The organism is Arthrobacter sp. 4R501 (genome assembly GCF_002929755.1).
Lineage (GTDB): Bacteria > Actinomycetota > Actinomycetes > Actinomycetales > Micrococcaceae > Arthrobacter.
The window spans coordinates 114,911-230,253 of the sequence record NZ_PJIW01000004.1 but is presented as its reverse complement, the minus strand read 5'-3'; the positions used below and the strand labels follow the sequence as shown (position 1 = coordinate 230,253).

Sequence of the window (115,343 nt, the reverse complement as noted above, 5' to 3'; positions counted from 1 at the left end):
GCCTTCGGCCGCGGCGAGTGCTTCATCGAACGCTTCCTGGACGCCCCACGCCACGTCGAAACGCAGTGCCTCGCGGACGCCCACGGCAACGTCGTGGTCATCTCCACGCGTGACTGCTCGCTGCAGCGCCGCAACCAGAAGCTCGTTGAAGAAGCACCTGCCCCGTTCCTCACCGAAGAGCAGAACCGCCGCCTCTACGAATCCTCCAAGGCCATCCTGAAGGAAGCCGGTTACCTCGGCGCCGGAACCTGCGAGTTCCTGGTGGGCCAGGACGGCACCATCTCCTTCCTCGAGGTCAACACCCGCCTCCAGGTGGAGCACTGCGTCTCCGAAGAGGTCACGGGTATCGACCTGGTCCGCGAACAGTTCCGGCTGGCGCGCGGCGAGGAGCTCGGCTACGGCGACCCCGAGGTCCGTGGCCACTCGTTCGAATTCCGCATCACCGGCGAGGACCCGGGCCGCAACTTCATGCCCGCCCCCGGCACCATCACCACCCTGAAGAACCCCACAGGCCCCGGCATCCGGATCGATTCCGGCGTGGAGGAGGGCGATGTCATCAGCGGCAACTTCGACTCGATGCTCTCCAAGCTGATCGTCACCGGCGCCACACGTGCCCAGGCCCTGCAGCGTTCGCGGCGCGCCCTGGAGGAAATGGTGGTGGGGGGCATCCCCACTGTTATCCCGTTCGACCTCGCCGTTGTTTCGGACCCCGCTTTTGCGCCCGCGGAAGGGCCGTTCAGCATCCACACTCGCTGGATTGAAACCGAATTCGTCAACAACATTCCCGCCTGGACGCCGGACGGAACCGCTGAAGCCAGTGGCGACGCCGGTGAACGCCAGCGCGTGGTGGTTGAAGTGGGGGGCAAGCGCCTCGAGGTTGTCCTGCCGGCCTCCCTTGGTTCGATCGGGGCGGGTTCGGCCGCCGGCGCGAAGTCCAACAAGTCCAAGAAACGCCTCCGTTCAGGCGGAGCGGCTGCGGCCGCCGGCGGCGACGCGCTGACCTCCCCAATGCAGGGCACCATCGTCAAGGTTGCCGTGGCCAACGGCGACGTTGTGTCCGAGGGTGACCTGGTGGTGGTTCTCGAAGCGATGAAGATGGAACAGCCCCTGACCGCGCACCGTTCCGGCATCATCATCGGACTCAGCGCAGTGGCCGGTGAGACGGTTTCGGCCGGCGCCGTCATCGCCACGATCGAAGACTAGACCCTGCCGGAGGCACCCCATGCTCGCACCCAGTTTTGAAGAAGAAGTAGACCGCTACCACCTGGCGGTTCCGGAAATCACCCGCGGGAATCCCGGTGCCGTCAAGGACCTGTATTCCAGGCTCGACGACGTCACGCTGGCCAACCCGTTCGGCGGCATCGCACGTGGCTGGGCCCAGGTGGAGGCCCGGCTGGACCAGGCGTCCCGGCAGTTCCAGGACGGCGAGATGCTGGGGTTCGACACCATCACGTCCTACACCGCACGCGACACGGCCTACCTGGTGGAAACGGAACACTTCCGTGCCCGGCTGGAGAGCGCCGCAGCGCCAGAGGAATTCGCGCTCCGTGTGACCAGCATCTTCCGGCGCGAAGAAGGCTACTGGAAGCTGGTCCACCGCCACGCAGACCCGGCCGCGCAGCCGCAGTCCCGGCGATCCTTCGCACAGCCTGCCAGCCACTGACAGCAGTCGTGCCTTCGGCGCCGGGGCTGTGCTCCGGCGCCAACCGCAGGCTGGCGCTGCGTCCTCTGGCGTTGAGCTGGGGTGGAAGGCACACTTAGCGTGTGAAGCCTTTCCTCCTCCTTGCCTCCCGGGCTGAAGACGCCGCCGCCGAGGAAGAGTATGAGGCGTACCTGACGTATGGCGGGCTGACCTCTTCGCAGCTGAGGCGTGTCCGGCTTGAGGCCGCTCCCCTGCCGCAACTGGACCTGAACGATTACTCGGCGGTGATTGTGGGCGGCAGTCCCTTCACGTCCAGCGATCCGGCAGACCACAAGAGCGAAACCCAGCACCGGGTGGAGCGGGAACTGGCCGGGCTGCTGGACCGGATCGTGGCCCAGGACTTTCCGTTCCTGGGCGCGTGCTACGGGGTGGGGACTCTTGGCAGGCACCAGGGCGCCGTGATCGACAGGACCTTCGGCGAACAGCTGGGCGGCGTGGAAATCGAGCTGACGGAGGCCGGGCTCGCGGATCCGCTCCTGCACGGGATGCCACGGCGTTTCACCGCCTTCACCGGGCATAAGGAGGCTTGCACCAGTTTGCCCTCCCACGCAGTGCTGCTGGCATCCTCCCAGGCCTGCCCCGTCCACATGTTCCGCATCAAGCAGAACCTGTACGCCACACAGTTCCACCCGGAACTGGACGCGGAGGGCCTGGTCACACGGATAGACATCTACCGCCACGCCGGCTACTTCCCGCCGGAGTCCGCCGAGGAACTCATGGCGGACGCGCGGACGTACACCGCCACCGAGCCCATGAAGATCCTCCGCAACTTCGTGGACCGCTACGCCAACTGAGCCTGCGGACGGATGGCGAGCGCCGTCGTCGTTCGTTCCTCTGTGTCTTGCGCAGGTGCGCCTGCCCCGCACACAGCAATGCCCGGCGCGCTCCCCGCAATAACGGGGAACACGCCGGGCATTTCTGTCAGCAACCGGGCTGGAACGCCCGACGGCGGGGCGTCAGGCTACGTTGTTCTCGTAGTCCAGGTCGCGGGTTTCCTTGCTCACGAACAGCGCAATCAGCGTCAGCACCGACATCGCGGTCAAGTAGACACCCACCAGGACCGGGCTGCCGTCGGCCAGCTCCCAGAGCGCGACGGCGATGAACGGAGCCACGGCAGCACCCAGGATGCTGGACACGTTGTAGCTGACGGCGGATCCCGTGTAGCGCACATTGGTGGGGAACAGTTCCGGCAGCAGCGCACCCATGGGGCCGAATGTGAGGCCCATCAGGGAGAAGCCGATGACCAGCAGGGACATGGTGCCCACGAAGCCGCCGCTGAACAGCGGGACGAACAGGAGGCCGAAGACGAAGATGCCACCCGTGACGGCCAGCAGCATCTTGCGGCGGCCGTACTTCTCCGCCAGCGGTCCGGAAACCAGGGTGAAGATGCCGAAGAACACGACGCCGGCAATCAGCATCCAGAGAAAGTCGTTCCGGGTGAACCCCAGGCCGGGAACAAACGCGGCCGCGGCGGCCTCGGACATCGGCTTGCCGGCCTTCTCGGCGGCAGCCTTGGCGGCATCCAGGGTGGACGCGCGGGTCCCGTAGGTCAGCGTGAACGTGGTCATCAGGTAGAAGAGCACGTAGGTGGCGAGCATGATGAACGTGCCCAGAATCAGCGGACGCCAGCTGGTCTTGAAGACCCGGGCCAGGGGCAGCTTGGCCACCTCATTGGATTCGAGGACCTTGGTGAAGGCAGGCGTTTCGATCAGCTTCAGGCGGACGTAGAGGCCGATGATCACCATAACCGCGCTGAGCAGGAACGGCACGCGCCAGCCCCAGGCCAGGAAGTCGGCCGGCGTCAGCGCGTAGCTGGCCACCAGGAAGATCACATTGGCGATGATGAAGCCGATGGGCGCGCCCAGCTGCGGGAACGTGCCGTAGATGGCGCGCTTGTTGGCCGGAGCGTTCTCGGTGGCCAGCAGGGCCGCGCCGCTCCATTCGCCGCCAAGGGCCAGGCCCTGGGCGAAGCGCATGACCACCAGCAGTGCCGGGGCCCAGAATTGCCAGCCCGGGACAAGCGCCGTGGGCAGGCAGCCGATCAGGAACGTGGCGATGCCCATGGTCAGCAGCGAGGCCACCAGGGTGCCCTTGCGGCCGAACTTGTCGCCGAAGTGGCCAAAGACGATGGATCCCAGCGGGCGGGCCACGAAGGCCACTCCGAAGACAGCGAAGGAGCTGAGCAGCTGGGTGGTCTCGTTCTGGTTGGGGAAGAACAGTGACGGGAAGACCAGTACGGCGGCGGTCGCGTAGACGTAGAAATCGTAGAACTCAACGGTGGTGCCGATCAGGCTGGCCACAATCACGCGGCCGCGTGAGTTCACCGCCTTGGGAGATCCTTGCTCCGCGGTGGTTTGCGTAGATGACATATGAACACTTTCCTGAGAACCGGCCGGGCCCGGTAAGGTCCGGCATGCAGTAGTTAGAGTTCAATATTAGTTCCGGCCGTCCAGTCAATGGACAAAAGGTCCACCATGCGGACTTGTGGCATATGTCTCACTCTTCGGTCTGTTAACTCTCCTCACGCCGCTGGCCGGCTGCCGATAGGCAAATGTCACAGCGCGTTAACAAACCGCGACCGTCCATGAAACGAGCCTTCTCTACCGTGGAAGAACAACATCCCCCATGAGGAGGTCCACCGTGACTGTTGACCGCAGCGCAAATGCCGGTACCGGCAATTCCGTAGATATAGACAACGACCCGCTGCACGGAGGCGTGTCCTCATCAGCCAGCGCGCAGCCCTCCACCGGTACAACCGATGCCCCAGCCCTTGAATTCCGTCCCGGCCGCTGGATCGCCAACTGGAACGCCGAGAACAAAGAGCAGTGGGAGTCTGCTGGCCGGGCCATCGCCCGCCGCAACCTGAACTGGTCCATCTTCGCCGAGTTCCTCGGCTTCGTGGTGTGGCAGCTCTGGTCCATCGTGGTGGTCCAGCTCCCGGCAGCCGGCTTCACGTTCACCACCTCGGAAATCTTCTGGCTGATCTCGATGCCCAGCCTGGTAGGCGCCACGCTCCGGATCCCTTACACCTTTATGGTTCCCCGCTTCGGCGGCCGGAACTGGACCATCGTGTCCGCGCTCCTGCTCCTGATTCCCGCCGTCGGCCTGGGACTCTGCGTCTCCAATCCGGAAACACCGTTCGGTGTGATGCTGCTGGTGGCAGCACTTGCAGGCTTCGGCGGCGGCAACTTCGCCAGCTCGATGGCCAACATCACGTTCTTCTATCCGGCACGGGAAAAGGGCTGGGCCCTCGGACTGAACGCCGCCGGCGGCAACATGGGTGCGGCCGTCGCACAGCTCGCCGTCCCGATTGCGATCACCCTGCTCGCTGTCGGCAGCGTCAACCTGCCGATGGCCGGCTGGATGTGGATCCCCTTCATCCTGATCGCCGCCTTCGGCGCCTGGAAGTACATGGACAACCTCACCAGCGCCAAGGGTGACGTGGCCGGCTCGGTCGCAGCACTGAAGGAACCGCACCTGTGGATCATGGCGCTGCTGTACATCGGCACCTTCGGTTCGTTCATCGGCTTCGCCGGTGTGTTCCCCAAGCTCATCAAGGACTACTTCCCGGCGTTCTCCTCCATCGGAGTCGGCACCGTGGCACTCTCGCTGGCCTTCCTCGGCCCGCTGGTCGGTTCACTCGCCCGCCCCTACGGCGGACGCATGGCTGACCGCATGGGCGGCGCCCGGATGACTGTCGCAGCGTTCGCCGCCATGGCCGTCATCACCCTGACCATGATCTGGACCCTGCCGCTGAAGAACTTCTGGCTGTTCCTGGTCCTCTTCCTGATGCTCTTCACGGCCAGCGGCTTCGGCAACGGCGCAACCTACCGGATGATCCCCATCATCTTCGCAACGTCCAGCCGGGCTGCGAAGTCCGGTGCCAGCACGGTTGAAACCCAGCGGCTGGCGTCATCGGCCCTCGGACTGATCTCGGCCATCGGCGCCTACGGCGGCTTCGTCATCCCGCAGGTCCTGAACGCCTCCAACACGGCCAGCGGTTCCTACACCCCGGCCTTCTACGGATTCGTCGGAGCCTATGCAGTAATGCTGGCGGTCTGCTGGTTCTGCTACATCCGCAACGCCAACCGAAATGCGATGGGACACGTCTAACATGACCAAAAGCGCCGACACGCACTGCCCTTACTGCGCCCTGCAGTGCGCCATGACGCTCACGTCACCAGCGGTACTGACCCCGGCTTCCGAGCCGGGGTCAGTCCCCGTGCCGGCTGAATCCGCAGCGCTGGCCGCTGCGGACGCCACCCTGAAGGCCCCCCTCCTCGAAGTGAGCGGCCGGGACTTCCCCACCAACCGGGGTGGCCTCTGCCGCAAGGGCTGGACCTCAGCCACGCTCCTCAACCACCCCGGACGGGTCACCGAACCCCTGCTCAAGGGCGCCGACGGTGTCCATCGCCCCATCGGCTGGGACCAGGCCCTGGCGCTGGTCACCACCGCCGTGAAGGACACGCAGGCACGCTACGGTAAGGACGCCGTCGGGGTTTTCGGCGGCGGCGGCCTCACCAACGAGAAGGCCTACATGCTGGGCAAGTTCGCCCGCCTGGCCCTGGGCACCTCACGCATCGACTACAACGGCCGCTTCTGCATGTCCTCCGCCGCGGCCGCCGGGATGCGCGCCTTCGGCCTGGACCGCGGCCTCCCGTTCCCGCTGGAAGACCTGGACTCGGCCAGCACCATCATGATGCTCGGCTCCAACGTGGCCGAAACCATGCCGCCGTTTGTGCAGCACCTCCAGGGGGCCCGCGACGCCGGCGGGCTGATCGTGGTGGATCCCCGCCGTTCAGCCACGGCGAAGTTCACGGCCGACGGCGGTGGCCTTCACCTCCAGCCCCTGCCGGGCACCGACCTAACCCTCCTGCTGGGCCTCTCGCACGTGATCATCCACGAGGGTCTGGCAGACGACGACTTCATCGCGGCACGCACCACCGGCTACGAAGCCGTGGTCCGCAGCGTCAACTCGTTCTGGCCCGAACGCGTCCAGTCCCTCACCGGCGTCCCCGCTGAGCTCATCCGGGAAACCGCCCGCAGGCTTGCCGACGGCGCGGGCAAGGGCGGCAGCTACATCCTCACCGGACGCGGCGTGGAACAGCACGTGGACGGCACGGACACCGCCACCGCCGCGATCAACCTCAGCCTCCTCCTCGGACTGCCCGGCTCACGGCGCAGCGGCTACGGCACCCTCACCGGCCAGGGCAACGGCCAGGGCGGCCGCGAGCACGGCCAGAAGGCCGACCAGCTTCCCGGCTACCGGAAGATCACCGATCCCGCCGCCCGCGCCCACATGGCCGGTATCTGGGGCGTCCCGGAGGAAACCATTCCCGGGCCGGGATTGCCCGCCGTCCAGTTGCTGAAGTCCCTGGGACAGCCCGACGGCGTCCGGTGCCTTTTTGTGCACGCCTCCAACATCGCGGTGGCCTCCCCCGATGCAAACGCCGTCATCGCCGGGCTCCGCAGCCTGGACTTCCTTGTGGTCTGCGACTTCTTTATGTCCGAGACCGCCGCCGAAGCCGACCTCATCCTCCCGGTCCTGCAGTGGGCCGAGGAGGAGGGCACGCTCACCAACCTCGAGGGGCGCGTCCTCCGCCGCCGCCAGGCCCTGCAGCCGCCGGCCGGCGCACGCAGCGAACTGTGGATCATGGCCCGGCTGGCAGAAGCGCTTGAGGCCCCGTCCACGTACAGCGAAGATCCGGAAACGGTCTTCGAGGAGCTGCGGCTGGCCTCGGCCGGCGGGCATGCCGACTACTCCGGCATTGATTACGCCATGCTGGACCGCGGTGAGGCCGCCTACTGGCCGTACCCCGCAGGCAGCACCGGCACGCCCCGGCTATTCCTGGATACGTTCGCCCACGCCGGCGGCAAGGCGGTCATGACCCCGGTGACGCCCCGCCGTCGTCGTACGCCGGCCGCCAACCCGGACCCGGCCGCGAAAACCATGACCCTCATCACCGGCCGCCTCCTGGAGCACTACCAGTCCGGGACGCAAACCCGGCGGGTGTCCGAGCTGCTGGCCACCCAGCCCGAAGCAAAAATGCAGATCCACCCCGCCGCAGCGGCCGCCATGGGCATCACCGAAGGGGCTTTTGTCTCGGTGGCCAATGAACGCGGCGAGGTGGTCTGCCGTGCGGAACTCAGCACCGCGATCCGGCCCGAGACAGTCTTCCTGCCGTTCCATTTCCCGGAGCTTGAAAGCGCCAACCGCCTCACCGAGGCGGCAACGGATCCCATTTCCGGGATGCCCGAATTCAAGTTCAACAAGGTGTGGGTCCGGGCGGTCGCAACCGGACTTCAGAACAGTGTTCTTCAGACATCGGAGGCCTCATGAGTGAGCAGATTGTCATTGTTGGTTTCGGCCCCGTGGCTGCCCGCCTGATCGATGAACTGCTGCCAGCGGTCCGCGACGGGCACGTCAGCCTCACTGTCGTGGGCGAGGAAGCCGAGGCCGCGTACAACCGTGTGCTGGTGGCCGATCTGGGCGTCGGACGCACCACTGCCGATGCCCTGGCCCTCTCCGATGCCGCAGCCCTGGCCGCGGATGGCGTGGACGTCCGGCTCGGCGTGCGGGTCCGCCGCGTGGACCGCGCCCGCCAGCAGGTGATCCTTACAGACGGTACCTCCGCCCACTATGAGCGGCTCGTCTTCGCCACGGGTTCCCGGCCCGTCATCCCCAACCTGACCGGCATCAACCCGGATCCCGCTTCCCCCGTCCTTCCCGCCGGCGTCACGGCGCTCCGGGATCTCCGCGACGCTTCGGTTTTGCGCGCAGCGGTCGACGGCGGCAAGCGTGTTGTGGTGCTGGGCGGCGGCGTCCTGGGCCTCGAGACAGCCCTCGCGGCTGCCGAGGAAGGCGCCACCGTTACGGTGGTGCACAACGGGCCGCACCCGCTGGGACGCAACATCGACCGGGGCGGCGGCGCGGTCCTGGCGGCCAGCCTGCGCCGTTGCGGCGTGCGGATGGCCGGCAACGCCCGGTCCACCGGGGTGGAGCACAACGCGCCCGACGGCGGATTCTCGGCCCTGCTGCTCAATGACGGTTCGGCGATCGACGGCGACCTCCTGGTCATCTCGTGCGGTGTCCGTCCCCGGACCGAGCTGGCCGAAGGCTGCGGCCTGTCGGTTGGTGCTGGCATCCTGGTGGACCACCGGCTCCGTGCCCACCACGAGCCGCACATCTTCGCGATCGGCGACTGCGCCGAGGTTCGCTGCCCGGATCCGGCCTGCGGCGAATGCCGCACGGCGAAGGGCCCATCCGGCCTGGTGGGTCCCGGGTGGCGGCAGGCCGAATGGCTGGCCGAATACCTGACCATGCTGGCCACCGGCACGCAGGAGGACGCCGACACGCTGCAGGAGCTGCCCCAGGAGCAGGCCGGTGTCATTGTACTGAAGGCCCGCGGCATGAACATGGCTGTGGCCGGCGACAACGGTGCCGAGCCATGGGACGAAGACGTGCTCACCGCCGGCGCCGTGAACGGCCGGCCGCGGCTGCAGATCGCCCAGTGGGCCGATCCGGAACACGGCCGCTACGTGAAGATGACCACCCGCGGTGGAGTGCTGGAAGGCCTGGTGGCCGTGGGTATGCCGCGGACCGCCGCCGAGCTCGTGGGACTCTTCGAACGCGGTGCGGAACTGCCGGCCGACAGGTCACTGCTGCTCCGGCTCGATGGCCCGGACCAGCTGGCCGCGTCCGGTCCCGCCGATCCGGCTGGCACCGTATGCCGCTGCGCCGGAGTCAGCGGCGCCAAGATCCAGGGCGCCGTGGCGGAAGGCTGCTCCACCGTGGCCGAGGTGTCCAAGGCAACCCGCGCCGGTACCGGCTGCGGCGGCTGCCACGAGGACATCAAGGGGCTCATCGAAAAACACTTCCAGGCGGCTCCCGCCGCCTGATGTGAACTGAAGCCGGCGAGCCCGGACATGTCCGCGTCACGGAATCGGACGCGACGGCGGGCGGGCGGTAGCATCGGGGCCATGAATGCCGACGAAGAAGACGACATCACCGAAGTACTGCTGGCCGACGCTGGGAAGCTGACCGGACTGAGCCTGGAACTCTTGGGCCTTGATCCGCACCCGGATGACATGACGCCGGAACAGCAGCTGCAGTTCGAGCCGGAAGACCTGGACGAAATGGCAGCTGTCTCGCCGGAAGACCGGAAAACCGCTGTGAGCCAGACACTCCTGCTGGCAGGCCTTCTGTGGAACTCGTCGGGCCTGCTCGTGGACCAGCTCTTCCGCGATCTGGGGACCCTGACCGCCCTGGATGCGGTTACTCCGGCTGATGTCGCCGGTTCCGCTGTGCTGTCCTCGCTGCCGCGTCAGTTCGCCGCCAGCTACGACGCGACGTTTACCCGGAAGTTCATCGTCGTCGCTTCCGATGTGACGGCATCTCTGGTCCGCGGCTGGACAGCCCCCGGATGCCTCGCAGCCGAACTCGCCGTCCGCTGCCTGCTCGATCAGGCGGAAATCACCGAGGACATCTATGAACTCGACCTCCCGGAAGACTGGCGTGCTCAGGTCGAGGAAGTCCTGTTGGAGGAGGCGGAGAGTCCAGCTCTCTACTCGGACAGCCCCGACATCCCGGAAATAGACGCCGGGACACAGCGTATCGAGGGCTGGTTCATCCCCTTTACTTCCGGCAGCACCGTGCCGCCCTACGCCCTGGCCTAGGCGTCGAGGCCGGGAATCCGGGCGGTCTTTAGGCCGGCGCCTTCGGAATCATGATCCACAGCGCGATGTAGACCAGCTCGCCGATCCCCACCAAGCCAAAGATCACAAAGCCGAGCCTGACCAGGAACTTCGGGATCCCGAATCGGGCTGAAAGGGCGGCGCAGACGCCGCCGATGATTTTTCCGCGGCGTGGCCGCTCCAGTGCTGTAGTCATGCGGCCACGCTACCGGAGAATGCCAGCGATAGAGACTGCCGGGTCCCTCGGGTTTCGCTCCCCAACCGCTCCCTGACCTCGCAAGCTCGGACAGGGGACCCTGCGGTCGTGGGCCCAAGCTTCAACCACCGGGGCTCGACCACCACCGGGACCTGCTACATATGGACGTGCAGGCGCCGGGCCGCTTCGGAGATGGACCCGCTCAGCGACGGGTAGACGGTGAAAGTGTTGGCGACGTCGTCGACGTGGAGCTTCTGGGTGACTGCAAGGGAGATGGCGAAGATCAGCTCGGAAGCGTTCGGCCCCACCACAACACCGCCAATCACGGTGCCGGAGCCCTTACGCGCGAAGATCTTGACGAAGCCGTCCTTGTGGTTGCGCATTTTGGCGCGGGCATTGCTCTTGAGCGAGAGTTTGACGATGTCGCCCTGGTATTTGCCGGACTGGATCTCGGCCTCGGAGACGCCCACGTTCGCGATCTCGGGTGAGGTGAAGATGTTGGACGCCACCTGGTGAAGCTTGAGCGGCATAACGCTGTCGCCCAGGAAATGGGCGATCGCGATCCGGCCCTGCATTGCGGCCACCGAGGCCAAAGCCAGCACGCCGGTGCAGTCGCCGGCGGCGTAGATGTTGGGCGCCGTGGTGCGGGAGACGCCGTCGACCTTTATATGGCCGCTCTCGGTGAGGGCCACGCCGGCCTCTTCAAGGCCAATGCCGGCGGTGTTCGGGATGGACCCCACGCAGACCAGGCAGTGGCTGCCGGTGACTTTCGATCCGTCACCAAGGGTGACCACCACGCCGTCGTCGGTCCGCTCGACGGTTTCGGCACGGGCGCGGGACAGCACGCGCACACCGCGGCGCTCGAAGACTTCCTCCAGCACCTCCGCGGCGTCGGTGTCCGAACCGGGGAGCACCCTGTCGCGGCTGGAGATCAGGGTGACTTTGGAGCCCAGGCCGTTGTAGGCGGAGGCGAACTCGGCACCGGTCACACCGGAGCCCACCACAATCAGTTCCTCGGGAAGCTCGTCAAGGTTGTAGATCTGCGCCCAGTTCAGGATGCGTTCCCCGTCCGGCCGCGCGGTGGGCAGCTCGCGGGGGTGCGCGCCGACGGCCAGCAGAATGGTGTCCGCTTCCACGATTTCGGTGCCGTCAGCGGTCAGGACCTCGATGGTGTGGCTGTCCAGGAGCTTGCCCGAACCGAGCAGGATGCGCACGTTCTGGTGCTCCAGCCCAGTGGAGATGTCCGTGGACTGCTGGCGGGCAAGGCCCAGCAGGCGGTCGTTAATGTGTTTGAGGTCGGCGCGCATCGCCGGCACAAAGTCGCCACCGTCGACGTCGAACTTCACGCCCAGCTCGCCCGCCTCACCGACGCGGGTCATCAGATCCGCCGTCGCGATCAGGGTCTTGGAAGGCACGACGTCGGTCAGCACGGCCGAGCCGCCCATGCCCGCGCGTTCGATGATGGTGACCTGCGCTCCCAGCGAGGCAGCGACCATAGCGGCTTCGTATCCGCCGGGGCCACCTCCGAGGATTGCGATCCGGGGGGAGCTGAAATCAGGGTGCGTAGTCACAATCAACCATTCTCGCGCATCTGCGCAGGGACCACCAATAAAAGAGTGGCCCGTCACGGTGCCGTCTGCGGCCCGGCGCGACGCTGTTGCCACTGTGCACAGCGGCACCGGCACGATAACTTGTACCAGTGAGTAATACAAACTTCCAGAACACGGACCCTTTCGCCGCGGCGCGCTCCGCCGCTGAGTACATCGCGCAGGAGACCGGGGTGGACAATCACGACGTCGCGCTCGTCCTGGGCTCAGGCTGGGCTGAAGCCGCCGAACTCATCGGCGAGACCACGGCCACCCTGACCGCCGACACTGTCCCGGGCTTCCACGCCCCGGCCGTGGAAGGACATGTGGGCACCATCCGCTCGGTCCTGACCAAAGAGGGCAAACGCGCGCTGGTCCTGGGCGCACGGACACACTACTACGAGGGCAAAGGCGTCCGCGCCGTGGTCCACGGCATCCGCACCGCTGCCGCTGCCGGCTGCAAAACCCTGGTCCTCACCAACGGATGCGGAGGGCTGAACGAAAGCTGGACGCCGGGCACTCCGGTCCTCATCAAAGATCACATCAACCTCACCGCCACGTCCCCGCTGGAAGGTGCAACGTTTGTTGATCTGACGGATCTGTACAGCTCGCGCATCCGTGCCCTCGCCCGTGAAGTGGACTCCTCGCTGGAGGAAGGCGTCTATGCCCAGTTCAGCGGACCGCATTACGAAACGCCGGCCGAAGTCCAGTACGCCAAGCGGATCGGCGCGGACCTGGTGGGCATGTCCACCGCATTGGAAGCGATCGCCGGCCGGCACGCAGGCATGGAAGTGTTCGGAATTTCGCTGGTCACCAACCTCGCAGCCGGGATCAGCGCCATGCCTCTCAGCCACCAGGAAGTCATCGAGTCCGGCCAGGCCGCCGGACCGCGGATTTCCAAACTGCTGGCTGGGATCATCGCCAAGCTTTAGGCCAACGCGGGGTCACTAAGCGCCCAATGGAGGCTTTCCCATGGGCGTCCAGTGACCCGGCGTTGCTGTAGGGCGGGTCAGGTTCGCGGACCGACCAGCTGCAGGACGGTGGACTCCCGGGCATCGGGAAAGCGGCGCTCGATGGACTGGGCGATCCCGGCAATGCTCTGCCGGGACAGCTCAGTCCGCCAGGTGACTTCGGCGTGGCGCATCGTCTGCGAGATAAGGCAGGTGCGCGCGTAGTCGGCGTCCATGCTCGCACCCGGGGCGTCCTTGGCGATGCCTTCGCACCGGAAGGCATGGTCATTTCCTTCGATGGCCAGGACCACATCAAGGACGGAAATCCGGTCCGGACGCCGGGCCAGCGAGAAGCCGCCCCGCGGGCCGGATACGGAGGTCAGGATCCCGGCCCGCACCAGGGCCTGGAGCTGTTTGTTCAGATATGCGGCGGGAAGCTTGTAGAACTCGGCCAGCCGTGCGCTGCTGACTGCCTCCCCCGGCGGGGTCCAGGACATGTTGACGCAGCTATGCAGCCCCCACTCAACACCCTCCCCCAATTTCATATTCGCGACATTACTTCTCCAGAAAATTTACTGCAAGGATTTCGCTGCTTTCCGCTGTCACAGGCGAGTGTTCAGGCGCCGTTCCTGAAGCAATGACGATAGCGTTGACCGCATGACGTCCTCCGATGCCGCCTCCTTGTTCAGCCACGCCCGCGAATGGGCGGCCAAAGATCCGGATCCCACCACAGCCGCAGAGCTCACCGAACTGCTGCAACTCGCGGAAGAGGGCTCGCCGGCAGCGTCGCAGGAACTGGCCGACAGCTTCAGCGGCACGCTGCAGTTCGGCACCGCAGGCCTCCGTGCCGCCCTGGGCGCCGGGCCGAACCGGATGAACCGCGTGGTGGTGCGCCGCGCCGCCGCCGGCCTCGCCGACTTCCTGGTTGATGCGGTGGGTGAGGCTGCCCCCGGGACCCGGCCACGCGCCGTCGTCGGCTATGACGCCCGCCATAACTCGGACATCTTCGCCGAGGAAACGGCGGCCATCTTCACCGCCGCCGGGATTGAAACCTTCCTGATGCCGTCCGCACTGCCCACCCCGCTGCTCGCTTTCGCCGTCCGGGCCCTGGATTGCGACGGCGGTGTGATGGTGACGGCAAGCCACAATCCCCCGCAGGACAACGGATACAAGGTGTACCTGGGCCGCCATGCCGTGGAGGGCAGCGGCCGCGGAGCGCAGATCGTGGCGCCCCACGACGCCCGGATCGCCGCGCGGATCGATGCCGTGGGCGCACTGGAGTCCATCACCCTTGCCGCGGACGGCTGGACGGTCCTGGACCCGTCGGTTGCGGCGGAGTATGAACGCGCGACGGCGGCACTCGCCGATGCGGCCCGCTTCCCGTCCCGCGACCTGCGGATTGTCCTGACGCCCATGCACGGCGTCGGCGGCGAGACTGCCGTGGCGGTGCTGAATGCTGCCGGCTTTGCCGATGTCACACTGGTGGCCGAACAGGCTGAGCCGGATCCCGACTTTCCCACGGTGAACTTTCCGAATCCGGAGGAACCCGGCGCCCTGGACCTGGCATTGGAGACCGCCGCCCGTGTGGAGGCCGATATTGTCCTGGCCAACGATCCGGATGCTGACCGCGTTGCAGTGGCGGCGAAGGATCCTGACACCGGCGCGTGGCGCATGCTGCGCGGCGACGAGGTGGGCGCGCTGCTGGGGGCACACATTGTGGCCCGGCTGACGGCCGGCTCCGACGAAACCACCAGTGCGGTTGAAGCAGCCAGCGACGAAGGGGCCGGCGTCTTCGCCAATTCGATTGTGTCCTCGCGCCTGCTCTCCCGCATCGCCGCCGCGGCAGGCTACGCGCATGAGGAAACGCTGACCGGGTTCAAGTGGATTTCCCGGGTGCCCGGGCTGGTCTACGGCTACGAGGAAGCCCTGGGCTATTGCGTTGCACCTGAACTGGTCCGGGACAAGGACGGGATCTCCGCCGCTGTCCTCATCGCGGAAATGGCTGCCGCCGCCAAGGCGGACAGGAAAACCATCTTCGACACCCTGGACGAGCTCTACCTTCAGCACGGGCTTCACGCCAGCGACCAACTGAGCATCCGGGTGGCGGATCTGGGCCTGCTGGACGCCATGATGAACCGGCTCCGGGTGAGCCCGCCCGATTCGTTCGGTTCGTCCGCTGTTGAGACTTTTGTAGACCTGGCCGAAGGGAGCGAGCACCTGCCGCCCACCGATGGCCTGCTGTACCTGACCCGGGACGAGACCCGGGTCATCATCCGGCCCAGCGGCACCGAGCCCAAGCTCAAGTGCTACTTGGAAGTCATCCTCCCGGTTGAGTCAGCGGCCGAGCTGCCGGAAGCCCGGCAGACAGCCCGGACAGCCCTGGACAATGTGCTCGACGATGTCCGCGAGGCCCTCGGGCTCTGAAGGGTCGTTAGACCGCGACCTCGATGAAACCGTCGGAAATGCGGGTGCTGAACGTTTCCAGGCGCACCGCGGCAGTTCCGAAGCATTCGCCGGTCTCCAGGTCGTAGACCTCTTTGTGCAGCGGCGAAGCGATGGTGGGACGGGTGCCGCGTGAACCCAGAATGCCGCGGGCCATCACGTGGGCGCCGGTGGCCGGATCTTCGTGGGCCACGGCAAAAACCTCACTGGGACCTGTCCGGAAGAGTGCCACCTGGCGGCCTTCAATGAGGGCTGCTTCGCCCCAGGCAAGCTCAAGCTCGTCCACGGCGCAGACCCGGTGCCACGTCGCGGTGTCGGCGGCGAGCGCCCCAAGTTCCAGTGTTGCCGTCATGTCCGGCTCCTCTCCCCGTGCTTGATTGGCCACCTTTATGGCCGTACCAAACAATTTAGGCAACGGGTGTTTCAAAGGCGTGCAGTGAATGTGTCCGGCGCGTAAAAGAGACCTCACCCGATCGGAAACGCGTTCGTGATGCAGAAGTTAAGCCTACGAAACATAAGGGAAACTGAAGCGAAACTGCGACTGCCTAGTCTGAATGCATACCTCGTCAGAGAAGGTCGCAGAATTCCGTCTGCGGCCCATGCGAAAGGCCCACAGTGACCGAACAGACTTCAAGCTCAGAGAACACGCGCCGCATCGTCGTCGCCGGTGGCGGCCCCGCCGCCCACCGCTTCGCCGATGCCATGCATTCCCGTGGCCTCGAAGGCTGGCACGTCACGGTCCTCACGGAGGAAGCCCACCTGCCCTATGACCGGGTAGCGCTCTCCAAGGCCCTCACGGACACCGGTGTCGACCTGACGCTGGGGTCCGCGTCGATGTGGGACCACGCTTCCCTTGAACTGAAGACCGGCGAGCGCGTGGTGAAGATCAACGCCGAAGCCAAGACGGTTGAAACCGCCGCCGGCAACACCTTCGAATACGACGATCTGGTGGTCGCAACCGGCTCGAATGCCGCCCGCCTGCCCATCCCCGGCAACGAGCTCACCCACGTCTACCGCACGCTCGAAGACGTCTGGGCCATCAACAAGTCCATCACCGAGCTCACGGAAAAGCTCGGCCGCAAGGTCAATGCCGTCACCATCGGTGGCGGCCTCCTCGGGCTCGAATCGGCCGCCGGCACGGAGCAGCTCGGCGCCAACCCGATCGTTATCGACGGTTCGCAGTGGCTGATGGCCACCCAGCTGGATGAAGGCGCGGGCCAGGCAATGGGCCGGCTCATCAAGGCCAAGGGCTTTGCAGTCCACGGCGGTGTCTTCCCCTCGGAAGTCCTGTCCGACGATGAGGGCCAGGTGACGGGTGTCCTTATGGCCGACGGCCGCATCATCGATGCAGACATGGTGATCGTAGCCATCGGCGTCCGGCCCCGCGACGAACTCTTCCGCGCCGCCGAGGGCGACGAACAGGTGTTCAGCCTGGGCCAGCGTGGCGGTGTGGTCATCGACGACTCCTGTGCCACCGAGGTCGACGGAATCTGGGCCATCGGCGAGGTGGCCAACTTCGAAGGCATGTGCCTGGGCCTGGTTGCCCCTGCCAACACCATGGCAGAGATCGTGGCCGACCGCCTGCACGGCGGCGAGGCCACCTTCCCCGGTTTCGACACTGCCACCAAGCTGAAGCTCTCCGGTGTGGACGTAGCCAGCTTCGGCGACGGCTTCGCCAAGACCGAGCACTCGCTCGAAATCGTTTACGCCGATCCCGCCCGCGGTGTCTACCAAAAAATCGTCACCACCGACGATGCTAAGACCCTCCTGGGCGGCATCTTTGTGGGCGACGCCAGCCCCTACACCAGCCTCCGCCCGCTCCTGGGCCGCGAACTCAGCGCCGAGCCCGGCGCGTACCTCACGGCGGCCGGCGGCGGCGACGCCCCGGACACCGAACTGCCGGACGACGCCATCCTGTGTTCCTGCAACAACGTCTCCGCCGGGACCATCCGCGACACCGTCAACGGCTGCGGCGCCTGCGACGGCAACGCCCCCGTCCAGGAACTTGCCGAACTCAAGGGCTGCACCCGCGCCGGAACCAGCTGCGGATCCTGCGTCCCGATGCTCAAGAAGCTGCTGGAAACCGAACTCACCAAGTCCGGCGTCGAGGTGTCCAAGGCCCTCTGCGAGCACATCGAACTGTCACGCCAGGAACTCTTCGACGCCATCCGCGTCCTGGAACTGACCTCCTTCGAGGAGATCATGGCCAAGTACGGCACCGGCGCCGGCTGCGACATCTGCAAGCCCACCATCGCCAACATCCTGGCCAGCCAGAACAGCGCCTACGTCCTGGACGCCGGCCGCGGCACGCTGCAGGACACCAACGACCGCGCCCTCGCCAACATGCAGAAGGACGGCACCTACTCGGTGGTCCCCCGCATCGCCGGCGGCGAAATCACCCCCAAGAAGCTCGGCGTCATCGCCGCCGTGGCCGAGAAGTACAACCTGTACACCAAGATCACCGGCGGCCAGCGGATCGACATGTTCGGTGCCCGGCTGGAAGAGCTGCCGGAAATCTGGAAGGAACTGGTGGACGCCGGCTTCGAGTCCGGCCAGGCGTACGGCAAGAGCCTGCGCACCGTGAAGTCCTGTGTTGGTTCCACCTGGTGCCGCTTCGGTGTCCAGGATTCGGTGGCCATGGCCATCCAGCTCGAGCTCCGGTACCGCGGCCTCCGCAGCCCGCACAAGCTCAAGATGGGCGTCTCCGGCTGCGCCCGCGAATGTGCCGAGGCCCGCGGCAAGGACGTCGGCGTGATCGCCACGGCCGACGGCTGGAACCTGTACGTCGGCGGTAACGGCGGCGCCACCCCTGCCCACGCCCAGCTGCTGGCCAAGGACCTCGACGACGAAACCCTGATCAAGTACATCGACCGCTACTTTATGTACTACATCCGCACGGCGGACCGCCTGCAGCGCACCGCGCGCTGGCAGGAAGAGCTCGACGGCGGCATCCAGCACGTCGAGGACGTGGTGGTCAAGGACACCCTGGGCATCGCCGAGGAGCTCGAAGCCGCCATGGCCAAGCACGTTGACACCTACGTGGACGAATGGGCGGACACCCTGAAGGACCCCGAGCGTCTGCGCCGGTTCCGTTCCTTCGTCAACGCGCCTGACCAGAAGGATGACTCCATCACCTTCGTTTCCGACGAGCGTGGCCAGATGCGCCCTGCCACTGCGGAGGAAAAAGGCAAGGTCCTGATCGGCGCCTCCATCCCCATGCGGCCTCGCGCCGAGAACGAGGTATAGCCATGCAGCTCAGCATTGATCTCACCGGCCGCGAAGTCCTGGTCACCGGATCCGACCACGCCGCCCGCCAGGCGGTCCGCCGCTACGCGGCCGCGGGCGCCGTCGTCTACCGCCTCAGCACCCCTGCGGGTGCAGCGCATGACGGCCCGCTCCCCGAGCGTCCGTTCCTGGTCGCGGCGGTCGACGACGGCCAGCCCGGCTGGGAGTCCCTGCTCGAGCGCTGCGCCGCGACCGGCATCCCGGTGGCGGCCGAGCCGGCCGCCGGACCGGTCGGCCACGTCACCCTGGTGGGCGGCGGACCCGGCACCACCGAGCTGCTGACCGTCGCCGCCGTGAAGGCCCTCCGCGATGCGGACGTGGTGTTCTTCGACCGGCTGGCTCCCTGCCAGGACCTGCCGGACCTGACCTCCGCCGAACTGGTGGATGTGGGCAAGAAGCCCGGCCACCACAAGGTGGGCCAGGCCGACATCGAAAAGCTGATGGTTGAGAGCGCTCTCGCCGGCAAGAACGTGGTCCGCCTCAAGGGAGGCGACCCCTACGTCTTCGGCCGTGGCGGCGAGGAAGTGGCTTCCTGTGTGGCGGCGGGTGTGCCCGTCCGTGTCATCTCGGGTGTCACCAGCGCGATCTCCGTGCCGGCGGCCGCCGGCATCCCCGTCACGCACCGCGAGGTCAGCCACATGTTCACCGTGGTCTCCGGCCACGCGCCGCTGACCGAAAAGGAACACACGCACCTGGCCGGACTGGGAGGCACCATTGTGGTCCTGATGGGCATCGGCACCCTGCACCAGCTCGCGGCCGGGCTCCGCAAAGCCGGCATGCGCCCCGACATGCCCATGGCCGTCGTCGAACGCGGTTACCGCCCCGGCCAGCGCACCACCATCGCGGACCTGGGCACCATCACCTCCGCCGCTGCCGGGTGCAGCAATCCCGCCGTGCTGGTCATTGGCGAGGTGGTTCGCGTGGCAGAAGCCAACCGCGGGCATGCTGAGGCCGCCGCCGACCTCGACCGGCTGGCGGCCTCGCTGCTCGGTTCATGAAAGGATTGACCCCCATGAACGCACTGGCACCAGCTGAACCTGCCCAGCTTGAAGCGACGTCCGGGCCGGAGGCTGCGGACTCCCCGCTGGAGGGCTTCCGCATCGGAGTCACCTCGCACCGGCGCTCCCGGGACCTCATCGAGGCACTGGAACGCCGCGGCGCGGAAGTACTGCACGCGCCGGCCCTCAAGATCGCCCCGGTGCAGGAGGACATCCGCCTGATCGAGGACACCAAGGCCATCATCGACGCACGCCCGGACCTGTGCATCGCCACTACGGCGTACGGCATGCGCCGCTGGTGCGAAGCTGCTGATTCGTTTGGGATCGGTGAGCAGCTCCTGGAAACCCTTGGGGCGTGCCGGATGTTCGTCCGGGGCCCCAAAGCCCGCGGCGCCGTCCGCGCGGCCGGACTCGCCGACGTCGGAATCAGCAGCGACGAAACCACCGCAACGCTGGTGGACATGCTGCTCGCCGAAGGCGTGCGGGGCAAGACCGTGGCCGTGCAGCTGCACGGCTACACGGACGTCCGGCAGCTGGAACGGCTACGCATGTCCGGCGCCACGGTCCTGACGGTCACCCCTTACCGCTGGGTAAAGCCCGACGGCGAAGACCGGCTTCCGCGCCTCATCGAGGCTGTGTGCAGCGGCAATCTGGATGTGCTCACCTTCACGAGCGCCCCCGCCGTCGATGCCGTGTGGAGCACCGCCCACGAAATGGGCGTCTACAAGCAGCTCATCGAAAGCCTGAAAACCAACGTCACCACGGCGGTGGTGGGGCCCGTCACGGCCCAGCCCCTGCTCGACGCCGGTATCTCGCCGCTCGTTCCGGAACGGTTCCGGATGGGCGCCCTCATCCGGCTGGTGTGCGAGCACCTCGCCCTGAACCATGTGCGGCGGCTGGACACCGCGTCCGGCAACCTTGAGCTGCGCGGCCGCAGCCTGCGGGTCGACGGGGCGCAGGTTGAGCTGGCCCCTGCGCCGCTGCTGCTGCTGCGTGCCCTCCTGGGGGCCGGTGGGGCCGTGCTTTCCCGGGAATCGCTGTCGGAGCTGCTCGAGCTGAAGGGCTCGGTCCACGCCCTGGACATGACTGTCAGCCGCCTGCGGTCATCACTGCCGGACGGCCGCCTGGTGGAGACTGTGGTCAAGAGGGGTTACCGGATCCGTGTCTAGGGACGCGGGCTCAGGCCGCCTTTGTGTCAGTCCGGAGCGCACTGAGAGGTGCGTCACGGGTTTTGTTACCGGCCGGTAAACGCTTGCGAACAAAGGGTGTTTTCCCAGCAACAGCGGGGAAACACGCCTGAAAAGCCCGCCGCCTACGCTGGGATTCATCACGAAGTCCCGGCCGCTCCAGCGGCCGCCAGCGAAAGGGCCAGCACATGTCCGCTCCGGCACCGTCCACCTCAGTTTCCGCGGCTCCGCGCATCGTCATCGCCGGGGCAGGGCCCGCCGCACAGGCGCTGGTCCGCCAGCTGGACGGTGCACGCTTCCGCGGCACCGTCACCGTCCTGAGCAACCGGGACGACGCTCCCGCCGAACTCCTGGAGCTCGCAGAGCTGCCCCAGGTATCCGTCCGCTTCGGCCAGCCAGCGAGCTTCATCGACGCGCGGAACCGCTCCGTCACCACCGCCGACGGCATGGAACTGGGCTACGACGAACTGGTCATCGCCACCGGATCAGCGCCCGTCGCGTCCCCCGTGGCGGGCGCCGGCCGCTGCCTGAGCTACTCCACGATCGACGACGCCGCCCGGATCGGCGACGCCGTCAAGGAAGTGACGCGGGAACTGGGCCGGCGGCCACTGGGAATCCTCGTGGGAACCGGCGCGGCGGCGGGCCAGGCCGAAGCGGTGCTGCGGGCCCGCGGCGTCAGGCCCATCCGCACAACGGTCCGGCCGGCCGCCGTGGTGCACTCCATCCACGGCTCAGGCCTGACCGCCTCCGGGGTTGTTTTCGAGGACGGCAGCAGCATGAACGGGGACCTGGTTGTCCTGGCCGAAGAGCGGGTTGCCCGCGATGGACTCGCCGCCAGTGCCGGACTCGCCACCGCCCCCAACGGCGGAATCGCCATCCGCAAGGACTTCAGGACATCGGTCTCCGGCATCTGGGCGATTGGTGACGCCGCAGCGTTCGACGGCGTCCGGCTGGGACTGCTGGTCGCCGCGGCTTCTGCCGCCGGAGCCTGCGCCGCGCAGCTGATGACGGCTACATCAGCGGCGGAAAGCCTGGCAGCCCGCGTCGTGGAAGGCGTGGCCGCGGGTGTGGCGGAGCGTGTGCCTGCGGCCGCGTAAGCGTCCGCCCGCCGCGACACCCGCTGTGACAAGATGGTCACCTGAACAGCCACGCACCGCGTGGCTCCGGCGGCCCACAAGGCCACATGGAAAGGACCATCATGAGCAACGCAGCCACTCCTACCGACCAAACTGGAGCCGGAACGGTCTCAGCGTCGGGCAACATTGCTTCCTACATTGACCACACGCTGCTCAAGCCTGAGGCCAGCGAAGCAGCGATCCTCAAAGTGTGTGCCGAGGCCGCCGAATACCACTTCAAGTCAGTCTGCATTAACCCCATCTGGGTCAAGACCGTCAAGACCGCCCTCAAGGGGTCCGGGGTTCTGACCTGCTCGGTGGTCGGGTTCCCGCTGGGGGCGATTCCCACCGATGTCAAGACCTTTGAAGCCCGCGGAGCCGTCCTGGACGGCGCCGACGAGGTCGACATGGTCATCAACATCGCCGCTGCCCGTGCCGGCGACAAAGGCGCCCTGGTCGAGGACATCGCCTCAGTCGCAGAAGCGGTGCACGCCAGCGGCGCCATCCTGAAGGTCATCATCGAAACCGCATTGCTCAATGATGACCAGAAGGTTCTCGCCTGCGAGGCCGCAGTGGAGGCCGGGGCGGACTTCGTCAAGACGTCCACGGGGTTCAACGGCGGGGGCGCCACGGCCGAGGACATCGCCCTGATGCGCCGAACCGTCGGCCCCGATCTCGGCGTCAAGGCGTCCGGCGGCGTACGTTCCCTTGCCGACGCGCAGGCTATGATTGCTGCAGGTGCAACACGTATTGGTGCCAGCTCCGGCATCGCCATCGTCAACGGTGAACAGGGTTCAGCCAGCTACTGACGCCGGCCCGGAGCCGCCACAGTTTGAGCCCCGCGGGGCCAAGGAGGAAACAATGTCCAGCAAGACCACCGAGTCCGGCAACACCACGGTACAGACCCCACAGAACGAGAACAGCCTTCTGGGCAGCGTCCTTCTGTTTGTACCCATGATGGCGCTGTTCCTGGGCTCCATCTACTCCCTGTCCTTCCTCACGCTCGGCAACCCGTGGCCGATGGCCGCCTGCCTGGGCATGTTCTTCCTGGCGTTCTGGATCCCGCAGACCATCATGGGCCGCTCCGATTCAGCCGGCGGCAAGTAAGCACCCTCGGTAACTTAATGGTCTGCGGCCCCGGATATTCCGGGGCCGCAGCCTTTTTAAGTCATGAACTGGACTGGCCGCTCAAGCACAGCCCGTGTCAGCCCGCGCCAAGCAGGCGGCTGACCGCGGTCTTTCCGATCGCCATGGCGGCTGGGAAATGTGCCTTTGCCAACGACCACGCCGCTACGCACATGCCCACCATCGCGTAGGCGCTGACCGGGATCAGGACCAGCCACTCGCGCTTGGAACCGGCGCGGCCCAGCAGCGGCAGGGAAAAGGCGCCGTTGGCTTTCCAGACGTCGTTGAGCACCGGCAGCTTCCGGAGGAACTTCGGTGGCTTGATGACGATCGGCCAGAGCAGCGGCACGCCCCCGGTGGTGATCATGTCCCCCACAATGTGGACTACCACCCCGGTCAGCATCGAGACAGGCAGCCAGGTCCACTGTTCCGGCGCGAACCAGGTCACCAGTCCGGCCATGGTCAGGGCAAAAATCCAGTTGCTGATGAATCCGGACTTGGGAAACAGCTTCAGTGCCTTGGCCGCAATGTTGATCATGAACATGCACAGCAGGCCTGCACCCACGGACAGCAGGCCCCAGTCCGTCTGCAGCTGGAACTGCCCGGCCAGCATGGCCAGCAGCACAAAGCACGCCGCCCCGAGCACCGAGTGGGTGCCTTGACGGTGCCCGCCGCTGGCGTTCTCAATCCCCACGGCAATCAGGTTGGACAGCGGCGGCAGCGAGTTGGCCACCGTGCTGTGGCGGTGGTCCCAGTCGCACACGAGCGCCGTCCCCGCCGTCGCCATCCCGCCGATGAGGATCCCCGTGGCGTCCAGCGGATACCAGCCCAGTGTGTACGGCCCTGTTGAGGCAATGGCTACCCACGCCGCGGCCCCCGACGCGGCGTGATGTCCTCCCATCAAGCTCTAACCTCTTACTGCCGGAGCGGCGAGCGGCGCGTCGGAGAAGATGTTGCGGATGACCCCGTTGGCCCATTCCAGGATTTCGGCGTCCTGCAGGTCGCGGCCGCCGATCCTCGCCGTCTTGGGCTTTGGAATCAGCACCGCGTCCAGGGCGGGCTTGGACTGGGACCCCGGGTACATCCGGGTCAGCCGCATCAGCTTCGACTCCGGCAGCTGCGCGGGCGAGAACTTGATGAAGTTCCCCTGGAGCGCGACGTCGGACAGGCCGGCTTCGCGGGCACCCACCCGGAAGCGGGCCACGGCAATGAGGTTCTGGACCGGCAGCGGCGGCTCACCGTAACGGTCCACAAGCTCGGCCAGGACCTCCTCGATGGCCTCGTACGTCAACGCGGAGGCCAGCTTGCGGTAGGCCTCCAGGCGGAGCCGCTCCCCCGGCACATAATCGTGCGGGAGGTGGGCGTTGACCGGCAGCTCGATCTTCATTTCGGCGGCCTTTTCCTCGGCGTCGCCGCGGAAGTCGGCCACCGCCTCACCCACCAGGCGGATGTAGAGGTCGAACCCGACGCCCTGGATGTGGCCGGACTGCTCGCCGCCCAGCAGGTTGCCGGCGCCGCGGATTTCGAGGTCCTTCATGGCCAGCTGCATGCCGGCGCCGAGCTCGTTGTGGGTGGCCACGGCCTTGAGGCGTTCCAGGGCCACCTCGCCCAGGGGCTTCTCGGACGGGTACAGGAAGTAGGCGTAGGCGCGTTCACGGCCGCGGCCCACCCGGCCGCGGAGCTGGTGCAGCTGGGAGAGGCCGTACTTGTCGGCCCCGTCCACGATCAGCGTGTTGGCGTTGGAGATGTCCAGGCCGGTTTCGATGATGGTGGTGCACACCAGGACGTCAAAACGCTTTTCCCAGAAATCCACGATGATCTGCTCCAGCCGGCTCTCGGACATCTGTCCGTGCGCCACCTCAACACGTGCTTCCGGAACCAGTTCACGGATCTTCGCGGCCGTCCGGTCGATGGTGGACACCCGGTTGTGCACAAAGAACATCTGGCCTTCGCGCATCAGCTCACGCCGGATGGCCGCCGAGGTCTGCTTGTCCGTGTATGGGCCCACATATGTGAGGACGGGGTGGCGTTCCTCCGGCGGGGTGGCCAGCGTGGACGTTTCCCGGATGCCCGTCAGTGACATCTCCAGGGTCCGCGGAATCGGGGTGGCGCTCATGGCCAGCACGTCCACGTTGGTCCGCATTTTCTTCAGTGCTTCCTTATGCTCCACACCGAAGCGCTGCTCCTCGTCCACGATCACCAGGCCCAGATCCTTGAACGCGAAGTCCTTGGACAGCAGCCGGTGGGTGCCGATGACGACGTCAACGGAGCCGCTCTTGACGCCCTCAACGGTCTCTTTGGTTTCCTTGGCCCCCTGGAACCGCGACAGGGCCTTGACCCGCAGGGGGAAGCCGGAGAAGCGCTCGGTGAACGTTTCGAAGTGCTGCTGGGCGAGCAGGGTGGTGGGCACCAGGATCGCCACCTGCTTCCCGTCCTGGACCGCCTTGAACGCGGCCCGGACGGCGATCTCGGTTTTGCCGTAGCCCACGTCGCCGGACACCAGGCGGTCCATGGGGATCTCGCGCTCCATGTCCGCCTTGACCTCATTGATGGTGGTCAGCTGGTCCGGCGTCTCCACGTACGGGAAGGCCTCCTCCAGCTCACGCTGCCACGGAGTGTCCGGCCCGAAGGCATGGCCCTTGGAGGCCATCCGCGCGGAGTACAGCCGGATGAGCTCGCCGGCGATCTCCTTGACGGCCTTGCGTGCCTTGGACTTGGTGCTGGCCCAGTCGGAGCCGCCCATCTTGCTGAGCACCGGGGTATCACCGCCAACGTAGCGGGTCACCTGGTCCAGCTGGTCGGTGGGGACAAACAGGCGGTCCCCGGGGGCGCCGCGCTTGGACGGGGCGTATTCCAGGACCAGGTACTCGCGGACGCCGTCTCCGCCGCCGGCCACCTTGCGCTGGATGAGTTCGATGAAGCGGCCAATGCCGTGCTGTTCGTGCACCACGGAATCGCCGTTGACCAGCTGCAACGGGTCCACGGCGTTCCGCCGCTTGGACGGCATGCGCCGCATGTCCTTGGTGGAGCCTGCGGAGGTCCGTCCCAGCAGATCCGCTTCGGTGAGCAGCCCCAGCTTGAGGCTGTCCAGGACAAAACCGCGTCCGACGGCGGCAGTGGTCACCTCGATGATGCCCGCCTGCGGCTCCTTCTCAAGGGTGTCCACCCTGGCGCAGGGGATGTCGGCGTCGTGGAAAAGTTCCGCCAGGCGCTGCGCCGGGCCGGGACCCTCCGTGGCCACTACGATCCGCCACTGGTCCCGGACGTGGGAGCCGATGAAGTCCATCATTTCGGCCACATCACCCTGGTACCCGCGCGGTTCGCGGGCGCGGAGGTTCAGGACGTCAATCTCGGGCAGCAGCTCTTCATCAGAGGCCAGCGACGTGATGGACCACCAGGACACCTCGTGCTCCAGCGAGAAGCTCCGGGTTTCGGCCAGGGAACGGAAGCTGGCTGAGTGCAAAGCTGCCGACGCCTGCGAACTGAGGTCCAGAGGAGCCGTGCCGCCATCCGAGGCCGTGGACCAGGCTGCTTCCAGGAACTCCTCGTTGGTGGCCGCAAGATCATGTGCGCGCCGGCGGACCTTTTCCGGTTCAATGATCACCGAGATGGACCCGGCGGGCAGCTGCTCCACGAACGGGACCATAGCGTCCACCAATACCGGGGCCAGGGATTCCATCCCTTCCACGGCGATGCCGCCGGCGATCTTCTCCAGCATGTCCGCGGCCGCGGGAAGCTGCGCCTTCAGGGTGGCTGCGCGCGACATCACCGACGGCGTGATGAGAATTTCGCGGCAGGGCGGGGCGTGGAGCTCGGCGGGGTGGTGCACCCCGGGCGCCGACAGCGAGCGCTGGTCGGCCACCGCGAACCAGCGCATCTGGTCCACCTCGTCGCCGAAGAACTCCACCCGGATGGGATGGTCCTCGGTGGGCGGGAAGACGTCGATGATGCCGCCGCGGACGGCAAACTCGCCGCGGCGGGTAACCATGTCCACGCGTGCGTAGGCGGCATCGGCAAGGCTCCGCACCACACTGGAGAACGGCATGTCCTGGCCCACCTTCAGGGTGACCGGAACCAGGTCACCCAGCCCGGCGACGATCGGTTGGACCACCGCGCGCACCGGTGCCACCACCACACGCAGCCGGCCCGCCGTCGAACTTTCCGGGTGCGCCAGGCGGCGCAGGACGGACAGCCGGCGGCCCACCGTGTCGGAGCGGGGCGAGAGCCGTTCGTGTGGCAGGGTTTCCCAACTGGGGAACTCGGCCACTGAATCGGCCGGCAGGTAAGCGCGCAGGGCCGCTGTCAGATCCTCTGCTTCGCGTCCTGTCGCGGTGACCGCCAGCACCACAGGAGGGAGCCCGCCGTCGGGAGTTCCTTCGTCGGCGCCGGCGTCCAAGCCGTCTGCCATTTCCGCCAGCAGGACGGCGCGGAGTCCGGCCGGCGCGCTGATCTGGTAGTCCTGGCCCCGGACGTCAAAACCCCTGGCCGCCTCCGCCTGGACCCGCGCGAACGTCTGGTCTTCTGCCAGGACACGGCGCAGTCCGGTCAGCGAGGGACCACCGTTGGACGGGCCAGGATGGGACGGGCCAGTGGGGCTCATGGCGGAAACTCCTGTGGGTTCATGGGATCGCAGGCAACACGAAAGCCCGAAATTCACTTCGAATCCCGGGTCATCCCAGCCTACCCCTGCCCCGGGGCCCGCCGGGCAATCCGTTGCTAAGCTTGCTGAGGAAGCGCGCCTGTTGCGCGCCTCCGCCTGCCGTCCTGAGGAGCTTTCAGTGAGCGATAGCAACAGCCCGAGCGACACTCCCCCGACCGTGGCACCGGGGCCGGCGCGAACCGTCCTGGTGACCGGCGCCACCGGCTACATCGGCGGCCGCCTGGTCCCCCGGCTGCTGGAGGCCGGGCACACCGTCAAGGTCCTGGTCAGAACCCCGGCAAAGATCGCCGGCGTGCCGTGGCTGGGCAAGGTTGAGGTCATCGAGAGCAGTCTCGACGACGGCGGAGCCCTCGAGCAGGCGCTGGCCGGCGTCGACGTGCTCTACTACCTCGTCCACTCCATGGCTTCCGGCGCCGGCTTCGAGTCCAAGGAAAAGGCCATGGCGGAAACGGCCGCCACAGCCGCCGCCGCGGCCGGCGTAGGCCGGATCGTCTACCTGGGCGGCCTGCACCCGGCCAACGTGGAACTGTCCACCCACATGCGGTCCCGGGAAGCCGTGGGAGAGGTGTTCCTGGACAGCGCGGTGGACTCGGTGGTCTTCCAGGCCGGGGTGGTGATCGGCTCCGGGTCCGCGTCCTTCGAAATGATCCGCCACCTGTCCGAAACGCTTCCGCTGATGCCGGCCCCGAGCTGGGTGCGCAACAAGATCGAGGCGATCGCCGTCCGGGACGTGCTGCACTACCTTGTGGGCGCCGCATCCTTGGACGGGCCCGTCAACCGCACCTTCGACATTGGCTGCCGGCAGGTCCTGAGCTACGCGGGCATGATGAAGGAATACGCCGCCGAGGCCGGGCTGCCCTACCGGGTGGTGCTGGCTCTGCCCATTCCCGCCCCGAGGCTCGCCGGCGTGTGGGTGGCCCTGACCACGCCCATCCCGCTGTCCATGTCGCTCCCGCTCGTCGAGTCGCTGCAGCACGATGCCGTGTCCCGCGAGCACGACATCGACGCCCATATCCCGGTGCCGGCGGGCGGCCTGACCCCGTACCGGCGGGCCGTTGCCCTCGCCCTGGGCAAGGAGCGTGACGGCCAGGTGGAAACCACCTGGTCAAATGCCGGGGCCGACGCCGATCCGCTGCCCAGTGATCCGGACTGGGCGGGCCATACGGTCTACGTGGATGAGCGGACCTTCCACGGCAATGTTGATCCCGCCCACGTGTGGACCATCATCGAAGGAATCGGTGGCCGGAACGGCTGGTATTCCCTGCCGCTGGCATGGCGCGTACGTGGCTGGCTGGACAAGCTCACCGGCGGCGCTGGCCTGCTGCGGGGACGCCGACACCCCGGCACGCTGGCCTCGGGCGAAGTGGTGGACTGGTGGCGCGTGGAACGGATCGAGCGCGGAAAACTGTTGCGCCTCCGCGCGGAGATGCGCGCCCCCGGACGTGCTTGGCTTGAACTGTCCGTGGAACCTGACGGGACGGGCAGCCGCTACCGGCAGCGGGCCATTTTCTTCCCCAAGGGCCTCAGCGGAAAGCTCTACTGGCTTGCCGTGCTGCCCTTCCACAGCCTCATATTTCCGGCGATGGCACGGAACATCACCACGGCGGCGCAGAAAATCGCCAGCGCCGACAGCGCGCAGGCCGGTTCCAACAACAGGCAAGGCTCCCCGTAGGATGTGGGGAGCAAAAAGCGTTCTGACCTACACATCACTGGAGGACCCATGGCACTGAGTGCAACCACTACCCTTCCGCACGCCGTCGACAGCGTCGCTGCCGTCTTTATCAACGAGGAGTTCCAGCGGCACACGAGCCAATTCGTTGGCGGCACACTTGAATCCTTCGAGGTGGCCGGAGACGTTGACGGAGTATTCAGCACCACCTCGGTCCGCACGCTGCCCACCACCCGGCTGCCGGAGATCGCCCGTAAGTTCGTGGGCGAAAAGCTCACGGTGACGCAGGTGGAGAACTGGGACGCCCCGGCGGCCGACGGTTCCCGCCAGAGCAACATCACGCTGAAGATCGCCGGCGCCCCCCTTGATGTGACCGCGGTCCAGCGGCTCGTCGCGGAGGGCGGCAGCACGCGCATTGAACTCGAAGGCAACGTCACGTCCTCCGTTCCCTTCCTGGGCGGCAAGATCGCCGAGGCGGCTGAGCCCATGGTGTCCAAGGCCCTGAACATCCAGTCCCAGCAGGCCCAGGCCTGGCTCGAAAGCCACTAAGCCGTGCAGCTCCCCGTGTTTGCGGGTGTGGTCCTGATCATCGCCGGCCTCTGGTCCCTGGTGGTCTGGCCGCAGTTCCTGCGCCGTGTGATGAAGGATCCCAGGGCGCGGGACGCCGCCGGCAAGGCCACAAAGTTCCTCACCGTCCACGTGGTGCTGGTCAGCATCTCGATGGTGCTGGGAGCTGCCACTGCCGTGATCGGGGTTATGGGCCTGCTCGGGTAGGCTGGACACAGGTGCGCCGGGAAGTCTGGTCGGCAACATTTTTGCCGACCCCTTAATTCCAGGAGCCACGCATGGCCAAGCGCCCTTCCCGACCCGCCTTCGCTGCCAGAGTCCTCAGCCGCTCAAGCTACCCCGAATTCCTGAGGATCTCAGAGATCCTCAGGCTGGAAACAGCCGGCGGTGCCCTCCTTTTGCTGGCCACGGCCGCGGCCCTCATCTGGGCCAACTCGCCGGCGGCTGAGGGCTACTTCGCGCTGCGTGACCTGAAAATCGGGTATGAGCCCTGGCATCTCCGACTCTCCCTGGGGCATTGGGCGTCGGACGGTCTCCTGGCCATCTTCTTCTTCCTGGCCGGCCTGGAACTCAAACGGGAGTTTGTCTCCGGTGAACTCCGCAAAGTGTCCAAGGCGGTGGTTCCGGTGGCCGCGGCCGTGGGCGGCGTGGCAGTTCCGGCCCTGATCTACACGCTGCTGAACCTGGGCCAGGACGCCGGGAGCCTGCGGGGCTGGGCCATTCCCACAGCCACCGATATCGCCTTTGCCCTGGCCGTGCTGGCCGTCATCAACACGCACCTGCCTGCGGCCCTCCGGACCTTCCTGCTCACCTTGGCCGTAGTGGATGACCTGCTGGCCATCGGCATCATCGCCTTCTTCTACTCGTCCGGACTGCAGCCGCTTTTCCTGTTGGCGGCACTGGTTCCGCTGGGGCTGTTTACCCTGCTGGCCCAGAGGAGGGTCCGCAGCTGGTACCTGTTGCTGCCGCTGGCCGCCGCCACCTGGGGACTCGTGAACGCTTCCGGTATCCACTCCACGGTGGCCGGTGTGCTGCTCGCTTTTGCCGTCCCGGTGCTGGCGTCGCGGAAACGCGGTGAGGCGGGTTCCGGTATGGCTGAGTCCATGGAACACCGGCTCCGCCCGCTTTCGGCAGGTTTCGCCGTCCCGGTCTTCGCCTTCTTTTCCGCCGGAGTTGCCGTGGGCGGCCTCGACGGCTTCCGGTCGGCCCTGGCGGATCCCGTGGCGGTGGGAATTGTGACTGCCTTGGTGGCCGGCAAAACGATTGGCGTGTTCGGCACTACCTACCTGATCACTAAGACCACCAGGGCAAAGCTCGACGACGGCCTGGCCTGGATCGATGTTGCCGGCCTTGCGATGTTGGCCGGAGTGGGCTTCACGGTGTCGCTGCTGATCGCCGAGCTGAGCTTTGGTGCGGGCTCGGCCCACGATGACCACGCGAAGGTGGCCATCCTCAGCGGATCACTCGTTGCCGCCCTGCTCGCCGCCGTGGTGCTCCGGCTGCGGAACCGGCATTACCGCGCAGTGGAACTTGCGGAACGGCATGATGCTGACGGCGACGGCATCCCGGACATTTTCGAGCACCGGGGCTGAGAGGCTCGGCGCGCGCCGGACCTGCGTCGGACCGTTAGGGCTAGGCCGCCTGGTTCAGGGCGTCCTCGGCGGCCACCCAGGAAATCATGGCGCACTTAACGCGCGCAGCGTAGCGGGCCACACCCTCGAAAGCCGCGGCGTCGCCCAGGATCTCGGGATCGGCGGGGATCTTCCCGCGTGAGCGGAGCACTTCGCGGAAGTTGCCAATGACGGCGTGGAGCTCGTCCACGGTCATTCCCTCCGCGAGTTCGCTGAGGACCGACGCCGATGCCATCGAGATGGAACACCCTTCGCCGTCCCAGGAAATCTGCGCCACCTTGCCGTCTTCCACAGCCACCCGCAGCGTGACTTCGTCGCCGCAGACCGGGTTGAGCTGGTGGGACTGGCCCGTGGACGCCCCCGCCGGCGCGGCGATGCCTGCCAGTCCGCTGCCGTGACGGGCTTTGGAATGGTCAAGGATGATCTGCTGATACAGCTGGTCAAGGCTCATGGTGGTGTACCTTCGGTGATCGCGCTAGACGCGGAAGTAGGAGCGGACTCCGGCGACGGCTTCCAGGAAGGCATCGACGTCGTCGGTGGTGTTGTACAAGTAGGCGCTTGCCCTGGTGGTTGCGGTCAGGCCCAAGCGGCGGTGCAGCGGCTGGGCGCAATGGTGACCCACGCGGACGGCGATGCCCCGGGAATCCAGGAACTGCCCGACGTCGTGCGCGTGCACGCCGTCGACGTGGAACGCGGCAAGGCCGATCCGTTCCTGTCCGGCGGCGGGCCCCAGCACGCGGATGCCGGGAATGGACTCCAGCCCCGCCACCATCCGCTGGCCGAGCTCCGCTTCCCAGCGGTGCACGCGGTCCAGGCCGGTTTCCGTGAGGTAGTTGGCTGCGGCGGCCAGGGCAACGGCCTGCGAGATGCGCTGGGTGCCGGCCTCGAAGCGCTGCGGCGCGGGCAGGTACTCGGCCCGTTCCATGGTCACCGTGGTGATCATGGAACCGCCGGTGAGGAACGGTGGCAGCACATCCAGGAGGTCCTGCTTGCCGTAGAGGACCCCGATTCCGGTAGGCGCCAGCATCTTGTGCCCGGAGAACACGGCGAAGTCGACGTCAAGCCCCTTGACGTTCAACGGCAGGTGCGGTGCCGACTGGCAGGCGTCCAGGACCACGAGGGCTCCGGCCTGCCGCCCCAGCGCAACCAGTTCCTGTACGGGATTAATTGTGCCCAGCACGTTGGAGGCGTGGGTGAACGCGAGGACCTTGGTTTTGCTTCCCAGGATCTCGGCCGCAATATCCAGCCGCAGGGCACCGGCGTCGTCGATGGGGATGTAACGCAGCGTGGCGCCGGTGCGGAACGCCAGTTCCTGCCAAGGGATCAGGTTGGCGTGGTGCTCCATTTCGGTCACCACGATCTGGTCACCCGGGCCCACTGCGAGGTCTTTCAGGCGGGCGTCGCCGCGCCCCTGCGCCGCCCACAGCGCGGCGTTGGACAGCGCGTAGCTGAGCAGGTTCAGGCCTTCGGTGGCGTTGGAGGTCCACACCGTTTCCGCGTAGCCGGCACCGATGAAGTCCGCTATGGTCTCGCGGGCACCTTCGAACACCTCTGTTGCTTCCACGGCAAGGTAGTGGGCGCCGCGGTGCACGGCAGCGTTGCGCTGTTCGTAAAACTCCTGCTCAGCTTCGATGACACTGAGCGGGTTTTGCGAGGTGGCGCCCGAATCGAGGTACACCAGGGGCTGGCCGTTCACCAGCTGGCCAAGTACGGGGAAGTCGTTTCGAATCCTGAGGACTTCGGCGTTATCCATGGCCGGCACTGCGCGTTCCAGCGTGGCAGGCGTTGATACTAGGGCCAAAGCTAACTCCTTGAGATGCCAATGGATTGACACTCAATTGTCCCACAACACCACTATGGCGGCGGCCCGATGGGCAACCGCCACAGCAGCTCCGGGCTTCAGCCCGCGGAAGTGAGGGCCGGCGACGGCTGGGGGGAGAGTCTCGGTCTCAGAAGACTCTGACGTCGCCGGCCCCGCTTCGGTCCAGCCCCAGGGGCCGGAAGTTTGCTTCAAAATGAGGCCTGAAAGTCTGTTGGCCGGTCCGCGGTTTTGGTGGCTCCGTGTTTTCCTGCCGCACTAAGTCAATCGCATGCTGAAGCTCAGCACACGAGTAGGCAGTACTCTACTTTCTGGGGCGGGGGCTACGCGTTTCCGGACGTCCGTACACAAGGTCCCGGACGCATGGCGTCCGTACGCAGGCCTAGACGATATGAAGTGTGGTGGGCGGGGCCGTGAGATAGGACTGGAACCTCGGGTTCAAAGAGTTTCGTGGGTTGCCGGTCCGTCTTTCCGCAGGTAGGTGCGGGGTGTGGACTGGTAGAGCCACATTTGAACGTTTGGAGGTTCCAGCCATGAATAAGCGTACTTACGTCGGTTTGGATGTCCATGCACGCAGCGTGAAGGCGTGTGCGATCGACCATGATACGGGCGAGATCCTCAGGCAGAGCCTGGCCGCCAACGAAGCGGGGATTGCGGAATGGGTTTCCGGATTGCAGGGGCCGGTTCTCGTTGTCTATGAGGCAGGCCCAACGGGCTTCGGATTGGCCCGGTTACTGGTCGGTGCAGGGATCGAGTGCCTGGTTGCGGCACCCTCGAAGCTTCAGCGTCCGCCCGGAGATCGGGTGAAGACCGATGCCCGCGACGCCGAGCATCTGGCCCGGTTGGCCCTGCTCGGACAGATAACTCCCGTGCGGGTTCCAGGCCGTGCCGATGAAGCGGCCCGTGATCTGGTGCGTGCCCGCGAGGACGTCCGCGCGGACCTGATGAGAGCCAGGCATAGGATCTCGAAGCTCCTGTTACGCCACGGTCAGGTCTACTCCGGCGGTCATGCCTGGACCAACACCCACCACACCTGGCTGAACCGGCAACATTTCGAAGACCCTGCCCTGCAGGCCGCCTACGAGGCAGGGCTGGAGACCGCGGAGCTGACGCTGGACCGCAGGAACCGTTTGGATGCGCAGATCACGGCCCTCGCGGCAACCGACCGTTATGCGCCGGTGGTGCAAGCTCTGATGTGTCTGCGCGGAATCTCGGTACTCACCGCCTTCGGCTTGGCAGTGGAAATCGGCGACTGGACCCGCTTCACCGGCAGCACCATCGGCGCGTATCTGGGCCTGGTCCCCTCGGAGCATTCCTCGGGCGCTTCACGGTCCCAGGGGGCCATCACCAAGACCGGTAACACCCACGCCCGCCGACTGCTGGTCGAGGCTGCCTGGCACCACCGCCGCCCCTACACCAATGCCAGCCGGGACATGCGTGCCCGCTGGGACGCCGCCAGCGAAGCGTCCCGGGTCCGCGGACACCAAGGCAACCAACGGCTGCACCGCAAGTGGGAGCAGTTCGAAGCCCGGCACAAACGCCGGGTCATCGCCAACGTCGCCGTCGCCCGGGAACTGGCCGGCTGGTGCTGGTCCCTCGCCGCCGCGGTCCAACAGGAGCAGCCGTGGACGGATGAATAGACGTGTGCCGTTCCCGGCACAGGCCGGATGGCTCGGCAGCGTGGAGGAGACCCGCGACTGAACTATGGACAACCGACAATCGCCGGTGACGCCCGACATCCCTAGACCAGCGGCACCCCTCCAGCCGAACACCTCGTCCTGCGGTAACCAACCCGCGCATATCAGTCTGACAGCGCCCCCCGTCGATCACGACGCGCCAGCCAACCGGACCAAGCAGGGGAACGGACACAAAAGAGCGGTCCAAGACAAACCAGCCTTGGACCGCTCACCCTTGCCTCTTGACAAGGCACACCTACATATCAGTTCGGAAGGGCCGAAGCCAGTTCGTCGCGGCTCCGCACGCCGAGTTTGACGTACGTGCGGTAGAGGTGGCCCTCCACAGTACGCACGGACACCATGAGTCTTTGTGCGATCTCCCGGTCGGTGAGACCTTTCACAGCGAGCTCTACGATGTCCTGTTCCCGGCGGGTGAGGTGCACGCTGGGTGCTGCGGCGATGAAGTGGCCTTCCCGGAACCGCTCGCCCAGTTCGTGGTCGCACTTCTCCCGCAGGGCCACCGCCTGACGGGCCCGCCGGCGCTCACCGGAGCTTTCAAGGACGGTGCTGGACCGCGCGTAGGCTTCCCGCGCAAGGTTAACGAATCCCGCGCCTTCAAGCATGGCTGCCGTTTCCATGATGGAATCGGCGTCCTCGGACTCCCAATGCCCCGCCAGGGTGAGCATTGCCGCGGCCCAGCGGCCTTCAACGCTCCCGGCCAGTGAGTGGACCAACGGGATCACGGAATGGTCGCCCAGGTCCCAGCAGAGAGCCAGGAGTTCCAGGAGTGTCCCGGCCCGGGTGGTCACCTCGGGCGTGGTGGCCAGTGTGTGGAGGCGCGCCAGGCCTTTTCCGTCGTGCGCCACATACTCGGATGCCGCTGCCGCGTACGCCCTCGCAAGGAGTCCGTAGCCGGGGGAACCCTGCGGTGAATCCTTGTAATCCAGCTCAAGCCGGCCGGCCTGGGCGGCGTCGCCGAGCCTCGCCGCTACATAAAACGCCAGCCCGGAACCAAACCGGAACATCTGCAGCGGATCGTTGAGCCTCAGGGTCTCCACCGCCGGCAACAGCGTTTGGTAGGCGCGTTCCATCCGCCCCTGCCGCAGGAGCGAGTAGCCACGGAGCACCTCGAGGCTGCCGCCGAAATAGGCGACACCCCGCGGCTGCCCGGCAGCATAGTTCGCCAACTCCCGTTCCGCCGAGTCCCACTCCCCCATGGCCAGGTAATCTGCCACCAGGTGGCCAAGGACAAATTCGTTGAAGAAGAACACGCCACCCTGTAGTGAGGGAAGTTCCGAGACGGCCAGCAATGCGGCATCCAGCCCCTGGACGGCCCGTCCGGCCAGGGCAAGCGAATGGGCCAGCAGCGCCAGGCCCACCGCACGCAGAGCGTCGTCCGTGACATCGCCGGCGCGGCTGCTCCGAAGTTCCTGGACCTCGGCCTCCAAGGCCTGGTGGTTGCCTGCTTCGCAAAGTTCCAGCAGGCGAAGCAAGCGCTCCTGCCAGGGCCCGGCCGGCGCACCGGCGGTCTCCTGGGAATCCGGCGGCACAGCATCCGGGCCAGCCGTCATGGCGCCTGCGCCCTGAAGCGCATCACGGGAATCGGCCGTGAATACTGACAGCGGCGTTCCCAGAGCCTGGTGTGCCATCGCCCTGAGCATCAGGACCGGAACAGCCCAGGCACCGTTCTTCAGCTGCAGCCAGCATCCGTCCAGGAGCTTGGCCGCACCCGCAAAGTCGCCTTCATTGAATAAGGCGCGTCCCTGGACGGCCTGTGCCTGCGGCACGAGGTCCGGGTCCGCGACCTTCGCCGCCATCATCCGGCTGCTCCGGTTCCGGGAGTGGACCAAGGCAGTGCGGGCCGCCTCAAGCAGCTCGGGATCGGATATTTTCAATCCACATTCAAGGGCCCATTCCACGGCCCTCATCCTGCCTTCAGACCCTTCGGGAGCGGTTCCCAGCTGATCCCGGATCTTTTCAAGCAGCTGCAGGCTCCGGGACACCGAGATACTTGTGCGGAGCGCCTCGCCGAACACGGAGTTCCAGATCCGGAGATCGGCTGGAATGCCGGAACTTTCCACCATCATCTGCTGGTCCAGCAGCGTGCGGACTACTTCAGCGCCAAAAATATCCTCGATCACCTTCCGGCTCACGGGCCCGGCGAGGGCGACAAGTTTCAGGACTTCCTGCTCTTCCGGGCTGCGGCGGAGCATGTCTTTTACCACCACCTCGGCGAGCCTGGGTCCGTCGGCAGGCAACGGGCCCAGCAGCATCCAGATCCCGTTCCGCTTTGCGAGTTCGCCCCGCTCTGCGGCATCATGCAGCAAGGCATCAAGAATCCGCGGATTTCCGCCGGACGCGCTCCAGATTGTGTCGATGGTTCCCGAGGGGATTGTTCCATCAAGCGCGTGGGAGAGGACTTCCTCGACCTGCTCCCGGTTCATGGGTCGGAGATCCACACGGTCAGCCAGGCCGTCATACCAGAGCTGAGCGAGCGGCTGGGGCAGCCCGGGCCGCGGCCTGCCGGCAGCAAGCACTGTGGCCCAGCCAGCGGAGATCATGTCGGCGACGATGCTGGCTGTTGCCTCGTCCAGGTGATGGGCGTCATCCATCATCAGAAGCAACGGGGTATCCTTGCCGGCTTTCAGCTTCTCAAAGTACCTCCACACGGACCGCAGCACAGCCACCGAAGACACGGAGTCTTCGGCCGTCAGCTCCGCCGTGTAGGGTGCCAAAACTCCAAAGGGAACGCCGGACAGCGACGAACTTCCATGGATCTGAACAATGATCATCTCCTGGGAAAGCCGCTCGGTGATGGCCTCGGTCAGCGTTGACTTCCCGATGCCCGGGCCCGCCATGAGGAACACGGCCTGGCTCGTGCGGCTGCGAATGATGTTGCAGATCCGGTCCAGCGGCTCACGCCGGCCCGTGAGCAGTCGATATTGCGTTCCCTGTTTGGCAGCGTGGCCGTTAGACGAGTCCAGTCAGATCACCCCTGGATGTAACTCCGAGCTTGGTAAAGACCTGGTAAAGGTGGCCTTCCACTGTGCGCACGGACACGCCCATCTCCACGGCGATATCGCGGTTGGACGCGCCCCGGCCGGCCAGCCGCGCGATCTGCCTCTCCCTGGCGGTCAGCAGCGGGCTGCCGCTGCTCGGCACGATCGGCAGGCTTGCCACGGTGGCTGCGAGGATGTCCAGTCGGGCCTGTGCAGTCCTGGCGGAAACCGAATCACCGGCCTGCCGGGCGTAGTCAACGGCCAGCGCCATGCACCGGGCCTCAACGGCATCCAGTTCCAGGGTGGCCGCCAGTTCCCCGCCGGCAAGCAACGTTTTGGCGTCGTGGGTGCGGCTGCCCACGGCGACAAGCCGCGAAATTTCCGCCAAGGGGCCCTGGCGTTGCCCGGCCACTTGTTCCATCAGCCGAAAGTCCGCTTCCGTGCCGTTGACCGTGGCTCCGAGCAGGCTGATCCCGGCCAGGGTGAACCTGCCTGCTGCGATGTCACGGCGGGCTGACTGCTTGAGGCGGGTGGCTGCGTCATTGTCCCCCAGCCATCGGGCGGCCATATCAGCGCAGAATTCAGTGCGGCTCCGGGTGGCATGGTCAGCGGCACCTGTCGTCCGCTGCAGCCGGTCAAGATACTGCCGGGACTGCCCGGCATTGCCGATCTGCGCATACGCGAAGGCGATGGCGGCGTAGGCGGCGCGGAGCAGGCTCTGGACGGGCCGCAGTTCCAGCTGTGCAGCGGCCGAGAGCAGCGAATCAAGGGCAACGGCGCCGCGGCCCGAGTACACGTAGGCGATACCGGCCGCTAGCTCCGCGGCGGCGCTCCGGTAAGGGAGCCGGTGGAACTCGCGCGCGGAAGGCGGATCCAGGAGGTCGATGCACCGGCGCCATTGCCCTGCCATCAGGAGCACGTTGTACGCCCGGCTGGCGAACCTCTCGCGCAGGCCCACGATCTCGGCGGCGTCCGAGATCTGCCCGCCCAGCTGCCTCATCAGGCTCAGGGCGTCCATTTCCCGCCCGGCCATGGACAGGGCGCTCATGAGGATCACCGCTGAGTTCATCCTGAACCAGGTGTCCGGATTCTGCCCGGGGTCCGCAGCGGCTTCCAGTGCCGGCAAGGCGGAGGCGTAGTCCCCCACAAAAGCCTGGTACTCGAATTCGCTGAGGCTGATCCGGTTGGCCGCAGCAGCCAGCGGCTCCGGCCAGCCCTTGGCGATTCCTGGCTCCACGCCCAGCCGCTTCCGTGCCGTCTGCAGCAGCGCCGGCACCCGGGCGGTGTGTTCGGGGAGCCAGACCATGACCCGAGATTTTGCCTCGACCACCCGGGCGAACTCCTCAACGTCCAGGTTGTCCAGCTGCGGCTGGGAAATATCGTCCAGTGCTGCCATGGCCTGCACCGGGAGGTCCATGAGCAGGTACGCTGCGGCTTTCTGCCGCTGGGCAGGCACCCATTGAGGGTCATTCCGCTTCAGCGTGTCGGCATATTTGAGGGCAAAATGGGGGTCAAAGAGCTGCACTGCGGCTTCGGCGGCGGCAAGCGCCATGGCCGGACTCAGCTCGGCCTCGCATTCCTGGGTCCAGGCGCCGAACGCCATCAGTTCTTCCATCGTCATCGTGGCAGGGTCAGGTTCCTTGCCGCCCAGGAGCAGGCTCCGCAGTTCCCGTCGCCGAGTGATGCTGAGCCAGGAGCGGACAACGTCGCCGAGGTACTTTTCACGCAGTGAAACCCATCGGTTGTCCGAGGAATCGATCTCCAGCAGGCCCGAATCTTCCATGTCCGCCACCACACCGGCACCGTACACTTTGGTCAGCCTGGACAGTTCCACGCTGCGGGCGCACGAGAGCATCTCAATGACATCCCGTTCCTCCGGAGACTTCCGGGTCCATTGGGACCGGACGATGTCGTCGAGGCTGGCCGCGCCGTCGAGCACCACCTTGTCCCGAAGAGTCCAGACGGAGTCCGACAGAACCAGGTTCCCCGAATGCTGCTGCTCGGTTACAAGCGCTTTCAGGAGCAGGGGGTTGCCGCCAACCATGGTGTGGAAAGAGCTGACCAGCGAGGCCGAAACGCGGTGGCCCAGCAGGGAAAGCAGCACCTGGCGGGTTTGCAGCTCGTTGAGGTTGTCCAGCCTGACCTCGGTGAGCCGGCGGTCGTTGAGGAGCCAGTGGAAGTCGGCCGGTAGATCACTGACCATGGGTGCCACGGCCACCATGCGGGCGGTCCCGGTCAGGAGGATGTTGAGCAGGACGCCGGCGCTCATGTCATCAATGCTGCCGGCGGTGTCCAGGGTGATGACGCACTGGCGCCCCGCGGCATCGCTTTTGATGAGGGACGTAATGCCACGGAGGATGGCTGTGGGCGACCCCATGTACGCCTGGGGAAGACGCGCCAGCAGGAAAGCCAGGCAACCGTAGGGTGTTTTGCCGGACGACGGTCCGCTGCGCAGCTGCAACGTCCAGATATCCGGCCCAAGGTCGGCAACGGCTGTCCTGGCCAAGGATGACTTACCTACACCTCGTCCGCCGGTGATGACGACTCCCAGGGAGTCGAGGCTGGTCAGGGCGGCGCGGACGGCTTCGAGGTTGGCGCTCCGTGCGGGCACGGACCATCGCTGCGGCTCTGACACGCCTGCAGTGTCGGTGCGCAGCTCAAGGTCGTTGAGCGGTGACCCACGTCCCCAGCTGAGTGGCTCGATTGACATGAACTTGTCCCCTACATCCCACTAAAGCGGGATAAGCCCCATCGCTCCCCCGCTTAGGAAGAAGACTACCCCTTGGCACACACAGGTAAACAGGGACAGGCGGTTTTAAGTTTTATTCCTGAACGTCTGACCTGGCCGGATGGAACTTCTGCTGGGCCGCAGTCAGCCCTTCCCTGACCAGCACCTCCACGGCATCAGCCGCCTCATCGAGCAGGAACGGAAGGTCCTTGCGCTCTGCAGTGCCAAAATCGCGCAGGACATAGTCTGCAGTGTCCATCCGACCTGGAGGGCGGCCCACGCCCACCCGCACCCGGAGGTAATCCTTGGTGGCCAGCGCCTTGGACATGTCCCTGAGGCCGTTGTGGCCGCCCTCACCGCCGCCGCATTTCAGCTTTATGGTGTTGAACGGAATATCAATCTCATCGTGCACCGCGACAACGTGGTCAGGGTCAATGCCGTAAAAATTTGCCAGGCCCGATACCGGGCCGCCGGAAACATTCATGTAGCTCATCGGCTTGGACAGCACCACCCGGGGGCCGCCGATCCCCAGCCGTCCTTCGAGCACCTGGGCTCGTGCCTTGTGGGTTTTGAACTTGCCACCCATCCGGCCCGCGAGTTCGTCCAGGACCATCTGGCCGACATTGTGCCGGTTGCCCTTGTATTCGGCCCCGGGGTTTCCGAGGCCAACGATCAGCCAGGTGTCAGTCATTATTCAATCCTAAGGTGGTCCGGACATGGCTGTGGCCGGACCCCGACAGGGTCCGGCCACATATCAAACTGTGCCGTTATTACTCGCCTGCGACCGCGGCTGCGGAGTCAGCCTGTGCCTCTTCCTCAGAGACCTCAGTGGCCTCGGAGATGTGGACGACCAGGGCGTCGGCGTCGGCCAGCAGGACCGAACCCTTCGGCAGGACCAGGTCGGAAGCGTGGATGTGCTGTCCGGCGGAGCGGCCTTCGATGTCGACCTCGATGGCGGTGGGCAGGTGGGTTGCCTCAGCCTCAAGGGAGATGACGGTGAGTTCCTGGTTGAAGACGCTGCCCGGAGCCAGTTCGCCAACGATGTGAACCGGGATGTCCACGGTGACTTTTTCGCCCTTGATGACGGTCAGCAGGTCGATGTGCTCGATGATCTGCTTGATCGGGTCGCGCTGGACGTCCTTGACCAGGGCCAGGTGCTCTTCGCCGTTGACGTCCAGGGACAGCAGGGCGTTGGCTTTGCGGACTGCAAGCGTGGTGGCCTTGGCCGGAAGCGTGATGTGGATCGGCTCGGCGCCGTGGCCGTAGATGACGGCAGGGATCAGGTTGGCCATGCGCGCGCGGCGGGCGAAGCCCTTGCCGAATTCGGTGCGTACTTCTGCTGCGAGCTTCTGCTCAGACATGTGTATCTCCTCGGAAGACTAAAAGGTGTTCAGCAAGGGCGGAGGTCTGTTACGACCTTCAACGCCGGGCGGCCGTGAGGCGGCCCTTCCAGAAGGGAGATTCAGACCCAGTCGATAACGGAGACCTGCAGTCCGGTTTCCCGGATGCTCTCCCTCGCCAAGGTATCGTGAAGAGCTTACCAGCGCCGCGCCGGATTACTGAAAACGGCGGTCCCCACCAGCCGCCTGCTGAAATCAGGCGTTGCCGTCGAACAGGCTGGTGACCGAACCGTCGTCGAACACTTCGCGGATGGCGCGGGCGATCAGCGGTGCGATGGACAGCACCGTCAGCTGCGGGAACTGCTGATTCGCAGTGAGGGGCAACGTGTTGGTGACCACCACTTCGCGGGCGCCGGACTCGGAGAGCCGCTGGGCCGCTGGCTCGGAGAAGACAGCGTGCGTCGCGGCGATGATGACGTCCTTCGCCCCGGCGTTCTTCAGGACCTGGACCGCTCCGGAAATGGTGCCGCCGGTGTCGATCATGTCGTCGATCAGGACGCAGGTCCGGCCCTCGATCTGGCCCACAACGGTCTTGGAGACTGCCTGGTTGGGAACGGTGAGGTCACGGCTCTTGTGCACAAACGCCAGCGGCGCTCCGCCCAGGCGTTCGGCCCATTGCTCCGCGACGCGCACGCGGCCCGTGTCCGGGGACACCACGGTGACGTTGTCGGCGGCGACGCGGGTACGGATGTAATCGGCCAGGAGTGGGATGGCCATGAGGTGGTCCACAGGCCCGTCGAAGAATCCCTGGATCTGCGAGGTGTGCAGGTCAACGCTCATGATGCGGTCGGCGCCGGCGGTCTTGTACAGGTCCGCCACCAGGCGGGCGGAAATGGGCTCGCGTCCGCGACCCTTCTTGTCCTGCCTCGCATACGGGTAGAACGGGGACACCACGGTGATGCGCTTGGCGGAGGCCCGCTTAAGCGAATCGATCATGATCAGCTGTTCCATAAGGTGGTTGTTCAGCGGAGCCGGGTGGGCCTGGATGACGAACGCGTCGGTTCCCCGGACGCTTTCGCCGGCGCGGACGTAAATCTCCCCGTTGGCGAAGTCGTAGGCATCCACGGGCAGCAGCTCGGTACCCAGTTCCTTGGCGATTTCCCGCGCCAGTTCGGGGTGCGCCCGCCCAGCGGCAAGTACCAGCTTCTTCTCGCCGCGTGCCGTAATTTCGCTCATTATCGCTGGTCCTCTTCTGTCGATGCTGGGGTATGTGAGGAATCTGAGGCGGCGGCCTGAGCCAGTTCCGCCGAGCGTGAGCCGGGGCGGTTGGCCACAACCCAGCCCTCGTTGTTGCGCTGCGCTGCAACGGACACGACGAGCGCCCCTGCCGGGACGTCCTTGCGGATCACCGCGCCGGCGCCGCTGTAGGCACCGTCCCCCACGGTGACCGGTGCAACAAAGACTGTGTTGGAACCTGTGCGGACGCCCGAGCCGATCACCGTGCGGTGCTTCTTCTCGCCGTCGTAATTGGCCGTGATGTTGCCGCAGCCAATGTTGGTGTCCTCGCCGATTTCGGCGTCGCCGGCGTAGCCGAGGTGGGAAAGTTTGGAGCCGCGGCCAATGGTGACGTTCTTGGTTTCGTAGAACGCACCGATCTTGCCGGTGTCGCCGAGCACTGTGCCGGGACGCAGGTAGGTGAAAGGGCCGACGGCGGCGTCCGCGCCGATCACGGCACCGGAACCGTGGGTGCGGGTCACCTTGGCGCCCTCGCCGATGCGGACATCGGTCAGGGTGGAGTCGGGGCCGACGACGGCGTCCCTCGCCACGGTGGTGGCGCCGTGCAGCTGCGTGTTCGGCAGGATGCGGACGTCCTCATCCAGGGCGACGGTGGAATCGATCCAGGTGGTGGCGGGGTCAACCACTGTGACGCCGGCGCGCATCCAGGCTTCAACGGTGCGGCGGTTCAGTTCCGCGCCGAGGGCGGAGAGCTGCACACGGTCGTTGGCGCCCTCCACCTGCCAGCGGTCTTCGGTGACCACGGCGGCAACCCGACCGCCCGACTGCCGCGCGAGGCCCAGCACGTCGGTGAGGTACTTTTCGCCCTGCGAATTGTCGGTGGTGATGTGGACCAGCGCGTCACGCAGGACATCGGCGTCGAAGGCGTAGATCCCGGAATTGACCTCGCGGATCAGGCGTTCGGTTTCCGTTGCATCCTTGTGCTCGCGGATGCCGGTCACGGAGCTGTCATCACCGCGGAGAATGCGTCCGTAGCCTGTGGCATCATCCAGCAGTGCGGTGAGCACAGTGACGGCATTGGCCTCCCGCTCATGTGTGGCCACCAGGTCGGCCAACAGGCTGCCGGTCAGGAGCGGAACATCGCCGTAAGTGACCACGACGGTGCCTGCGAGTTTCTCCTGGGCGTCCAGTGCCTGCACGGCCACTTCAACGGCGCGGCCGGTGCCGGGGACGTCGTCCTGGTCCACGATCAGGGCTTCGGGGTCCAGCTGGTTCAGGTGGCGGGCAACCAGATCCCGCTCGTGGCGGACCACCAAGGCCAGCCGTGCGGGGTTAATGCTGCGGGCTGCCAGCAGGGCGTGGCCCACCATGGACCTGCCGCCGATTTCGTGAAGGATCTTCGGGGTACGGGATTTCATCCGGGTACCGGCGCCTGCTGCCAGAACAATGACGGCGGCTGGGCCGGTATTCTCGGGGATCACGTACGGGTTCTCCTTGCTTGGTTGCGCGTTGCGCTGGGCGCGGTGCCTGTCCGGCCAAAAATTCACGGCGGGGCACCGAGTTCATCCTACTGGACGGTCTTCGCACAGCAGTTCCGCCCATAGGATTCGAACCTATACTCCACGGCTCCAAAGGCCGGGGTGCTGCCATTACACCAGGGCGGACCATGCCACAGGCGCAAAGGCCAAGGCACAAGTATTTATTTTGCCATGGCTTCAGGGCAGCCCGCGACATTGGCCGGAATCACGGCAGCCAGGCCAGTGCACCGCCACCGGTTCCAACTGTTTCAGCAGCGCTAGGGCATGATGGAAATGTGAGCAATAACCCACCCCGGACACGGATGACAGGCGTACAGCGGCGCGGCCAGCTGGTCGACGTCGGCCGTGGCCTTTTTGCCGCTCGCGGGCTCGACGGGACCACCATTGAGGAAATCGCGGCCTGCGCCGGCGTTTCCAAGCCCGTGATCTACGAACATTTCGGCTCCAAGGAGGGCCTGTACACGCAGGTAGTGGACTTCGAGTTCCACATCCTGCTGGACTCGATCACCGCTGCCCTGACCGAAGAAGGCAAACCGCGAGTCCTGGTGGAACGCGCCGCCCTGGCCCTCCTCACCTACATTGAGGAGCGGGCGGAGGGCTTCCGGATCCTCATGCGCGACGCACCGCCATCGCAGCCCGAAGGCGCTTTCTCCACCCTGCTGTCCCAGGTCACCGCCCGCGTGGAACACATCCTGTCCGACGAATTCCACCGCCGCGGCTTCAGCGCCCAGGACGGCGCGATGTACGCCCAGATGCTCGTGGGCATGGTGGCCATGACCGGCCAATGGTGGCAGGACAGCCGCCAGCCCGACAAACACACCGTCGCCGCGCACCTGGTCAACCTCGCCTGGAACGGCCTCACCGGCCTCCAAAAAGACCCCGAGCTGAAGTCCGACGGTTAGGCCTTACGGTCGCCTTCGCAAGCTTCCTCGGTTACCTTCGCGGCGCAGGAGCCCTTCGCCGTCGTCCGTGGTCACCTACGCGGTGCAGCGGCCCTTCGCCGTCGCTTAGACACAACGCAAAGGGGCACCTCCGGTCGCTGAGCGACCTCGCGGCGCCCGATGCGCCGCGATGCGCGACTACGCGCAGGTCCCCCGCCCCGCTATTGCCGATGGTTCCGTTCGGGACCTCCAACGACCGCAATAGCCGCCGGTTCCTGGATGCGTGCTGTTCCACGGCGGCGAGGTGACTCCCCCGAACCGCTATTTGCCGAAGTTCCGATCGGGGACGCCCACTGTTACACGGCGGGAAGTGATGTGCTTTGTCCGGAAGCGACCCTTGGGGAAGGTGACGTGCCTCGCCGGAGGCGGCCCTTCCGAAAGGAGCGCATCGCGGTACATCGGAGCGCGCAGGTCGCCCAGCGACCGAAGCGCTCCCTATGTGCCGTGTCTAAGCGACGCGGAAGGGCCGGCTGCGGCACCCAAGCCGCGCAAAACAACGAAGGGCCGGCTCCGGCACCCAATCCAAGTAGCGCCGGGCTACTCGCGGCAGGTTATTCGCCGAGGACTTCCAGGGCTTCCATCCATTCGAGTTCCAGGGCTTCGCGATCGGTGGCGAGGTCCTTGAGTTTCTTGTTCTGGTCGGCGAGGGCGTCGAAGTCGGATGCTGCGGTGCTCTTGACCATTTGGTCGTGAATCTTCTTTTCCTGCTGCTCCAGTTTGCCCAGCTGGCGCTCGATCCGGTTCTTGGCCTTCCGGGCGTCGCGCTTTTCGGCTTCGGAGGAACCGGAGGCTGCGGGGGCGGAGCTGCCGCTCGGACCGGTGACGGGGTTGCCGCCGCCGGTGATCGTGGAGCCGGCCAGGGCGGATTCGCGGAGCTCCAGATACTGGTCCACGCCGCGCGGCAGGGCGCGGATCTTGCCGTCACCAAGCAGCGCCATCTGGTGGTCCGTCACGCGTTCCAGCAGGTAACGGTCGTGGCTGACCACAACGAGCGTGCCGGGCCAGCCGTCAAGGACGTCTTCGACGGCGGCGAGGGTGTCGGTGTCGAGGTCGTTGGTGGGCTCATCGAGCATCAGCACGTTCGGCTCCCCCACCAGCAGGCGCAGGAGCTGGAGGCGCCGGCGCTCACCACCGGACAGATCCCTGACCGGGGTCCACTGCTTTTCGTTGGTGAAGCCGAGCTGCTCCACGAGCTGGCCCGCCGTGAATTCCTTGCCGCCAACGTTAAAGGACCGCTTTTCGCGCTCGATGACTTCGATCACGCGCAGGTCCGAGACGTCGTCGAGCTCCTTGACCTCCTGGGTCAGCACGGCGGTGACCACGGTCTTGCCGCGCTTGACCTTGCCGGATGACGGCTCAATCTCGCCGTTGAGGAGTTTCAGCAGGGTGGTCTTGCCGGCGCCGTTGACGCCCACGAGGCCAAGCCGCTCACCGGGGGCAAGCCGCAGTGTGATGTTGTCGAAGAGTTTCTGTCCGGGGTCGCCGCCGAGGAAGTCCAGTGAGACGTTCTCGAGGTCCAGGACGTCCTTGCCGAGCCGGGCGGTGGCCATCTTGCTCAGGGCTGTGGAGTCACGCGGCTCGGGCACGTCGGCGATGAGGGCGTTGGCGGCCTCGATGCGGAATTTCGGCTTGGCCGTGCGGGCCGGAGCGCCGCGGCGCAGCCAGGCGAGCTCCTTTTTCACGAGCATCTGGCGCTTGCCTTCCATAACATTCGCCGCGCGGTCACGCTCGGCACGGGCCAGCACGTAGGCCGCGTAGCCGCCGTCGAACGGGTCCATGATGCCGTCGTGGATTTCCCAGGTCTTGGTGCAGACTTCGTCCAGGAACCAGCGGTCGTGGGTGACCACCAGGAAGGCGCCCTGGTTGGCCCGCCACCGGGTCTTCAGGTGCCGGGACAGCCAGGCGACTCCTTCGACGTCGAGGTGGTTGGTCGGTTCGTCGAGCATGATGACGTCATGGTCCTCGATCAGCAGCTTGGCCAGCGCCACCCGCCGCTTCTGACCGCCGGAGAGGGCGTGGACGTTCGCATGCCAGTCGACGTCGGACACCAGGCCGCCCATGACTTCGCGGATCTGGGGGTTGCGGGCCCATTCATAGTCGGCCTGGTCGCCGACGATCGCAGCGCCCACTGTGAGGTCGCCGTCGAGCACGTCGCTTTGGTCCAGGTAGCCGATGTTGACTTCGCTGCGCTTGGTCACCCGGCCCGAGTCCGGGGTGGAGCGCATGGCCAGGAGGCGCATCAGCGTGGACTTGCCGTCGCCGTTCCGGCCCACCATGCCGATCCTGTCACCTTCCTCAAGTCCGAGGGTGATGCCGTCCAGGACGGTGCGCGTTGCGTACGAAACCGTAAGGTTTTCGCCGCCAAGAAGGTGTGCCAAGGGGACTGCTTTCTGCTGCTCAGTACGGAAGGGGGCTCTTAAAGGAGAGTATCGGAGATGATGCGCGCGCCATGCACGGGCCCGTGGACAGGGAATGCCGTCAGCCCGTAGTGCCGCAGGTCCTCCGCCAGGTTTTCGGCGGCGGCGGGATTGTGGGTCAACAGCGCCACGGTGGGTCCGGAACCGGATACGATTCCGGCCAGGGCGCCGAGCGCTTCACCTCGTCCCAGCGTATCGCGGAGCGCGGGGGAAAGTTCAATGGAGGCCCGCTGCAGATCGTTCACCAGGACCCGGCTCAGGGCATCGGCGTCCCCGCTCCGCAGCGCCTGCAGGATCTTGGGATCCACGGCCGTGGGCTCGGCAACGTCCAGTCCTTCTGCCTCCCGGAGCCGGTCCAGGGTGCGGAAGACTTCGGGGGTGGGCAGCCCGTAGTCCGCCGCCACGAGGACCCAGTCCGTTTGGGCTTTGGCCAGCGCCGGCGAAAGGTCGTCGCCAACGCCAAGCCCGACGGCGGTTCCGCCGAGGAGGGAGAACGGGACGTCGGCACCCAATTCGGCGGCCAGATGGGCCAACTCATCCCGCGACAGCCCGCTGTTCCAGAGCGCGTCGCAGGCCAGCAGGGTGGCTGCGGCATCGGCCGAGCCGCCGCCCATGCCCCCGGCCACGGGGACCCGCTTGGTGATTTCAAGGTGTACGCCGGTGGAATGCTCGGAGACATCGGCCATGATGGCTGCGGCCTTGTAGGCCAGGTTCTTCTCGTCCAGCGGAATATCCACGCCGTCCAGGTCCAGGGTGCTGTCAGGGCTGATGCTGACGGTGATCCCCGGCGTCTCCGTGCTGGTGGCAGCCACTTCCTCATAGAGGGAAACGGCCAGGTAGACGCTGGCAACTGAATGGTAGCCGTCAGCGCGCAAGGGTCCCACGTCCAGGGAAACATTGACCTTGCCGGGCGCCTTCACACGGACCGTCCGTGCGGGAAACTTCCCGGCGGCTGCCTTCACGACCCGGCCTCGCGGGCTTCGGCAATCCGTGCGAAGGCGTGGATGTCGATGACTTCGCCCCGGGCCGATGGGGCCACTCCTGCGGCGATGAGGCAGCGCTCGGCCTCGGCTGCGCCGCCGGCCCAGCCAGCCAGGGCGGCCCTCAGCGTCTTCCGGCGCTGGGCGAAGGCAGCGTCGATCACGGCGAACACCTGCTCACGGGTGGCGGTTGTTTCAGGCGGTTCCCGCCGGGTGAAGGCCACGAGCCCGGATTGGATCTTCGGCGCAGGCCAGAAGACGTTCATGCCGATCACCCCGGCCTTGCGCATGCTGCTGTACCAGGCCGCCTTGACCGAGGGCACCCCGTAGGTCTTTGATCCTGGCCCCGCGGCCAGCCGGTCAGCCACCTCGTCCTGGACCATCACCAGACCGTGCTGCAGGCTGGGGAAATGCTGGAGCAGGTGCAGGACCACCGGCACCGCCACGTTGTAGGGCAGGTTCGCCACAATGGCGGTGGGCTCAACGGGAAGCGATGTGACCTTCATGGCGTCCGCCTGGACCAGGTGGAAAGCGCCCGCCGCGTCCGGCCGCCATGCTTTCACGGTTTCCGGCAGCTTTGCCGCCAGGACCGGATCAATTTCGACGGCGACCACCGTCTGCGCGGCATCCAGCAGGCCCAGCGTGAGGGAACCAAGGCCGGGCCCGACTTCCAGCACCGTCTCGGTTGGCCCGATGTTGGCAACGGAGACGATCCGGCGGATGGTGTTGCCATCGATAACGAAGTTCTGTCCCAGTGTCTTGGTGGGCCGGATACCGATTTCTTCCGCCAGCCGGCGTATGTCGGAAGCACCGAAGAGGGGTGCGGGCGCGGCGGCAGTCGGTTCAGTCACCTAGGCATCCTATCCCGGCCGCAGTGACGGGCCATCCGCTTTCCGCGCGGATCATGCGTGTTACGCGGTGCGTGTTTCCGCTTAACGGCAGCGGCCGGCCCCGGGACAATCCGGGGCCGGCCGCTGTCTTCTGCGTCGTTGGTGGCTGTGGTCAGCTGCCGCCAGCGCAGGTGCTCATTGGTGCCTAGCTTGTAGCGGCCCAGCCACAGCCCCACGGCTGCAGGCCACGCTGTGCGTACACGCGGTTGGCAATGTCGATCTGCTGTGCCTTGGTGGCGAGGCTGGCGTTGGGGGCGTAGGCGCCGCCGCCGGAGCCGATCCAGGTCCGGATGTCGAACTGGAGGCCGCCGTAGTAGCCGTTGCCCGAGTTGATGGACCAGTTTCCGGTGGACTCACACTGGGCGATCTTGTCCCACATGGCCTCGTTCATCATGGCCGGGGCGGAGGCGCCGGTGTTCGCTCCGGCGGCTGCGGGCTTTGCCTTGGTGCCTACCGTGACCTTTTCAGTCACGGGCTGGACGGAAACAGTTTCGGAGACCAGCGTCCGCGAGGCTTCACGGCCGTCAACCATCACCAGCTTGAAGCTCTTATCCACTTTGCCGGCCACGCCGGCCTGGGTGACCTCTTTCTCGCCCTTGAGAAGCTCAGCGCTCTCAGTGGTCATGCTGTCGAAAGCAACATCTTCAGTGATGGCCGCGGTCTGGCTGGTATCCACCCGGGAGACCTTAACCACCATGTTGTTGACCACGTGCGCGTTGCCCGGCTGGGAAGTACGGTCGTCGACGCCGAGGGTGATGCCGGCGTCCTCCAGCACCTGGGCGACGGTCCCCGCGGTGGTGGTGGCCGTGGAGGCCTTGCCGTCGGCAACGATGCTGACGGTCTTGGGCGTGGAGATGGAGATAAACGATCCGGCCACGGCGAGCTGGGCGTCCTTCGGGACGGAAACGGAGGAGGAGCTGGCCACTCCCAGTTCGGTGACGAGGCCCGCAACATCCGGCGCCGTGGTGTTGATGGTCTTTTCGGAACCGTCCAGGCTGACCTTCACGGCCTTGGCCATGTTGACGTTGATCACGGTGCCGTTCTCCACTTTGGCGTCCGCCGAGGGCGAGACGCGGTCAGCCGGCTTCAGTTCTACGTTGGCGCTTTTTACGACCTGGCCCACGGTGCCGCCGAAGGACTGGACCGAAGTCACTTTTCCGTCGACGTTGAGGGTAACGGTTTTGTTATTTCCGACGAAGGCCACGAGGCCCAACACCAGCGCACACAGCACCACCAGTTGGGTGCCCACCTTGATAAAACTGAACTTGCCGTCCCTTGTGAAGAGCTTGACCACGATTGCCCGTAACTTTAGATCCATCCGGGCACGGGGAAAAACGCAGTGAAATAGCCGGCGCATGACCCTGGGGACAAGCTCCGGGCACCGTTGCGCCGCCACACTCCGCGCGGCAGGCAGAGGGCATCAAAGCCCTGCCTGATCCTGCTGCGAATGAAGTGAAATTATCCGAAGGCCTTCCCCGACCCCGGCTAATAGTTCTCCACTGTAACCGTAGCGTTATAAAGCGGCCAAGAAATTTACATACGAGGTATGTGAACCAAGCAATGTGACGAGGCCCAGATCAGTTCCACGATCCGTACGCCCGCACGGTATTTTCGCTAATCCGGGTGCAGAGCTCGGCGAGGTCAGTTCCTGTCAATTCGGCCATGGCGCGGACGGTGTACGGCACCACATAACTGGCGTTGGGACGGCCGCGGTGCGGATGCGGAGTCAGGAACGGGGCATCCGTTTCCACCAGCACCAGGTCCGGGTCTGCCACTGCCAGCGCGGCGCGGAGGTTAGCCGCATTCTTAAAGGTCAGCGTGCCGGCAAAGGACATGTTCCAGCCCGCGGCATTGCAGATCCTGGCGAGCGCCTCATCACCCGAGAAGCAATGAAACACCACCCGCTCGGGAGCCCCCTCCTCGCGCAGGACCTGCACGACGTCGTCGTGCGCGTCGCGGTCATGGATCTGCAGCGTCAGGTCCATGCGCTTGGCAATATCGATATGCCGCCGGAACGAATAGCGCTGGTGGGCCAGGCCCTCCCCTTCGGTGCGGAAGAAATCAAGGCCGGTCTCGCCGATAGCCCGGATCCGAGGGTGGGAGGCCAGTTGCTCAATCTCCGCCAGCGCATCCTCCAGCTCGCCGCGCCTGGCATAGTCCGGGGCGTCGTTGGGGTGCAATGCCACTGCCCCCAGCAACCTGCTGTCCAGGTCAACGGCGCGGACCGTGAACCGGGAGGACTCCAGGTCGCAGCCCACCTGGACGGCCCCCTGCACTCCGACGGCCTGGGCCGCATCCAACGCCGCGGCGATGCCCACCGGGCTCTCGCCATCGGGGAAATCCAGGTGCGTATGGTTGTCCATCACGGGGACCGGCAGCGGCTCCGGCGCCGGCGGATAGTCCTGCCGCGCCTTCCGGCCGGCGTCTGCAGGGTACGCCCCGGCGGCACGGTAAGCGGCGGGGATCAGCGAATCGCACATCCCTCAAGCCTAGCGGCGGCGGATCGCGGCAGAATTCCCGGAACTCTCTGTCAGCCAGGGCAGTTGTGTTAGTAGGCTGGTACGAACAGATGCGAACGCCCACCGCCGGGCGAAGGCAGGCCTGCTGTCCCGTTCCGGGTGATCCCCGGCCTGAAAGGTTGCAGATGGACTCCCACCGCCGCACCGCCGTCAACGAGGTAACCCCTGCCACCCGGAACTTCACCCCCGTGACGGAGCAGGCGGGCCATCTCAACGGTTACAAGACAGCAGCCATGGACGCGGACTCATTCCACGCGGCCAGCCAGCGGATCCTGGCCTCGATCAACACCGTCATTGACGGAAAGTCGGATGCGGCCAGGCTCGCCCTGACGGTGTTGCTGGCCCAGGGCCATCTGCTCCTGGAAGACGTGCCAGGTGTGGGCAAGACCCTCCTGGCCAAAACCCTCGCCCGGAGCATTGACTGCACGGTCAGCCGCATTCAGTTCACTCCTGATCTGCTGCCTTCGGACGTGACCGGCGTGTCCATCTATAATCAGGCGTCGCGGCTGTTCGAGTTCCGCCCGGGTGCCGTCTTCGCCAACATTGTTATTGGCGATGAAATCAACCGCGCGTCCGCCAAGACCCAATCCGCCCTCCTGGAGTGTATGGAGGAACACCAGGTGACCGTGGACGGAGACTCGTACAAACTCGACGAACCGTTCATGGTGGTGGCCACCCAGAACCCGATCGAGATGGAAGGCACCTATCCACTCCCCGAGGCCCAGCGCGACCGCTTTATGGCGCGGATTTCCATGGGCTATCCGGACAAGGACTCCGAAATCGAAATGCTGGAGACCCATCAGGCAACCTCCCCGTTGGCCAAGGTCTCCGCTGTGGTCACCGCGGCGGACGTCGCAGCGATGATCGCCACGGTGCAACAGGTTTACGTCTCCCAGGCACTCAAGGAATACACCGTCTCAGTAGGCCGCGCAACGCGCGAAAGCCCCCTGCTCCGGCTGGGCGCCAGCCCACGCTCCATGCTCCAGCTGCTCCGGGCCGCGAAGGCCACGGCGGCGCTGGACGGCCGTGATTTTGTGCTGCCAGACGACGTGGTCGGCGTGGCGGAATCCGTGCTGGCCCACCGGATCATCCTGGACCGGAAGGCGGCCGGCGCCGGTGAGACCCCGCACAGCGTCATCCGGGGCATCCTCTCCCGGCTCCCCGTGAACCAGGACCCGGTGAACAACCCTGCCCGGTCATCGGCCCCGCCGGCCGGACTGCGCCGGAACCACTAGGCAGGGCCGGCACGTGGCGCTGCGTGACCGACTACCCCGGCACCTGTTCAGCCAGCGTGGCTGGGGGCTCCTGGCCGCCGGCGCCGTCTGCCTGTTGTCTGCGCAGATCATGGGGCGGCGGGATCTGCTGAGCTTGGGCGTCCTGCTCATCGTCCTTCCCCTGGTTTCGCTGGCCGGGATCAGGCTCCTCAAGCCCCGGTTCCAGGTTTACCGCGAGTTCAACCCGTCCCCGGTGGAGACCTCCGCCGCCACCACAGTGCGGCTCGCCGTGGCGCGGACCGGTTACGGGGGCGGCCGGGCGATCATGGAGGAACGGCTGCCGCCACGGTTCGGCGAGTCCCCGGCCTTCCATTTCCCCGCCCGCTCAGAGAAGGGCGGGACCAGCAGGTACGAATACCACTTGCGCTCCACCAAACGCGGACAGTACCTGATCGGCCCGGTAACAGCCGAGTTCACGGATCCGTTCGGGTTGTCCCTGCACCGGCGGTCAATTGACGACGGCGACACACTCACCGTGACGCCCGCCGCCGTCGAGCTTCCCGTGACGGGCCTCGCGGGAGCCCGGGGCAACGACGGCATCACAGCAACCCGCACCCGCGCCAACCCCAGCGACGATGACGTCATGACCCGCGAATACCGCCCGGGCGATCCCATGCGCCGGGTGCACTGGGCGGCCACCGCGCACCACGGCGCCCTGATGGTGCGCCAGGAGGAGTCCGTCACAACGCCGGAGGCCACCATCATCCTGGACCAACGGTTCGCGGCATTTTCCGGCGGGCACGGCTCCGGTTTCGGGGGCACTGCGGCCGTGGACGGCCACGAGATGATCACCAGCGGAACGTTCGAGTGGGCCGTGGTGGCCGCGATCTCCATCTGCACGCACCTGTCGGAGCGGAACTACGCCCTCCGCCTCCTGGACCCCCGCGGCGAACCCGCGTTCCTCCGCTCCCCGTCCGCACCGGAACCGGAAGCGGAAGAGTTCAGCGGAGTGTCCGGGCTCCAGTCGATCGCCGAAAGCCTCGCCGCCATCCAGCTGTCCGGTCCGCACCACGCTGCCCGGGACCACGGTGGCCAGGATGCCGGACCGGCCGTTTTCGACGATCACCTGATGGACAAGCTCTCCGCCCACCGGATGCGGGGGCCCCTTATTGCCGTGCTCGGCAGGATCTCTCCGAGCGAGGCCAGAGCCCTCGCTCCTGCGGCGGGTTATGGCGCGAATGCGTTCGCCATCATCGTTTCCGAGAGGCCCGCCGATTCCGAGGACTCTTTGGAGGCCCTCCGCCGGGGCGGCTGGCGGGCAGTGGCGGTGCCAACCTCGGTTCCGGTCCCGGACGCCTGGACGCACTTCGACCAGGGTGGTGCTGCGCCGGCCACGGCAGCGGCAGACGTTCGCCGCGGAGCGGAGGTGGGACGGTGACACTGGCACCGGAACGCAACGCGTCGCGCGGGCAGGCAGCCACAGGTGCCCGTGGCAAGGTTCCGGCACGGACGCGGGTCGGGGCGTACCCCTGGGCCATGGCCGGCGCAGTCGCCCTGTCCGTGGCCGGCGCCGCGATTTCCCTCAACGGTGTCCTGCGGGGTTGGGCCTGGTACTTGCCCATCTTGACCACGGTGGTGGTGGTCTGCCTGACCATCGCCACGCTCCGCGCGCTGCGGGCCCATCCTCTCATGGTGGCTGCCGGCGGCTTTGCCTCCCTGATCGCGATCCTCACCCTGACGTTTTTCCGAAGCACGGGCATTGCCGGTTTCATCCCGTCCGGGGCAACCATGGCTGAAGTGGACAGGTTCGTCCGCCGGGCGAGCGAGACGGTCCTTGCGGAAAGTGCCCCGGTGGCTCCGAACGCCGGAATCGTTATGGTCAGCTGCGCAGCCCTGGGCCTGACAGTCATCCTCATCGATGCCCTGGCCGTGCCGCTTGGCATGCCGGCAGCAACCGGGCTGGGCCTGCTGGCCATCCTGGTGGTCCCCGCCACCGTGAAGCCCCAGAGCGTGGGGGTTTGGGGCTTCACTGCCACGGCGGCCGGGTACCTCCTGATCCTCGCGTGCAGCCAGTGGTTTGCACCGGATTCCCGCACTGCGGCGGACAGCGGCCGGAATCCCGGTCAGTTCCGGCGGGCCATGCTGACCGGAACCGTGGCACTGGTGGCAACACTGGCAGTGCCAGCGGCCATCCCCGGATTCGACCACGGCACGTTTCCGCAGGGCTCCCGGCTGAACCCGTGGGGCGCCGGGACCGGCTTGAACCCAATGATTACCTTGGGAAACAGCCTGCGGGCACCGGCCGGAAGCGGGCGGATCACCTATGCCACCAACGCGGCCGGGCCGCTGTATCTGCGGTCCGTCACTGTTGACAATTTCGACGGCGAGTCGTGGGGACCTGATGACCGCGACGCAGAGCGCCGCCCCGTGTCCGGACAGCTTGAGACGGGCCACGAGATCGTCGCCGAGGAGCAGCTCCGCCAGGTGACTGCCGTGGATACGGGCACGTTCACCAGCCCGTACCTGCCGTTGCCGTACGCGCCGGAAACAATCCGCGGGCTCAATGGCGCCTGGACATGGGACCCGGCCACCCTGGCCGTCAAGGGTTCCAACACCAACACGCGGACACAGCAATATATTGTGGTGTCCACGGCGCCTAAGCTCACGGCCACCCTCCTTCAACAGTCGTCGCAGGCAGTGCAGGGAATCCCGGCCGACTTCACCAGGGTTCCCGGCAACGTCCCGGACATTGTCCGCAGCACGGCTGACACGGTGACAGCTTCGAGTGACACACCCTTCGCCAAGGCCATGGCCATCCAGAAATATCTTCGCTCAGGGGAGTTCACCTACTCGCTCCAGTCACCTGTCCAGGGCGGCTACGACGGTAACGGGCTCTCGGTGCTGGCCGATTTCCTGACTCAGAAGAGCGGATACTGCATCCATTACTCGTCCGCGATGGCCGTGATGGCCCGGCTGGAAGGTATCCCCAGCCGCATCGCGGTTGGCTACGCGCCGGGCCGAAGCACTGGTTCCACGGTTTCAGTGGCCGGGCAAGGTGCGCTGCCGGAGTATGAGGTGGACGCCCGGGACGCCCACGCCTGGCCCGAGCTCTACTTCCAGGGATTGGGGTGGGTGCCCTTCGAACCCACGCCGTCGCGTGGTGTAATACCCGCGTACGCCACGGAAACCAGCACATCCGGCATCCCCGGTTCGCTGGGTAATAACGAAGACCTCCTTCCCGGCGCAACCGCCCCAACCCCCACGCCAAGCGCCACGGCCGTGCCCCTCCCCGGTGCAGGTAGCGGCGCAGGGGACCTCGGGCAGCTGCTCCTGCCGTGGCTGCTGTGGACGGCGGCCGCGCTGGGCCTCGTCCTCCTGGCGGCCTCGCCGCGGCTGGTGAGGATGGGGCGGCGTGCCCGGCGGCTCCGCACCGAGGGACGGGCGCCGGAGGACGTGATTCCGCTGGCGTGGGCCGAAATCCGTGATCTCGGAACCGACTACGGACTGCCACCGGACTCCAGCGAAACAGCCCGGACGTATTCCGCGCGGCTCCGGCATTCATCGCTGCTCGGCGGACATGGCGGCATGGACGACGCCGCGCACCAAGCCATCCGCAGCCTCACCTCCGACTTCGAACGCCGGCACTACGGCCCGCCTGTCCAGGACACAGCCGGCCGCGGCAGGACAGGGGCCATTGCCCCACGCATCGAGGCGGTACAGCAGTCCTTGCGTGCCAACGCCTCTCTCCCTCGACGCCTCCGTGCCGACTGGCTCCCGCCGTCGGTTCTGGGCCGGTGGGCCTGGCTCCTGGCTGCCCCGTTCAGAGGGCTCGGCAGGCTAGCGCGACGGACGGCAAAAGCCGCCGCACGCTCCTGGTCGAGGGCGCGCGACGGCTTGTTCCGGCCGCGTGGTAGCCAATAGCGGCTCGCCGCAGCGGCTACCTACTGGCGGTGAAGGAAGCGGCTGACCGGAGGATAATCCTGTCAGCCGGAGGCCATCCGTTCAGCCGGCGTAGGGGTCCGCGATGCCGATGTACTGCGTGTAAAGGTATTCCTCGATGCCCTCGAGGCCGCCTTCACGTCCCAGCCCGGACTGCTTGACGCCGCCGAACGGTGCGGCGGCATTGGAGATGACACCGGCGTTCAGGCCGAGCATGCCGGTCTCGAGCCGTTCGCCCATCCGGATGCCGCGGTTCAGGTCGCGCGTGAAGACGTACGCCACCAGCCCGTACTCGGTGTTGTTGGCCAGGCGGATCGCTTCGTCCTCCGTTTTGAAGGTGATGATCGGCGCAACGGGGCCGAAGATTTCCTCGGACAGGATCCGCGTGCCTTCGGTGACGCCGGTGAGGATAGTGGGCGGGTAGAAGTAGCCCGGACCCTCGGCCGGGGCGCCGCCCAGGACAGCCCTGGCGCCGGAAGCCACGGCATCGGACACCAGCTCATGAACCTTATCCCGGCTCTTGGCATCGATCAGCGGACCCACTTTGGACTCCGGTTCGGTGCCCCGGGCGGTGGTCATCTCACCCATTTTCGCGGCGAACTTTTCGGCGAATTCGTCGGCGACGGACTCGTGCACGATGAACCGGTTCGCCGCGGTGCAGGCCTCGCCCATGTTCCGTAGCTTCGCCAGCATGGCACCGGCGACGGCGGCGTCCAGGTCCGCGTCCTCGAACACCACAAACGGGGCGTTGCCACCGAGTTCCATGGAGGTCCGCAGCACCGTCTCGGACGCGTCGGCGAGCAGGCGCCGGCCCACCTCCGTCGAGCCCGTAAACGAGAGTTTGCGCAGGCGCTGGTCCTTGATCAGCGGTCCGGTGGTGGCGCCTGCCGTGGACGTAGGGATGACGTTCAGGACTCCGGCCGGCAGGCCCGCCTCCTGCATGACGGCGGCGAACAGCTGCGAGGTCAGCGGCGTGAGGTTGGCGGACTTCAGCACCATGGTGCAGCCGGCCGCGACAGCAGGGGCGATCTTGCGCGTGGCCATGGCCAGCGGGAAGTTCCACGGCGTGATCAGCAGGCACGGGCCCACCGGCTTCTTGGTCACCAGCAGGCGGGACTTGCCATCGGGCGAGACCGAGTAGCGGCCAAACGCGCGGACGGCTTCCTCGGAGAACCAGCGCAGGAACTCGGCGCCATAGGTGACCTCGCCGCGGGCCTCGGCCAGCGGTTTGCCCATTTCCATGGTCATCAGCAGCGCGAAGTCCTCGGCACGCGCCGTCACCATCTCAAAGGCACGACGGAGGATTTCGCCGCGTTCGCGGGCCGGGACCTTCGCCCACGATTCCTGTGCTGCGGCCGCCGCGTCCAAAGCAGCCTTGCCGTCTTCGGCGCCGGCGTCAGCGATGCTGAGGAGCACCTTGCCCGTGGCGGGGTCCTCGACGTCGAACGTCTTGCCTGACGCCGCCGGGCGCCATTCGCCGTTGATCAGCAATCCGGTGGGAACAGAGGCCAGCAGTGCGATTTCGCGCTCCGCGGTAACAGCTGGCTGTGCGGTGACAGTCACGGTGACTCCCTCGTCAATAAAGGTTTGGTTCAGCCTTGACGCAGGGCCTGGGCGGCCTGCCGTATTGGCTGATTTACTGTCACACTACTGCCGCGGCCGCAGAGGGTCTACGCCTGGACGCACTGCTGAATGGAGATTTCGTTGTGCAGCTGCACAGCTGGCCTTTTGTATGCTCAGCGTGCCGCGAGGACCGCCGAGTACAGCTCCCGCTTGCTGACGCGGACGTCCTCGGCTACGGCGGCCACGGCTTCCTTGAGCCGGATTCCCTGGGCCACCAGCTCGTTGACGGCCGCCACGTGGTCCTCGGGGGTGCCCGGCGCCTGCTCAGGGGCGCCGCCCAGCACCACGGCAATCTCGCCGCGCACCTCGTTGCCTTCGGCCCACAGCAACAGTTCCCCGACCGTCCCGCGGATGACTTCCTCGTAGGTCTTGGTCAGTTCCCGGCAGACGGCGATCCGCCGCTCGGCACCGAAACGCTCGCGCAGGGCCCGCAGCATCGATTCCAGCCGGTGCGGAGCCTCAAAAAACACCATGGTCCGGCGTTCGGCCGAAAGGTCCGCCAACCGCGACGCCCGTTCGCCGGCTTTCCGGGGCAGGAATCCCTCAAAACAGAAGCGGTCGGTGGGCAGACCGGACAGTGCCAGGGCGGTCAGTACCGCGGACGGGCCAGGGACGGCGGTCACGGTGAGTCCGGCTGCCACAGCGCCTTCCACGAGCCTGAACCCCGGGTCCGAGACCGAAGGCATGCCGGCATCTGTGACCATGACCAGGGTTTTGCCGGACCGGACGTGCTCCAGCAGTTCCGCGGTCTTGGTGGCCTCGTTGTGCTCGTGGTAGCTGATGACCCGCCCGGCGACGGTGACTCCGAGGTTCTGGACAAGGCGGTGCAGGCGCCTGGTGTCTTCGGCGGCCACAATGTCCGCCGTCCCCAGCAGCTCGATCAGGCGGGCCGACGCGTCTCCCGTATTCCCGATGGGCGTTGCCGCCAGTACAATCCGGCCCGGCCCCGTGGCGACCGGTGCCGCTGCAGCCGGGTCCGCTGCCACGTGAACCTCTGTCTCTGGCTCCTCCCCGGCGGCATCGAAAGGTTCTGCGGGGCGGGAATCGGCGAAGGTGCTGGGGTTAGGGTCCACTCCCCCAGCGTACTGCTGGCCGGCGGCCCAAGCTGCAAAAGGTAGCATGGGGCTCGTGACGCAGACCTCCATGCGGCCTGCCGAGGCCGGCCAGACCATCCCGCCGGCACGAGGCCCGTGGATCGCCCGTCCGGCTGAGGCCTTCTCTGCCACAGCCCTCCGCGAGCGCCTGATCGGCAGCACGCGCAGCTGGCGGGAGTACCCGCCGTCGCTGCGTCTCTGGTTCTGGCTGGTGCCCGCCCTGACCTCCGTGATCGGCGGCATCCTCCGCTTTGTCCGGCTGGACACGCCGCACAGCCTGGTCTTCGATGAAACGTATTACGTCAAGGACGCCTACTCCTACGTGGTCAGCGGCTACGAACGGGGCTGGCCGGACAAGGCCAACGACTCCTTCAACGCAGGCAACCCGGCCATCCTCCTGGACACTCCGGAGTACGTGGTCCATCCGCCCGTGGGCAAGTGGATGATCGCCGGCGGCATGTGGCTCTTCGGGGCCGATAATCCGTTCGGCTGGCGGTTCGCGGCCGCACTGACCGGAACCCTGTCCATCCTGCTGCTCACGCTGATTGCATTGAAACTGTTCCGCTCAGTGCCGCTGGCTGCCGCCGCGGGCCTGCTGCTCGCCGTCGACGGCCACCACCTGGTGATGTCGCGGACATCACTCCTGGATATCTTCCTGATGTTCTGGCTCCTGGCGGCCTTCGGCGCTTTGCTGCTGGACCGCGATGACGGACGACGGCGGCTGGCAGCACGGCTCGGACGGCTCGCGGCCGCGTCCCGGAACGCTCGGCCCGCAGCCAGCCAACTACTGGCGGGACCGTGGCTGGGGATCCGCTGGTGGCGTCTCGCCGCGGGCGTGTGCATGGGACTCGCCATAGGCACCAAATGGTCGGGCCTGTTTTTCCTCGCCGGCTTCGGCGTGCTGACGGTCCTGTGGGACCTCAATGCACGGCGCGTCGCGGGAATCCGCGGCTGGGTCAGCGGCGGAATCATCAAGGATGGACTGCCTGCCTTTGCCAGCATGGTTCCGGTTGCGGCGGTGGTCTACACCGCAACCTGGACGGGCTGGTTCCGTTCCGAGGGCGCCTACTTCCGGCGGTGGGCCCAGAGCAACCCCTCAGCGGAGTGGGGCTGGCTGCCGGACTCCCTGCGTTCGCTGGCGCACTACCATCTGGAGGCCTACAAGTTCCACCAGGGACTGGGCTCCGAACACCCCTACGAGGCAAGCGCCTGGAGCTGGCTGGTGATGGGCCGGCCGACGTCGTTCTTCTACCAGAAGCCGGAGCAGGGCGTCCCGGGATGCGACGTGCCCAACTGCGCCTCCGCCATTCTCTCGGTGGGGAACCCGATGATCTGGTGGGGAGCGGCCATCTCGCTGGTGGTCCTGCTGTTCTGGTGGGCCGGGCGCCGGGACTGGCGCGCAGGGGCGATCCTTGCAGGCGTGGGCGCCGGCTACCTGCCGTGGTTCATGTACCCGGAGCGGACCATGTTTTACTTTTACGCCGTCTCCTTTGAGCCCTTCCTGGTGCTCGCGCTGGTGTATTGCCTGGGCCTCGTCCTGGGCCGGGACACCGACCCGCTCTGGCGCCGGCGGTCCGGTGTTTACCTGGTGGCACTGTTCGTCGCCGGGGCCGTCCTGTTGTCCGCATTTTTCTACCCGGTGTGGACGGCGGAGACCATCCCCTACCAGGAATGGCGCTACCGGATGTGGATGCCGTCCTGGATCTAAGGCAGGATTGCATGAAACCCTGACCAGCCGCGAACTGCGTTGAGGCAGCGGAACGGAGACCCCCCGTGCGAGAAGCAAGCACAAAACTCCTGGTGGAGCTGGAGCCCGGCAGCAATGTCACGGATCTCCTGCGCCAGCGGGAGGCCGCCAACCCGGCCCACGCCCTCTACGCGCGCAAAGGCCCCAACGGCTGGACCGACGTTCCGGCGCAAAAATTCCTGCACGATGTCTGTGCCCTCGCCAAAGGACTGATCGCCGGCGGCCTGGAGCCCGGCGACACCGTGGCCGTCATGTCCGCCACCCGCTACGAGTGGGCCCTGGTGGACTTCGCCATCTGGTTTGCCGGCGGCGTGAGTGTCCCCATCGACGAGACCTCGACCCCCGGCCAGGTGGAGTGGATCCTGCACGACGCCGGCGCGCGCCGCGTGTTCGCGCAGGACCGCGGCAAGGTGTCGCTTATTACAGGCATCCTGGAGTCTTCCACCCTGCTCAAGGACCGGCTGGTCCCCGTAGTGAGGATGGATGACGACGGCGACGCCCCGAACCTCGCCAGCCTCTCGGCTGCCGGAATGGGCGTCACGGACGCCGAGCTGGAACGCCACCGCTCCGCCGCGGGCCTGGACGACGTCGCTTCCCTGGCCTACACGTCCGGCACCACCGGACGGCCCAAAGGCTGCGTGATCACCCACGGCAACTTTGCGCTCGTGGCCGTCAACGTCGTCGCCTTTCTCCCGGAGATCCTCAAGGGGCAAAATGCGCGCACCCTGATGTTCCTGCCGCTGGCCAATGTGCTCGCCCGCGCTGCCCAGGTGGCGTGCCTCCATGCGGGCGCCACCCTGGGACACGCCAGCCGTCCTGCTGATCTGCGGGCGGATCTGGGCACGTTCAAACCCACGTTCCTCCTGGTGGTGCCCCGGATCTTCGAGAAGGTCCGGGCGGACGCCGTGCACCAGGCTGCCAGGTCCGGGAAAGCGGGGATCTTCAGGGCTGCGTCGGCCGCCGCCATCCGTTTCTCCGCGGCACAGGACACCGTGGCCCGCGGCGGGGGCAGCGGACCCGGGCTGGCGTTGCGGGCGCGGCACGCCGTCTTTGACCGGCTGGTGTACCCGAAGCTCCGCCAGCTCCTTGGCGGCCGGGTCCGTTACGCGGTATCGGCGGCCGGCCCGCTGGCACCTGAGGACGCGCACTTCTTCCGCGGCGCCGGGATCCCGGTCCTTGAGGGCTACGGGCTGAGCGAGACAACCGCCCCCTGTACGGCCAACACGCCCGCCCGGACCAGGGTGGGCAGTGTGGGCGTCCCCCTGCCGGGCACCACCATCCGCGTGGCCGAAGACGGCGAAGTGCTGGTCAAGGGGATCGGCGTGTTCAAGGGTTACCACGCCGACGAAGCGGCCACCGCCGAGGCGTTTGTGGACGGGTTCTTCCGTACCGGGGACCTCGGCGAGTTGGACCCTCAGGGCTTCCTGACCATCACCGGCCGCAAGAAGCAGCCCGCCAAAATAAACGGCTGAGCACGTGCAGTTGCTTGGGGCTACGCCTCAGCGGCGATCGGCTCATCCTTGGCCAGGCCGCGACGACGGCGCGTGGGCCACGTGAGGATGAGCGTCACCAGGGACACCAGGAGGACCAGCGCGGCGATGACAATACCGGCATCGATCCAGAACTGGCCCGGGAACAGCCTGATCAGGGTGTCTTCAAGGGCAAACGTCCAGGAACCGCTGGCGAAGAAGATCCGGTGGAATTCGGTGAAGAACTGCTGCCAGCCGAGCACGGCCAATGCGCCAAGGCCCAGGATGATCGCCAGCGCAACAATGGAACCCGCGAAGAGTCCGCGGCGCACACCGCCGGTGCTGCGGCGGCGCAGGTAGGCGATGGCCACCAGGCTGAGGACGATCAGGAGTGCTCCCCCGCCAAACGCGGAAAGGATGACAACTTTTACGTCGGCCATGTGGCCGACTTCGCCGTCCTTGAAAAGGTCCCCGCCGCTGCGATTGACCAGGTCACCCAGGTACCGCGGCCCCGCCCAGTTGCTGAGGTAGTCAACCGCGTAGGAACCGTACGTCATCCGGTCGTCGGTGCTGAACCCGTACCCGTCGCCCGGGAACCCTGGCCTGTTGTACTCGGCCCACAGGAACAGCGGGCTGGTGACAGCGCGGACGGCCAGCACCAGCAGGATCACCGGGTAGAAAAGGGCCAGCAGGACTTGCCAGATGCGCGGGGCCACGGGCTTGGCGTTGGCTGCGCTTTCGCGCTCCGCGTTGCGGCGCTCCACTTCCTCCTGCGGCGGACGGACCTGCAGCGCTGACGTGGGCAGCGGCTCGCTGAAATGGGCGCCGTTTAGGGTGGCGCCCTGGGCGGACGGTTCTTTGCGGAGCGACTCTTCTACGGAAGGTACCGCGGCGGGAGGTTCGACGGCGGCCTCCGCGGCTTTGCGCCCGGCGCGGCTTTCGGGCTGGGTGACACCGCCCTGCCCGACACCGGCGCTACGTGCTGGAGACACGTCGGCAGTGCTGGAGCCGGAGTCTTTCAGCCAGGCAAAAGCCGGCTCTTCCGAGTCCGACGAAGTATCCAGGTCCGGATCCGGCTGCGGCTCCGTGCGTTTGGCAGGGGTCGGCGAATTGTCGTTCACAGCAGCGTCACTTCCGTTGGGTTCCACGCCGCCGGCTCTGATCCGGGCAGCGCCGTGTATCTGATATCGAGCCTACCGCCCGCTCCTCCACGAGGGCGAGGAGCCACCCCGTCGCTCGCGGATTCATGCGACGATTTCGCTGTATCCAGCGTCGCCGGCCGCCAAGTCGCCGCGTTCACCGGCGTCATAGGCCCGCCGTCCCCATACCAGGACGTAGCCCCAGTAGGCAGCCAGCACCGCCAGGCCGATGCCGATCTTGGCCCATACCGGAAGCGGGCTGGGCGTGACAAAACCTTCCACTAATCCGGAAACGAACAGCACCAGCACCAAACCCAGGGCCACGGTGATCAGCGACCTGCCTTCGTCCGCCACGGCACGTCCCCGCGTCCGTGGTCCCGGAGACACCATGGCCCAGAAGATCCTCAAGCCCCCCGCGCAGGCAATAAAAACAGCCGTCAGTTCCATCAGGCCATGCGGCAGGATGTAGCTGTAAAAGACATCCTGCCGGCCCACGGCGGCGAAAACTCCGGCGGCGATCCCGACGCCCTGGGCGTTCGTGAACAGGATCATGGGTACCCAGAAGCCGGTGATTCCCAGGGCCACCGCCTGCGCGCTGATCCAGGCATTGTTGGTCCAGACGGCCCCCGCAAACGAGGCCGCAGGATTTTCCGAATAGTAGCCAATGAAGTCTTTCTCGACGTACTGCCGGACCGCAGCCTCGGAGGCAACGGACCGCAGGGCCTCGGGGGACGTCCCGATCCAGAGCGCGTAGGCGCCGGCAACCAGGATAAATGCGGCGCCGCAGGCCACCGTCAGCCACCGCAGGCGGTACAAAGCCGCCGGCAGGGCAGCCACGAAGAACCGGGCCAGGTCCGCCATCACGTTGGACCGTGCGCCTGTGAAACGGGTCCGGGCCTGGGCCAGGGTGGCGGACAACGACGCCGACAGGCCGCTCTCCGGGGCAATCGACCTGATGAAGGAAAGGTGGGCCGACGTCGACTGGTAAAGGCGCAGCAGTTCATCGGCCTCTTCGCCGCTGAGGCGCCGCTTATGGGCAAGCTGGTGCAGCCTTGACCACTTGTCCCCGTTGGCGGCGGAGAAGGCATCCATATCCACGGCAACAGCCTAGCCGCCATAGACTATGAAGGTCCGCAGGATGGCTGACAAGGGATTGGGGTATCCGCTTGAGTTCGATAATCACCGGCGAGGCCGTTGTCCTGGAACTGCGCCCCGCATCCTTCGCCGCCCGTGCCCTTGGCCTGCTGCTGGATGTCCTGTTCAACATCATCCTGCTGGTCCTGATCCTGCTGGGCGTCGCAGCCGCCGGCCAGGACCTTGATGAGGCAGCAATGCGGGCGCTGACGCTGGTGAGCGTGGTCTTCTGCTTCGTGATTGTCCCGGTAGCCGTGGAGACCCTCACCCGGGGGCTCTCGCTCGGAAAACTGGCGGCCGGCCTGCGTGTGGTCAGGGACGATGGCGGCGCCATCCGGTTCCGCCACGCCGTGATCCGGGGGCTGACTGGATTCCTGGAAATCTACCTCACCCTGGGTGGCCTCGCCATCGGCGTCGCCCTCTTCAACAGCCGCTCCAAGCGGCTGGGTGACATCCTTGCCGGAACGTATGCGCTGCGCCGCCGCGTGCCGGCAGAGGTACCGGTCCGCGTCTTTGTTCCCCCACAGCTTCAGGGCTGGGCCACAGCTGCGGACATCGGCCGGATCCCGGATGCGACCGCACGGCAGGCCGCCCAGTTCATCCGGCAGGCCGGACGCATGTCACCGCTGTCCGCCGCCGGAATGGCAGCGTCGATAGCCACGGAACTGGCCGGGCAGGTGGCCCCTCCGCCGCCCCCGGGAACCAGCCCGGACCAGTACCTGGCGGCCGTCACCGCCGAACGCCGGCACCGCGAACTCGCGCGGCTGCAGCAGGCCCGGCGCCGGAACGCGGCCACGGCGGAGCGGTTGGACCGCCTGCCGTTCGGGCCATAGGCCTGGGCCTGGTCCTGGTCCTGGGCCAAACGGTTCCTAGTTGTTGTACTCCGCCCAGGGGATGTTCCAGTCGCCATAGCCGTCGTCGACGGCGGCGTAGTCGCCTTCGGTGTTGATGATCTGAACCACATCGCCTGTGGTCATGTTGTCAAAAACCCAGGCGGCGCCGTCGGGAGCGAACCCGATGCAGCCGTGCGAGACGTTCGCCTTGCCGATGAAGGGGTAGGCGGACTCCAGCGCCTGGTGGATGTAGGCGCCGCTCAGGGTGAGGCGGATGGCATACTCCACGTCCACTTCGCCGTAGTAGGCCGGATCGCCGGGCTTGAGTCCGATGCTGGCCGCCCGGAAGTGGTCATAGCGGTTCTTTTCCATCAGGACCGCGTAGCCGCGCGCTGACGGGAAACGCTGATCGCCCATGCTGACCGGGAGGGTTTTCACTACCTGGTCATTAACGCTGAGCGTGAAAGTGTGTGCGGCGGCATCGGCGATAGCCACCCGCTTGTCACCGAAATTCACGGTGACCTTCTTGTTGAAGTTGGCAATCTGGCCGTTGCCGAGGTCCACGCCGAAAAGCTGCATGTCCATGGTGACTGTGGAGTTCGCCGCCCAAAAGGCTTCCGGGCGGTACCGGACCATGGTGTCGCTGAACCAGTGGAAGGCCCCGGCCTGCCCTGCGCTGGAGGTGATTTTGATGGCCTTCTCCACGGCATCCCGGTTGACCACCGGTTCGCTGAAGATGACCTGCAGCGGCTGGCCCACGCCAACTTTCATCCCATCCAGCGGGTAGATGGCGGCATCCGCCTCGTGCGTGCTCGAAACCGTGCTGAACGAGTTTGTGGTGTTGGTATCCCGTCCCGCCCCGTCAGTGACCACATACATGTAGCTGTACTCGGTGTTGAATTTCAGCGGGTCGGTCGCTGTCCAACTGCTGCCGTCCCCTGCAAAGGTGCCGTGGACTACTTCGCCGGCGGTGCTGGTCAGCGTGACGCTCTCGATCCTGCCGTTGCCCACCTTGAGCGACACCGGCATTGCCGGGTTCACCTGCTTTGCGGCGTTGGCCGGCGTGACGTCCACCTTGACCGGGGCCACCACGGGCGATGCGACGCCCGGCACGGACCGGACAGCCGAGCTGGCTTCGGACTCCAGGCCACCGCGCGCAAAACCCGGCGCGACGGCGGCGAAGACGCCGCCCGTTGCGGCAAGGACACACACGGCTGCCACCAAGAGAATTTTCTTGGCGGTCCCCCGCCGGCGTGGCTTAACAACAGGTTCCATAGTCCGATCTTAATGCTTGGACATAACAGCCCCGGGCGCGGTCTGCACCCGGGGCATCACACGTCAGTAACGATAGTGCTCGGGCTTGTACGGTCCGGCGATGTCCAGGTCCAGGTAGTCGGCCTGTTCCTTGGAGAGTTCCGTAAGCTCCACGTCGAGGGCGTTGAGGTGCAGGCGGGCAACCTTTTCGTCCAGGATCTTGGGCAGGACATAGACCTGGTTGCTGTATTCGCGTTCGCCTTCGGGCTGGTCCCGCTTGGTCCACAGCTCGATCTGGGCGATGGTCTGGTTGGCGAATGAGTTGCTCATCACAAAGGACGGGTGGCCGGTGGCGTTGCCCAGGTTCAACAGGCGTCCCTCGGACAGGACGATGATGGAGCGCTCTTCGGCGGTCCCAGCGTCGAGCACCCACTCATGCACCTGCGGCTTGATCTCCACCTTCTTGATGCCGGGGATCCGCGCCAGACCTGCCATGTCGATCTCGTTGTCGAAGTGGCCGATGTTGCCCACAATGGCTTTGTCACGCATGCCGGCCATGTGTTCGGCCAGGATGACGTCCTTGTTCCCGGTGGTGGTGATGAAGATGTGGCCTTGGCTCAGCACCGACTCCAGCTTGGCCACCTGGTAGCCGTCCATGGCTGCCTGGAGGGCACAGATGGGGTCGATCTCTGTGACGATGACGCGGGAACCCTGGCCGCGGAATGCCTCTGCGGCTCCCTTGCCGACGTCGCCATAACCGCAGACGACGGCTACCTTGCCGCCCATCAGGACGTCGGTGGCGCGGTTGATGCCGTCAGGCAGCGAGTGGCGGATGCCGTACTTGTTGTCGAACTTGCTCTTGGTAACCGAGTCGTTGACGTTGATAGCCGGGAACAGCAGCTTGCCCTGTTCAGCCAGCTGGTAGAGGCGGTGCACGCCGGTGGTGGTTTCCTCGGTGACGCCGCGCAGGCTGGCCCCGACCCGGGTCCACCGCTGCGGGTCTTCCTGCAGCGAGGCGCGAAGCACGTCCAGGAAGATCCGGCCTTCCTCGGACTCGTCTTCGCCTGCCGCCGGTACAGCGCCGGCAGCTTCGAATTCAACGCCCTTGTGGACCAGCATGGTGGCGTCGCCGCCGTCGTCCAGGATCATGTTCGGGCCGAGCTCCGGATTGGTGTCCGCGCCGGGCCAGGCCAGGATCTGCTGTGCAGTCCACCAGTATTCCTCCAGCGTCTCGCCCTTCCAGGCGAACACCGGGACACCCTGCGGGTCCTCGACCGTTCCCGTGCCCACCACGACGGCTGCGGCGGCATCGTCCTGGGTGGAGAAGATGTTGCAGGAGGCCCAGCGGACCTCGGCACCGAGGGCAGTGAGGGTTTCGATCAGGACGGCAGTCTGGACCGTCATGTGAAGGGATCCGGCGATCCGGGCGCCCTTCAGCGGCTGGGTGGGTCCGAACTCCTTGCGGAGTGACATCAGGCCTGGCATCTCGTGCTCGGCCAGGCGGATCTGGTGGCGGCCGGCTTCGGCCAGCGAGATGTCGGCTACCTTGTAATCAAATGTCATGGGGTTCCTTTGCTTTTGTCCGATGGCGGCGACGGCGTTGAAGCCTCTGCGCGAAAGTCGACCGCTGGTGGTGGTACGTGTTGTCCAGGCGTTGCCTAGGCAGTAGCTGCGGTTTTGTCCGTGGCGGGGCTTGGGTCCGTGGCCGGCCGGACGGCGTGATCGTGCTGGTCCGAGCCGGCAGCCGTGGCGGCCTGGAGAAGTTCCGGCGGCAGCAGCAGCGGGATACCGTCCTCGATCGGGTAGCGCAGCTTCACGCCCGAATCTCCCGCCGCCGTCGACACAAGCTCTTCGCCTTCCTGGACCAGGGGCGATCCGGTCACGGGACAGCGGAGGACGGACAACAGTTCAGGACTGATCTTTGGCATGATTGGTGCTCCCGACAGGGGCGCGTTCGCGCCGTTGGCTGACTGATTAGCAGGTTCCAGCCTACCGCCAGATCCGCCTCAGGAAGGTTCGCGCAGGACGCGCAGATGCCCCCGGCGGACGCCTTCGGTGCCGGCCGGGGCCTCCAGCGCTGAATGCGAGCCACGCTGACCCGGCGTGGTCTGCGACCTGGGCGGCTGGGCCGCTGCTTCGCGGACGGCGTTGGCGAGGGCCAGGAGGTCGTCCGGCCCGGGCTGCTGCGGGCTTGTGGGCATCGCCAGGCGAAGCACTTCCCAGCCGCGGGGCACGGTCAGTGACCCGGCGTGCTGCTCGCACAAATCGTAACAATGCGGCTCGGCGTAGGTGGCAAGCGGACCCAGGACGGCGGTGGAGTCGGCATAGACGTACGTCAAAGTTGCCACCGCCGACTGACGGCAGGCTGACCTTGAACATTGACGGATAGCTCCCACGACATCACAGACTACTCCGTATCCGAACTTGTTCGGAGTATTTGCCGAATCGGCGCCGCGCCCTGGCACGAAAACCGGGGTTATGTCGCGTAATTCTGCGCCCGGGTTTACAGTCAAGGTATGCAGTCATCGAACCATAATTCAGCTTTTACGGTCCGTTTGGCTGACCCGGATGACCGCGCCGCAGAAACGGGTTCGGGTTCGCCCGGCCGAAGCTTTGCGATGCGCCGCCGGAACCGCCACGGTCGCGGCCTGCGCGGGGAGCTGGTGTTGCCAACGCACCCCGGTTACAGGACACGGTCGGACCGCTTTGACGACATGGTGCTGGATTCCGCGCAGCGGCTCCACGACATCTGGGGCAAAACGCTCGACGGCGTCCGGTTTGCCGTCGACGAAATACCCCCGCAGCTGGAACAACTGGTGGCCGACGCCGCCCCGCCTCCCATGGGCGCCTACACCCCCGCCACGGCAGAGGAAGGCCCGGTGATCACCCTGTACCGCCGGGTGGTTGAGCAGGGTTGCGCCAGCCGGGAGGAACTCCAGGACCTGGTGCACGACGTCGTCGTGGAACACACCGCCGAAATGCTCGGCGTAGCACCGGAAACCCTGGATCCGGTCTACCGCCGCCGGTACTGACGCCGCCGGTACTGACGCCGCCGGTACTGTCCTGTCAGTATCCCAGGGAGACCGGCACCTTTTCCTGACCTGAAGCCGCGGGCGTGAAGGCCACCGTGGAGATGTCGTCCCGGCCGTCCTGCTGCAGGAGCAGCGCGCCGTAGGCAGCGTCACCTGACGCGGAGACAACGTACGCCAGCACTACCGACTCGTCCACCTTCTCGGGGACGTTGATGGACGTTGTGGTGCCGCCGGCGACGTCGGCCGTGGCGGCCGCGCGGATCTTGCCGTCCGCGGTGATGGCGGCGTAGGAGACCGTGGCCCGGTTCTCGAGGACGCCGAACACGAGGGTTCGGTCACCGCCCTGGGGCACGGGCACCACATGCTGGCTTCCCAGCCGGACACCGGAGGCAGCCCAGGCGACGTCCGACGCCTTCCCGTTCGTGACGCCCCGGGTGATGCGGGTTGCGGCCACAAATGACACGTCCGAACTGGTGGACACCGTGTAGTGGCCGGCGGGGACGCCAGCCAGGGAAATCTCGGTGACGGCCCCGGCTTTTGCCGTGACAACGCCGCCGCCGGGGAGGGCTTTCTGGCCGTCCCGGCCGAAGAGCTTGACCTCCACTACAGCGTCCGACGGTCCCGGAACCGTGATGGACAGCGCGGGGCCGGCGTCGTTGAAGCCGCTGTTTCCCGTGAATGCGGAGATCGCGCCGGCGTCTTGGATGTCCACTCCGGTCATGACCTGCCGTGCGGCGGGTGCGGCGCCCGGAGCAATGAAGTCAACGCCGCCGGGCGTCAGTCCCCTCAGGACACTCTGCTGGATGGACGCGGCCACCGGACCGCCGGCGCTCCGGACATGGACCGTGAGCTGGGCTTCACCAGGTGCCAGGCCAGCCAGGACGATTGAGCGGGTACCTCCCGGCGCGACCAGCAGCCCCCTGCTGCCCGGGGCCTGGATCTGGCCCTTGCTGCCGAAGAGCTCCAGGCTGACGGTGGCAGGTGTGCTTGAGGCGTTGCTGAGGACAAGAAGGGAGGTGCGGCCCACGGTGGTGCTGGCACCGGACAGCCAGACGTCGTTGGCGGGCGGCTGGCAATTGGCAGCCGCCGAGCCCTGCAGGTCACCGTCGGTGGCGGTGAATCTCATAAGCCCGGCGGCTGAGGGCTTCTGGCCTGCCTGGGCGTCGGCGCTCAGGAAGCTGGCATCATCCACGCTGTGCCCGGCGACGACGCCGGCGGTCAGGTCCTGGGGACCTGTCCCCTGGCCGGGCTGGCTGCCGTCCTTGGCGATCTCGACGGCGGGCGTCCCGTCAAGGGCGGCGAGCCTGCTGCCGGGGAGGACACCGCCGGGGGCGCTCAGGACGGCGCCGGTGACAGCGCTCTTGGCGGTCGCGGATTCGGGGCTAAACTGGGGGTCGGTGCCCGCCTCCGTTCCTTCGAGCAGGCGGGCCGGGCCAGGACATACCCCCGTGCTGGCGCCTGCGGGAACTGCAGCCAGCACGGCCGGGATGCTGCGGCTCCCCGCCGGCTGCGGAGCGACCGAGGAGGCTGCGAGTCCCGCGCCGGCTGCGGCCACAATCGCCACGGCCGAGACCAGGCCTGCCAGCATCTGCTTGCGAGGGGTCCTGCGGGCTGCGTCCTTATGCATTCTGGTGTTCCTTACGCAAAGATCCCTCGTCCCTCGACAGCCCTGTGTTGGGCCGGCGCGCGGGCATGGGAATGGCGAGCATCACAGTGAGTCCTATCACCGTGATCTGTGCGATTCCGGACCAGAGGGCCCAAGGGGTGTCGTAGCGGATGGTCAGCTGGCCGGCGGTGGCAGGCAAGGTAAAGGCCTGGGCCGAGCCGGATGTCGTGGCAGTGAGCTTCCGCCCGTCGAACCAGGCGCTCCAGCCCGGGTCAGCCCGTTCGGCGAGCACCACCAGCCGCCCTTCCGGTCCCTCGGCGACGGGGGTGTCGACGTCGTCGTACTTGGAGGGCACCAGTGCCACAGTTGCGCCCGTGCCGTCCACGATCCTGACGCGATGGGCAACGTCGGCGGGCTGCAGTACCGGCTGGTTCAGCGGCGTAATCCGCCAGAGCCAGCCGACATCCGTCTGGCCGACGGCAACGAGCCCCGGAACTGCGTCCATCCTGCTGGCCGTGAGCTGGGCGGCGGTATCTGCCGAGCGCAGCACCACGAATCCGGCACCAAGGCGCTCGAGCTCGGGACGGGGGTCCACGCCTTGGCCGGCCACCAGCGTGGCCACCACGCTGCGGATGGACGCCGTGACGTCGTCGTCCTCCCTGACCGTCTCCTGGCCGGGCGCGCCCAGGATGTTCCGGGCGGCGGCAATCGTTGACAAGCTGTCCAAGGTGGTCCCGGCACCGCGCATCAGGGCCGCGTCAAAGGCACCGTTCTCCTGGGTGCTGATCAGCAGCGTGCGTGTCTGCTCCGGCCCGGTGCCACGGTCTATGGCGGTGGCGGGAAGCGTCCGGGCGCTGCCTGGCTGCACCAGCCGTGGCGTTCCCAGCGCGGGCCCTGCCGGCAGGTCGGCCGGGAGGGCAACGGCTGAGGAACGCAGCAGGTTCTGGGCCGACCACACCGCCATGCCGGCCAGCGGACCGGCCAGCAGCACCACCATGGCAAGGGCCGTCGCGGAGCGAAGGGCCACGTTGCGCCGAATACTCGGCGAGGCTGCCCGGTCTGCGGCATCAAGCAAACGCTCGGCACCGATCAGGGCGGCTCCGAGCAGGGCGAACCCTGCGGCGGAGACGGCTGGACCGGTGAACGGGGTCACGAGGGTGTCGGCAGTCGCGCCGGTGGCAACGTGCCCTGCGAGCCAGCCACCGGCGAAGATCACCAGAGCCGCCACCCAGAGAACACGTGCTGTCCTGCTGCGCATACCCGGGAGGAACAGGGCGGCAACGGCAAGCAGCAGGACGGGAACGGCCAGCAGCAGTGCCAGCACGAGTGCCCATGGGATCGCCTGGCCGCTGAAGAACGGAAGGCCGGACAGGCCACCGTCGGCGGAGAACAGCAGCGGCTGGCCCAGGAACTGCTGCCACAGCGGGGCCGGCTCGAATCCCAGCGGAACACCCGGGTCTGCCAGCAGTGCCCGCGGCCGGTCGATAACGGACAGCCCGAAGGGAAGAAAGAGCGCGGCGCTGGGCAAAAGAGCCCACCACACGGTGCGGCCACGACGGCCAAGCATCAACCCGCAGAGGACAATAACCACAACGGCCGGGACTAGCAGGGAAGGCGCCGACGCGGTCACAACACCCAGCGTCAACCCTGCGGCAGCGGCAGCAGTCCAGGACGGCATGCCGTTGATACCAGGCCGTGCAGGTGGTTTTTCGGTGAAACGCCGGTCATCCGGGGACGGGACAATGAAACGTCCGTGGCCCACGGCGGACCCGGTGGCGCGCAGGAGCGCCAGGACGAGCAGCGGGATCATGATGTGGGCCACCAAGGCACCGGCCCGGCCCTGGTTCAGTGCTATCTGCAAGGCGGGAGCGGCCGCCCAGAAGAGTGCGGCAACGAGGCGGAACCGGCGCCGGATGGTCAGGCCCCCGGCCGCAAACCATGCGGTCAGGCCGGAAAGCGGGGCGGCGAGCACCAGGAGCCAGGCCATGGCCGCGTTGGCGTCTCCCCCGCCGAGCAGGCCAAGGATCCACAGCACATAGCCGAAGGGGTCGCCCTTGCCTGGAAGCCCTGCCCCCAGGCTGATCCACCAGCTGGAGGCGTGGTGCCAGATTTCGCCAAGGGTGGAGGACACCGGAATGAGGCCTCCACCGGAAACAGCGTCGGCCCGGAACATCCCGGTGAGCGCCGTGAGGGAAGCCGCGGACGCGATGATGATGGCGGCGATGGCGCCGGTCCCCACCCAACCCCGTTCGGTGGTGGTCAGGGCAGCGAAGTCATCTGATGAGTCCCCCGTGGGCTGGTCCGCCAGAGGGTCATGGACCAAGCCATCGGCCGTGGAGTTGTCGGCGCCCAGGGCTTCCATCAGGGAGCGGCGGTGGTTCCAGACTTCACGCCGGGGCGTCTGCAGCTTCTTGATGACGGACCGCCGGATCCGACGGCTGTTTGCCGCGGTCCGGCGGGCCTTTGCCACGGCACCGGGCCGGGCCAGGGCAGCGAATGTGGCCACAAGCTGGGAGAAACCGTGCCCGGGATCCTTGACCGCAATGCTGAGCACGAGTTTGAAGATGCTGCCAAGCAGCGCACCGACCGCATGGACAGGCACCTTCCACAGCGGGGCGTGCTTGAGGCGCAGATGGACCTGGGCTTTTCGCGCCGCGGAAGCGTTTCCCTGGGCATGCGGCCGGTGGGCGACGTGGAACATCCGTGCAGTGGGAACCACCACCACACGGTGCCCGGCGAGGCGGTTGCGCCAGCAGAAGTCGACGTCGTCGCCGGTGCCCGGCAGCGCGGGGTCGAAGCCCTTCAGGAGTTCCCAGATATCACGGCGGACCAGCATGCCGGCCGAGTTCACCGCAAACGCGTCAGTGCGGCCGTTGTACTGGCCCTGGTCCAGTTCGTCGGCATCGATCAGGGTAAGCCGCTCGGCCCAGCGGCTGGTGGAGAGTCCGACGTCGATCAGCCGGCGTTCCGAGTGCCAGTCCAGTTGCTTGCAGCCGGCCACGGTCACGGATGGTGCGCGCTCCACGGCACTGAGGAGTTCGGCCAGCGCCTCCGGGGCCGGCGCCGCATCGTCGTGCAGCAGCCAGACCCACTCTGTGGCGGCGCGCTGGGACTGGCCTTCCCAGGGCGCGTGCTTGTTGAGCCCGGCGCGCACGGCGCCGCCCATGCCGCTCTTGCCGGGCGGAAAGGTGCTCACATTGGTTGCGCCGAAGGCCCGTTCCAGGAGGACGGCGGAGTCGTCGCGGGATCCGGTGTCCACTCCGATGAGGGAGTCCGCGGGCCGGGTCTGGTCCGCGAGGGCAGCCAGGGTTCTGGGGAGATAGGCACTGCCGTTGTGGGACACCACAACGGCAGTGACATGTACTTCCTGAAGAATTAGATTGCTCGCTTCCTTAGCCGCCGGCGCTCACGCTCGGAAAGGCCACCCCAAATGCCAAACCGTTCGTCGTTTGCGAGCGCGTATTCCAGGCACTGCGACCGCACATTGCAGGCACCGCAGACCTTCTTGGCGTCGCGCGTGGATCCGCCCTTCTCCGGGAAGAAGGCTTCCGGATCCGTTTGCGCGCACAATGCATCAGTCTGCCAGCCGAGTTCACCTTCGTCGTCGAAGTCCTGCCTGAACGGCAGTCCGATCCACACCGGCTGGGAACTTGTTCCCTGTGCCGGGGTGCGCAGTTCCATGGGCGGATCCAGGTCGTCATCGTCCTGGTCATGTCCGCCGTCAAGGAGTGCTTCGTGCGCCGCCAGGAAGGCTGTGGCCTGGTCCTGGAGGGGGTCTTTGGTATTGCGGTTGTAACGGTCCGCGGCGTCGGGATCCGCGGGATCGACGTACCAGTCGCTCGGAACCCCCCGTGCGCGGTATTTTGCCGTTGCCAGTCCGGCGACGACGGCATCTTCATGGATACGCTCTGCTTGCCCCACGGCGACCCTCCCCAAATGTTGCAGCCCTTGCCTGAATACCTGGACACTCGGTTGCGTGTCCGTATTTATGCAGTGACTTTCGATATCTAATTACACGCGTGTAACTACTGGGGAGTCAAGCCGTGGACGGATAATAATCAACTTTCCGGGCCAATCCCGGTCACGCCACGCCCGGGAGTTTTCCGAAGGTCCGGCGCGCTGGAGGCCCGACAGTCCACATCGGCAGCCAAAAGGTCCCATTTTCGCTGAATAGCTGCCAGAAATACAGGCGCAGCCCGAATTCGACAAATAAGATGACAAACTCCTGTGAGTAACATCACAGCCCGGCCGGACCCGACCGGGACCCATAGGGACTCGGTGCGCGGCATCCCCGCCAAGGACGCCCCGCTGGGTCCGTGACAAGATAAAGCCATGAGCATCCCGGCGATAGATCTGATGACCACCTTGCGTTCCGGCCACGCCACGTCGCCCCGCCTGACCTGGTACGGCCCCGACTCCGAGCGCGTGGAACTCTCCGGTCGTGTGCTGGACAACTGGGTGGCAAAAACCAGCAATCTGCTGCAGGACGAACTCGACGCCGAGCCCGGCATGCGACTGACTCTTGACCTGCCAGCCCACTGGAAGTCAATGATCTGGGCACTGGCCGCTTGGCAGCTGGGCATGGAGACAGTCCTGGACGGCGGGGAGGCGGAGCTCCTGGTCACCGACAGGCCCGGAACCGTTGAGCGGAAGCACGACGCCGTTATCGCTGTCGCGCTGCCAGCCCTGGCGATGCGGTGGCCTGGCGACCTGCCTGCCGGAGTCATCGACTACGCCGCCGAGGTGCGCTCCCATGGTGACGTCTTTATGGCGCACACGGACCCTTCGGCGGCCGGCTGTGCCATTCGGGCTGGCGGAGGCCAGCGGCACATCCACGAAAGCCTGATCACTGGTTTTGCGGCGCCGCATGAGGAAGGCGTCAGGCTTCTGGTCCCGGCCTCTGAAGGGCTGGAGCCGGCGCTGGCGAACTCACTCGGCGCGTGGCACAACGGTGGTTCAGTGGTGCTGGCTCACGCCGATGTGGAGCTGACGGACAAGCTGCTGGCCGCGGAACGCATCCACGGCAAGTAGCTTTCCCGGCACGGCCGGGTTAGGACTGCTGCCGGCGGCTTTCCGGTGAGTCTGCCTCCGGCTGTTCCCCGTGCTGGGCGACGGCAGCAGCGGCAGCTGCCTTCTCACGATGGTGCCGTTCGATGAGCTCGTGGTCGTGGGAGAACTCCGGCTCCTGATCCAGTTCTTCGTTGAAGACCCAGAACCGGTATGCGAAGAAGCGGAAGATGGTGCCCAGGACCAGGCCCACGACACTGCCGGCAATAAAGAGCGAGGGTTTGTCGTTCAGGTCCAGGATGTACTTCGCGAACCAGACGCAGCCTGCGGCGATCAGCAGTCCCACCAGGTTCATGACGGCGAACAGCGCGGCTTCACGGGCCACATTGGCCTGCTTGCGGTGTCTGAACGTCCAGTAACGGTTGGCAACCCACGAGAAGATGCTTGCCACAATGGTTGCCACCGCTTTGGCCCAGACCTCGCTGCCGTGCATCGGTCCGGTGAACAGCCAGATGAAGATGGCCGAGTCAATGACGAAGGCCACACCGCCCACGGCTCCGAACTTGGCCACTTCACGCCAAAATAGCGAGGCGAGCCCCCGGATACGATCTGCAAGTGCGCTAAACATGACCCTCCATGGCCGTCAGTTCATTGGGCCACACGGCCAGAGGTCTATTTTAGACCCGAAATCGGTGAACCCGCCCCACGAGGAGTGAAGGGTGATCGCGGAAATACCCGAAAAGCGGGCCCTTCGACGTCCCAAAGCCCGGATCCGGTGAGCTTTCTGTAGGCTGGCATATGTGACTTTTCCAGTAATCGGCGTAGTTGGCGGCGGCCAACTCGCGCGCATGATGGCCCCGGCCGCTACCGCCCTTGGCTTTGAACTCCGCGTCCTGGCTGAGGCTGAGGACGGTTCAGCCGTGTCTGCTGTGTCCACTTCACCGGTGGGTGACTACAAGGACCTCCAGACTCTCCTCGACTTCGCGGACGGCCTGGATGTTATGACGTTCGACCACGAACACGTCCCCACGGACCACCTCCGCGCGCTTTTGGCCGCTGGCGTGAATGTCCAGCCTGGTCCGGACGCCCTGGTTAATGCCCAGGACAAACTGGTGATGAGGGCTGCCATCGACAGCCTTGGGCTCCCAAACCCCATCTGGGCTGCTGTCGCTGACGTCGCCGCGCTCGTGGACTTCGGCGAAGAAACGGGTTGGCCGGTTGTCCTCAAGATGCCCCGCGGCGGCTACGACGGAAAGGGCGTGCGGATCATCGACTCCGCCGAGGCCGCCGAAGAGGCTGCTCCGTGGTTCGAGGCCATGAGCCCGCTCCTCGCCGAAGCCAAGGTTGAGTTCAGCCGCGAACTGTCCGCGCTGGTGGCGCGGACCCCGGGCGGCGAAGCGAGAGCCTGGCCGGTGGTGCACACTATCCAGGTGGACGGCGTCTGCGACGAAGTCATCGCCCCTGCCCTGGACATCCCCCTCGAGGTCGCCGCGGCTGCGGAAGACGCGGCACTGCGCGTCGCCACGGAACTGGGCGTCACCGGAGTCATGGCGGCGGAACTATTTGAAACACCGGGCTCCGGCGTCGGCTTCCTGATCAACGAACTCGCCATGCGCCCCCACAACACCGGCCACTGGACCCAGGACGGTTCGGTTACCAGCCAGTTTGAGCAGCACCTGCGGGCGGTCCTGGACCTGCCGCTGGGTGCCACCGACATCCTGGGCCCGGTAGTGGTCATGAAAAACTTCCTGGGCGGCGACAACCAGGATCTGTTTTCCGCCTACCCGGCCGCCCTCGCCAGCGAGCCGGCCGCCAAGGTCCACTGCTACGGAAAATCAGTGCGTCCGGGACGCAAGATTGGCCATGTCAACCTCGTAGGGACCTCCACGGATGATGTGGACTCGGTCCGGCAACGCGCAACCCGGGTGGCGGCCATCATCCGCGACGGCCGGGTTCCCACCGAAGAATCAGCACGGATTTCCGAGGAGAACGCATGACCACCGAAACCACCACCGGCACCGCCCCCCATCCCATCGTTGGGCTGGTCATGGGCTCAGACTCGGATTGGCCGGTCATGGAGGCCGCCGCGGATGCATTGGCTGAGTTCGGCATCCCCTTTGAAGCCGATGTAGTCTCCGCACACCGGATGCCCGCCGAAATGATCCGGTACGGCCAGACCGCCCACGAACGCGGGCTGCGGGTCATCATCGCGGGCGCCGGCGGGGCTGCCCACCTTCCCGGCATGCTGGCAAGCGTGACTCCCTTGCCCGTTATTGGCGTCCCGGTCCCGCTGAAGACCCTGGACGGCATGGATTCCCTCCTCTCCATCGTGCAAATGCCGGCCGGCGTTCCCGTAGCCACCGTGTCCATCGCCGGTGCCCGGAACGCAGGCCTGCTAGCAGTCCGGATCCTCGCGTCGGGCACAGACGAACTGGCAGCCACGCTCCGCGCCGACCTCCTGGACTTCGCCCAGGAACTGAACGACGTCGCCACCCGCAAGGGAGCCAACCTCAGGCAGAAAGTCAGCGAAGTCTTCGCCGACGGTAATGGTGTTCTCCGGGGCAGCCGTTAAGGAACCGGACATGTCCAGAAGCGAACCACAGCAGCCAGCAACCGGCAAGGTCATGACTGATCCCGTCCGGTATCCGTCCAGCGCCTCCGTGCCCGTCCGGACCAAACGGGGCTTTGCCCTGGTCCTGATGACACTTCTGGTGCCCGGCAGCGCCCAGATTGTGGCCGGCGACCGCAAGCTCGGTCGGATTGCCCTGCGCGTCACCCTGGCCGCCTGGGCTTTGCTGGCGGTCACCCTGCTGCTGCTGGTTGTGAACCGGTCGCTCCTGATTAACATCCTCACCAATCAGTTTGCCTCGCTGGTGATCATCCTCGTCCTGGTGGCCCTGGCGCTCGGATGGGCGTTCCTTTTCATCAACACCCTCCGGCTGATCCGCCCCGTTCTGCTGGCACCTGCGGCGCGTCCCGCCGTCGGCATTGCCCTGGTCCTTGCCCTGGTTCTGAGCAGCGGCACGCTTGGATATGCCGCGTACCTGCTGAACGTGGGCCGCAACGCCATTGGCAATATCTTCGCGGGGGGGCCAACGATCGATCCCGTGGACGGCCGCTACAACTTCCTGATGATGGGTGGTGACGCCGGCGATGACCGCACTGGCCGTCGCCCGGACAGCCTCTCCGTGCTCAGCGTCGACGCCAAGAGCGGCCAGACCGCCATCATCTCGGTACCCCGCAACCTCCAGAACGCCCAGTTCAGCGAGGACTCCCCCATGCGGAAGATCTACCCGGACGGTTACGACTGCGGCGATGTGTGCCTGATCAATGCCATCAACACCGAGGTGACGAACGACTACGCCGACCTCTACCCGGGTGTAGACGACCCCGGCGCGCAGGCGACTCTCGAGGCAGTCTCAGGAACGCTGGGCATTACTGTCCAGGCGTACGTCCTGGTGGATATGGCGGGCTTCGCCAAACTCATTGACGCGATGGGAGGCATCAAGATCAAAGCCGGCGGCTGGGTTCCGATGAGCGGTTACTTCGACGAGATTACCCGCACCCATGGCATGCCGTTGGGCTGGATTCCTGCCGGTGAACAAACACTCGATGGCGAGCACGCCCTTTGGTACGGCCGGTCCCGCGAATACGTCGACGACTATTCCCGGATCCAGCGTCAGCAGTGTGTCCAGCAGGCCATGCTGAAGCAACTGGACCCTGCCACGCTGCTGTCCAAATTCGAGGACATCGCCAGCGCAGGCACCAAGGTTGTGGAGTCCAACATTTCCTCGTCCCAGCTGGGCAGCTTTGTGGATCTCGCCATGAAGGCCAAGGGGCAGGAGGTCAAGCGGCTCACCATCGGCCCGCCCGACTTCGACGCGTCCTTCTCCACGGTGCCTGACTTTGACATCATCCACGCCAAGGTGGGCCAGCTGCTGGCATCAGCTTCGGGCCCACAGGCTGCCGCACCCGTTGACAGCATGGTGCAGGCATCAAGCGTCGGCGGAGGCCTGCAGGCGTCCTCGCCATTGCTGCCGGCTGCCGGCCTGCCAGCCGGGTTGGCCGCGCAGCAAACCCCGCCGCCGTCGTCGGACTTCACCCCCGTGACTACAACGCCCGACGGCGAACCGATCACCGAGGAACTGCTGAACCAGCTCAAGCGCGAGGGTAACGAGGAAGCTATCCGCCAACTCGTGGCCACCAACGGACAGTGCGCGCCGCAGTAGGCTCCCGCTGCCGTCCTGACTGCATAGAACCCTGACCGCGTAGAACCACCGAACCGAAAACCAAGAACGGACACTGGCTGTGTACGAAATTGAGAACGTCCTCCGCGACTACGCTTGGGGATCCACCACCGCCATCGCCGGGCTGCTGGGACGGCCCGAGTCCGGCGGGCCGGAAGCCGAACTCTGGATCGGCGCCCACCCCGGCGCCCCCTCGATGGCCCGCCGGGTGGACGGCTCCGTGGCACCGCTGGATGCCTTGATTGCCGAAGATCCGGAGCACTTCCTGGGCAGCGAATCTGTGGCCGAGTTTGGCCCGCGGCTCCCGTTCCTGACCAAGATCCTTGCCGCCGCGCTGCCGTTGTCCCTCCAGGTCCATCCCAGCATCGAACAGGCGAAAGCGGGATTCGCCCGGGAGAATGCTGAAGGCATTGCGCCCGATGCCGCGCACCGCAACTACCGCGATGACAACCACAAGCCCGAAATGATCTTTGCGCTGACGCCGTTCGAAGCGTTGTGCGGGTTCCGGGCGCCGGCTGCAACCCGGAAGATTCTGCTACACCTTGCCGCCTGCTTCGACCTGGTGGAATCCGGGGTCCCGCCCCTGCTCGTGGAGCTGCTTGAGGTCATGGAGAACCCGGACGAGGGCGCCGGCCTCAGGAGCGCCTTCGAGCGCCTGATCACGGGCGGCGAAGACGTCTCCCACACCACAGCCATGGTGGCCGCGGCCCTGATCTCCGGCGCTCCGCTGGCACCGTACCAAGCGGAACTGTCCACGGTCATCAGCCTCAACGAGAAGTACCCGGGCGATCCCGGCGTGCTGATTTCGCTGCTGCTGAACAGGATTTCGCTTGCCCCCGGCGAGGCCGTCTACCTCCCCGCGGGCAACGTGCACGCATACCTGCACGGCTTGGGTGTTGAAGTCATGGCGTCCTCGGACAACGTGCTCCGCGGCGGGCTGACGCCGAAGTACATCGATGTGCCCGAGCTGCTGCGGACCATCGAATTCCAGCCGGTGGCCGTGCCCATGCTCACGCCGGAATTCTCCGGCCTTGGCCAGGAGCTCTACCAGCCGCCCTTCCGGGAGTTCCAGCTTCAGCGGATCGAACTGGCACCCGGCGCGGAGCCGGTGCCGCTGGCCCAGGCGGGTGCCGTCGTCGTTATTGTTGTTGCCGGATCGGTGTATCTCGATTCGCCCAAGGGCGACCTCCAGCTGGCCCGCGGGGGCAGTGCTTTCCTTCCCGCCGCGGAAGCACCGGTCAATGTCCACCCGGTGGCCGGTGCCGAGTCCCCTGCCGTTGCCTTCGCCGTGACCACATCCCTGAAGGCCTGAGCCGTGGAATTCTTCCTGCAGACGCCTGCCTGGGCGGATGTCCAGTCGTCGCTGGGCCGCACAGTCCATCAGCAGTCCGGCCCGGGCTGGAGCTTCCTGGCCGTCGAGGAGAAAAACCCGGCCGGAACGGTCCTCTACGCCCCCTATGGGCCGGTGGCATCCTCCGCGGAGGCGTTCGACGGCGCCCTGGCCGCCCTGGTGGCAACGGCCAGATCGTGCGGCGCTGTGTTTGTCCGGATTGAGCCGGTGTCCGTCGGGCTTAACATGCCGGCCGCCACGGAACTCAGCCGGCGCGGCTTGCAGCCGGCACCCGTGAACCAGCAGCCTGAACTCAGCTGGATCGTGGACCTCGAAGGTGACTTCAAGGATGTCCTCGCCGCGATGAAGCCCGTGAACCGGAACCTCTACCGGAACATCCACAAGAAGGGCGTCACGTTCCGGGCGTCGCAGAACCCGGACGACATCAGTATCCTGCTGGACTTCCTGCACATGACGGCCCGGCGGAATGGCTTCAAGCCGCAGAGCGACGAGTACCTGACGCAAGTGGCAGCCTCCCTGATGCCCGCGGGCGCAGCCACCATGTTCATCGCCGAACTGCACGGCGAGCCGATCGCCGCGGCCTTGGCCTACGATTCCGCGGACACGCGGACCTACGCCCACGCAGCCTTGGATGACACTCACCGCAAGCTCAGCGCGGGCATCCCGCTCCTGGTGACCTTGATGGCGGACGCCAAGGACCGCGGTCTGAAACACGTGGACCTGTGGGGTGTCGCGCCCGCGGACCAGCCCAACCACAAATGGGCGGGATTCACCGCGTTCAAGAAGTCCTTCGGCGGCCGCGAGGTGGAGTACCCGGGCACCTGGGACCTCCCCGTTCAAAAGCTCCGGTACAACGCGTACCAGCTGGCCCGCAAGCTGCGCGACAAGCTTCGCGCCCTCCGCTCCCGCTCCGCGCGCCCAGCGCGAACGGACACTTAAGCCCCTCACCCCCGCGCGAACTGGCAGCTAATACCCTCAAATCCGAGTTTGAGGTCATCAGCTGCCAGTTCGTTCTCACCCGGTGCGGGCCGACGAACCGCTCAGGACCGCCCGCACTTTTTCGACGACGAAGGGCCGATCCCCTTCAAAGTCACTCTTCTGGACACGGATTTCTCGCCAGCCCAGACCCTCAGTCAGGCCCTGCCGCTTGATATCGCGGCGGTACTGGTCACGGAGTCTGCCCCCACCCTGATCAGATCCAAGGCTAACCTCGCCGTTTTCACCCCGCGCATTCCCGGATGCTGACCCACAAGGTGCCTCAGGTCGGCAACAGTTGCCAGCGGCTTCCGTGGCACCGGGAAGTCATCTCCATGGCTGACGACTATGGAGTCACCGGCCGCGACAAGGTCGTTGAGGTCCAGCATGGTGGCCAGGTCGAGCCGGTGACGTGAGCCGGACGCCGTCGGACGAAATGACCTCGCCGGGCTTGAACGACAACTGGTGACCCACAACGTTCCTGCGGCGCGGCTTCCAGCCGTCTGAAGGACGGGCTATGTGGATCCTCCAGTCCTGCTCCAGCCAAGCCGGGAGGCATACTCCGCAAATTCGCGCGCTGGTGGAGTGCGTCAGGACGCAACTGGGGTCAAGGCGGCTGTAGGCGCGGATGTTATCTGCGACACTTCCCGTGCTGTCCAGCGCCAGTCTAATGCCGCGTGAGGGCGTTAATATGCCCTCCCTGCTCAGCTGTCTCCGAGTGAGGCCCAGGGCCTCTGCATCGGCAAGAAGAAATGATCCGTGCGGGAGCTGAGGAGGCATGGGCGTCCGGGACATGCTCCATTGTGGACCGATTCCGGCCTGCGGTTTGCGTTATCCACAGGCTGGGTTATCTGCTGAAACGCGAACTGGCAGCTGATGACGCCAAATCAGGAATTTGGGGTCATTAGCTGCCAGTTCGCGCAGGAGTACGCGGGGTGAAGAACCTGCTAGTTCTTGCGGGCGTAGCCTTCCCACTTGCTGGCCTGGTGCTCGCCGTCGACAAAGCGGATGGTGCCGGACTTGGAACGCATCACGATGGACTGCGTGAGGACCTTGTCCTTGGAGTAGCGGACGCCCTTGAGGAGGTCTCCGTCGGTGATGCCCGTGGCCGCGAAGTAGCAGTTGTCGCTGGACACGAGGTCGTTGGTGGACAGCACGCGGTCCAGGTCGTGGCCGGCGTCGATCGCCTTCTGCTTTTCGTCGTCGCTGGTGGGCCACAGCCGGCCCTGGATAACGCCGCCGAGTGACTTGATGGCGCAGGCTGCAACGATGCCTTCCGGGGTGCCGCCGATGCCCATGAGGGCGTCGACGCCGGTGCCGGAGCGGGCTGCGGCAATGGCGCCGGCAACGTCGCCGTCCATGATGAACTTGGTGCGCGCACCGGCTTCGCGGATCTCTTCGACCAGGGGGCGGTGGCGGTCGCGGTCAAGGATCATGACGTTGAGCTGGTTGACCTTCACGCCCTTCGCCTTGGCGATCAGGTGCAGGTTCTGCTTGACCGGCAGGCGGAGGTCCACCATATCGGCGGCTTCCGGGCCGGTGACGAGCTTCTCCATGTAGAACACGGCGGACGGATCGAACATGGAGCCGCGCTCCGCCACGGCGAGGACCGCCAGGGCGTTGTTGATGCCCAGGGCCGTCAGGCGGGTGCCGTCGATCGGGTCCACGGCAACGTCGCACTCAGGACCGGTGCCGTCGCCAACATGTTCGCCGTTGAACAGCATGGGGGCTTCGTCTTTTTCGCCTTCGCCGATGACCACAACGCCGTTGAAGTGGACCGTGTGAAGGAAGGAGCGCATGGCGTCAACGGCGGCGCCGTCGGCTTTGTTCTTGTCGCCGAAGCCAACCCAGTGGCCGCCGGCGATGGCCGCGGCCTCGGTGACGCGGACAAGTTCAAGGGCGAGGTTGCGGTCTGGCTCGTCGATGCCCACAGCCAGGGAGGGGGAAATCGTGGAGTACTGCTGGGTCATAGGCGCTGGTGACACGTGAACCTCTTCTTCGAGTGGCGATCATTGGACCCGCTCGGCCGGATTCAGCCGGTGCGGTGATTCCTCTGGTACTGATCATAGTCGTGGCAGCGCCTCCGGGGTGTGGCATGACGCAGTCCTGCAACATGGACCTTGAGCCTCCCCACTCCCCCCGACTGTGAGTTGCGCGTAAACATGGGCGACTATAGAGGGGTGAGTGAAATGCAGGAAAAAACCAGCCCCGGGCCCGACCCCTCCGACTCTGGAGCTAAAGGCGACAGCGCCGGTACGGCCGACGCAGCCCCTGTCCGCCCAGTAATCCCGGCCGCCGCGGCGAAGCGCGCCAATGCCTCCGTGATCGGCATGATCGTTGCCCTGGTGGTCAGCATCGCCGCCTTCCTGCCCATCATCCTGATGAACCCCCTCCCCAAGAGCGACGGATTCCGCCCGAACATCGACGTCGGCGCGGTGGCCCGGAACGCCACGGATGTGGCGGGATTCACACCCGTAACACCGCACACGGGCAAGTCGTTCAGGTCCAACTACGCCCGATGGGAGTCGGGCAGTGGCAGCGGCGTTCCCACGTGGGAAGTTGGCTACCTGACACCGAACGAGTCCTTCATCGGCCTGGTCCAGACCCGCCAGTCCAACCCCACCTGGCTCGTCCAGCAGACCAAGAGCGCTCCCGTGACGGGAACGCGTGCGGCGGGCGGACAGAACTGGGAGCTGCGTGACACCGGCAAAGGCGAGAAGAGCATGGTGCTGAATTACCGCGGAACCACCGTTGTCCTGACGGGAAGCGCCCAGCTGGACGAATTCGCCGAACTCGCCACCGCCGTCGTGCAGTCCATGGACGCCAACCCGGCCGTCACAGTTTCACCGTCAGCCAGCACCGCCCCGTAAAGTAAGCTCGTGGCTACCTACCTGACCCCCGCACTTGCCTGGCGCCGCATGCGCGAAGGCAACGAACGCTTTGTTGCCGGCGAATCGTCCCACCCGAACCAGGACGCGTCCCGCCGGTCGTCGCTGGTGGAAAACCAGCACCCGTTTGCCGTGATCTTCGGCTGCTCGGACTCCCGGCTCGCCGCGGAGATTATCTTCGACCTCGGCCTGGGGGACGCCTTCGTGGTCCGCACCGCCGGCCAGGTAATTGACGACGCCGTATTGGGCTCCCTGGAGTACAGCATCAGCGTGCTGGGGGTGCCCCTGATCGTGGTGCTGGGGCATGACAGCTGCGGCGCCGTCAGTGCCACCAAGTCCGCAGTGGACACCGGCAACATGCCGGTGGGCTTTATGCGGGACCTGGTGGAGCGCATCACGCCTTCTGTCCTGACGTCCATGCGGAACGGCGAGCACGAGATCAACGACATGGTGGTGGAGCACGTCAAGCAGACGTCCAAGCGCCTGGTGGACAGCTCCCGTGTGATTTCGGCCGCAATCGAGGACGGCCGCGCCGCGGTGATCGGCCTTTCCTACAGCCTCGCCGAGGGCCACGCCAACGTGGTTTCCGGGATCGGCGAGGTCTAGGCCCAGCCCGAATCAGTGCCCGTAGCATGCGGTTCACGGTTTTAGTCCGGGCCCCCGATCGCCCTAAGCTAGCCCCATGACTTCCACTGAAGAATTCCGCATTGAACACGACACGATGGGCGAAGTCCGCGTCCCCGTGAACGCCCTGTACCGTGCACAGACGCAGCGTGCAGTTGAAAACTTCCCCATCTCCGGCAAGACCCTGGAACGCGCGCACATCGAGGCGCTGGCCCGGGTCAAGAAGGCTGCCGCGCAGGCCAACGCAGAACTTGGGGTGCTCGACGGCGAGCTGGCCAAGGCGATCGCTGCGGCTGCCGATGAGGTAGCTGCCGGCAAGTACGACGGCGACTTCCCCATCGACGTCTTCCAGACCGGTTCCGGCACGTCCTCGAACATGAACATGAACGAGGTCCTCGCCGAGCTGGCCACGCGCGCCCTCAAAGCCGCCGGGAGTGACAAAGTTGTCCACCCGAACGACCACGTCAACGCCTCACAGTCCTCCAACGACGTCTTCCCCACCTCGGTCCACGTCGCCGCCACCTCGGCCCTGATCAACGACCTCATCCCGGCGCTCGGCTACCTGGCCGAGTCGCTGGAGCGCAAGGCCGTGGAGTTCAAGGACGTCGTCAAGTCCGGCCGCACCCACCTCATGGACGCCACCCCGGTGACGCTCGGCCAGGAGTTCGGCGGCTACGCAGCCCAGGTCCGCTACGGCATCGAGCGCATCAACGCCGCCCTGCCCCGTGTTGCCGAAGTTCCGCTCGGCGGCACCGCGGTGGGCACCGGTATCAACACCCCGGCCGGCTTCCCGGAACGTGTCATCGAACTGCTCGCCACGGACACCGGCCTGCCGCTGACCGAGGCCCGCGACCACTTCGAGGCCCAGGCCAACCGCGACGGCCTCATCGAAGGCTCCAGCCAGCTGCGCAACATCGCGATCTCCTTCATGAAGATCAACAATGACCTCCGCTGGATGGGCTCCGGCCCCAACACCGGCCTCGGCGAAATCGCCATCCCGGACCTGCAGCCGGGCTCCTCGATCATGCCGGGCAAGGTCAACCCGGTCATCTGCGAGGCGTCCATCATGGTGTGCGCCCAGGTCATCGGCAACGACACCGCCATCGCTTGGTCCGGCACCAACGGCGCCTTCGAGCTCAACGTGGGCATCCCCGTGATGGCCGCCAACCTGCTCGAGTCCATCCGCCTGCTGGCCAACACCAGCCGCGTCATGGCGGACAAGATGATCGACGGCATCACCGCCAACGTGGAGCGCGCCCGCTTCCTGGCCGAGGCCTCCCCCTCGATCGTGACTCCGCTGAACAAGTACATCGGCTACGAGAACGCGGCCAAAATCGCCAAGAAGGCCGTGGCCGAGGGCCTCACCATCCGTGAGACCGTCGTGGCCATGGGCTTCCTGGAGCGCGGCGAAGTCACCGAAGAGCAGCTGGACACCGCGCTGGACGTAATGTCCATGACGCGCCCGCCGCACAAGGCGTAAATAAAGCACGACGGCGGCCGCCCACCTTCATCACGAAGGCGGGCGGCCGCCGTCGTTCTTTAAGCGGGCACCTGGCCCTGTTGGAGGACGGATCGGAGAAGGAGCCCATTGCCGTCCCGGACGCCGCGGACAGCCTGAAGGACGACGCGGGCGAGCTGGTCTCCCAGCGCCGCTGAACGGCGTCGCAAGGCTATAAGCCATAGCGGCGGAAGCCGCAGTAAAAAGCCTGCAGGGGCGCCGCGATCTTGGGGGTTGCGGCGCCCCTGTTGTTTTCGTCGCGCCTGCGGACCGGGGCCGCAAGTGTCCTCTCGCGCTAAGCGGGCAGGAGCATGGCGGCAGTGGCGCCGGCGAGCATAAACGGGCCGAACGGGATGGAAGACTTCAAGGTGCCGCGGCGGGCCGCCAGCAGGGCCATGGACCAGAGGCCCCCCAGCAGGAAAGCCGCGAAGGTCCCGGCAAAAACGTGCCCCCAGCCGAGATAGCCAAGGTACATCCCCAGGACGCCGGCCAGCTTCACGTCGCCAAAGCCCATGCCGGGCGGGTAAACCATCCGCAGGACAAAATAGAAGGCCCACAGCACCGCGCCCCCGGCCAGGATGCGAAGCGCCGGGATCCCCAGTAGCTCGGCGGCACCGTCGGGTGACCCCACGAGCGCGGCAGGACCGGCGATCACGTGCACCAAGGCCGCCGCGAGCAACAGAACCCCCGCCACACCGTAGGACGGGAAGACAATCCGGTTGGGCAGCAGATGGTGGCGAACGTCAATCACCGTCAGCCGGGCCGCCATAACCAAAAAGTAGGCACATGCGGCCAGCACCAGCCAGAACGCCAGCGGGGTGGCGTCCCACAGTCCATCGAGTCGTCGGATCACCTCTCGGATGCTACTGGATTCGCGCGCCGCACCGCAGAGCCCACGCGTAAACTGTGGATATGTCGACATGGGACACTAGGCGCCGGCCGGATCCGGAAGGCAGCGCCGCCGCTGCAGACCTGAGCACCATGTTCCGGAACCTTTGCCGGTCTTCCCCCTGGAAATGGCAGTCACTGCGCTTTGAATACTGGGATGAACCGTCTTCCGACGTCCCCGACCCGTCCGCTCCCCTGGTCCGCGCCTGGCTGCGCCGGCCCGGGGCGCTGCGCCTGGAAACCGCCGACCGGCTTGTCCTCCACAGCACCACCGGCATCAACGATTCCAAGGACGGGTTGTACGTCAGCGCCACCCGGAAGTCCTGGCTCCTGCCGCCCCACCTCGTAGCGCCCGTTTACGACGACGGCGGCCTGGTCAGGCGCCGGCCGGAGGCAGCATACGGCGAACCGGGCTTCGGGAACGGCCGTTTCTCGGCTGCCCTCGATCCCGTGGAACTCGCCGGGAACGCACCGGTCCCCATTGAGTTCCCGGGCACCAACGCCGTGGAGATCGATACCGTGCGCCGCGTGGATCACGATGGCCGGCCGGCGCTGGAGGCAACCGTGACGCCTACGGCGTCCTACCATCCAGCGGATCCCGCCGCTCCGCTCTGCCTGCCCGGCAGCAACCGGGTGCGGATCGACCTGGAAACCGGCGTCTGCGTGGCCAGCCAGTCAATGGAAGCGGCAACCCCGGATTACGGGCACTGGATCCGGATCCTCGCGGTGGACGAATACATGCTGGACGACCTGTTCGTGGCCGAGTCCATGAACCTTACGGACGTCCGCCGCCACATCAGCTGGGACATCCGCGCCTGATCACAGTTCCTGGTCCAGGCATCACCGGCGTTTGACAGACTCCCGTGGCCTGCCCTGGGCTAGGCTTCCCTGATGACCGCGCTGACTTCCATCTGGCCCCTCTTCGGCCTCGAGCTGACCACACCCCGACTGGTACTGCGTCCCATCGCCGACGCCGATATTCCCGCCGCAGTTGCAGCGGCCGCCAGCGGAGTCCACGAACCCGGCCGGAGCCCCTTCAGCACTCCGTGGACGGAACTGCCGGCGGAAGCATTAGGGCACAACATGGCGCAGTGGTACTGGCGCTGCCGCGGCCAGGCCACACCCGAGGACTGGACCCTGCTCCTGGGCATCTGGTACCAGGACGAATTCATCGGCTGCCAGGACATCGGTGCCAAGGACTTTTCCACCCTCAAGACCGTCAGCACCGGCTCCTGGCTCAAGCAGTCCCTCCACGGCCAAGGGCTCGGCTCGGAGATGCGGGCCGCCGTCGCGCTTTACGCGTTCGACTGGCTCGGCGCCGAAGTGGCCGAATCCGAAGCCGCCGCCTGGAACGCCGCCTCCCTGGGCGTGTCCCGCTCCCTCGGCTACGAACTCAACGGCACCAACAGGCAATCCTGGGGCGGCAAGGCCGTCGAAGTCCAAAAAGTGCGCCTCACCCCCGCAACCTTCAAACGCCCCGACTGGACCCTCCAGGTTACCGGCCACGAGGCCGCAGCCAAGTTCCTCGGGGCGTAGCGCTGCTCGGGCAGGGTAGCCGTGGTTCGGTCCGTCAGGCTCCGGCCCTTCTCCGTCGCTTAGACACGACGCAAAAGGGCCCCGTCGGTCGCTGAGCGACCTCCAGGGCCCGATGCGCCGCGATGCGCTCCTACGAGAAGGACCGCTGCCCGACGTGTGCGCCGGTCAGCCTTCCGGCAGCGTGCGTCAGAGGCGACGAAGGAGCCAGCACGCCGAGGAAGGGTGACCGGCGCACACACCCCATCGGCCTATATCTCGGCGCCTTCGAGGAGCTCTGTTACCAGGGCTGCGATGGGTGACCTTTCGGAGCGGGTCAGGGTGATGTGGCCGAAGAGGGGGTGTCCTTTCAGGGTTTCAACGACGGCAGCGATTCCGTCGTGCCGGCCTACGCGGAGGTTGTCACGCTGGGCGACGTCGTGGGTGAGGACGATCTTGGAGTTCTGGCCGATGCGGCTCATCACGGTGAGGAGGACGTTTTTCTCGAGTGACTGGGCCTCGTCGACGATCACGAAGGCGTCGTGCAGGGAACGGCCGCGGATGTGGGTCAGCGGCATGACCTCGAGCATGCCGCGGTCCATGACTTCCTCCACGACTTCCTGGCTGACCAGGGCGCCGAGTGTGTCAAAGACCGCCTGGGCCCAGGGGTTCATCTTTTCCGACTCGGAGCCGGGCAGGTAGCCCAGTTCCTGGCCACCCACGGCGTAGAGCGGGCGGAACACGATCACCTTGCGGTGCTCGCGGCGTTCCAGCACCGCTTCCAGGCCGGCACACAGGGCCAGCGCGGATTTGCCGGTGCCGGCCCGTCCGCCAACCGAAACGATTCCGACGGCGGGGTCCATCAGCATGTCGATGGCGAGCCGCTGTTCCGCCGATCGACCGTGGAGCCCGAATACGTCCCGGTCCCCCTTGACCAGCCGCACCTGCTTGTCAGCGCCCACCCGGCCCAGGGCTGAGCCCCGGTTGGAGAGGATCACCAGCCCGGTGTTGACCGGCATTTCCGCGGCCGCGGGAATGAAGACCGGCTCGTGGCCGTACAGGGTGGAAATTTCCTCCTCGCTGGCTTCCACCTCCGCGACGCCGGTCCAGCCCGAATCCTTCACGAGCTCGTTGCGGTATTCGTCGGCAGTAAGTCCCATGGCGGAGGCCTTGACCCGCATGGGGAGATCCTTCGACACCACGGTGACGTTCCGGCCTTCATTGGCCAGGTTCTTGGCCACGGCCAGGATGCGGCTGTCGTTGTCGCCGCTGCGGAAACCCAAGGGGAGCACGTCAGCGGAAATGTGGTTCAGCTCCACCAGGAGGGTGCCGCCCTCGTTTCCGATGGGGATGGGTTTACTCAAGCCACCGTGTTTTACCCGGAGATCATCGAGCAGCCGGAGCGCCTTGCGGGCAAAGTAGCCCAGTTCGGGGTCGTGCCGTTTCCCCTCAAGTTCCGTGATGACAACGATCGGAACAATGACTTCGTGCTCGGCGAAGCGCAGCAGCGCCCGTGGATCCGAGAGCAGGACGGAGGTGTCAATGACAAACGTGCTAATGGTGGCGTCCCTTCCGGAGACAGCAAAACCGGCCGCAGATGTTTCGTCTGCTGCACCGGCTTGTGAGGTGGCTCGCGTGGCGCGAGAGGTAGCTTTCTGTCCCTGGTCAAAAACGGCTTCGGGCAGTTGTTCAGAATTAGCCACATCGACTCCAGCCCCGGGCACGCCCGGAATTGTTATTGGTGAGGCGGCTCGGCCTGGAGGCCGGGTCCGGCCTCCCATACAACCGGTGCGAAATTCGCTCCATGTACTGGCCTCCCCGATCAGCCGGCGTTTTTGCCTGCTGATGGATATAACGTAATTCCCTGCCCAGTAATTTCCGGTGCCATCCGTCGGCGATTCCTGTTGCCGGTTTGTGAATTCCGGATGAACGGGGGCGGACCCGTGATGAGGCTCAGGTCCCGAAGCGCCGCTGCCTGCCGGCGTAGTCCCGAAGGGCGCGGAGGAAGTCCACTTTTCGGAAGGCGGGCCACAAGGCCTCGCAGAAGTAGAACTCGCTGTACGCGCTCTGCCACATCAGGAACCCGGACAGCCGCTGCTCCCCGGAGGTTCTGATCACCAGGTCCGGATCCGGCTGGCCGCGCGTGTAGAGGAAACGGGAAATATCGTCCACGGACAGGGTGTCAGCGAGCGCCGAAATGTCAGAGCCCTTGGCGACGGCGTCGTGAAGCAGCTCCCGCACGGCGTCAACGATTTCGCGGCGTCCGCCGTAGCCCACCGCAACGTTGACATGGATCTTTTCGCGTACCGGAGTGCGGGCAGTGAGCTTGTTGAGCCGTTCCGCCAGGTAGTCGGGCAAGAGCTCGGGGGCGCCCATGGCGTTGACCGAGATGTTGGCGTCATCGTCCAGGCGGTCCAGCGTGTTGGCAATGATCCCCATCAGAAGGTCCAGCTCCTCGCTGGACCGGCTCATGTTGTCCGTGGACAGCATGTAGAGCGTGACCACCTTGACACCAAGCTCCTGGCACCATCCGAGGAATTCATGGATCTTGTCCGCGCCGGCCTGGTGGCCCTGGCTGGTGGGTGCGTTGAACTGTTTGGCCCAGCGGCGGTTGCCATCCACCATCACGCCGATGTGATTGGGAATGCGGCCGCCGGCCAACTCGCTGAGCAGCCGCCTCTCGTAGAAGCCATAAAGGAACCCGCGCAATTCCACGAGGAGACTCACCTGACTTCCGTTGCTGTTCGACGGCATTGCACATCCTAGGCTACCGTCCGGGACCGGGACCGGCGTGACGGGACGTTCCCGGATGACCTGCCATGATTGTTACCCATGAGTAACTTATCCAAAGAGAGGATATTCTGAAGCCATGAACAGCCAGACTCCTGACGGCCCCCGCGCGCCCTCGGCGGACCACGGCCACAGCCCCTTGAACGACGCCGCCGTCCGGCTGGCCGAGCTCCTGATGATCAAGCCCAAGTGGCGCGGCTGGATCCACACCGTCACGGCTCCGCTGGCCCTGGCGGCGGGACTCGTCCTCGTGGTCCTCGCCCCCACTACGGACCGCAAGATCACCTCGGCCATCTACGCTGCCACCGGCGTCCTGCTTTTTGGCATCAGTGCCATCTACCACCGCGGCAACTGGTCTCCGGGCGTGAAGATTGTCCTCAAGCGCCTGGACCACACCAACATCATGCTGGTCATCGCCGGCAGCTATACTCCCCTGGCCTGGTCGCTGCTGGAACAGCCCAAGGCGGTCCTGCTGCTCTGGGTCATCTGGTCCGGGGCCATTCTGGGCGTGCTGTTCCGGCTGCTGTGGACGGACGCGCCGCGCTGGCTATACGTGCCCATCTACATCGCACTGGGCTGCGGGTCGCTGTTCTACCTGCCTGAGTTCTTCGCGGCCAGCGTCCCCGCCGCCGTCCTCATCTGTGTGGGCGGCGTTCTGTACATCACCGGCGCCGTGTTCTACGCGCTGAAGAAACCCAACTTCAGCTACGAACACTTTGGCTTCCACGAACTCTTCCATGCCCTGACGGTCCTGGCCTTCGCAGCACATTTCACGGCGATCGCCATCGCAGTCCTCAGCTGAACTGTTGAGGCCGGCAGGAACGCGTAGGTCCGGCCCGCTTCAGTCGCGGGGTCGGGGCCGGTCGGCGGCCTGGCCGTGACCGTTGTCTTCGAGGCCTGGCTTGTCGCCGGTCGCATCCGTGTCGCCGGCAACACCGCGGCCGTCGTGGCCGTCCGCAGCTTCAATGTCCGCTGCCGCGGCCGCTGCCTGGCGTTCCTCTTCAACCTGCGCCCGGTAGCGGACGCGGCGGATGCGGCGGACCATGTCCACAATCAGCAGCGTGGTGGCCAGCACAAAGAAAGCCGTCATGATGAAGCCCCACAGGCCCGGGGTGATCTGGTCCTCGGAGATGCCCTCACGCAGGCCGGGCGTCGGCAGCGGTGAGGGTGTGGTGGTCAGGGCGAGGAGCAAGTGGTGCACGGTTCAAACCTTCTGTGGAAACTGATGGGCAGCCGGCCGGGGATTCCGGAGGCGGGTCCGCGGGATCCGGACCAGCCCACTGCTTTTCTACACGGCATAGAATATGCTGCCGCTCTATCTTAGCCCGGCGAAAAGGTCCTTTTCGGGCAATTCCGCGGGGACCCTGGACTCGATCAGGGAGTAGTCTTCCCACGGCCACACGCGGCGCTGCATCTCGGCCGAAACGGCAAAGAAGAACCCCAGCGGATCAACCTGCGTCCGGTGCGCGCGGAGGGCGTCGTCGCGGGCCTCAAAAAAGTCCCCGCAGTCGATCTGCGTCGTGGTGGCATGGGCACCCTGCGGCGGGGTGTGGCCTTCCGCGTCCGTTTCCAGCCAGGCGGCCAGCCGCTGGGCGTACGGGGACTGGAGGCCTGCTTCCTCCAGGGCAAAATGCAGTGCGCGGAACCGGTCCGGGCTGAAGGCCCTGTCGTAATAGAGCTTGCTGGGTTCCCAGGCCGCTCCGGCGTCAGGATACCGGCTGGGGTCACCCGCAGCCGCAAATGCCTCCACTGCCACCCGGTGCGCCATGATGTGGTCCGGGTGCGGGTATCCCCCGTTTTCGTCATAGCTGACGATCACCTGCGGCTTGAAGTCCCGGACCAGGCGCACCAACGGCGCCGCGGCGCGCTCCAGCGGCTGGACGGCGAAGGATCCGGCCGGCAGCGGCGGCAGCGGATCGCCCTCGGGCAGCCCGGAGTCCGTGAATCCCAACCAGCGCTGCTGGATGCCCAGTACCTTGGCCGCCTGGTCCATTTCCAGCCGGCGCGCCCCGGCCATGTCCCGCTTGGGATGCGGCTCGCCTTCCATGGCAGGGTTCTGGATGTCTCCGCGGGATCCGTCGGTGCAGGTGGCCACCATAACTTCCACTCCGGCGGCGGCGTACATGGCCATGGTCGCGGCACCCTTGCTTGACTCGTCGTCCGGGTGCGCGTGCACGGCTAGCAGCCTCAGCGTTGCCGGGGTATTGGTGGACGCTGTCATCGAGGACGGCTCCTTATTCTTCTGCGGCTGCTGTGACGGCCATTGGACTGAGGACTGCATGACTGGACGGACGGGACAGCTGTGCCGGGGGTGCTGATCCGGCCCGGACGGCCACGGCCTGGAACCGAACTAAACTGGACTGGTGACTACCCAGGATCAGCCCGCCGCGTCCCCGCCTGCAGACACTAGCCTAGCCAATCGTTATGGCAGTAAAAAGCAGCCCCTCCCGCGTGCGTTCAAACGTGGCATTGCCGTAGCGGCGCTGGCGGCCGGAGTGGGGTTTATGGCCTGGGTCTCCACGTCCTCAGCCGGCTCTGACGTGACGTTCAAGGACATCGGTTTCAGCACCATCGATGCCACGGCGACCGAGGTCGATTTCCAGGTCACCAGGGAACCAGGGACGGCCGTCAAGTGCGCCGTCAAGGCCCTCGACTCCAAGTTCGCCGTGGTGGGCTGGAAAGTAGTGGACATCCCGCCCGGGAAAGCTGACGGAACGGCCGACGGCGGCAGGACAGTTTCGCAGCGCGTGACACTCCGGACGGAGTCCCTGTCAGTTTCCGGCGTGGTGGACGACTGCTGGATTCCGAGTGCCGGGACGTAGCGCCGTGTGATCTATGCCCCATCCCGGGTTGGGTATGTCCAGAGTTTTGACTACAATGGGTCAATACCTTTACCCCGCTGAGCTGGTTGCTGAGTTCCATAAGTGGCCACCGTTGCGGGGTCTTTTGCATGTACGACCATTAGGAGAAGTCCGTGTCTACCACCAACAGCGCGCCTGCAGCCTGGCTCACCCAGGAAGCTTTTGACCGCCTGAAGGCAGAGCTGGACCACCTTTCCGGCCCTGGCCGTGCGGAGATCGTCCAGAAGATTGAAGCTGCCCGGCAAGAGGGCGACCTAAAGGAAAACGGCGGCTACCATGCAGCCAAAGAAGAGCAGGGCAAGATCGAAGCCCGGATCCGCCAGCTGACGGCCCTTCTGCGCGATGCCCACGTGGGCGAGTCCCCCGCTGACGACGGCATTGTGGAGCCCGGCATGCTCGTTGTTGCCCGAATCGCAGGCGACGAAGAGACATTCCTGCTGGGGTCCCGCGAAATCGCCGGCGATTCAGACCTGGACGTGTTCAGTGAGAAGTCACCCCTCGGCGCCGCAATCGTCGGCCACAAAGAGGGCGCGAAGCTCAGCTACACGGCTCCGAACGGCAAGGACATCACGGTGGAGATCCTCTCCGCCAAGCCTTACGCAGGCTGACGCTTCACACTGATCGTCTCAGGCCAACCAAGCCTGGCCAACGCCGGTCCCCGTCAGGGGGCCGGCGTTCTTGCGTGCTTGGGGCGCAGCAACAGGGCAGCGACAACTCCGCCTGCCGCGCCGCCGAGGTGCGCCTGCCAGGAGATGAAGCTGCCCATGATGGGCAGCACCCCCAGCAGGATGCCCCCGTAGACCATAAACAGCACCACGGCGAGCAGGATCTGGCGCCAGCTGTGGTTGAAGAAACCCCGCACCAGGAGGAAGGCGAACAATCCGAAAACCAGGCCGGAGGCGCCAACGGTGATGCCGCCGTCGCCAATCAGCCACACTGTCAGTCCGGAGCCCAGCCAGCTGAACCCGAGGGCCGCCAGGAACACCCTCACGCCGGAGAGGAACACCAGGAAGCCGAAGACGATCAGGGGCAGGGCATTGGACAGCAGGTGGTTCAGATTGGCGTGCAGCAGCGGGAACGTCAGGATGTCCAGAAGCCCGTCCGCGGACCGGGGCCGGAGCCCGAAAGTCCGGTTCAGGGCATGCAGGGTCAGCATGTTGAACAGTTCGATCACAAAGAGCACGGCCACAAAGCCGCCGGCCACCAACAGTCCACCCTTCGCCCGCGAGGCTGTGGTTTCCCGGTTCCGCGGCTTTCCGTCCCCCATCGCGTCAAGCATGGCTGCTCCTAATGCACCACAATAGGCTGGAAACCCTCGGCACGGAGGGCGCCGAGGACCTGCTCACAATGTTCGTGGCCCTTGGTTTCGAGGTTCACGGTGATGGAAACGTCGCCCATGCTGATGGAGCCGCCAACACGCGTGTGATCCAGGCCCGTGACGTTCGCATCGTTTTCGGCGATGATGCGGGCGATGGTGGCCAGCGAGCCCGGCCGGTCATCCAGCATCATCCGGACTGTCATGTAGCGCCCGGCGGCGGACAGGCCCCGCTGGATGACTTTAAGCATCAGCATCGGATCGATGTTGCCGCCGGACAGGATCACGGCCGTGGTCCCGGGGTTTTCGATTTTGCCGTCCATCAAGGCCGCAACTCCGACCGCCCCGGCGGGTTCCACCACCATCTTGGCCCGCTCCAGCAGGAAGATCAGAGCCCGCGCCAGGGAATCCTCGCTGACGGTGACAACATCATCCACCAGCTCGCGGATGATACTGAAGGGCAGCTGTCCGGGCCGGCCCACGGCGATGCCGTCAGCCATGGTGGACACCTTCTTCAGCGGAACCAGGGCGTCGGCGGCGAGGGACGGCGGATAGGCCGCGGCGTTTTCGGCCTGGACACCGATGATGCGGATTTCCCGGCCAAGTTCCCTGGCCCGGGCTTTGACGGCTACAGCCACTCCGGCCAGCAACCCGCCGCCGCCCACACCCATCAGGATGGTGTCCACATTGGGGATCTGCTCGAGAATCTCCAGGCCGATGGTTCCTTGGCCGGACACCACATCAACATTGTCGAAAGGGTGCACAAAGACCATGCCGGACTCATCGGCGTAGCGCTGCGCCTCGGCGAGGGCCTCATCCACGTTGTGGCCGTGGAGGATCACCTCCGCACCGTGGCTGCGCGTGGCCGCCAGTTTCGGGAGGGCTACGCCCAGCGGCATGTAGATGCGGGCCTTGATGCCCAGGCTTTTGGCGGCTACGGCCACGCCCTGTGCGTGGTTTCCGGCTGACGCGGCCACAACACCGCGTTTTTTATCCTCAGCCGAGAGCTTGGCCATGCGGACATAGGCACCGCGGACCTTGAACGATCCGGCCCGCTGCAGGTTTTCGCACTTGAAGAAGACGTCGCCGCCAACCATCCCGCCCAGGGCCCGTGACGATTCCACAGGGGTCCGCATAATAATCCCCTCGAGCAGCTTCTGCGCCTCCAGGACATCGTCCAGCGTGACGGGAAGGGTTTCAAGGGTGTTCACGGACTTATTCTCCTTGGGTGGATACGGCTCCGGCGCCCTGACTCATGTTTCAGGCCTGGGCGTCCGGATTGGCGGCTTCTGTGCTGGCTGCGGCGTCCTTGCCGCGCTTGGGCTTGAAGCCCGGCAACCGGACGTCCCTGATGGAGTCATCATGGTCCGGGCCTGGCGTCACCGGCCCTCCGGGGGTTGCCAGCACCTGTTCATGTTCCCACGTTCTGGCCGCGATGTAGCGAATTGCGGAGTTTGCTACGGCGAGGATGGGGACTGAGAACAGCGCGCCGGGGATGCCCGCAAGGTACGAACCCGCCGCCACAGAGAGGATGACCGCCACCGGGTGCAGGGCCACGGCCTTGCCCATCACGAGGGGTTGCAGGATGTGGCTCTCCAGCTGCTGGACCAGCAGGACGATAGCCAGCATGATCAGGGCGTTGACCGGCCCGTTGGCCACCAGGGCCAGGAGTACGGCGATGGCCCCGGTCACCAGGGCACCGACCACCGGGATAAAGGAACCGATGAACACCAGCACGCTCAGGGGCAGGGCCAGCGGCACCCCGATGATGGCCGCGCCGGCGCCGATGCCTACCGCGTCAACAAACGCAACAAACATCTGGATCCGTGCGTAGCTGACCATCGAAGTCCAGCCCTTGCGTCCGGCACCGAACGTTGCCGCCCGCGCTTTCTTCGGGAGGAGTCGGACCAGGAAGGCCCAGATCCTGTCGCCTTCGAGCAGGAAGAAGATCAGGATGAACAGGGCCAGCACCATTCCCGCGGCGAAGTGGCCAGCGGTACTGCCGAAGGACAACGCACCGCTGAGGATGCTGCTGCTGTTGTTCTGGAGTGCGGCGGATGCCTCCTTGAGGTACTGGTCGATCTGGTCGGCGGTGAGGTGCAGGGGTCCTTCGGCCAGCCAGTCCTGGACCTGCTTCACGCCGGTCAGCGCCTGGGACCACAATTCGCCGAAACCTGAAGCCAGCTGGCGTCCCACCAGGGCAAGGGCGCCAGCAATCACACCGATGAACCCCAGCACCGTGATGGCCACCGCGGCGCCATTTGGCAGGCGCCTGCTCCGCAGCCAGCGCACTACCGGGCTCAGCAGCCCGGCCAGCAGCGCCGCCACCATAACGGGAATAATCAGGAAGCTGATCCGGCTGAGCAGCCAAATCAGGGCGCTGGCCACCAGAAGGATGAGACCGAGCCGCCAGGCCCACGACGCTGCGATCCGGATACCGTAGGGAATGTCCTGCTCAAGCTCCCGGTCCGCCTGCACCCGGGCCGGACGGACGGGTTCCACCGGCCGGACCGTGTCCGGCGCCGTGCCTGTGGGCTTTGAATCGGATGGGGTGGCGTCCTCGGCTGGCGTCATAGCCTAATACTTCCTCAGCACCGCCCCTTATGCGAAACGGCTACCCGGCCCCGCCCAGGACAGCATCGATCCCCCAGGCCATCGTGAACGTTTCCCCGGCCGAAAGCCACCGCAGCCCGTCACCCGAGTTGAAGGCGTTGGCCGGACCGGTCATGGGTTCGATGGCCACCGCCCTGGGCCTGCCGGGCAGCTCAGTTGTCACAAAGATGTGGACGTAGCCGCAGGATTCGTCCTGCCACAAGGTGACACTGCGGCCGTCAGGTGCGCTGAGCACATGGCGGGCCGCACCGCCGTCGAACGTCAGGTCAGTGAGGGCTACATCGATCTCAAGGTCCCCCACTCTTTGGCCGCTGCGGAAGTCACTGTCCCCGCTGACGGGCTCCGAGCTCCGCGGGATCAGGCGCCGGTCCGCCACCAGGCGGGTGCCGGCGGCGACGGTCAGGGTGAGCTGGTCCACGTCCGCGTCGCCCAGCCGCAGGTATGGGTGGGCGCCCAGGACGAACGGCGCTGGCGCGTTGGAATCGTTGATCAGCGTCTGGCGGACTTCCAGGCCAAGATCCTCAGCGAGAAGGTACTGGACTCGGTGGCGCACCAGGAAGGGGTAGCCATGCTGCGGGAACACCGTCGCCTCGAGGGTCACCGAATATTGCGATTCATCAACCAGGCTGTAGGCGGAGTTGCGGAGCAGTCCATGACTGGCGTTGTTCCGGGAAACCTCCGTAATGTCCAGTTGCTGCTTCTTGCCGTCCAGGTACCAGAGCCCGTCCTCCACCCTGTTTGCCCAGGGGGCGAGGGTGATCCCGGCGGCGCCGGGGGAAATCTCGGCGTCCCCATAGGTCTCGGTGAGCTGGACACCGGCGCGGCTGTAGAGCCGCAGGCCGGCCGCCAGCTCAGTCACAACTGCGAACGCGTCACCCCTGCGGAGTTCGTACTGCCGGCCGGTGGCGTAGGTCTGGAATCCGGCGGGAATGCTCGCGTCCGGGGTTGCGCTCGAAGTCATGAGCACCACCGTAACAGGGGGCAAGGACTGCCTGCCATCACCGCGAGATGTTCTCTTTTGTGTGAAACTATTCTTTTTTGAGCGAAATATGGGATGATCGAGGCAACGGACGCCCGGCATCTCCGGCACCAGCACGCAAAGGACCCCGCCATGACAGGTATCACCACCACCACCCTCGCCGATGGCCGGGAGCTGATTTATTTCGACGACGGCGCCACTGCCAAGCCACGCACGGCGGCCACCACTACCGATCACCGGCCTTTACCCGAGCGCGGCGAGCCTGGCGAAGTACGCTTCGATGCCCTCACCGACGAGTGGGTGGCTGTCGCGGCGCACCGGCAGTCCCGCACCCACCTCCCGCCTGCCGACCAGTGCCCCATCTGCCCCACCACACCGAACAACCCCTCCGAGATCCCAGCACCCGACTATGACGTTGTGGTGTTTGAAAACCGCTTCCCGTCGCTGGGCCCGGCCGTGGGGCCAGTGCCGTCCACTCCGGCCTGGGGCACCACCGGACCCGCGTACGGACGCTGTGAAGTAGTGGCGTTCACGCCCGAGCACACGGGATCGTTCAGTGGCCTGGGTGAGGCCCGCGCCCGGACTGTGGTCGAAGCGTGGGCGCACCGCACCGAAGTCCTCAGCAAACTGCCGGGGATCAAGCAGGTGTTCCCGTTCGAAAACCGCGGGGCCGACATCGGCGTCACCCTCCACCACCCGCACGGCCAGATCTATGCGTACCCCTACGTCACGCCCCGGGCAGGCGTCATCGGAGCGGCCGCACGCAAGTTCTATGATGGGTCCGACGGACGGCAGACGCTCACGGGCTCGCTGCTGCGGGCGGAACGCGAGGACGGGAGCCGAATGGTGATGGAGGGCGGGAATTTCAGCGCCTACGTGCCGTTCGCTGCCCGCTGGCCGCTGGAAATCCACCTGGTGCCGCACCGGCAGGTACCCGACCTGGCCGCCTTGAGCGGTGAGGAAAAGGATGAACTGGCCCATGTCTACCTTGACCTGCTCAAACGGCTCGATGCCCTGTATCCGACGCCGACGCCCTACATTTCCGCCTGGCACCAGGCCCCTCTTGACGACCTCCTGCGCCCCGCCAGCTACCTGCACCTCCAGCTGACGTCGCCCCGCCGGGCAGCGGACAAGCTCAAGTTCCTGGCCGGCTCCGAAGCCGCCATGGGCGCCTTTATCAATGACACCACCCCGGAAAGCGTGGCGGAACGGCTCCGTGCCGTGGTGGTGCCCGAGTCCAGCCCCGCCCCTGCTGCTCTGGGGGCCCTGCCTGAAGGAGTACACGCGTGAGCGCCTCCCCTGACCCGTTTACTGCCCGGACCGCACTGACCAACCCGGCGGAACCGGGCACTGAGGACCTGGACACAGCGCAGCCCGGCACCGCGGACCTGGCCGCCCGCTTTGGGCAGGAGTTCGGCAGGCTGCCCGACGGCGTCTGGCAGGCACCGGGGCGCGTTAACCTCATCGGCGAGCACACCGACTACAACGAAGGTTTTGTGCTCCCGTTCGCGATCGACAAGACCGCCCGGGTGGCTGTCGCAGTCCGCCCGGACTCCACGGTCAGGCTCCTCTCCACTTATGGTGACCACGGCATGGTCACCGCCGACCTCGGCTCCTTGGACGCGGCTTCCGCCAAGGGCTGGACGAAGTATCCGCTCGGTGTGATGTGGGCGTTGCAGCAGCAGGGCATCAGCGTTCCGGGGGTGGACCTGCTGCTCGATTCAAACGTTCCCCTGGGCGCCGGCCTGTCCTCATCGCACGCCATCGAATGCGCGGTCATCTCAGCCCTGAATGACCTGACGGGAGCGGGGCTTGAACCCGAAGAGATGGTCCTCGCCACCCAGCGCGCCGAGAACGACTTTGTCGGCGCCCCCACGGGCATCATGGACCAGTCAGCGTCGCTGCGCGGATCCAAGGGGCACGCGGTCTTCCTGGACTGCCGCGACCAGAGCGCTCAGCTGGTTCCCTTCGAAACAGAACCTGCAGGGCTGGTGATGCTGGTGATCGATACCAACGTCTCCCACTCCCATGCGGACGGCGGGTACGCCTCCCGCCGCGCGTCCTGCGAACTGGGCGCCGAGGTCCTGGGCGTCAAGGCACTGCGTGACGTCCGGATGGAGGACCTGGAAGAAGCCGCCGGCCTCCTGGACGAGGTCACCTACCGGCGCGTGCGCCATATCGTGACCGAAAACAACCGCGTGCTGCAGACCGTGGAGCTGCTGGCCAGTGCGGGCCCCGGTTCCATAGGCCCGCTGCTGGACGCCAGCCACGTTTCCATGCGGGACGACTTTGAAATCTCCTGCGCGGAACTGGATCTTGCGGTGGCCACCTCCCGCGCCAACGGCGCAATCGGCGCCCGGATGACCGGCGGTGGCTTCGGCGGGGCCGCCATCGCGCTCACCCCGGTGACGTCGGAGCAGCAGGTGCGCGCCGCCGTCGTGCGTGCGTTCGAAGAAGCCGGCTACACGGCCCCTGACATCTTCACGGTGACCCCTGCAGCGGGAGCCATGCGCATTTCGTAGCGCTGATACCGCAAAGAGGGCCCCGCCGGATGCGAAATGCATCGGTGGGGCCCTCTTCTTGTGAGAGCGAATTACGACGGCGGACGCCGGGTTCTGTTGTCAGTCCTCGCCACGGAGGATGGCCAGGACGCGGATGATCTCCACGTACAGCCAGACCAGGGTGACCGTCAGGCCGAAGGCAGCGGTCCAGGAGAAGCGCTGCGGTGCACCGCTCTGCACGCCGGCTTCGATGCTGGTGAAGTCCATGACCAGGGAGAACGCGGCCAGGCCTATGGCCAGGATGCCGATGACAACACCAAAGATGCCGCTGCGCAGGCCGAAGGGTTCCGTCGTCATACCCGTCATCATCATGACCAGGTTGACCACGGAGAACAGGCCGTAACCCACCAGGGCGATCATGAAGAACTTCATGGCCTTGGGAGAGGCGCGCACTTTGCCGCTCTTGAACAGGAGCAGCGTCACGGTGAACACGGACAGCGTGCCGATGACGGCCTGCAGGCCGACTCCCGGGTACATCAGGTCAAGCACGCGGGTGAGGCCGCCGAGGAACAGGCCTTCGAGCCCGGCATAGGCCAGGATCAGTGCGGGCGAAGGCTGCTTCTTGAACGTGTTGACCAGTGCCAGGACGAAGCCGCCCAGCGCACCGACGATCATCAGGATGCTGGCCAGCCCCAGGCTGACGAACAGGGTCACCGCGGCACCGGCCAGCAGGACTCCGAGGCAGGCAGCAGTCTTGACGATGACGTCGTCGTACGTCATCCGGCCGGTGTCCGCGGGACCTGCGGCCGGCTGGTTGTACATCTGGCGCAGCTGCTCATCGGTCATGTTCTGTTGCTGGCCCCAACCATTCTGGGGATCCATGACCTGGCCGGGAGCCCGCTGGCCATACTGTGCCTGTCCGTAGGGTGCCTGCGGGACACGCGGTGCCTGCGTTGCTCCACGGAAATTCTTTCCGTTGAAGATCGGGTTTCCGCCAAGTGCCATTGCTGGTGTCCTCCAAGTAAAGGGTTTGAGTCGTGACTTACGAACCACGCTACCAATATCTACGCGCTCACGCCCCAATAAGTTCCCGGTCCATGGCGCCGAAACGCAACCGTGATGCATCCGAGTGGACGGTCGCACGCGCCGCCGGGCCGCGCGTAGGCCAGGCCGCCCCCTGAGGAATACTGCTGATCAACAGAAGTTTCTTTGCGAACACTTTGCCAATGCGCCATGGCTGTAACGCAGTTGTTATGCGATCGCTACCCTTCGGCCTCCCCCCAGCCTAAAATTTGCCTCTGACGAGCTGTAACATAAACCACACACGGTGACGGATATCACAATCAGGCCCCAACCTGCAGAAAGCCCCACCATCCGTCCCGTGACGTTTTCAGTGGCTGCAATGGCGCATCCCTGGCCACCCCACCCAAGTGGAGGATTTTCATTTTGAGAAGTACACCCAAAGGCTCGCCGCACAGACGGCCGGGCGGATTGCTGAAAGTGATAGGGGCCGTCTTTGCCTCTGTCGTGGCGATACTGCTCGTCGTCGCCCCGGCATCACAAGCCACTTCGCCGTCTCCGACACCATCCCCGTCGATTACGACCTTCCAGAACAACATCAGCGGCTTCCTACGGGATGACGCGCGAACCCCCATCGCCGACGTGACCATAACCGCCAGGAGCGGGGACTTCGAAGGGACCGCCACATCCGCGGCCAACGGGTCCTGGAGCATTGGGGTCCCGGTCCAAGGCACTTATGAGATCGAACTGGACGAGTCGACCCTGCCAGAGGGCATCAAGCTCGCGGACGGCCAGGAAAACCCCCGCAGCGTAGCGTTCAGCCAGACCTCGAACCTCTCCGTGATTTTTGCCTTCGGTAAGGGGATCGTGGTCCAGCAGCAGGACTTCGGCCAGAACCTCCTCAACCGGCTCGTAGCGGGGTTGAGCTTTGGCCTCCTGCTGGCGCTGGCTTCCGTGGGTCTTTCCCTGATCTTCGGAACCACGGGGCTGACTAACTTCGCCCACGGGGAAATGGTCACCCTCGGCGCTGTGCTGGTCTTCGCCTTTAACGCTATCGGCCTTCCCTTCTGGCTTGCGTTGATCCTCTCGCTCCTCGGCGGCGGCCTCTTCGGCTACGTCCAGGACGCCGGACTGTGGAAGCCGCTTCGCCGCCGCGGAACGGGCCTCGTGCCCATGATGATCGTCAGCATCGGCCTCGCCCTTGCCGTCCGGTACGTCATCCAGTTCTACTTTGGCGGCGCCACGCAGCAACTGCCTTTTGCCCAGAGCGCCGAAATCCAACTGGGTCCGGTATCGATCTCTCCCAACAACCTGTGGTCGCTCATCATCAGTGCAGTGGTGATCGCCCTGATCGGAATCGTCCTCTTGAAAACCCGGCTGGGCAAGGCCACCCGCGCGGTGGCTGACAACCCGGCGTTGGCGGCCGCCTCAGGCATCGACGTCGACTCGGTCATCCGGATCGTCTGGGTCACCGGCGGCATGCTCGCCTCCCTCGGCGGAATCCTGTGGGCCTACTACCGGCCTGGCGTGACCTTCGACATGGGTTCGCAGATCCTGCTACTCATCTTCGCCGGCGTGACCCTGGGCGGCCTCGGCACCGTCTTCGGCGCCCTCATCGGGTCCATCATCGTCGGCATCTTCGTAGAGCTGACAACCGTTTTCGGCCTCGCCGCCGACCTCAAGTATGTGGGAGCACTGTTCATCATGATTGTTGTCCTCTTGTTCCGGCCCCAGGGCATCCTGGGTCGTCGCGAGCGCGTGGGTTAGGAGACAGCCATGGACTTCGGATTCATTTTCTCCAGCGCTGCCAGCGAACTCTTCAGCCCGACCACCGCGGCCTATGCCCTTGCGGCCCTCGGACTGGCAGTCCACTTCGGCTACTCCGGCCTGCTGAACTTTGGCCAGGCGGGCTTTATGGCGGTGGGCGCCTACGGCTTCGCCATCTCGACGCTCACGTTTGGCGTCCCCTTCTTTGTGGGACTGGTCATCGCCGTAATCTGCTCGGTCATCTTCGCGATGCTCCTGGGCATCCCGACGCTGCGGTTGCGCGCGGACTACCTGGCAATCGTCACGATCGCGGCCGCGGAAATCGTCCGCTACATTGTCACGACCAACCAGCTGACCGCCGTGACCGGTTCGGCCAACGGCCTGGCCGCCTTCGAAGGCGGGTTCTACGCCATGAACCCGTTCCCCTCGGGCTCGTACATGGGCATGAACAACCGGGATTTCTTCATCCGCATCGTCGGCTGGGGCCTCGTCGTCATCTGCTGCACACTGGTGTGGCTGCTGATGAGGAGCCCATGGGGCCGCGTACTCAAGGGCATCCGCGAGGACGAAAACGCGGTACGGTCCCTCGGCAAGAACGTATATGCCTACAAAATGCAGGCCCTCATCATTGGTGGCGTGCTCGGCGCCCTGGCGGGCATGATCTTTACGCTCCCCCGCGGCGCAGTCCAGCCGGCCAACTACGGCACCGAACTGACGTTCTTCCTGTACACCTGCCTGCTGCTCGGCGGCCTCGGCACGGTGCTGGGACCCGTCATCGGCGCGATGATCTTCTGGGTAGTGCTGTCCCTCACACAGGGCATCCTGTACGGCCTGATCGAATCCGGCGCCGTCACCTGGCTGAACACAGTCCAGGCCGGCCAGCTGCGCTACATCCTTGTGGGTGTCGCACTGATGCTGCTGATGATCTTCAGGCCCCAGGGCGTCTTCGGTAATAAGAAGGAGCTGGCGTTCGCATGAGCACGCATAGCGAAGAACCCCGTCCGTCGCAGGAAATTGACTACATGACGGACACGCGTCCGATCGCCGCCGGGGACACCGCCCCCGGCTGCAAGAAGCGTGATCCGATCGTGGTGGCGGAAAACGTCACCCGCAGCTTCGGCGGCATCAACGCCGTCGACGTCGAATACCTGGAGATCCCGCGGCACAAGATCACAGCGCTGATCGGCCCGAACGGAGCAGGTAAGACCACGCTTTTCAATCTGCTGACCGGATTCGATATGCCGAACTCGGGCAAATGGCAGTTCGAAGGCAACAGCCTTGCCGGCGTCTCACCTTACAAAGTGGCACGGATGGGGATGGTGAGGACCTTCCAGCTGACCAAGGTCATGGGAAAGCTCACCGTCATGGAGAACATGCGGCTCGGCGGCTCGGAACAGCCCGGTGAGCGCCTCTCCAAGGCCCTGTTCAAGGGCCTCTGGGGCGGCCGGGAAAAGGAGATCACTGCCCAGGCCAACGTCCTGCTTGAGAAGTTTAAGTTGGACGCCAAGAAGGACGACTACGCTGCCTCGCTTTCCGGAGGCCAGCGGAAACTCCTGGAAATGGCACGTTCGCTGATGGTCAGGCCCAAGCTGGTCATGCTGGACGAGCCCATGGCAGGCGTCAACCCGGCGCTGACCCAGTCCCTCCTGGACCACATCAAGAACCTCAAGGCGGAAGGCATGACCGTGCTTTTCGTGGAGCACGACATGAACATGGTGCGCCATATCGCCGATTGGGTGGTAGTGATGGCGGAAGGAAAGATCGTTGCGGAGGGCCCTCCTGGCGAAGTCATGAAGAATCCGGCAGTCATCGATGCCTATCTGGGAGCCCACCACGACGTGGACCTTGGCGACGCCGAGGGCATCAAGGAACTTGCAGCCGAGCTGGAAGCCGATGAGGAGTCGATTGTCGGTACTGAGAACGCGGGCATCATCTCCATCGATGTGCTTGAGCAGGAGCTTGAGGAGAATCGTGCGGAAGAACCACGTCGCAAAGAAAAGGACACAGAATGAGCGCCACGAGTGCGGCTCCCGCGGCCGGTAGCGCGGCAACCGACGATTCGGTCGTCAAGGTAACAAACCTCGTTGCCGGCTACCTTCCCGGCGTGAACATCCTGAACGGCTGCAGCATCGAAGCCCGCAAGGGTGAACTGATCGGCATTATTGGTCCCAACGGTGCCGGCAAATCAACGCTTCTCAAGGCCATGTTCGGTCTGGTGAAAGTCCATTCGGGCACAGTTGTGGTGCGTGGCCAGGACATCACCGGGCTCAAAGCCAACAAGTTGGTGACCAAGGGCGTGGGATTCGTCCCGCAGAACAACAATGTGTTCTCCACGCTGACTATCGAAGAGAACATGCAGATGGGCATGTTCCAGCGCCCCAAAGACTTCGCCGAGCGGTTTGATTTTGTGACCAGCCTGTTTCCCGAGCTCGGCAAGCGCCGGGCCCAGCGGGCTGGGTCGCTCTCCGGCGGCGAACGTCAGATGGTGGCCATGGGACGCGCGCTGATGATGGAGCCCGCCGTCCTGCTCCTTGATGAGCCCTCCGCAGGCCTCTCCCCTGTCAAGCAGGACGAAACCTTCCTGCGGGTGCACGAGATCAACCGGGCAGGCGTCTCTGTGATCATGGTGGAACAGAATGCCCGCCGTTGCCTCCAGATCTGCGACCGCGCCTATGTGCTTGACCAAGGAAGGGACGCTTACACCGGAACCGGGCGGGAACTGATGAAGGACCCCAAGGTGATCCAGCTGTACCTCGGCACTTTGGCGGACGAGGTCTAAGCCGCCTCCGTCCAGTAGCTCCCAGAAGGGCCGTCACCGTCCGGTGGCGGCCCTTCTGCGTGCCCAGCTTGGTTCCCCGTGCCGTCCGGGCGCCTCCGGCAGCCACTTGCTCGGCGCCTGCGCTCGTACCTCCCCGGCGGCCCCCTCCCCTCGCAAGCTCGGGCAGGGATCCCTGCCGCCGTGGGCCCACCGCAACAACGGCGCTTTCACAAGCGCCTGCCTCTGTCCCCCCAGCGTTTGCCTCACCCTCTCGCGCTCACAAGAAAGAACCCCCGCCCGGTGCAATCCGGGCGGGGGTTCTTTGTGCAGGAGGCGGCTTTACAGCTTGCCGAATTCTTCCTTGGACGGCGCGTACTTGTTGTCGTCCTGGTACTCGTAGATGCCGATGTAGGCTTCCGTCGGGTCGCCGGCGTCGGAGAACGTCACCGGACCTGACTGGCCGTCGTAGTCGATGTCCTTGCCGTTGCGGAGCAGCGTGACGCAGGAGGCGAAGTCGGTGCACTTCTCACCCGACTCCGAGACTGCCTTGAGCTGCTTGGCAATCTCAACGCCGCTGGTGCTCTTGGCGGCTTCAGTGGCAAGGGCGATCAGGTTCACAGCGTCGTAGGACTCACCGGCGTAGCTGTAGTCCTTCAGGGCCGGATCAATGGCGAGCAGCTTCTTCTTGAACGCATCCTTGGCGAAGGTGCCCGGGATGGTTCCCTGGGCGCCCTTCAAGGTGCCGGCCTGGAAGTCCTTGCTGTAGTCGGAAGTGTTGCCGTCCACGAGGAACATCTGGGTGGGCTTGACACCCTTTCCCGTCATCAGCGGCACGATGCTCTTGGCCTGGTCAAAGGTGATCAGGGCAATCGCGTCGGGCTTGGCCGCAATGACCTTGTCCACCTGGCTGCTGAACTGGGAGTCGCCCTCGTTGAAGAGCTCCTCCGCAACCACCTTGCCGCCGGCCGCTTCGAAGGCGGACTTGACGTTGCTGGCAAGGCCGGTTCCGTAGGCGTCGTTGAGCACGATCATGCCCACAGTCTGTGCACCACAGGTGGCCATGTAGTTGCCAAGGACCTTACCCTGCAGCACATCTGACGGCGCAGTACGCCAGTAGAGGCCCTTGTCATCCCAGGTAGTGAAATCCGGGGAGGTGTTGGCGGGCGAGAACTGGATGACACCGGCACCGGTGATCTGGTTGATGACCGTCTTGGAGACACCGGAAGACGCGGCACCGATGATGGCGCTGACGCCCTGGCCGAGGAGCGCGCTGGTGGACTGCGTGGCGATATCTGTCTTAGTGTCGCCGGAGTCGCGGTGGATCACTTCCACAGGCTTGCCCAGGACACCCCCGGCATCATTAACTTCCTTGATGCCAAGATTCACACCCGCGATTTCGGGCGGCCCGAGGAAGGCCAGGGAGCCGGTGGTGGGGAGCAGGGAACCCAGCTTGAGCGGCGTTTCCGTGACGGTGGTTGCAGGCGGAACAGCGCCTCCAGCACCTGCCTTTGAAGTGCTTCCGGGAGCCGCGCCGGGAGCGGGGCAGGAGATCCCAGATGCTGACGTGGTGGTTTCTGTCGAGCTCGGGGTGGAGGTACCACCGCAGGCTGTAACCAGAAAGGCGACGCCGACGCTAAGCGCTGTGAGCTTAGCAAGACGGGGTGCCGCCGGGGAAAGTGAAATCATTGACAATCTCCTGGATCGAAAGGTGCGAACGGCCTTTGACGCGGATGATCAGGTGTTCCTGATTTAACTTCAAGCTAATGCATATCTTCGGCGGATATAAGTGACTGAGGTCACATCCTTATAACAGTCGTTGCATATGCGAAATCAATGAACGGGAGAGGTCTGTTGAAGTCACGCGGGAGGCGCGGAAGGGCACGTCAGGAGGAACTCCCTAGGGAGGATTTGTACCCCAGGTGGGACTCGAACCCACAACACGCGGATTTTAAGTCCGCTGCCTCTGCCAATTGGGCTACTGGGGCGCCCGGTCTATGGTATCCCGTCATTCGCCCGCAAGCGGTCCGGCGTACCGGAACATCCCGCGGACCCCGCCGGGCCAGACCGCCAGCGGGAGCAGCTGGAAGTGGTCCCCCCAGGCGGCGTCGGGAGGGAGGACGCCGAAGGACGCAGCCGGGACAAAGCCGAAGCGCGGGTAGTATTCGGTGCTGCCCAGCAGCGCAATCCCGCCCTCCCCCGCCGCGTTGGCCCGGGCAATCGTGTCGTTCATTAGGGCAGTGCCGATCCCATGGCGCTGCAGCCTTGGTGTCACACCGATGGGCCCGAGCCCAAGCAACCCGTAGTCGCCCACCCAGCCCCGTGTGCTGATCACATGGCCGACTATCTCGTCGTCGAGCACCGCCACCACGCTGAACTCGGGCAGGTAGTCCTCGCACTCGAAGAGTCGGCGGAGCACGTCCACCTCCCCGGGCTCCCCGTCCACCGGCAGGCCCGTGACCGGGGAGACCGCGAACGCCTCGCCCGTCAATGCGAGGATCTTGTCCCTGTCCGCAGCCGTCTCGTTCCTGAGCAGCAGCTCGGGCCGCGGCACGTGCCGGCTGGCCGCTGACAGCTCGGCTAGGGCTTCGACGGCGCGTGGTGCGTCCGCCAGCGGCACCAGCAGGTGGTCGTGGTGGAAGCCGGCCAGCACGTTGCAGCTGATCCTGGCGTCGGTCAGGGCCTTCCCCACGGCGGCGGTCAGGCCAACAGCCTCCAGCGCAGAGTGCACTTCCAGGGTGATCCAGGCCGCCACAAAGTCGTAGTGCAGCCCCAGGCTGTCTGCCCTTTCCCGCGGCAGGACCACCGTCAGGCCCTCGGCCTCACGGACGGCAGCTTCGATGCCGGGCTCGAGCGGCCTGCCGTGCGGCCACAGGACGTAGACGTACTCCCCCTCCCGCAGTACCGGTTTCAGTGTTGCCAGCAGGGTCTGGAGGTTCTTTTCGCCAGTCATGCTGCCAGTCTAGAAGGGACACGAGGCGGGAAACGCCGAAACGGCGGCTATCCCTTGAGGGGACAGCCGCCGTCGGGCGTTACAAATGCTGCGTCGGGATGCCGGTGTTACTTGGCGTCCGCGGTGACCGACTGCTTGGGGTTCACACTGGTGGCCTCCGCAGAGCCGGGCTTTGCCGCTCCGGCGGATGCCTCCGGCGCGCTGGCCGCCGGGGCGGGAGCAGCCGCAGCCGGCTTGGGAGCCGGTGTGGCAGCGGCCACGAAGGCACCGCGCGGGTTGTCGAGGTCGATCAGCTGGGTGGTGTCGCGGCCCATAAAGAACGCGAGGATCCAACCCATGATGACGCGGACCTTGCGCTCCATGGTGGGCATGGCCATACCGTGGTAGCCGCGGTGTGCCAGCCAGGCGAGCGGGCCCTTGAGGCCGATGCGGCCCAGGATGTTGATGTTGGCAACACCCTTCCACTCGCCGAAGCCGGCCACAGCACCAAGGTTCTTGTGCTTGTAGTCCTTCAGCGGCTTGTCCCAGCGCGAAGCCCACAGGTTCTTGGCGAGGCGCTTGGCCTGGCGAAGTGCGTGCTGGGCGTTCGGGACGCAGGTGCCGTCCGGCAGGCCGCTGCCCGTGAGGTCCGGCACGGCGGCGATGTCGCCGGCGGCCCAGGCGTTGTCGATGATGCCTTCATCGCCGGCGATGCGGAGGTCCGGCAGAACGCGGACGCGGCCGCGGGGTTCCAGCGGGAAGTCGGAGGAGCGGATCATCGGGTTGGCCTGCACGCCGGCAGTCCAGACGAGCGTGTCGGCTTCAAATTCCTGGGCGAGGGACTTGTCCGGGAGGTTGATGAGCTTCAGGGAGCCCTCAGCGCTGTCCAGGGAGGTGTTCAGCAGAACCTCGATGCCGCGGCTGCGGAGGTGCTCCACAACCCATTCGGCCTGCGGTGCGGTGACCTCGGGCATGATGCGGCCCATGGCTTCAACCAGGACAAAGCGTACTTCTTCCTGGCGGATGCGGGGGTTGTTCTTGACCGCGGCGCGGGCCAGGTCTTCCATTTCGGTGATGCACTCGATGCCGGCGAAGCCGCCACCAACAACCACGAATGTCAGTGCCTTGGCGCGGGCAGCGGGGTCCGCGATGGTGGACGCGGCCTCGAGGCGCTCCAGCACCTTGTTGCGAAGGGCCACAGCCTCTTCGATGGTCTTCAGGCCGATGCCCTTGTCCGCCAGGCCCTTGATGGGGAACGTGCGGGTGATGGCGCCTGCGGCCACCACAATGTCGAAGTAGGGGATCTCGATGTGCTCTCCGCCGTCCGCGGGCGCCACGACGGCGGTGCGGTTGGCGTGGTCGATCGAGGTGACGCTGCCCTGGATGAGTTCAGTCTGCTTCAGGTGCTGGCGGTGCGAGACCACTGCGTGGCGGGCCTCGATGTTGCCGCCGGCCACTTCGGGCAGGAAGGGCTGGTAAGTCATGTAGGGCAGTGGATCCACGAGGGTGACGACGCCACCGGCATTCGCGATCTTCTTCTGCAGTTTGAGTGCTACGTACAGGCCGACGTACCCGCCGCCGACGACGAGTACCCTGGGACGGTCCTGGAGCTCTGGGGTGGTTGCCATGATTTAAGGATACAACAGTTTGTGAAAATCTTCACTAACTACGTTTTGCCGCCTGAATCAACGGTTTGGAACGCGCCGGTATCGGGTTCCTCGCGCGCCGCTCCCGGGTTTCGGGCAGCCCTCCGCAGCTGGATGACTGCTGCCCCGATGATCACCACAAAGAGGATCACCGAACCGATCACGACGGCGGCGCCAACGGCACTGTCACGCTGTGAGGG

The 115,343-nt window shown here is 65.9% G+C and carries 95 protein-coding genes, 2 tRNA genes and 1 pseudogene (2 of these 98 running past the window's edge); 49 read left to right on the top strand and 49 right to left on the bottom strand.

Features of this window, described 5'->3' with window-relative positions:
* The 3 genes from CXR02_RS05370 to CXR02_RS05360 all read left to right on the top strand — a co-directional run.
* A protein-coding gene (locus CXR02_RS05370; RefSeq protein WP_104061044.1) for a biotin carboxylase N-terminal domain-containing protein crosses the window boundary here: on the top strand, positions 1-1,203 show its 3' portion. 612 nt of this gene lie to the left of the window's left edge; only the last 1,203 of its 1,815 coding nucleotides appear in the window; the start codon falls outside the window, past its left edge; the stop codon is at positions 1,201-1,203.
* 19 nt (positions 1,204-1,222) lie between these two features.
* Positions 1,223-1,663: a nuclear transport factor 2 family protein gene (locus tag CXR02_RS05365; RefSeq protein WP_058929593.1), complete on the top strand. Its 441-nt coding sequence runs from the start codon at positions 1,223-1,225 to the stop codon at positions 1,661-1,663.
* A gap of 101 nt (positions 1,664-1,764) precedes the next feature.
* Positions 1,765-2,496 (top strand): glutamine amidotransferase, encoded by a 732-nt coding sequence (locus CXR02_RS05360; RefSeq protein WP_104061043.1) that lies wholly within the window; start codon positions 1,765-1,767, stop codon positions 2,494-2,496.
* A 162-nt stretch (positions 2,497-2,658) separates the two neighbouring features.
* Here CXR02_RS05360 and CXR02_RS05355 read toward each other — a convergent pair whose 3' ends face one another.
* A complete protein-coding gene (locus tag CXR02_RS05355) occupies positions 2,659-4,071 on the bottom strand; it encodes an MFS transporter (protein WP_104061042.1) in 1,413 nt (470 codons plus the stop codon).
* 271 nt (positions 4,072-4,342) lie between these two features.
* Between CXR02_RS05355 and CXR02_RS05350 the strand changes: the two genes are divergently transcribed.
* From CXR02_RS05350 to CXR02_RS05335, 4 genes are all read left to right on the top strand, one after another.
* Positions 4,343-5,815 carry an MFS transporter gene (locus CXR02_RS05350; RefSeq protein WP_104061041.1) on the top strand — a complete coding sequence of 491 codons (1,473 nt, stop codon included), beginning with the start codon at positions 4,343-4,345 and terminating at the stop codon, positions 5,813-5,815.
* 1 nt (position 5,816) lies between these two features.
* Entirely contained in the window at positions 5,817-8,042 is a 2,226-nt protein-coding gene (locus tag CXR02_RS05345; protein WP_104061040.1) for a molybdopterin oxidoreductase family protein, read from the top strand.
* On the top strand, positions 8,039-9,601 hold the full coding sequence (locus CXR02_RS05340; protein WP_104061039.1) for an FAD-dependent oxidoreductase: 1,563 nt from the start codon (positions 8,039-8,041) through the stop codon (positions 9,599-9,601). The genes CXR02_RS05345 and CXR02_RS05340 overlap by 4 nt, the downstream gene beginning before the upstream one ends.
* Before the next feature lie 81 nt (positions 9,602-9,682).
* Positions 9,683-10,378 (top strand): hypothetical protein, encoded by a 696-nt coding sequence (locus CXR02_RS05335; RefSeq protein WP_104061038.1) that lies wholly within the window; start codon positions 9,683-9,685, stop codon positions 10,376-10,378.
* A gap of 28 nt (positions 10,379-10,406) precedes the next feature.
* Here the strand turns inward: CXR02_RS05335 and CXR02_RS05330 are convergent, their stop codons facing one another.
* Together CXR02_RS05330 and CXR02_RS05325 are read right to left on the bottom strand one after the other, a co-directional pair.
* Positions 10,407-10,592, bottom strand: coding sequence for a PspC domain-containing protein (locus tag CXR02_RS05330; protein ID WP_056348113.1), 186 nt, complete (start codon positions 10,590-10,592; stop codon positions 10,407-10,409).
* A 155-nt stretch (positions 10,593-10,747) separates the two neighbouring features.
* Positions 10,748-12,163, bottom strand: a complete 1,416-nt coding sequence (locus tag CXR02_RS05325; protein WP_104061037.1) for an NAD(P)H-quinone dehydrogenase — start codon at positions 12,161-12,163, stop codon at positions 10,748-10,750.
* A gap of 128 nt (positions 12,164-12,291) precedes the next feature.
* Here CXR02_RS05325 and CXR02_RS05320 point away from each other — a divergent pair, with 128 nt between their 5' ends.
* Positions 12,292-13,110, top strand: a complete 819-nt coding sequence (locus CXR02_RS05320; RefSeq protein ID WP_104061036.1) for a purine-nucleoside phosphorylase — start codon at positions 12,292-12,294, stop codon at positions 13,108-13,110.
* Positions 13,111-13,187: 77 nt separating this feature from the next.
* On the opposite strand, the gene CXR02_RS05315 is transcribed toward CXR02_RS05320, so the two are convergent.
* A complete protein-coding gene (locus tag CXR02_RS05315; RefSeq protein WP_104061035.1) occupies positions 13,188-13,673 on the bottom strand; it encodes an Rrf2 family transcriptional regulator in 486 nt (161 codons plus the stop codon).
* A gap of 112 nt (positions 13,674-13,785) precedes the next feature.
* On the opposite strand from CXR02_RS05315, the gene CXR02_RS05310 reads away from it, so the two are divergent.
* A complete protein-coding gene (locus tag CXR02_RS05310) occupies positions 13,786-15,552 on the top strand; it encodes a phospho-sugar mutase (protein ID WP_104061034.1) in 1,767 nt (588 codons plus the stop codon).
* Positions 15,553-15,559: 7 nt separating this feature from the next.
* Here CXR02_RS05310 and nirD read toward each other — a convergent pair whose 3' ends face one another.
* A complete protein-coding gene (gene nirD, locus CXR02_RS05305; protein WP_104061033.1) occupies positions 15,560-15,922 on the bottom strand; it encodes a nitrite reductase small subunit NirD in 363 nt (120 codons plus the stop codon).
* A gap of 263 nt (positions 15,923-16,185) precedes the next feature.
* On the opposite strand from nirD, the gene nirB reads away from it, so the two are divergent.
* From nirB to CXR02_RS05275, 6 genes are all read left to right on the top strand, one after another.
* Positions 16,186-18,816, top strand: a complete 2,631-nt coding sequence (gene nirB, locus CXR02_RS05300) for a nitrite reductase large subunit NirB (protein WP_104061032.1) — start codon at positions 16,186-16,188, stop codon at positions 18,814-18,816.
* A 2-nt stretch (positions 18,817-18,818) separates the two neighbouring features.
* Complete coding sequence (gene cobA / locus CXR02_RS05295; RefSeq protein ID WP_104061031.1) at positions 18,819-19,853, top strand: uroporphyrinogen-III C-methyltransferase; 1,035 nt, start codon at positions 18,819-18,821, stop codon at positions 19,851-19,853.
* A 14-nt stretch (positions 19,854-19,867) separates the two neighbouring features.
* Positions 19,868-21,022 carry a uroporphyrinogen-III synthase gene (locus CXR02_RS05290; RefSeq protein ID WP_104061030.1) on the top strand — a complete coding sequence of 385 codons (1,155 nt, stop codon included), beginning with the start codon at positions 19,868-19,870 and terminating at the stop codon, positions 21,020-21,022.
* A 206-nt stretch (positions 21,023-21,228) separates the two neighbouring features.
* A complete protein-coding gene (locus CXR02_RS05285) occupies positions 21,229-22,137 on the top strand; it encodes an FAD-dependent oxidoreductase (RefSeq protein ID WP_104061029.1) in 909 nt (302 codons plus the stop codon).
* A 101-nt stretch (positions 22,138-22,238) separates the two neighbouring features.
* Positions 22,239-22,964, top strand: coding sequence for a deoxyribose-phosphate aldolase (gene deoC / locus CXR02_RS05280; protein ID WP_104061028.1), 726 nt, complete (start codon positions 22,239-22,241; stop codon positions 22,962-22,964).
* 52 nt (positions 22,965-23,016) lie between these two features.
* Positions 23,017-23,262 (top strand): hypothetical protein, encoded by a 246-nt coding sequence (locus tag CXR02_RS05275; RefSeq protein ID WP_104061027.1) that lies wholly within the window; start codon positions 23,017-23,019, stop codon positions 23,260-23,262.
* 97 nt (positions 23,263-23,359) lie between these two features.
* On the opposite strand, the gene CXR02_RS05270 is transcribed toward CXR02_RS05275, so the two are convergent.
* Both CXR02_RS05270 and mfd read right to left on the bottom strand, forming a co-directional pair.
* Positions 23,360-24,181 carry a metal-dependent hydrolase gene (locus CXR02_RS05270; protein ID WP_104061026.1) on the bottom strand — a complete coding sequence of 274 codons (822 nt, stop codon included), beginning with the start codon at positions 24,179-24,181 and terminating at the stop codon, positions 23,360-23,362.
* Positions 24,182-24,187: 6 nt separating this feature from the next.
* Positions 24,188-27,880 (bottom strand): transcription-repair coupling factor, encoded by a 3,693-nt coding sequence (gene mfd, locus CXR02_RS05265; protein ID WP_104061025.1) that lies wholly within the window; start codon positions 27,878-27,880, stop codon positions 24,188-24,190.
* 178 nt (positions 27,881-28,058) lie between these two features.
* On the opposite strand from mfd, the gene CXR02_RS05260 reads away from it, so the two are divergent.
* The 4 genes from CXR02_RS05260 (at position 28,059) to nhaA (ending at position 31,768) form a co-directional block, all read left to right on the top strand.
* Complete coding sequence (locus CXR02_RS05260) at positions 28,059-29,612, top strand: SDR family oxidoreductase (protein ID WP_181037125.1); 1,554 nt, start codon at positions 28,059-28,061, stop codon at positions 29,610-29,612.
* 48 nt (positions 29,613-29,660) lie between these two features.
* Complete coding sequence (locus CXR02_RS05255) at positions 29,661-30,158, top strand: DUF2505 domain-containing protein (protein WP_104061024.1); 498 nt, start codon at positions 29,661-29,663, stop codon at positions 30,156-30,158.
* Between the two features lie 3 nt (positions 30,159-30,161).
* Positions 30,162-30,383 carry an SCO4848 family membrane protein gene (locus CXR02_RS05250; RefSeq protein ID WP_104061023.1) on the top strand — a complete coding sequence of 74 codons (222 nt, stop codon included), beginning with the start codon at positions 30,162-30,164 and terminating at the stop codon, positions 30,381-30,383.
* A 71-nt stretch (positions 30,384-30,454) separates the two neighbouring features.
* Positions 30,455-31,768: a Na+/H+ antiporter NhaA gene (gene nhaA, locus CXR02_RS05245; protein WP_104061022.1), complete on the top strand. Its 1,314-nt coding sequence runs from the start codon at positions 30,455-30,457 to the stop codon at positions 31,766-31,768.
* Positions 31,769-31,808: 40 nt separating this feature from the next.
* Here the strand turns inward: nhaA and sufU are convergent, their stop codons facing one another.
* Together sufU and CXR02_RS05235 are read right to left on the bottom strand one after the other, a co-directional pair.
* Positions 31,809-32,258: a Fe-S cluster assembly sulfur transfer protein SufU gene (gene sufU, locus CXR02_RS05240; protein ID WP_104061021.1), complete on the bottom strand. Its 450-nt coding sequence runs from the start codon at positions 32,256-32,258 to the stop codon at positions 31,809-31,811.
* A gap of 24 nt (positions 32,259-32,282) precedes the next feature.
* Positions 32,283-33,608, bottom strand: a complete 1,326-nt coding sequence (locus CXR02_RS05235) for a SufS family cysteine desulfurase (RefSeq protein ID WP_104061020.1) — start codon at positions 33,606-33,608, stop codon at positions 32,283-32,285.
* A gap of 551 nt (positions 33,609-34,159) precedes the next feature.
* Here CXR02_RS05235 and CXR02_RS05230 point away from each other — a divergent pair.
* Complete coding sequence (locus CXR02_RS05230; protein ID WP_104061019.1) at positions 34,160-35,266, top strand: IS110 family transposase; 1,107 nt, start codon at positions 34,160-34,162, stop codon at positions 35,264-35,266.
* A gap of 299 nt (positions 35,267-35,565) precedes the next feature.
* Here the strand turns inward: CXR02_RS05230 and CXR02_RS05225 are convergent, their stop codons facing one another.
* The 7 genes from CXR02_RS05225 to CXR02_RS05195 all read right to left on the bottom strand — a co-directional run bounded on the left by CXR02_RS05225 (position 35,566) and on the right by CXR02_RS05195 (position 45,269).
* Positions 35,566-38,238: a LuxR C-terminal-related transcriptional regulator gene (locus CXR02_RS05225; RefSeq protein WP_368784598.1), complete on the bottom strand. Its 2,673-nt coding sequence runs from the start codon at positions 38,236-38,238 to the stop codon at positions 35,566-35,568.
* 34 nt (positions 38,239-38,272) lie between these two features.
* Positions 38,273-41,011, bottom strand: a complete 2,739-nt coding sequence (locus tag CXR02_RS05220; RefSeq protein WP_104061018.1) for a LuxR family transcriptional regulator — start codon at positions 41,009-41,011, stop codon at positions 38,273-38,275.
* 112 nt (positions 41,012-41,123) lie between these two features.
* Entirely contained in the window at positions 41,124-41,720 is a 597-nt protein-coding gene (gene pth, locus CXR02_RS05215) for an aminoacyl-tRNA hydrolase (protein WP_104061017.1), read from the bottom strand.
* Positions 41,721-41,799: 79 nt separating this feature from the next.
* Positions 41,800-42,390, bottom strand: coding sequence for a 50S ribosomal protein L25/general stress protein Ctc (locus tag CXR02_RS05210; protein WP_058929619.1), 591 nt, complete (start codon positions 42,388-42,390; stop codon positions 41,800-41,802).
* A gap of 234 nt (positions 42,391-42,624) precedes the next feature.
* Positions 42,625-43,605 carry a ribose-phosphate diphosphokinase gene (locus tag CXR02_RS05205; protein WP_056348072.1) on the bottom strand — a complete coding sequence of 327 codons (981 nt, stop codon included), beginning with the start codon at positions 43,603-43,605 and terminating at the stop codon, positions 42,625-42,627.
* Positions 43,605-45,086 (bottom strand): bifunctional UDP-N-acetylglucosamine diphosphorylase/glucosamine-1-phosphate N-acetyltransferase GlmU, encoded by a 1,482-nt coding sequence (glmU, locus tag CXR02_RS05200; protein ID WP_104061093.1) that lies wholly within the window; start codon positions 45,084-45,086, stop codon positions 43,605-43,607. The genes CXR02_RS05205 and glmU overlap by 1 nt, the downstream gene beginning before the upstream one ends.
* Positions 45,087-45,197: 111 nt before the next feature.
* A tRNA-Gln gene (locus tag CXR02_RS05195) sits at positions 45,198-45,269 on the bottom strand.
* 149 nt (positions 45,270-45,418) lie between these two features.
* Between CXR02_RS05195 and CXR02_RS05190 the strand changes: the two genes are divergently transcribed.
* A complete protein-coding gene (locus tag CXR02_RS05190; protein ID WP_104061016.1) occupies positions 45,419-46,045 on the top strand; it encodes a TetR/AcrR family transcriptional regulator in 627 nt (208 codons plus the stop codon).
* Positions 46,046-46,635: 590 nt separating this feature from the next.
* On the opposite strand, the gene CXR02_RS05185 is transcribed toward CXR02_RS05190, so the two are convergent.
* The 5 genes from CXR02_RS05185 to CXR02_RS05165 form a co-directional block, all read right to left on the bottom strand.
* Entirely contained in the window at positions 46,636-48,462 is a 1,827-nt protein-coding gene (locus CXR02_RS05185) for an ABC-F family ATP-binding cassette domain-containing protein (protein ID WP_058929621.1), read from the bottom strand.
* Positions 48,463-48,500: 38 nt separating this feature from the next.
* The gene (locus CXR02_RS05180) at positions 48,501-49,463 is read right to left on the bottom strand and encodes a 4-(cytidine 5'-diphospho)-2-C-methyl-D-erythritol kinase (RefSeq protein ID WP_058929622.1); all 963 of its coding nucleotides are present in this window, start codon (positions 49,461-49,463) and stop codon (positions 48,501-48,503) included.
* Positions 49,460-50,332 (bottom strand): 16S rRNA (adenine(1518)-N(6)/adenine(1519)-N(6))-dimethyltransferase RsmA, encoded by an 873-nt coding sequence (gene rsmA, locus CXR02_RS05175; RefSeq protein ID WP_058929623.1) that lies wholly within the window; start codon positions 50,330-50,332, stop codon positions 49,460-49,462. The genes CXR02_RS05180 and rsmA overlap by 4 nt, the downstream gene beginning before the upstream one ends.
* Positions 50,333-50,516: 184 nt before the next feature.
* Complete coding sequence (locus CXR02_RS05170) at positions 50,517-51,689, bottom strand: resuscitation-promoting factor (protein ID WP_181037124.1); 1,173 nt, start codon at positions 51,687-51,689, stop codon at positions 50,517-50,519.
* 259 nt (positions 51,690-51,948) lie between these two features.
* Positions 51,949-52,851 carry a TatD family hydrolase gene (locus CXR02_RS05165; protein WP_104061014.1) on the bottom strand — a complete coding sequence of 301 codons (903 nt, stop codon included), beginning with the start codon at positions 52,849-52,851 and terminating at the stop codon, positions 51,949-51,951.
* Positions 52,852-53,015: 164 nt separating this feature from the next.
* Here CXR02_RS05165 and CXR02_RS05160 point away from each other — a divergent pair, with 164 nt between their 5' ends.
* Genes CXR02_RS05160 through CXR02_RS05150 form a run of 3 tightly spaced genes read left to right on the top strand, consistent with a single transcriptional unit; the run spans position 53,016 to position 58,025 of the window.
* Positions 53,016-54,125 (top strand): MoxR family ATPase, encoded by a 1,110-nt coding sequence (locus CXR02_RS05160; RefSeq protein WP_104061013.1) that lies wholly within the window; start codon positions 53,016-53,018, stop codon positions 54,123-54,125.
* 13 nt (positions 54,126-54,138) lie between these two features.
* On the top strand, positions 54,139-55,542 hold the full coding sequence (locus CXR02_RS05155) for a DUF58 domain-containing protein (protein ID WP_104061012.1): 1,404 nt from the start codon (positions 54,139-54,141) through the stop codon (positions 55,540-55,542).
* Positions 55,539-58,025 (top strand): DUF3488 and transglutaminase-like domain-containing protein, encoded by a 2,487-nt coding sequence (locus CXR02_RS05150; protein WP_258060809.1) that lies wholly within the window; start codon positions 55,539-55,541, stop codon positions 58,023-58,025. The genes CXR02_RS05155 and CXR02_RS05150 overlap by 4 nt, the downstream gene beginning before the upstream one ends.
* 81 nt (positions 58,026-58,106) lie before the next feature.
* On the opposite strand, the gene CXR02_RS05145 is transcribed toward CXR02_RS05150, so the two are convergent.
* Together CXR02_RS05145 and rsmI are read right to left on the bottom strand one after the other, a co-directional pair.
* Positions 58,107-59,606, bottom strand: coding sequence for an NAD-dependent succinate-semialdehyde dehydrogenase (locus tag CXR02_RS05145; protein ID WP_104061011.1), 1,500 nt, complete (start codon positions 59,604-59,606; stop codon positions 58,107-58,109).
* A 173-nt stretch (positions 59,607-59,779) separates the two neighbouring features.
* On the bottom strand, positions 59,780-60,652 hold the full coding sequence (rsmI, locus tag CXR02_RS05140) for a 16S rRNA (cytidine(1402)-2'-O)-methyltransferase (RefSeq protein ID WP_104061091.1): 873 nt from the start codon (positions 60,650-60,652) through the stop codon (positions 59,780-59,782).
* A gap of 157 nt (positions 60,653-60,809) precedes the next feature.
* Here rsmI and CXR02_RS05135 point away from each other — a divergent pair, with 157 nt between their 5' ends.
* Positions 60,810-62,468 (top strand): dolichyl-phosphate-mannose--protein mannosyltransferase, encoded by a 1,659-nt coding sequence (locus CXR02_RS05135; protein ID WP_258060823.1) that lies wholly within the window; start codon positions 60,810-60,812, stop codon positions 62,466-62,468.
* 65 nt (positions 62,469-62,533) lie between these two features.
* Positions 62,534-63,955, top strand: a pseudogene (locus tag CXR02_RS05130) (long-chain fatty acid--CoA ligase); the annotation flags it as partial.
* A 44-nt stretch (positions 63,956-63,999) separates the two neighbouring features.
* Here CXR02_RS05130 and CXR02_RS05125 read toward each other — a convergent pair.
* Entirely contained in the window at positions 64,000-65,097 is a 1,098-nt protein-coding gene (locus tag CXR02_RS05125) for a TIGR01906 family membrane protein (RefSeq protein WP_104061090.1), read from the bottom strand.
* 123 nt (positions 65,098-65,220) lie between these two features.
* Positions 65,221-66,213, bottom strand: a complete 993-nt coding sequence (locus tag CXR02_RS05120) for a stage II sporulation protein M (protein ID WP_181037123.1) — start codon at positions 66,211-66,213, stop codon at positions 65,221-65,223.
* 68 nt (positions 66,214-66,281) lie between these two features.
* On the opposite strand from CXR02_RS05120, the gene CXR02_RS05115 reads away from it, so the two are divergent.
* The gene (locus CXR02_RS05115; RefSeq protein WP_104061007.1) at positions 66,282-67,082 is read left to right on the top strand and encodes an RDD family protein; all 801 of its coding nucleotides are present in this window, start codon (positions 66,282-66,284) and stop codon (positions 67,080-67,082) included.
* Between the two features lie 36 nt (positions 67,083-67,118).
* Here CXR02_RS05115 and CXR02_RS05110 read toward each other — a convergent pair whose 3' ends face one another.
* The 4 genes from CXR02_RS05110 to CXR02_RS05095 form a co-directional block, all read right to left on the bottom strand.
* A complete protein-coding gene (locus CXR02_RS05110; RefSeq protein WP_104061006.1) occupies positions 67,119-68,357 on the bottom strand; it encodes an Ig-like domain-containing protein in 1,239 nt (412 codons plus the stop codon).
* 63 nt (positions 68,358-68,420) lie between these two features.
* The gene (ahcY, locus tag CXR02_RS05105) at positions 68,421-69,899 is read right to left on the bottom strand and encodes an adenosylhomocysteinase (RefSeq protein WP_104061005.1); all 1,479 of its coding nucleotides are present in this window, start codon (positions 69,897-69,899) and stop codon (positions 68,421-68,423) included.
* Positions 69,900-69,994: 95 nt separating this feature from the next.
* A complete protein-coding gene (locus CXR02_RS05100; protein ID WP_104061004.1) occupies positions 69,995-70,264 on the bottom strand; it encodes a Trm112 family protein in 270 nt (89 codons plus the stop codon).
* A 78-nt stretch (positions 70,265-70,342) separates the two neighbouring features.
* Positions 70,343-70,732: a DUF3499 domain-containing protein gene (locus CXR02_RS05095; RefSeq protein ID WP_104061003.1), complete on the bottom strand. Its 390-nt coding sequence runs from the start codon at positions 70,730-70,732 to the stop codon at positions 70,343-70,345.
* A gap of 120 nt (positions 70,733-70,852) precedes the next feature.
* On the opposite strand from CXR02_RS05095, the gene CXR02_RS05090 reads away from it, so the two are divergent.
* Positions 70,853-71,368 (top strand): metallopeptidase family protein, encoded by a 516-nt coding sequence (locus tag CXR02_RS05090; protein WP_104061002.1) that lies wholly within the window; start codon positions 70,853-70,855, stop codon positions 71,366-71,368.
* A gap of 34 nt (positions 71,369-71,402) precedes the next feature.
* Here CXR02_RS05090 and CXR02_RS05085 read toward each other — a convergent pair whose 3' ends face one another.
* Genes CXR02_RS05085 through CXR02_RS22790 form a run of 3 tightly spaced genes read right to left on the bottom strand, consistent with a single transcriptional unit; the run spans position 71,403 to position 76,895 of the window.
* Entirely contained in the window at positions 71,403-72,995 is a 1,593-nt protein-coding gene (locus tag CXR02_RS05085) for a DUF5719 family protein (RefSeq protein WP_219816389.1), read from the bottom strand.
* Positions 72,988-76,350, bottom strand: a complete 3,363-nt coding sequence (locus CXR02_RS05080; protein WP_258060822.1) for a glycosyltransferase family 2 protein — start codon at positions 76,348-76,350, stop codon at positions 72,988-72,990. Before CXR02_RS05080 ends, CXR02_RS05085 begins: the two co-directional genes overlap by 8 nt.
* A complete protein-coding gene (locus CXR02_RS22790; protein ID WP_083510248.1) occupies positions 76,350-76,895 on the bottom strand; it encodes a WhiB family transcriptional regulator in 546 nt (181 codons plus the stop codon). The genes CXR02_RS05080 and CXR02_RS22790 overlap by 1 nt, the downstream gene beginning before the upstream one ends.
* 411 nt (positions 76,896-77,306) lie before the next feature.
* Between CXR02_RS22790 and CXR02_RS05070 the strand changes: the two genes are divergently transcribed.
* Positions 77,307-78,005: a TIGR03089 family protein gene (locus tag CXR02_RS05070; protein ID WP_104061000.1), complete on the top strand. Its 699-nt coding sequence runs from the start codon at positions 77,307-77,309 to the stop codon at positions 78,003-78,005.
* A 19-nt stretch (positions 78,006-78,024) separates the two neighbouring features.
* On the opposite strand, the gene CXR02_RS05065 is transcribed toward CXR02_RS05070, so the two are convergent.
* Positions 78,025-78,609: a GtrA family protein gene (locus CXR02_RS05065; protein ID WP_258060805.1), complete on the bottom strand. Its 585-nt coding sequence runs from the start codon at positions 78,607-78,609 to the stop codon at positions 78,025-78,027.
* Between the two features lie 172 nt (positions 78,610-78,781).
* Between CXR02_RS05065 and CXR02_RS05060 the strand changes: the two genes are divergently transcribed.
* The 6 genes from CXR02_RS05060 to CXR02_RS22280 all read left to right on the top strand — a co-directional run bounded on the left by CXR02_RS05060 (position 78,782) and on the right by CXR02_RS22280 (position 84,970).
* Positions 78,782-79,978, top strand: a complete 1,197-nt coding sequence (locus CXR02_RS05060; protein WP_104060999.1) for a 5-(carboxyamino)imidazole ribonucleotide synthase — start codon at positions 78,782-78,784, stop codon at positions 79,976-79,978.
* Positions 79,975-80,553 carry a 5-(carboxyamino)imidazole ribonucleotide mutase gene (gene purE / locus CXR02_RS05055; protein WP_104060998.1) on the top strand — a complete coding sequence of 193 codons (579 nt, stop codon included), beginning with the start codon at positions 79,975-79,977 and terminating at the stop codon, positions 80,551-80,553. The genes CXR02_RS05060 and purE overlap by 4 nt, the downstream gene beginning before the upstream one ends.
* A gap of 10 nt (positions 80,554-80,563) precedes the next feature.
* A complete protein-coding gene (locus CXR02_RS05050) occupies positions 80,564-82,210 on the top strand; it encodes an LCP family protein (protein WP_104061089.1) in 1,647 nt (548 codons plus the stop codon).
* A 79-nt stretch (positions 82,211-82,289) separates the two neighbouring features.
* Positions 82,290-83,540, top strand: coding sequence for a mannose-6-phosphate isomerase, class I (gene manA / locus CXR02_RS05045; protein WP_104060997.1), 1,251 nt, complete (start codon positions 82,290-82,292; stop codon positions 83,538-83,540).
* Positions 83,541-83,543: 3 nt separating this feature from the next.
* Positions 83,544-84,518: a peptidoglycan bridge formation glycyltransferase FemA/FemB family protein gene (locus tag CXR02_RS05040; protein WP_104060996.1), complete on the top strand. Its 975-nt coding sequence runs from the start codon at positions 83,544-83,546 to the stop codon at positions 84,516-84,518.
* Between the two features lie 299 nt (positions 84,519-84,817).
* Positions 84,818-84,970: a hypothetical protein gene (locus tag CXR02_RS22280; protein ID WP_181037122.1), complete on the top strand. Its 153-nt coding sequence runs from the start codon at positions 84,818-84,820 to the stop codon at positions 84,968-84,970.
* 531 nt (positions 84,971-85,501) lie between these two features.
* On the opposite strand, the gene glpX is transcribed toward CXR02_RS22280, so the two are convergent.
* Positions 85,502-86,524, bottom strand: a complete 1,023-nt coding sequence (glpX, locus tag CXR02_RS05030; RefSeq protein WP_181037131.1) for a class II fructose-bisphosphatase — start codon at positions 86,522-86,524, stop codon at positions 85,502-85,504.
* 219 nt (positions 86,525-86,743) lie between these two features.
* Here glpX and CXR02_RS05025 point away from each other — a divergent pair, with 219 nt between their 5' ends.
* The 3 genes from CXR02_RS05025 to CXR02_RS05015 all read left to right on the top strand — a co-directional run bounded on the left by CXR02_RS05025 (position 86,744) and on the right by CXR02_RS05015 (position 89,546).
* Entirely contained in the window at positions 86,744-87,424 is a 681-nt protein-coding gene (locus tag CXR02_RS05025) for a DUF4245 domain-containing protein (protein ID WP_104060994.1), read from the top strand.
* 9 nt (positions 87,425-87,433) lie between these two features.
* A complete protein-coding gene (locus CXR02_RS05020; RefSeq protein ID WP_104060993.1) occupies positions 87,434-88,048 on the top strand; it encodes a carbonic anhydrase in 615 nt (204 codons plus the stop codon).
* A gap of 76 nt (positions 88,049-88,124) precedes the next feature.
* Positions 88,125-89,546: a class II fumarate hydratase gene (locus tag CXR02_RS05015; RefSeq protein WP_104060992.1), complete on the top strand. Its 1,422-nt coding sequence runs from the start codon at positions 88,125-88,127 to the stop codon at positions 89,544-89,546.
* A gap of 313 nt (positions 89,547-89,859) precedes the next feature.
* On the opposite strand, the gene CXR02_RS05010 is transcribed toward CXR02_RS05015, so the two are convergent.
* Entirely contained in the window at positions 89,860-90,417 is a 558-nt protein-coding gene (locus CXR02_RS05010; RefSeq protein WP_058929652.1) for an A24 family peptidase, read from the bottom strand.
* A gap of 59 nt (positions 90,418-90,476) precedes the next feature.
* On the opposite strand from CXR02_RS05010, the gene CXR02_RS05005 reads away from it, so the two are divergent.
* Both CXR02_RS05005 and CXR02_RS05000 read left to right on the top strand, forming a co-directional pair.
* Complete coding sequence (locus tag CXR02_RS05005; RefSeq protein WP_104061088.1) at positions 90,477-91,271, top strand: hypothetical protein; 795 nt, start codon at positions 90,477-90,479, stop codon at positions 91,269-91,271.
* A gap of 72 nt (positions 91,272-91,343) precedes the next feature.
* A complete protein-coding gene (locus CXR02_RS05000) occupies positions 91,344-91,988 on the top strand; it encodes a GNAT family N-acetyltransferase (RefSeq protein ID WP_104060991.1) in 645 nt (214 codons plus the stop codon).
* 248 nt (positions 91,989-92,236) lie between these two features.
* Here CXR02_RS05000 and CXR02_RS04995 read toward each other — a convergent pair whose 3' ends face one another.
* Both CXR02_RS04995 and CXR02_RS04990 read right to left on the bottom strand, forming a co-directional pair.
* Entirely contained in the window at positions 92,237-93,667 is a 1,431-nt protein-coding gene (locus tag CXR02_RS04995) for a PhoH family protein (RefSeq protein WP_104060990.1), read from the bottom strand.
* 250 nt (positions 93,668-93,917) lie between these two features.
* Positions 93,918-94,679, bottom strand: coding sequence for an isoprenyl transferase (locus tag CXR02_RS04990; protein WP_058932737.1), 762 nt, complete (start codon positions 94,677-94,679; stop codon positions 93,918-93,920).
* Between the two features lie 235 nt (positions 94,680-94,914).
* On the opposite strand from CXR02_RS04990, the gene CXR02_RS04985 reads away from it, so the two are divergent.
* On the top strand, positions 94,915-95,556 hold the full coding sequence (locus CXR02_RS04985; RefSeq protein WP_058932738.1) for a hemolysin III family protein: 642 nt from the start codon (positions 94,915-94,917) through the stop codon (positions 95,554-95,556).
* 39 nt (positions 95,557-95,595) lie between these two features.
* Here CXR02_RS04985 and CXR02_RS04980 read toward each other — a convergent pair whose 3' ends face one another.
* Positions 95,596-95,955: a hypothetical protein gene (locus CXR02_RS04980; protein ID WP_104060989.1), complete on the bottom strand. Its 360-nt coding sequence runs from the start codon at positions 95,953-95,955 to the stop codon at positions 95,596-95,598.
* Between the two features lie 114 nt (positions 95,956-96,069).
* Positions 96,070-96,975 (bottom strand): mycothiol conjugate amidase Mca, encoded by a 906-nt coding sequence (mca, locus tag CXR02_RS04975; RefSeq protein ID WP_104060988.1) that lies wholly within the window; start codon positions 96,973-96,975, stop codon positions 96,070-96,072.
* A 142-nt stretch (positions 96,976-97,117) separates the two neighbouring features.
* Between mca and CXR02_RS04970 the strand changes: the two genes are divergently transcribed.
* Both CXR02_RS04970 and greA read left to right on the top strand, forming a co-directional pair.
* On the top strand, positions 97,118-97,576 hold the full coding sequence (locus CXR02_RS04970) for a DUF4307 domain-containing protein (protein ID WP_104060987.1): 459 nt from the start codon (positions 97,118-97,120) through the stop codon (positions 97,574-97,576).
* Between the two features lie 152 nt (positions 97,577-97,728).
* Complete coding sequence (gene greA / locus CXR02_RS04965) at positions 97,729-98,223, top strand: transcription elongation factor GreA (RefSeq protein WP_056343498.1); 495 nt, start codon at positions 97,729-97,731, stop codon at positions 98,221-98,223.
* Between the two features lie 53 nt (positions 98,224-98,276).
* Here greA and CXR02_RS04960 read toward each other — a convergent pair whose 3' ends face one another.
* Genes CXR02_RS04960 through CXR02_RS04945 form a run of 4 tightly spaced genes read right to left on the bottom strand, consistent with a single transcriptional unit; the run spans position 98,277 to position 102,504 of the window.
* Positions 98,277-98,894 (bottom strand): rhomboid family intramembrane serine protease, encoded by a 618-nt coding sequence (locus CXR02_RS04960; RefSeq protein WP_104060986.1) that lies wholly within the window; start codon positions 98,892-98,894, stop codon positions 98,277-98,279.
* 8 nt (positions 98,895-98,902) lie between these two features.
* A complete protein-coding gene (gene ilvA, locus CXR02_RS04955) occupies positions 98,903-100,141 on the bottom strand; it encodes a threonine ammonia-lyase (RefSeq protein WP_104060985.1) in 1,239 nt (412 codons plus the stop codon).
* A gap of 49 nt (positions 100,142-100,190) precedes the next feature.
* Positions 100,191-101,504, bottom strand: a complete 1,314-nt coding sequence (locus tag CXR02_RS04950; protein WP_104060984.1) for an AI-2E family transporter — start codon at positions 101,502-101,504, stop codon at positions 100,191-100,193.
* 40 nt (positions 101,505-101,544) lie between these two features.
* Entirely contained in the window at positions 101,545-102,504 is a 960-nt protein-coding gene (locus CXR02_RS04945) for an aldose 1-epimerase family protein (RefSeq protein WP_104060983.1), read from the bottom strand.
* 150 nt (positions 102,505-102,654) lie between these two features.
* Between CXR02_RS04945 and galT the strand changes: the two genes are divergently transcribed.
* A complete protein-coding gene (galT, locus tag CXR02_RS04940; RefSeq protein WP_104061087.1) occupies positions 102,655-103,812 on the top strand; it encodes a galactose-1-phosphate uridylyltransferase in 1,158 nt (385 codons plus the stop codon).
* 98 nt (positions 103,813-103,910) lie between these two features.
* The gene (gene galK, locus CXR02_RS04935; RefSeq protein ID WP_258060821.1) at positions 103,911-105,044 is read left to right on the top strand and encodes a galactokinase; all 1,134 of its coding nucleotides are present in this window, start codon (positions 103,911-103,913) and stop codon (positions 105,042-105,044) included.
* Positions 105,045-105,143: 99 nt separating this feature from the next.
* On the opposite strand, the gene CXR02_RS04930 is transcribed toward galK, so the two are convergent.
* On the bottom strand, positions 105,144-106,028 hold the full coding sequence (locus CXR02_RS04930; RefSeq protein WP_104060982.1) for a Bax inhibitor-1/YccA family protein: 885 nt from the start codon (positions 106,026-106,028) through the stop codon (positions 105,144-105,146).
* A 441-nt stretch (positions 106,029-106,469) separates the two neighbouring features.
* Between CXR02_RS04930 and CXR02_RS04925 the strand changes: the two genes are divergently transcribed.
* The 4 genes from CXR02_RS04925 to CXR02_RS04910 are packed head-to-tail and all read left to right on the top strand — an operon-like array spanning position 106,470 to position 110,589.
* A complete protein-coding gene (locus CXR02_RS04925) occupies positions 106,470-107,810 on the top strand; it encodes a branched-chain amino acid ABC transporter permease (RefSeq protein ID WP_258060795.1) in 1,341 nt (446 codons plus the stop codon).
* A 9-nt stretch (positions 107,811-107,819) separates the two neighbouring features.
* Positions 107,820-108,788, top strand: coding sequence for a branched-chain amino acid ABC transporter permease (locus CXR02_RS04920; RefSeq protein ID WP_104060980.1), 969 nt, complete (start codon positions 107,820-107,822; stop codon positions 108,786-108,788).
* Complete coding sequence (locus CXR02_RS04915; protein ID WP_104060979.1) at positions 108,785-109,822, top strand: ABC transporter ATP-binding protein; 1,038 nt, start codon at positions 108,785-108,787, stop codon at positions 109,820-109,822. Before CXR02_RS04920 ends, CXR02_RS04915 begins: the two co-directional genes overlap by 4 nt.
* Positions 109,819-110,589, top strand: a complete 771-nt coding sequence (locus CXR02_RS04910) for an ABC transporter ATP-binding protein (protein WP_104060978.1) — start codon at positions 109,819-109,821, stop codon at positions 110,587-110,589. Before CXR02_RS04915 ends, CXR02_RS04910 begins: the two co-directional genes overlap by 4 nt.
* Before the next feature lie 318 nt (positions 110,590-110,907).
* Here the strand turns inward: CXR02_RS04910 and CXR02_RS04905 are convergent, their stop codons facing one another.
* From CXR02_RS04905 to CXR02_RS04885, 5 genes are all read right to left on the bottom strand, one after another.
* Positions 110,908-112,254 (bottom strand): ABC transporter substrate-binding protein, encoded by a 1,347-nt coding sequence (locus CXR02_RS04905; RefSeq protein ID WP_104060977.1) that lies wholly within the window; start codon positions 112,252-112,254, stop codon positions 110,908-110,910.
* Between the two features lie 225 nt (positions 112,255-112,479).
* A tRNA-Leu gene (locus tag CXR02_RS04900) sits at positions 112,480-112,553 on the bottom strand.
* A gap of 20 nt (positions 112,554-112,573) precedes the next feature.
* Positions 112,574-113,518, bottom strand: a complete 945-nt coding sequence (locus tag CXR02_RS04895) for an N-acetyltransferase (RefSeq protein WP_104060976.1) — start codon at positions 113,516-113,518, stop codon at positions 112,574-112,576.
* 107 nt (positions 113,519-113,625) lie between these two features.
* Positions 113,626-115,125: an NAD(P)/FAD-dependent oxidoreductase gene (locus CXR02_RS04890; protein WP_104060975.1), complete on the bottom strand. Its 1,500-nt coding sequence runs from the start codon at positions 115,123-115,125 to the stop codon at positions 113,626-113,628.
* Between the two features lie 38 nt (positions 115,126-115,163).
* On the bottom strand, positions 115,164-115,343 hold the final stretch of the coding sequence (locus tag CXR02_RS04885) for a S8 family serine peptidase (protein WP_104060974.1). Its footprint extends 1,197 nt past the window's final position; only the last 180 of its 1,377 coding nucleotides appear in the window; its start codon lies beyond the right edge, outside the window; its stop codon occupies positions 115,164-115,166.

Bases quoted from the DNA above. Each gene is read 5' to 3' on its own strand.
- CXR02_RS05330 (WP_056348113.1), bottom strand. From the start codon at position 10,592: ATGACTACAGCACTGGAGCGGCCACGCCGCGGAAAAATCATCGGCGGC.
- CXR02_RS05270 (WP_104061026.1), bottom strand. From the start codon at position 24,181: ATGGGAGGACATCACGCCGCGTCGGGGGCCGCGGCGTGGGTAGCCATT.
- CXR02_RS05065 (WP_258060805.1), bottom strand. From the start codon at position 78,609: ATGTTTAGCGCACTTGCAGATCGTATCCGGGGGCTCGCCTCGCTATTT.
- CXR02_RS05210 (WP_058929619.1), bottom strand. From the start codon at position 42,390: ATGTCTGAGCAGAAGCTCGCAGCAGAAGTACGCACCGAATTCGGCAAG.
- CXR02_RS05090 (WP_104061002.1), top strand. From the start codon at position 70,853: ATGCAGTCATCGAACCATAATTCAGCTTTTACGGTCCGTTTGGCTGAC.
- CXR02_RS05220 (WP_104061018.1), bottom strand. From the start codon at position 41,011: ATGTCAATCGAGCCACTCAGCTGGGGACGTGGGTCACCGCTCAACGAC.
- CXR02_RS05275 (WP_104061027.1), top strand. From the start codon at position 23,017: ATGTCCAGCAAGACCACCGAGTCCGGCAACACCACGGTACAGACCCCA.
- CXR02_RS04960 (WP_104060986.1), bottom strand. From the start codon at position 98,894: ATGCTTGACGCGATGGGGGACGGAAAGCCGCGGAACCGGGAAACCACA.
- CXR02_RS05355 (WP_104061042.1), bottom strand. From the start codon at position 4,071: ATGTCATCTACGCAAACCACCGCGGAGCAAGGATCTCCCAAGGCGGTG.
- CXR02_RS04945 (WP_104060983.1), bottom strand. From the start codon at position 102,504: ATGACTTCGAGCGCAACCCCGGACGCGAGCATTCCCGCCGGATTCCAG.
- CXR02_RS05345 (WP_104061040.1), top strand. From the start codon at position 5,817: ATGACCAAAAGCGCCGACACGCACTGCCCTTACTGCGCCCTGCAGTGC.
- cobA (WP_104061031.1), top strand. From the start codon at position 18,819: ATGCAGCTCAGCATTGATCTCACCGGCCGCGAAGTCCTGGTCACCGGA.
- purE (WP_104060998.1), top strand. From the start codon at position 79,975: ATGACCACCGAAACCACCACCGGCACCGCCCCCCATCCCATCGTTGGG.
- CXR02_RS04930 (WP_104060982.1), bottom strand. From the start codon at position 106,028: ATGGCACTTGGCGGAAACCCGATCTTCAACGGAAAGAATTTCCGTGGA.
- CXR02_RS05070 (WP_104061000.1), top strand. From the start codon at position 77,307: ATGAGCATCCCGGCGATAGATCTGATGACCACCTTGCGTTCCGGCCAC.
- deoC (WP_104061028.1), top strand. From the start codon at position 22,239: ATGAGCAACGCAGCCACTCCTACCGACCAAACTGGAGCCGGAACGGTC.
- CXR02_RS05015 (WP_104060992.1), top strand. From the start codon at position 88,125: ATGACTTCCACTGAAGAATTCCGCATTGAACACGACACGATGGGCGAA.
- CXR02_RS05310 (WP_104061034.1), top strand. From the start codon at position 13,786: ATGACGTCCTCCGATGCCGCCTCCTTGTTCAGCCACGCCCGCGAATGG.
- CXR02_RS05160 (WP_104061013.1), top strand. From the start codon at position 53,016: ATGGACTCCCACCGCCGCACCGCCGTCAACGAGGTAACCCCTGCCACC.
- ahcY (WP_104061005.1), bottom strand. From the start codon at position 69,899: ATGACATTTGATTACAAGGTAGCCGACATCTCGCTGGCCGAAGCCGGC.
- CXR02_RS05135 (WP_258060823.1), top strand. From the start codon at position 60,810: ATGCGGCCTGCCGAGGCCGGCCAGACCATCCCGCCGGCACGAGGCCCG.
- CXR02_RS05255 (WP_104061024.1), top strand. From the start codon at position 29,661: ATGGCACTGAGTGCAACCACTACCCTTCCGCACGCCGTCGACAGCGTC.
- nirD (WP_104061033.1), bottom strand. From the start codon at position 15,922: ATGACGGCAACACTGGAACTTGGGGCGCTCGCCGCCGACACCGCGACG.
- CXR02_RS05230 (WP_104061019.1), top strand. From the start codon at position 34,160: ATGAATAAGCGTACTTACGTCGGTTTGGATGTCCATGCACGCAGCGTG.
- CXR02_RS05170 (WP_181037124.1), bottom strand. From the start codon at position 51,689: ATGGATCTAAAGTTACGGGCAATCGTGGTCAAGCTCTTCACAAGGGAC.
- mca (WP_104060988.1), bottom strand. From the start codon at position 96,975: ATGACAGCGTCCACCAATACCCCGGCAACGCTGAGGCTGCTAGCCGTG.
- CXR02_RS04895 (WP_104060976.1), bottom strand. From the start codon at position 113,518: ATGACTGGCGAAAAGAACCTCCAGACCCTGCTGGCAACACTGAAACCG.
- CXR02_RS05085 (WP_219816389.1), bottom strand. From the start codon at position 72,995: ATGCATAAGGACGCAGCCCGCAGGACCCCTCGCAAGCAGATGCTGGCA.
- CXR02_RS05050 (WP_104061089.1), top strand. From the start codon at position 80,564: ATGTCCAGAAGCGAACCACAGCAGCCAGCAACCGGCAAGGTCATGACT.
- nhaA (WP_104061022.1), top strand. From the start codon at position 30,455: ATGGCCAAGCGCCCTTCCCGACCCGCCTTCGCTGCCAGAGTCCTCAGC.
- pth (WP_104061017.1), bottom strand. From the start codon at position 41,720: ATGACTGACACCTGGCTGATCGTTGGCCTCGGAAACCCCGGGGCCGAA.
- CXR02_RS04915 (WP_104060979.1), top strand. From the start codon at position 108,785: ATGAGCACGCATAGCGAAGAACCCCGTCCGTCGCAGGAAATTGACTAC.
- CXR02_RS05340 (WP_104061039.1), top strand. From the start codon at position 8,039: ATGAGTGAGCAGATTGTCATTGTTGGTTTCGGCCCCGTGGCTGCCCGC.
- CXR02_RS05285 (WP_104061029.1), top strand. From the start codon at position 21,229: ATGTCCGCTCCGGCACCGTCCACCTCAGTTTCCGCGGCTCCGCGCATC.
- CXR02_RS05100 (WP_104061004.1), bottom strand. From the start codon at position 70,264: ATGCCAAAGATCAGTCCTGAACTGTTGTCCGTCCTCCGCTGTCCCGTG.
- CXR02_RS05290 (WP_104061030.1), top strand. From the start codon at position 19,868: ATGAACGCACTGGCACCAGCTGAACCTGCCCAGCTTGAAGCGACGTCC.
- CXR02_RS05000 (WP_104060991.1), top strand. From the start codon at position 91,344: ATGACCGCGCTGACTTCCATCTGGCCCCTCTTCGGCCTCGAGCTGACC.
- CXR02_RS05315 (WP_104061035.1), bottom strand. From the start codon at position 13,673: ATGAAATTGGGGGAGGGTGTTGAGTGGGGGCTGCATAGCTGCGTCAAC.
- CXR02_RS04950 (WP_104060984.1), bottom strand. From the start codon at position 101,504: ATGACGCCAGCCGAGGACGCCACCCCATCCGATTCAAAGCCCACAGGC.
- CXR02_RS04920 (WP_104060980.1), top strand. From the start codon at position 107,820: ATGGACTTCGGATTCATTTTCTCCAGCGCTGCCAGCGAACTCTTCAGC.
- galT (WP_104061087.1), top strand. From the start codon at position 102,655: ATGACAGGTATCACCACCACCACCCTCGCCGATGGCCGGGAGCTGATT.
- CXR02_RS05110 (WP_104061006.1), bottom strand. From the start codon at position 68,357: ATGGAACCTGTTGTTAAGCCACGCCGGCGGGGGACCGCCAAGAAAATT.
- CXR02_RS05335 (WP_104061038.1), top strand. From the start codon at position 9,683: ATGAATGCCGACGAAGAAGACGACATCACCGAAGTACTGCTGGCCGAC.
- CXR02_RS05025 (WP_104060994.1), top strand. From the start codon at position 86,744: ATGCAGGAAAAAACCAGCCCCGGGCCCGACCCCTCCGACTCTGGAGCT.
- CXR02_RS04905 (WP_104060977.1), bottom strand. From the start codon at position 112,254: ATGATTTCACTTTCCCCGGCGGCACCCCGTCTTGCTAAGCTCACAGCG.
- sufU (WP_104061021.1), bottom strand. From the start codon at position 32,258: ATGAGCCTTGACCAGCTGTATCAGCAGATCATCCTTGACCATTCCAAA.
- CXR02_RS04890 (WP_104060975.1), bottom strand. From the start codon at position 115,125: ATGGCAACCACCCCAGAGCTCCAGGACCGTCCCAGGGTACTCGTCGTC.
- mfd (WP_104061025.1), bottom strand. From the start codon at position 27,880: ATGAGCCCCACTGGCCCGTCCCATCCTGGCCCGTCCAACGGTGGTCCC.
- CXR02_RS04910 (WP_104060978.1), top strand. From the start codon at position 109,819: ATGAGCGCCACGAGTGCGGCTCCCGCGGCCGGTAGCGCGGCAACCGAC.
- CXR02_RS22280 (WP_181037122.1), top strand. From the start codon at position 84,818: ATGCTGACCCACAAGGTGCCTCAGGTCGGCAACAGTTGCCAGCGGCTT.
- CXR02_RS05005 (WP_104061088.1), top strand. From the start codon at position 90,477: ATGTCGACATGGGACACTAGGCGCCGGCCGGATCCGGAAGGCAGCGCC.
- CXR02_RS05205 (WP_056348072.1), bottom strand. From the start codon at position 43,605: ATGAGCGAAATTACGGCACGCGGCGAGAAGAAGCTGGTACTTGCCGCT.
- CXR02_RS05365 (WP_058929593.1), top strand. From the start codon at position 1,223: ATGCTCGCACCCAGTTTTGAAGAAGAAGTAGACCGCTACCACCTGGCG.
- glpX (WP_181037131.1), bottom strand. From the start codon at position 86,524: ATGACCCAGCAGTACTCCACGATTTCCCCCTCCCTGGCTGTGGGCATC.
- CXR02_RS05165 (WP_104061014.1), bottom strand. From the start codon at position 52,851: ATGTGCGATTCGCTGATCCCCGCCGCTTACCGTGCCGCCGGGGCGTAC.